Source organism: Mycobacterium paraffinicum (assembly GCF_025822865.1).
GTDB lineage: Bacteria > Actinomycetota > Actinomycetes > Mycobacteriales > Mycobacteriaceae > Mycobacterium > Mycobacterium paraffinicum.
The window spans coordinates 1-115,343 of record NZ_JACKUR010000021.1 but is presented as its reverse complement, the minus strand read 5'-3'; the positions used below and the strand labels follow the sequence as shown (position 1 = coordinate 115,343).

103 protein-coding genes and 2 pseudogenes (1 of these 105 running past the window's edge) are annotated in these 115,343 nt (G+C 67.9%); 51 read left to right on the top strand and 54 right to left on the bottom strand.

Going from position 1 to position 115,343, the window contains the following annotated elements; genetic code table 11:
- The 3 genes from H7J89_RS09130 to H7J89_RS09120 form a co-directional block, all read left to right on the top strand.
- Window positions 1–912 carry the 3' portion of a ParA family protein gene (locus H7J89_RS09130; protein ID WP_264042082.1) on the top strand. The gene continues 57 nt to the left of window position 1, outside the view, so the window shows 912 of its 969 coding nt (coding positions 58–969); its start codon lies beyond the left edge, outside the window; the stop codon is at window positions 910–912.
- 22 nt (window positions 913–934) lie between these two features.
- Window positions 935–1,918, top strand: coding sequence for a ParB/RepB/Spo0J family partition protein (locus H7J89_RS09125; RefSeq protein WP_264042074.1), 984 nt, complete (start codon window positions 935–937; stop codon window positions 1,916–1,918).
- A gap of 266 nt (window positions 1,919–2,184) precedes the next feature.
- Window positions 2,185–2,937, top strand: a complete 753-nt coding sequence (locus tag H7J89_RS09120; protein WP_264042067.1) for an acetyltransferase — start codon at window positions 2,185–2,187, stop codon at window positions 2,935–2,937.
- Here H7J89_RS09120 and H7J89_RS09115 read toward each other — a convergent pair.
- The 10 genes from H7J89_RS09115 to H7J89_RS09070 form a co-directional block, all read right to left on the bottom strand.
- Complete coding sequence (locus H7J89_RS09115; RefSeq protein WP_264042059.1) at window positions 2,934–4,154, bottom strand: N-acetylmuramoyl-L-alanine amidase; 1,221 nt, start codon at window positions 4,152–4,154, stop codon at window positions 2,934–2,936. The two genes, H7J89_RS09120 and H7J89_RS09115, sit on opposite strands and share 4 nt — an antisense overlap.
- A gap of 135 nt (window positions 4,155–4,289) precedes the next feature.
- The gene (gene trxA, locus H7J89_RS09110; RefSeq protein WP_264042051.1) at window positions 4,290–4,640 is read right to left on the bottom strand and encodes a thioredoxin; all 351 of its coding nucleotides are present in this window, start codon (window positions 4,638–4,640) and stop codon (window positions 4,290–4,292) included.
- Window positions 4,637–5,644 (bottom strand): thioredoxin-disulfide reductase, encoded by a 1,008-nt coding sequence (gene trxB / locus H7J89_RS09105; RefSeq protein ID WP_264042044.1) that lies wholly within the window; start codon window positions 5,642–5,644, stop codon window positions 4,637–4,639. Before trxB ends, trxA begins: the two co-directional genes overlap by 4 nt.
- A gap of 72 nt (window positions 5,645–5,716) precedes the next feature.
- A complete protein-coding gene (locus H7J89_RS09100; RefSeq protein WP_264042042.1) occupies window positions 5,717–6,445 on the bottom strand; it encodes an RsmA family anti-sigma factor in 729 nt (242 codons plus the stop codon).
- The gene (sigM, locus tag H7J89_RS09095) at window positions 6,438–7,049 is read right to left on the bottom strand and encodes an RNA polymerase sigma factor SigM (RefSeq protein WP_264042040.1); all 612 of its coding nucleotides are present in this window, start codon (window positions 7,047–7,049) and stop codon (window positions 6,438–6,440) included. The genes H7J89_RS09100 and sigM overlap by 8 nt, the downstream gene beginning before the upstream one ends.
- A 65-nt stretch (window positions 7,050–7,114) precedes the next feature.
- On the bottom strand, window positions 7,115–10,732 hold the full coding sequence (gene murJ, locus H7J89_RS09090) for a murein biosynthesis integral membrane protein MurJ (protein ID WP_264042038.1): 3,618 nt from the start codon (window positions 10,730–10,732) through the stop codon (window positions 7,115–7,117).
- Window positions 10,729–13,110: a hypothetical protein gene (locus tag H7J89_RS09085; RefSeq protein WP_264042036.1), complete on the bottom strand. Its 2,382-nt coding sequence runs from the start codon at window positions 13,108–13,110 to the stop codon at window positions 10,729–10,731. Before H7J89_RS09085 ends, murJ begins: the two co-directional genes overlap by 4 nt.
- A complete protein-coding gene (locus H7J89_RS09080) occupies window positions 13,107–13,841 on the bottom strand; it encodes an NUDIX hydrolase (RefSeq protein ID WP_264042033.1) in 735 nt (244 codons plus the stop codon). The genes H7J89_RS09085 and H7J89_RS09080 overlap by 4 nt, the downstream gene beginning before the upstream one ends.
- 89 nt (window positions 13,842–13,930) lie before the next feature.
- On the bottom strand, window positions 13,931–14,158 hold the full coding sequence (locus H7J89_RS09075; RefSeq protein WP_264042031.1) for a hypothetical protein: 228 nt from the start codon (window positions 14,156–14,158) through the stop codon (window positions 13,931–13,933).
- 78 nt (window positions 14,159–14,236) lie between these two features.
- Window positions 14,237–14,554 carry a hypothetical protein gene (locus tag H7J89_RS09070; RefSeq protein WP_264042029.1) on the bottom strand — a complete coding sequence of 106 codons (318 nt, stop codon included), beginning with the start codon at window positions 14,552–14,554 and terminating at the stop codon, window positions 14,237–14,239.
- A gap of 147 nt (window positions 14,555–14,701) precedes the next feature.
- Here H7J89_RS09070 and H7J89_RS09065 point away from each other — a divergent pair, with 147 nt between their 5' ends.
- Window positions 14,702–16,138: a CCA tRNA nucleotidyltransferase gene (locus tag H7J89_RS09065; RefSeq protein ID WP_264042027.1), complete on the top strand. Its 1,437-nt coding sequence runs from the start codon at window positions 14,702–14,704 to the stop codon at window positions 16,136–16,138.
- A gap of 24 nt (window positions 16,139–16,162) precedes the next feature.
- Window positions 16,163–16,672, top strand: coding sequence for a pullulanase (locus H7J89_RS09060; protein WP_264042025.1), 510 nt, complete (start codon window positions 16,163–16,165; stop codon window positions 16,670–16,672).
- 94 nt (window positions 16,673–16,766) lie between these two features.
- Here H7J89_RS09060 and H7J89_RS09055 read toward each other — a convergent pair whose 3' ends face one another.
- Window positions 16,767–18,530: a serine/threonine-protein kinase PknH/PknJ gene (locus H7J89_RS09055; protein ID WP_264042023.1), complete on the bottom strand. Its 1,764-nt coding sequence runs from the start codon at window positions 18,528–18,530 to the stop codon at window positions 16,767–16,769.
- 462 nt (window positions 18,531–18,992) lie between these two features.
- On the opposite strand from H7J89_RS09055, the gene H7J89_RS09050 reads away from it, so the two are divergent.
- From H7J89_RS09050 to eccCa, 7 genes are all read left to right on the top strand, one after another.
- A complete protein-coding gene (locus H7J89_RS09050; RefSeq protein WP_264042021.1) occupies window positions 18,993–19,316 on the top strand; it encodes a DUF2563 family protein in 324 nt (107 codons plus the stop codon).
- A gap of 957 nt (window positions 19,317–20,273) precedes the next feature.
- Window positions 20,274–20,837 (top strand): hypothetical protein, encoded by a 564-nt coding sequence (locus tag H7J89_RS09045; RefSeq protein ID WP_264042019.1) that lies wholly within the window; start codon window positions 20,274–20,276, stop codon window positions 20,835–20,837.
- Window positions 20,838–21,288: 451 nt separating this feature from the next.
- Window positions 21,289–22,980 (top strand): DUF5631 domain-containing protein, encoded by a 1,692-nt coding sequence (locus H7J89_RS25740; RefSeq protein WP_308205117.1) that lies wholly within the window; start codon window positions 21,289–21,291, stop codon window positions 22,978–22,980.
- A 138-nt stretch (window positions 22,981–23,118) separates the two neighbouring features.
- A complete protein-coding gene (locus H7J89_RS09035) occupies window positions 23,119–24,054 on the top strand; it encodes a hypothetical protein (RefSeq protein WP_372513748.1) in 936 nt (311 codons plus the stop codon).
- A 113-nt stretch (window positions 24,055–24,167) separates the two neighbouring features.
- On the top strand, window positions 24,168–25,079 hold the full coding sequence (locus tag H7J89_RS09030) for a transglycosylase SLT domain-containing protein (protein WP_372513747.1): 912 nt from the start codon (window positions 24,168–24,170) through the stop codon (window positions 25,077–25,079).
- Window positions 25,080–25,081: 2 nt separating this feature from the next.
- Complete coding sequence (gene eccB, locus H7J89_RS09025) at window positions 25,082–26,569, top strand: type VII secretion protein EccB (RefSeq protein ID WP_264042012.1); 1,488 nt, start codon at window positions 25,082–25,084, stop codon at window positions 26,567–26,569.
- A gap of 3 nt (window positions 26,570–26,572) precedes the next feature.
- A complete protein-coding gene (gene eccCa / locus H7J89_RS09020; RefSeq protein ID WP_264042010.1) occupies window positions 26,573–30,775 on the top strand; it encodes a type VII secretion protein EccCa in 4,203 nt (1,400 codons plus the stop codon).
- Here eccCa and H7J89_RS09015 read toward each other — a convergent pair.
- Both H7J89_RS09015 and H7J89_RS09010 read right to left on the bottom strand, forming a co-directional pair.
- Entirely contained in the window at window positions 30,759–33,611 is a 2,853-nt protein-coding gene (locus H7J89_RS09015) for an MMPL/RND family transporter (RefSeq protein WP_264042008.1), read from the bottom strand. The two genes, eccCa and H7J89_RS09015, sit on opposite strands and share 17 nt — an antisense overlap.
- On the bottom strand, window positions 33,604–33,981 hold the full coding sequence (locus H7J89_RS09010; protein ID WP_264042005.1) for a hypothetical protein: 378 nt from the start codon (window positions 33,979–33,981) through the stop codon (window positions 33,604–33,606). Before H7J89_RS09010 ends, H7J89_RS09015 begins: the two co-directional genes overlap by 8 nt.
- 134 nt (window positions 33,982–34,115) lie before the next feature.
- Between H7J89_RS09010 and H7J89_RS09005 the strand changes: the two genes are divergently transcribed.
- Window positions 34,116–35,333 (top strand): sensor histidine kinase, encoded by a 1,218-nt coding sequence (locus H7J89_RS09005; protein WP_264042003.1) that lies wholly within the window; start codon window positions 34,116–34,118, stop codon window positions 35,331–35,333.
- Complete coding sequence (locus H7J89_RS09000; protein WP_264043779.1) at window positions 35,333–35,995, top strand: response regulator transcription factor; 663 nt, start codon at window positions 35,333–35,335, stop codon at window positions 35,993–35,995. Before H7J89_RS09005 ends, H7J89_RS09000 begins: the two co-directional genes overlap by 1 nt.
- Window positions 35,996–36,000: 5 nt before the next feature.
- On the opposite strand, the gene H7J89_RS08995 is transcribed toward H7J89_RS09000, so the two are convergent.
- The 7 genes from H7J89_RS08995 to H7J89_RS08965 form a co-directional block, all read right to left on the bottom strand.
- Window positions 36,001–36,282 carry a hypothetical protein gene (locus tag H7J89_RS08995; protein WP_264042001.1) on the bottom strand — a complete coding sequence of 94 codons (282 nt, stop codon included), beginning with the start codon at window positions 36,280–36,282 and terminating at the stop codon, window positions 36,001–36,003.
- Between the two features lie 149 nt (window positions 36,283–36,431).
- Entirely contained in the window at window positions 36,432–37,775 is a 1,344-nt protein-coding gene (locus H7J89_RS08990) for an aromatic ring-hydroxylating oxygenase subunit alpha (RefSeq protein WP_264041999.1), read from the bottom strand.
- Window positions 37,776–37,785: 10 nt separating this feature from the next.
- Window positions 37,786–39,546 (bottom strand): N-acyl-D-amino-acid deacylase family protein, encoded by a 1,761-nt coding sequence (locus H7J89_RS08985; RefSeq protein WP_264041997.1) that lies wholly within the window; start codon window positions 39,544–39,546, stop codon window positions 37,786–37,788.
- Window positions 39,547–39,662: 116 nt separating this feature from the next.
- The gene (locus H7J89_RS08980; protein WP_264041995.1) at window positions 39,663–40,799 is read right to left on the bottom strand and encodes a phosphotransferase; all 1,137 of its coding nucleotides are present in this window, start codon (window positions 40,797–40,799) and stop codon (window positions 39,663–39,665) included.
- Window positions 40,800–40,865: 66 nt separating this feature from the next.
- Window positions 40,866–41,531, bottom strand: a complete 666-nt coding sequence (locus H7J89_RS08975; protein ID WP_264041993.1) for a TetR/AcrR family transcriptional regulator — start codon at window positions 41,529–41,531, stop codon at window positions 40,866–40,868.
- An 86-nt stretch (window positions 41,532–41,617) separates the two neighbouring features.
- Entirely contained in the window at window positions 41,618–42,058 is a 441-nt protein-coding gene (locus H7J89_RS08970; protein WP_264041990.1) for an ATP-binding protein, read from the bottom strand.
- A 59-nt stretch (window positions 42,059–42,117) separates the two neighbouring features.
- The gene (locus H7J89_RS08965) at window positions 42,118–42,495 is read right to left on the bottom strand and encodes an STAS domain-containing protein (protein ID WP_264041988.1); all 378 of its coding nucleotides are present in this window, start codon (window positions 42,493–42,495) and stop codon (window positions 42,118–42,120) included.
- A 359-nt stretch (window positions 42,496–42,854) separates the two neighbouring features.
- Here H7J89_RS08965 and H7J89_RS08960 point away from each other — a divergent pair, with 359 nt between their 5' ends.
- The 3 genes from H7J89_RS08960 (at window position 42,855) to H7J89_RS08950 (ending at window position 45,563) form a co-directional block, all read left to right on the top strand.
- Window positions 42,855–43,979, top strand: coding sequence for a catalase family peroxidase (locus H7J89_RS08960; RefSeq protein ID WP_372513746.1), 1,125 nt, complete (start codon window positions 42,855–42,857; stop codon window positions 43,977–43,979).
- Window positions 43,976–44,554 (top strand): cytochrome b, encoded by a 579-nt coding sequence (locus H7J89_RS08955; RefSeq protein WP_264041986.1) that lies wholly within the window; start codon window positions 43,976–43,978, stop codon window positions 44,552–44,554. The genes H7J89_RS08960 and H7J89_RS08955 overlap by 4 nt, the downstream gene beginning before the upstream one ends.
- A gap of 115 nt (window positions 44,555–44,669) precedes the next feature.
- On the top strand, window positions 44,670–45,563 hold the full coding sequence (locus H7J89_RS08950) for a fructose bisphosphate aldolase (RefSeq protein ID WP_264041983.1): 894 nt from the start codon (window positions 44,670–44,672) through the stop codon (window positions 45,561–45,563).
- A 1-nt stretch (window position 45,564) separates the two neighbouring features.
- Here the strand turns inward: H7J89_RS08950 and H7J89_RS08945 are convergent, their stop codons facing one another.
- The 3 genes from H7J89_RS08945 to H7J89_RS08935 form a co-directional block, all read right to left on the bottom strand.
- Window positions 45,565–46,653, bottom strand: coding sequence for a DUF190 domain-containing protein (locus H7J89_RS08945; RefSeq protein WP_264041981.1), 1,089 nt, complete (start codon window positions 46,651–46,653; stop codon window positions 45,565–45,567).
- A gap of 78 nt (window positions 46,654–46,731) precedes the next feature.
- A complete protein-coding gene (locus H7J89_RS08940; RefSeq protein WP_264041979.1) occupies window positions 46,732–47,904 on the bottom strand; it encodes a sulfotransferase family protein in 1,173 nt (390 codons plus the stop codon).
- On the bottom strand, window positions 47,901–48,998 hold the full coding sequence (locus tag H7J89_RS08935; RefSeq protein ID WP_264041978.1) for a DUF1214 domain-containing protein: 1,098 nt from the start codon (window positions 48,996–48,998) through the stop codon (window positions 47,901–47,903). The genes H7J89_RS08940 and H7J89_RS08935 overlap by 4 nt, the downstream gene beginning before the upstream one ends.
- 60 nt (window positions 48,999–49,058) lie before the next feature.
- Here H7J89_RS08935 and H7J89_RS08930 point away from each other — a divergent pair, with 60 nt between their 5' ends.
- Window positions 49,059–49,643 (top strand): TetR family transcriptional regulator, encoded by a 585-nt coding sequence (locus tag H7J89_RS08930; RefSeq protein WP_264041977.1) that lies wholly within the window; start codon window positions 49,059–49,061, stop codon window positions 49,641–49,643.
- On the opposite strand, the gene H7J89_RS08925 is transcribed toward H7J89_RS08930, so the two are convergent.
- The gene (locus H7J89_RS08925) at window positions 49,644–50,225 is read right to left on the bottom strand and encodes a TetR/AcrR family transcriptional regulator (protein ID WP_264041976.1); all 582 of its coding nucleotides are present in this window, start codon (window positions 50,223–50,225) and stop codon (window positions 49,644–49,646) included. It lies immediately after the preceding gene.
- A gap of 145 nt (window positions 50,226–50,370) precedes the next feature.
- On the opposite strand from H7J89_RS08925, the gene H7J89_RS08920 reads away from it, so the two are divergent.
- The 9 genes from H7J89_RS08920 to H7J89_RS08880 all read left to right on the top strand — a co-directional run bounded on the left by H7J89_RS08920 (window position 50,371) and on the right by H7J89_RS08880 (window position 60,681).
- The gene (locus tag H7J89_RS08920; protein WP_264041974.1) at window positions 50,371–52,596 is read left to right on the top strand and encodes an acyl-CoA dehydrogenase family protein; all 2,226 of its coding nucleotides are present in this window, start codon (window positions 50,371–50,373) and stop codon (window positions 52,594–52,596) included.
- Window positions 52,597–52,604: 8 nt separating this feature from the next.
- On the top strand, window positions 52,605–53,813 hold the full coding sequence (locus tag H7J89_RS08915) for a thiolase family protein (RefSeq protein ID WP_264041973.1): 1,209 nt from the start codon (window positions 52,605–52,607) through the stop codon (window positions 53,811–53,813).
- Window positions 53,814–53,819: 6 nt separating this feature from the next.
- Window positions 53,820–54,233 carry a Zn-ribbon domain-containing OB-fold protein gene (locus tag H7J89_RS08910; protein ID WP_264041972.1) on the top strand — a complete coding sequence of 138 codons (414 nt, stop codon included), beginning with the start codon at window positions 53,820–53,822 and terminating at the stop codon, window positions 54,231–54,233.
- A gap of 184 nt (window positions 54,234–54,417) precedes the next feature.
- The gene (locus tag H7J89_RS08905; RefSeq protein ID WP_264041970.1) at window positions 54,418–55,755 is read left to right on the top strand and encodes an amidohydrolase family protein; all 1,338 of its coding nucleotides are present in this window, start codon (window positions 54,418–54,420) and stop codon (window positions 55,753–55,755) included.
- 2 nt (window positions 55,756–55,757) lie between these two features.
- The gene (locus H7J89_RS08900; protein ID WP_264041968.1) at window positions 55,758–58,091 is read left to right on the top strand and encodes a CaiB/BaiF CoA-transferase family protein; all 2,334 of its coding nucleotides are present in this window, start codon (window positions 55,758–55,760) and stop codon (window positions 58,089–58,091) included.
- Window position 58,092: 1 nt separating this feature from the next.
- Window positions 58,093–58,422, top strand: a complete 330-nt coding sequence (locus tag H7J89_RS08895; protein WP_264041966.1) for a hypothetical protein — start codon at window positions 58,093–58,095, stop codon at window positions 58,420–58,422.
- A gap of 18 nt (window positions 58,423–58,440) precedes the next feature.
- Entirely contained in the window at window positions 58,441–59,601 is a 1,161-nt protein-coding gene (locus tag H7J89_RS08890) for a thiolase family protein (RefSeq protein WP_264041964.1), read from the top strand.
- Window positions 59,598–60,020: a Zn-ribbon domain-containing OB-fold protein gene (locus tag H7J89_RS08885; protein WP_264041961.1), complete on the top strand. Its 423-nt coding sequence runs from the start codon at window positions 59,598–59,600 to the stop codon at window positions 60,018–60,020. The genes H7J89_RS08890 and H7J89_RS08885 overlap by 4 nt, the downstream gene beginning before the upstream one ends.
- 7 nt (window positions 60,021–60,027) lie before the next feature.
- Window positions 60,028–60,681, top strand: a complete 654-nt coding sequence (locus H7J89_RS08880) for a PadR family transcriptional regulator (protein WP_264041959.1) — start codon at window positions 60,028–60,030, stop codon at window positions 60,679–60,681.
- On the opposite strand, the gene fadD1 is transcribed toward H7J89_RS08880, so the two are convergent.
- The 3 genes from fadD1 to H7J89_RS08865 all read right to left on the bottom strand — a co-directional run bounded on the left by fadD1 (window position 60,620) and on the right by H7J89_RS08865 (window position 63,981).
- Window positions 60,620–62,263 carry a fatty-acid--CoA ligase FadD1 gene (fadD1, locus tag H7J89_RS08875; protein ID WP_264041957.1) on the bottom strand — a complete coding sequence of 548 codons (1,644 nt, stop codon included), beginning with the start codon at window positions 62,261–62,263 and terminating at the stop codon, window positions 60,620–60,622. The genes H7J89_RS08880 and fadD1 overlap by 62 nt on opposite strands.
- 84 nt (window positions 62,264–62,347) lie before the next feature.
- Window positions 62,348–63,118, bottom strand: a complete 771-nt coding sequence (locus H7J89_RS08870) for an SDR family NAD(P)-dependent oxidoreductase (protein WP_264041955.1) — start codon at window positions 63,116–63,118, stop codon at window positions 62,348–62,350.
- A 32-nt stretch (window positions 63,119–63,150) separates the two neighbouring features.
- The gene (locus tag H7J89_RS08865; RefSeq protein ID WP_264041953.1) at window positions 63,151–63,981 is read right to left on the bottom strand and encodes an alpha/beta fold hydrolase; all 831 of its coding nucleotides are present in this window, start codon (window positions 63,979–63,981) and stop codon (window positions 63,151–63,153) included.
- Window positions 63,982–64,047: 66 nt separating this feature from the next.
- Here H7J89_RS08865 and H7J89_RS08860 point away from each other — a divergent pair, with 66 nt between their 5' ends.
- Window positions 64,048–64,656, top strand: a complete 609-nt coding sequence (locus tag H7J89_RS08860) for a TetR/AcrR family transcriptional regulator (RefSeq protein WP_264041951.1) — start codon at window positions 64,048–64,050, stop codon at window positions 64,654–64,656.
- Here H7J89_RS08860 and H7J89_RS08855 read toward each other — a convergent pair.
- Window positions 64,651–66,822: an MMPL family transporter gene (locus tag H7J89_RS08855; protein ID WP_372513763.1), complete on the bottom strand. Its 2,172-nt coding sequence runs from the start codon at window positions 66,820–66,822 to the stop codon at window positions 64,651–64,653. The genes H7J89_RS08860 and H7J89_RS08855 overlap by 6 nt on opposite strands.
- 218 nt (window positions 66,823–67,040) lie before the next feature.
- Between H7J89_RS08855 and H7J89_RS08850 the strand changes: the two genes are divergently transcribed.
- Entirely contained in the window at window positions 67,041–67,682 is a 642-nt protein-coding gene (locus H7J89_RS08850; protein ID WP_264041949.1) for a TetR/AcrR family transcriptional regulator, read from the top strand.
- Between the two features lie 32 nt (window positions 67,683–67,714).
- On the opposite strand, the gene H7J89_RS08845 is transcribed toward H7J89_RS08850, so the two are convergent.
- Window positions 67,715–68,659 (bottom strand): extracellular catalytic domain type 1 short-chain-length polyhydroxyalkanoate depolymerase, encoded by a 945-nt coding sequence (locus H7J89_RS08845; RefSeq protein ID WP_264041947.1) that lies wholly within the window; start codon window positions 68,657–68,659, stop codon window positions 67,715–67,717.
- A gap of 74 nt (window positions 68,660–68,733) precedes the next feature.
- On the opposite strand from H7J89_RS08845, the gene H7J89_RS08840 reads away from it, so the two are divergent.
- Both H7J89_RS08840 and H7J89_RS08835 read left to right on the top strand, forming a co-directional pair.
- Window positions 68,734–69,192 carry a MarR family winged helix-turn-helix transcriptional regulator gene (locus H7J89_RS08840; protein WP_264041945.1) on the top strand — a complete coding sequence of 153 codons (459 nt, stop codon included), beginning with the start codon at window positions 68,734–68,736 and terminating at the stop codon, window positions 69,190–69,192.
- A gap of 76 nt (window positions 69,193–69,268) precedes the next feature.
- Complete coding sequence (locus H7J89_RS08835; protein WP_264041943.1) at window positions 69,269–69,538, top strand: DUF4242 domain-containing protein; 270 nt, start codon at window positions 69,269–69,271, stop codon at window positions 69,536–69,538.
- A gap of 5 nt (window positions 69,539–69,543) precedes the next feature.
- Here H7J89_RS08835 and H7J89_RS25635 read toward each other — a convergent pair whose 3' ends face one another.
- Window positions 69,544–72,453, bottom strand: a complete 2,910-nt coding sequence (locus tag H7J89_RS25635; RefSeq protein ID WP_276041886.1) for a helix-turn-helix transcriptional regulator — start codon at window positions 72,451–72,453, stop codon at window positions 69,544–69,546.
- Between the two features lie 157 nt (window positions 72,454–72,610).
- On the opposite strand from H7J89_RS25635, the gene H7J89_RS08820 reads away from it, so the two are divergent.
- Window positions 72,611–73,987 carry an FAD-binding oxidoreductase gene (locus H7J89_RS08820; protein WP_264041941.1) on the top strand — a complete coding sequence of 459 codons (1,377 nt, stop codon included), beginning with the start codon at window positions 72,611–72,613 and terminating at the stop codon, window positions 73,985–73,987.
- A 5-nt stretch (window positions 73,988–73,992) separates the two neighbouring features.
- On the opposite strand, the gene H7J89_RS08815 is transcribed toward H7J89_RS08820, so the two are convergent.
- From H7J89_RS08815 to H7J89_RS08795, 5 genes are all read right to left on the bottom strand, one after another.
- The gene (locus tag H7J89_RS08815; protein WP_264041939.1) at window positions 73,993–74,805 is read right to left on the bottom strand and encodes a polysaccharide deacetylase family protein; all 813 of its coding nucleotides are present in this window, start codon (window positions 74,803–74,805) and stop codon (window positions 73,993–73,995) included.
- 206 nt (window positions 74,806–75,011) lie between these two features.
- Window positions 75,012–76,403, bottom strand: a complete 1,392-nt coding sequence (locus H7J89_RS08810) for an alpha/beta hydrolase (protein ID WP_264041937.1) — start codon at window positions 76,401–76,403, stop codon at window positions 75,012–75,014.
- A gap of 132 nt (window positions 76,404–76,535) precedes the next feature.
- On the bottom strand, window positions 76,536–78,764 hold the full coding sequence (locus H7J89_RS08805; RefSeq protein WP_264041936.1) for a heavy metal translocating P-type ATPase: 2,229 nt from the start codon (window positions 78,762–78,764) through the stop codon (window positions 76,536–76,538).
- Complete coding sequence (locus H7J89_RS08800; protein ID WP_264041933.1) at window positions 78,761–78,973, bottom strand: heavy-metal-associated domain-containing protein; 213 nt, start codon at window positions 78,971–78,973, stop codon at window positions 78,761–78,763. Before H7J89_RS08800 ends, H7J89_RS08805 begins: the two co-directional genes overlap by 4 nt.
- A gap of 92 nt (window positions 78,974–79,065) precedes the next feature.
- On the bottom strand, window positions 79,066–79,653 hold the full coding sequence (locus H7J89_RS08795) for a hypothetical protein (RefSeq protein WP_264041931.1): 588 nt from the start codon (window positions 79,651–79,653) through the stop codon (window positions 79,066–79,068).
- Window positions 79,654–79,919: 266 nt separating this feature from the next.
- On the opposite strand from H7J89_RS08795, the gene H7J89_RS08790 reads away from it, so the two are divergent.
- The gene (locus H7J89_RS08790; protein WP_264041930.1) at window positions 79,920–80,075 is read left to right on the top strand and encodes a hypothetical protein; all 156 of its coding nucleotides are present in this window, start codon (window positions 79,920–79,922) and stop codon (window positions 80,073–80,075) included.
- 147 nt (window positions 80,076–80,222) lie between these two features.
- On the opposite strand, the pseudogene H7J89_RS08785 reads toward H7J89_RS08790, so the two are convergent.
- Window positions 80,223–81,043 (bottom strand): annotated as a pseudogene (locus tag H7J89_RS08785) (mycofactocin-coupled SDR family oxidoreductase).
- 129 nt (window positions 81,044–81,172) lie between these two features.
- Here H7J89_RS08785 and H7J89_RS08780 point away from each other — a divergent pair.
- Window positions 81,173–81,646 (top strand): SRPBCC family protein, encoded by a 474-nt coding sequence (locus tag H7J89_RS08780; RefSeq protein WP_264041928.1) that lies wholly within the window; start codon window positions 81,173–81,175, stop codon window positions 81,644–81,646.
- A 16-nt stretch (window positions 81,647–81,662) separates the two neighbouring features.
- Here H7J89_RS08780 and H7J89_RS08775 read toward each other — a convergent pair whose 3' ends face one another.
- On the bottom strand, window positions 81,663–82,364 hold the full coding sequence (locus H7J89_RS08775; protein WP_264041926.1) for a TetR/AcrR family transcriptional regulator: 702 nt from the start codon (window positions 82,362–82,364) through the stop codon (window positions 81,663–81,665).
- A 67-nt stretch (window positions 82,365–82,431) separates the two neighbouring features.
- On the opposite strand from H7J89_RS08775, the gene H7J89_RS08770 reads away from it, so the two are divergent.
- Both H7J89_RS08770 and H7J89_RS08765 read left to right on the top strand, forming a co-directional pair.
- Window positions 82,432–83,109 (top strand): peroxiredoxin-like family protein, encoded by a 678-nt coding sequence (locus H7J89_RS08770; RefSeq protein ID WP_264041924.1) that lies wholly within the window; start codon window positions 82,432–82,434, stop codon window positions 83,107–83,109.
- A 31-nt stretch (window positions 83,110–83,140) separates the two neighbouring features.
- Window positions 83,141–83,653: a YkgB family protein gene (locus H7J89_RS08765; RefSeq protein WP_264041922.1), complete on the top strand. Its 513-nt coding sequence runs from the start codon at window positions 83,141–83,143 to the stop codon at window positions 83,651–83,653.
- Here H7J89_RS08765 and H7J89_RS08760 read toward each other — a convergent pair.
- Together H7J89_RS08760 and H7J89_RS08755 are read right to left on the bottom strand one after the other, a co-directional pair.
- Complete coding sequence (locus H7J89_RS08760) at window positions 83,621–84,598, bottom strand: LLM class flavin-dependent oxidoreductase (protein WP_264041920.1); 978 nt, start codon at window positions 84,596–84,598, stop codon at window positions 83,621–83,623. The two genes, H7J89_RS08765 and H7J89_RS08760, sit on opposite strands and share 33 nt — an antisense overlap.
- Entirely contained in the window at window positions 84,595–85,236 is a 642-nt protein-coding gene (locus tag H7J89_RS08755) for a TetR family transcriptional regulator (protein ID WP_264041918.1), read from the bottom strand. The genes H7J89_RS08760 and H7J89_RS08755 overlap by 4 nt, the downstream gene beginning before the upstream one ends.
- A gap of 143 nt (window positions 85,237–85,379) precedes the next feature.
- Here H7J89_RS08755 and H7J89_RS08750 point away from each other — a divergent pair, with 143 nt between their 5' ends.
- The 3 genes from H7J89_RS08750 to H7J89_RS08740 are packed head-to-tail and all read left to right on the top strand — an operon-like array spanning window position 85,380 to window position 89,524.
- Complete coding sequence (locus H7J89_RS08750; RefSeq protein WP_264041916.1) at window positions 85,380–86,048, top strand: TetR/AcrR family transcriptional regulator; 669 nt, start codon at window positions 85,380–85,382, stop codon at window positions 86,046–86,048.
- A gap of 51 nt (window positions 86,049–86,099) precedes the next feature.
- On the top strand, window positions 86,100–87,899 hold the full coding sequence (locus H7J89_RS08745; RefSeq protein ID WP_264041914.1) for a flavin-containing monooxygenase: 1,800 nt from the start codon (window positions 86,100–86,102) through the stop codon (window positions 87,897–87,899).
- Window positions 87,896–89,524, top strand: a complete 1,629-nt coding sequence (locus tag H7J89_RS08740; protein WP_264041912.1) for a flavin-containing monooxygenase — start codon at window positions 87,896–87,898, stop codon at window positions 89,522–89,524. Before H7J89_RS08745 ends, H7J89_RS08740 begins: the two co-directional genes overlap by 4 nt.
- Here H7J89_RS08740 and H7J89_RS08735 read toward each other — a convergent pair.
- The 7 genes from H7J89_RS08735 to H7J89_RS08705 all read right to left on the bottom strand — a co-directional run bounded on the left by H7J89_RS08735 (window position 89,405) and on the right by H7J89_RS08705 (window position 98,600).
- Entirely contained in the window at window positions 89,405–90,565 is a 1,161-nt protein-coding gene (locus H7J89_RS08735) for a Zn-dependent alcohol dehydrogenase (protein WP_264041910.1), read from the bottom strand. The two genes, H7J89_RS08740 and H7J89_RS08735, sit on opposite strands and share 120 nt — an antisense overlap.
- A 57-nt stretch (window positions 90,566–90,622) precedes the next feature.
- On the bottom strand, window positions 90,623–91,462 hold the full coding sequence (locus H7J89_RS08730) for an SDR family oxidoreductase (RefSeq protein WP_264041908.1): 840 nt from the start codon (window positions 91,460–91,462) through the stop codon (window positions 90,623–90,625).
- A gap of 42 nt (window positions 91,463–91,504) precedes the next feature.
- The gene (locus tag H7J89_RS08725; protein WP_264041906.1) at window positions 91,505–94,666 is read right to left on the bottom strand and encodes an adenylate/guanylate cyclase domain-containing protein; all 3,162 of its coding nucleotides are present in this window, start codon (window positions 94,664–94,666) and stop codon (window positions 91,505–91,507) included.
- Window positions 94,667–94,773: 107 nt separating this feature from the next.
- On the bottom strand, window positions 94,774–96,066 hold the full coding sequence (locus H7J89_RS08720; protein WP_264041904.1) for a calcium:cation antiporter family protein: 1,293 nt from the start codon (window positions 96,064–96,066) through the stop codon (window positions 94,774–94,776).
- A gap of 261 nt (window positions 96,067–96,327) precedes the next feature.
- On the bottom strand, window positions 96,328–97,146 hold the full coding sequence (locus tag H7J89_RS08715; RefSeq protein WP_264041902.1) for an SDR family NAD(P)-dependent oxidoreductase: 819 nt from the start codon (window positions 97,144–97,146) through the stop codon (window positions 96,328–96,330).
- Window positions 97,147–97,560: a nuclear transport factor 2 family protein gene (locus tag H7J89_RS08710; RefSeq protein ID WP_264041900.1), complete on the bottom strand. Its 414-nt coding sequence runs from the start codon at window positions 97,558–97,560 to the stop codon at window positions 97,147–97,149.
- On the bottom strand, window positions 97,557–98,600 hold the full coding sequence (locus tag H7J89_RS08705; RefSeq protein WP_264043777.1) for a zinc-binding dehydrogenase: 1,044 nt from the start codon (window positions 98,598–98,600) through the stop codon (window positions 97,557–97,559). Before H7J89_RS08705 ends, H7J89_RS08710 begins: the two co-directional genes overlap by 4 nt.
- A 123-nt stretch (window positions 98,601–98,723) precedes the next feature.
- Between H7J89_RS08705 and H7J89_RS08700 the strand changes: the two genes are divergently transcribed.
- The 4 genes from H7J89_RS08700 (at window position 98,724) to H7J89_RS08685 (ending at window position 102,846) form a co-directional block, all read left to right on the top strand.
- Window positions 98,724–99,587 (top strand): helix-turn-helix domain-containing protein, encoded by an 864-nt coding sequence (locus H7J89_RS08700; RefSeq protein ID WP_264043775.1) that lies wholly within the window; start codon window positions 98,724–98,726, stop codon window positions 99,585–99,587.
- A gap of 9 nt (window positions 99,588–99,596) precedes the next feature.
- On the top strand, window positions 99,597–100,526 hold the full coding sequence (locus tag H7J89_RS25630; RefSeq protein WP_276041883.1) for a LysR family transcriptional regulator: 930 nt from the start codon (window positions 99,597–99,599) through the stop codon (window positions 100,524–100,526).
- A 111-nt stretch (window positions 100,527–100,637) separates the two neighbouring features.
- Entirely contained in the window at window positions 100,638–102,026 is a 1,389-nt protein-coding gene (locus H7J89_RS08690; RefSeq protein ID WP_308205116.1) for an MmgE/PrpD family protein, read from the top strand.
- 55 nt (window positions 102,027–102,081) lie between these two features.
- Window positions 102,082–102,846, top strand: a complete 765-nt coding sequence (locus H7J89_RS08685) for a DUF2127 domain-containing protein (RefSeq protein WP_264041895.1) — start codon at window positions 102,082–102,084, stop codon at window positions 102,844–102,846.
- 2 nt (window positions 102,847–102,848) lie between these two features.
- On the opposite strand, the gene H7J89_RS08680 is transcribed toward H7J89_RS08685, so the two are convergent.
- Window positions 102,849–103,463, bottom strand: coding sequence for a PaaI family thioesterase (locus H7J89_RS08680; RefSeq protein ID WP_264041892.1), 615 nt, complete (start codon window positions 103,461–103,463; stop codon window positions 102,849–102,851).
- Window positions 103,464–103,504: 41 nt separating this feature from the next.
- Here H7J89_RS08680 and H7J89_RS08675 point away from each other — a divergent pair, with 41 nt between their 5' ends.
- From H7J89_RS08675 to H7J89_RS08665, 3 genes are all read left to right on the top strand, one after another.
- Window positions 103,505–104,356, top strand: a complete 852-nt coding sequence (locus H7J89_RS08675; protein ID WP_264041890.1) for an SDR family oxidoreductase — start codon at window positions 103,505–103,507, stop codon at window positions 104,354–104,356.
- Window positions 104,357–104,462: 106 nt separating this feature from the next.
- Window positions 104,463–104,720, top strand: coding sequence for a hypothetical protein (locus H7J89_RS08670; RefSeq protein ID WP_264041887.1), 258 nt, complete (start codon window positions 104,463–104,465; stop codon window positions 104,718–104,720).
- Entirely contained in the window at window positions 104,714–105,319 is a 606-nt protein-coding gene (locus H7J89_RS08665; RefSeq protein ID WP_264043773.1) for a class I SAM-dependent methyltransferase, read from the top strand. The genes H7J89_RS08670 and H7J89_RS08665 overlap by 7 nt, the downstream gene beginning before the upstream one ends.
- Here H7J89_RS08665 and H7J89_RS08660 read toward each other — a convergent pair.
- A complete protein-coding gene (locus H7J89_RS08660) occupies window positions 105,299–105,901 on the bottom strand; it encodes a CGNR zinc finger domain-containing protein (protein ID WP_264041885.1) in 603 nt (200 codons plus the stop codon). The two genes, H7J89_RS08665 and H7J89_RS08660, sit on opposite strands and share 21 nt — an antisense overlap.
- A gap of 85 nt (window positions 105,902–105,986) precedes the next feature.
- Here H7J89_RS08660 and H7J89_RS08655 point away from each other — a divergent pair, with 85 nt between their 5' ends.
- Both H7J89_RS08655 and H7J89_RS08650 read left to right on the top strand, forming a co-directional pair.
- Complete coding sequence (locus H7J89_RS08655; protein ID WP_264041882.1) at window positions 105,987–106,682, top strand: SDR family oxidoreductase; 696 nt, start codon at window positions 105,987–105,989, stop codon at window positions 106,680–106,682.
- 249 nt (window positions 106,683–106,931) lie between these two features.
- Window positions 106,932–107,399, top strand: coding sequence for an SRPBCC family protein (locus H7J89_RS08650; protein WP_264041879.1), 468 nt, complete (start codon window positions 106,932–106,934; stop codon window positions 107,397–107,399).
- A gap of 18 nt (window positions 107,400–107,417) precedes the next feature.
- Here the strand turns inward: H7J89_RS08650 and H7J89_RS08645 are convergent, their stop codons facing one another.
- The 3 genes from H7J89_RS08645 to H7J89_RS08635 all read right to left on the bottom strand — a co-directional run bounded on the left by H7J89_RS08645 (window position 107,418) and on the right by H7J89_RS08635 (window position 110,282).
- Window positions 107,418–108,164, bottom strand: a complete 747-nt coding sequence (locus H7J89_RS08645) for a methyltransferase domain-containing protein (RefSeq protein ID WP_264041869.1) — start codon at window positions 108,162–108,164, stop codon at window positions 107,418–107,420.
- A 107-nt stretch (window positions 108,165–108,271) separates the two neighbouring features.
- Complete coding sequence (gene lipJ, locus H7J89_RS08640; RefSeq protein ID WP_264041861.1) at window positions 108,272–109,648, bottom strand: bifunctional lipase/adenylate cyclase LipJ; 1,377 nt, start codon at window positions 109,646–109,648, stop codon at window positions 108,272–108,274.
- 40 nt (window positions 109,649–109,688) lie between these two features.
- Complete coding sequence (locus tag H7J89_RS08635) at window positions 109,689–110,282, bottom strand: TetR/AcrR family transcriptional regulator (protein WP_264041851.1); 594 nt, start codon at window positions 110,280–110,282, stop codon at window positions 109,689–109,691.
- Between the two features lie 113 nt (window positions 110,283–110,395).
- Between H7J89_RS08635 and H7J89_RS08630 the strand changes: the two genes are divergently transcribed.
- Window positions 110,396–111,325 (top strand): oxygenase MpaB family protein, encoded by a 930-nt coding sequence (locus H7J89_RS08630; protein WP_264041844.1) that lies wholly within the window; start codon window positions 110,396–110,398, stop codon window positions 111,323–111,325.
- On the opposite strand, the gene H7J89_RS08625 is transcribed toward H7J89_RS08630, so the two are convergent.
- Window positions 111,322–111,756 carry an SRPBCC family protein gene (locus tag H7J89_RS08625; RefSeq protein ID WP_264041837.1) on the bottom strand — a complete coding sequence of 145 codons (435 nt, stop codon included), beginning with the start codon at window positions 111,754–111,756 and terminating at the stop codon, window positions 111,322–111,324. The genes H7J89_RS08630 and H7J89_RS08625 overlap by 4 nt on opposite strands.
- Before the next feature lie 216 nt (window positions 111,757–111,972).
- Here H7J89_RS08625 and H7J89_RS08620 point away from each other — a divergent pair, with 216 nt between their 5' ends.
- Together H7J89_RS08620 and H7J89_RS08615 are read left to right on the top strand one after the other, a co-directional pair.
- Window positions 111,973–113,067: an AMP-binding protein gene (locus H7J89_RS08620; RefSeq protein WP_264041829.1), complete on the top strand. Its 1,095-nt coding sequence runs from the start codon at window positions 111,973–111,975 to the stop codon at window positions 113,065–113,067.
- A 35-nt stretch (window positions 113,068–113,102) separates the two neighbouring features.
- Window positions 113,103–114,473 (top strand): aldehyde dehydrogenase family protein, encoded by a 1,371-nt coding sequence (locus tag H7J89_RS08615; protein ID WP_264043770.1) that lies wholly within the window; start codon window positions 113,103–113,105, stop codon window positions 114,471–114,473.
- 49 nt (window positions 114,474–114,522) lie between these two features.
- On the opposite strand, the pseudogene H7J89_RS08610 reads toward H7J89_RS08615, so the two are convergent.
- Window positions 114,523–114,693 (bottom strand): annotated as a pseudogene (locus tag H7J89_RS08610) (cutinase family protein); the annotation flags it as partial.
- On the bottom strand, window positions 114,660–115,343 hold a 684-nt coding region (locus tag H7J89_RS08605; RefSeq protein ID WP_264041814.1), incomplete at its 5' end, for a cutinase family protein. The gene H7J89_RS08605 and the pseudogene H7J89_RS08610, both read right to left, overlap by 34 nt.

Sequence of the window (115,343 nt, the reverse complement as noted above, 5' to 3'; positions counted from 1 at the left end):
GTAGCACCAGAGGCGGTCGGAGACCCCGCGGCGAATGTTTCACGTGAAACAGCGGACGAATTCGATACGCCGATAGGCGCCGCCGCCGAGCGGGCGATGCGGGTCTTGCACACCACTTATCCGCCGCTGCGCCGGCCGCGTCACCGCCGGGTCCTGACCGTCGCCAATCAGAAAGGTGGTGTGGGTAAGACCACCACGGCGGTGAACCTGGCCGCGGCCCTCGCGCTGCAGGGGCTCAAGACGTTGGTCATCGACCTCGACCCACAGGGCAACGCAAGCACCGCGCTCGGTATCACCGATCGGCAATCGGGCACGCCCTCGTCGTACGAGGTGCTCATCGGCGAGGTCGACGTCAAGGACGCGCTGCGACGCAGCCCGCACAACGAGCGACTGTTCTGCGTCCCCGCCACCATCGACTTGGCGGGCGCCGAGATCGAATTGGTCAGCATGGTGGCGCGCGAGAACCGGCTGCGGACTGCCCTGGCGGAACTGGACGACCTTGACTTCGACTACGTCTTCATCGACTGCCCGCCGTCACTGGGCCTGCTGACCATCAACGCGCTCGTCGCCGCGCCGGAGGTGATGATCCCGATCCAGTGCGAGTACTACGCGCTCGAGGGTGTGTCGCAGCTGATGCGCAACATCGAGATGGTGAAGGCCCACCTCAATCCGCGGCTCGACGTGAGCACCGTGGTGCTAACCATGTACGACGGCCGCACCAAGCTCGCCGACCAGGTCGCCGAAGAGGTGCGCCGGTACTTCGGAACCAAGGTGCTGCGCACGGTGATCCCGCGCAGCGTCAAAGTCTCGGAGGCGCCCGGTTACAGCATGACCATCATCGACTACGACCCCGGTTCGCGCGGGGCGATGAGCTATCTCGACGCGAGCCGTGAGCTCGCCGAACGCGATTGACCACCATCCGGAAGGGACGACCATGACGCAGCCGTTACGCAAGAAGGGCGGCCTCGGCCGGGGCCTGGCTTCGCTGATCCCGACCGGTCCCGCCGAAGGCGACTCGGGCCCCGCGACCCTCGGTCCGCGGATGGGCGACGCGGCGGCGGACGTGTTGATCGGCGGACCGGGCCCGGAGCTGGCGCCGGCGGGCGCGGTGTATCGCGAAATCGCCCCCGCCGACATCGAGCCCAATCCCCGTCAGCCGCGGCAGGTGTTCGACGACGAGGCGCTCTCCGAGCTGGTGCACTCCATCCGCGAGTTCGGTCTGCTGCAGCCGATCGTGGTGCGGGCCGTCCCGGGAGCGAAGACAGGTCCGCGGTATCAGATCGTGATGGGGGAGCGGCGCTGGCGGGCCGCGCAAGAGGCGGGGCTCGCCACCATCCCCACCATCGTGCGGGAGACGGGCGATGACAACCTACTCCGCGACGCCCTCCTGGAGAACATCCACCGGGTGCAGCTCAACCCCTTGGAAGAGGCGGCGGCATATCAGCAGCTGCTCGACGAATTCGGTGTCACCCACGATGAACTCGCCTCGCGCATCGGCCGTTCGCGTCCATTGATCACCAACATGATCCGGTTGCTCAAGCTGCCGATCCCGGTGCAGCGGCGGGTGGCCGCGGGCGTGCTGTCGGCCGGCCACGCCCGCGCTCTGCTATCGCTGGAGGCCGGGCCGGAGGCGCAGGAGGAACTGGCCAGCCGGATCGTCGCGGAGGGGTTGTCGGTGCGGGCGACCGAGGAGGCGGTGACGCTGGCCAATCGGAGCGGCGCGAGCACGCCGGCTCCCCAGCGGCGCAAGCCGATCCAGATGCCGGGACTCCAGGAAGTCGCCGATCGGCTGTCGAACGCCTTCGATACCCGAGTGACGGTCAGCCTGGGCAAGCGCAAGGGGAAGATCGTCGTGGAATTCGGCTCCGTGGACGATTTGCAGCGAATCATCGACATGATGACCACCGCCAAGGCCTGACCCGCCATACCCTGTAATTACGTCACTGTGACACCGGGGCGGTTACGGATGGGCAACGCCCGGCCCGACGGCCCCGCCGAGTTACGAAAGCACATGAGTTTCAACGATTTTCGGTAACGAACCGGTCTGGGCGGTAACGCGTTGAGCGTTCCGGCGCCGTGATCGGCGCCTCGACGACAAAGCTGGCCGGATTGCGACCTCCTCTCTTATCCTGGAGGGGTTGCCGGTGCCATTGGCTGCAGTACCGCACAGGAGCCAGGAGGCTAGTGTCCGCTCGAATCACCCCGCTGCGCCTCGAGGCCTTCGAACAGCTTCCCAAGCACGCGCGCCGCTGCGTGTACTGGGAGGTCGACCCGGCGACCCTCGGTAATCAGGACCACCTCGCCGATCCGGAGTTCGAGAAGGAAGCCTGGCTGTCGATGGTCATGCTGGAGTGGGGGTCGTGCGGTCAGGTCGCGACGGCGGCCGTCGACGACCGAAGCCAAAGCGAACCGCCGTGCCTGGGCTACGTCTTCTACGCGCCGCCGCGGGCGGTGCCGCGGGCGCAGCGGTTTCCCACCGCGCCGGTCTCCGCGGACGCTGTGCTGCTGACTTCGATGGGCATCGAGCCGGGGCAGGCCGCCGACGATGTGCTGCACGGGCTGCTTGCCCGGGTGATCGACGAACTGGTTCGGCGCGGAGTGCGGGCGCTGGAAGCCTTCGGCCGCACGCCGGCGGCGTCGGAGCTGCAGGACCCGCTGGCGGCGGCCCCTGATGTGCGGCCGGTGCTGGAGGCCGTCGGTGACTGCTCGGTGGACCACTGCGTCATCGACGCGGAGTTTCTGCAGGACGCGGGTTTCGTAGTGGTGGCGCCGCACACTTACTTTCCGCGGCTGCGGCTCGAGCTGGACAAGGGCCTCGGGTGGAAGGCCGAAGTCGAGGCGGCCTTGGAGCGCCTGCTGGAAGCCGCACAACTGCAAGAGCCGGTGGGAGCCGGGTCTGCGTCAGGAAATGCGTTGCAGGGCGCCGAAATCGGCTAGGAGCCGCCGAGCCGGCTGGCGCGTTCCACGGACAGTTCGTGGGCCAGCAGTTCGGCGAAGGTGAATGTGCCAGTGGGCCGGTCATTCTTGCCCAGGAGGTAGAGCCGTTTGACCGCGGCGAGAATACCTTCGGCGATGGCGTCACGGGTCTGCGTCGAGATCAGCATGGCGCGATCCTGTGGATTGGTGATGTAGCCGACGTCCACCTGCACCGTGGGCATCCGGGTCAGGCGCAGCAGATCCCACGTCCGGCCATGGGTTCGGCAATCCCGTAACCCGGTGCGGGCCACCACTTCTCGTTGAATGAAGTCCGCTAGATTGCGCCCGATCGTGGATACCGAGCCGTGCGAGTTTCCGAAATGAAAGGAAGCCACGCCGTTGGCTGCCGGGCTGGGCTGGTTTTCGCAGCGCAAGCTGATCATCAGGTCCGCGCCGACGTTGTTGGCCGTGGCGGCGCGTTCGGCGTCGGACGGACTGCGGTTGACCGGCCGTGACAAGAAGGTTTCCATACCGATGGCGGTCATCCGCCCCTCAAGTCGGCTTGCCAAGTCCCACAACACATCCGCTTCGCTGACCGGTCCCGACGGACCCTGCATCAGCTCGCCGTGATCTGTGCCGCCGCGACCCGGATCGATGATGATCCGCTTGCCCGACAGCTTGGGTCCTGATCGCCGGACCAGCTCCTCCTCGCGAATCGCGTGCGGTGAACCGCCCGTGACGCGGGAACTCAGAAAGTACAAGGAGCGCAATGTTTCTGGACCACAGATGCCGTCGGCGGCGAGCCCGTACTCACGCTGGTAAGACATCAACGCGTTGTGCGTCTGCAACCCGAAGTGGCCATCGACCAGGCCGGTGTAGAAACCGAGGTCCTGGAGGCGCGCCTGCAGGGTGGCGACGTCGTCACCGTAGAGCGGGGCACCGAATTGGTGATACAGGGTGCGCGCGCCGAGCCGGTAGGACGCCTCTTTCAGCGCCCGATAGGTGGCCTCGCCGACGATGCCGTCCACCAGCAGGCCGCGGTGCTGCTGGAAAGCGCGTACCGCCTGGTCGAGTTCGATATCGAAGAGCTCGGGGGGCACGTGCCGGCCGGTGGTGAGATCATCTTCGGTGCCGTCCAGCAGCCCTAGCGCTGCCAACGTAGCCCGGATCTCGGTCACAGCCGCACTGCGGTCACCACAGCGCAGCGCATCGCCGTCTTCACGGCGCGGACTCGACATACCAAAGGCCCTCCGGGACACACTGACAGGCTCGCATCTGAGCAACAGCTAACAGCAATTGTCGCAGATGCTTCGCATATTCGGGAAAACCCCAGGCTGAACGCCGGGGCGTGGTGCGGCGAACTTAAATCGCGATCAGCTGAGGTTGGGAACCGCGTCCGAGAGCTCCCGCAGCAGCGCTGCCTTGCCTTTGGCGCCGACAATCCGCTTCACCGGCTGGCCGTCTTTGAACAGAATCATGGTGGGGATGGAGACGACTTGGAAGTCGCGCGCGGTCTCCGGATTGGCATCCACATCGAGCTTGGCGATGGTGAGCTGCTCGCCGCGCTCGCTCGCGATTTCCTCGAGCACCGGCGCGACCATCTTGCACGGCCCGCACCACGTCGCCCAAAAATCAACCAGCACAGGCTTATTGCTGGACAACACCTCCGTGGAGAACGATGCGTCTGAGACTTCGATTGTGGCCCCGGCTTTTTCGGCGGTCATTGAGGTGCTCCAATCATCTCGGTACTGCCAGGAAATTCGGTTGCGTCGCTTTGAGCTGCAGTGCTCGATTCGACATGGTCGGCCAGCCAGCGTTCGGCATCGATGGCCGCTGAGCAGCCGCTGCCGGCGGCGGTGATCGCCTGGCGGTAGGTGCGATCCACCAGGTCCCCGGCGGCGAACACCCCCTCGATCGAGGTGGCCGTGGTGTGGCCCTGAACCAGCACGTAGCCCTCGGGGTCGGTGTCGAGAACGTCGCGCACCAACTCCGAGCGCGGGTCGTGACCGATCGCCACGAACACACCCGTCACGGGCAGAGTGGATTCCTCTCCGGTGAGGGTGTCGCGCACCCGCAAACCCGTCACCGTCTGGTCGCCTTCGACGCCCAGGACGGCCTTGTTGGTCGCGAAGGTGATCTTGTCGTTGGCCCGGGCGCGTTCGAGCATGATGCGCGAGGCGCGGAATTCGTCGCGGCGGTGCACCAGGGTGACGCTGCGCGCGAACCGGGTCAAGAACGTGGCCTCCTCCATCGCCGAGTCCCCGCCGCCGATGACCGCGATGTCTTGGTCTCGGAAGAAGAACCCGTCACAGGTCGCGCACGAACTCACCCCGCGGCCCAGCAGCTCTTGTTCACCGGGCACCCCCAGATACCGCGCCGCCGCGCCCATGGCCAAGATGACGGCGCGGGCGCGAACGGTCTCGCCCTCGGCGGTCGTCACCGATTTGACCGGGCCGTCCAGCGAAACCGATTCGACGTCTTCCATCCGCAGATCGGCCCCGAAACGGAGGGCCTGTTCACGCATCTGGTCCATCAACTCGGGACCGGTGATGCCGTCACGGAAACCCGGGAAATTCTCCACCTCGGTGGTGGTCATCAACGCGCCACCAAACGACGTCCCTTCGAACACCACCGGCGCCAACTGCGCCCGCGCCGTGTACAACGCCGCGGTGTACCCAGCAGGACCCGAACCGATGATGATCACGTCGTGCACAGTGTCGGCGGTCATAGAACCCTTTCAAGCGATCGTCCCTGGATTCCTACAAACGCCAGCGTAGGCACGGCTGTTCCCGGTGCCGCACTAAGGGCGGGGGATTTCGGTGTTGGCCAACAAGCCGGTGTCGGCGGCGCTGCAGTTCAGCGCGACCGCGTAGACCGCCAGGCTATGGGGAGTGTCGCCCGCCACGACCAGCACGACGCCGGGGCGGGCGTTGATCTGGACCGGGCGCGCGCCCAGCACCTGCGTGGACGCCGGATAGCCGAGGCCGGTGAGGCACGAAGCGCGCCGTGCCGGGTCACCGAGGGGGCCGTAATCCGGGCTCTGGTTGAGCAGGCCGAGTATTTCGTCCTGCGACAGCGGCACAACCATCGGCGGGGTCGACACCGTGATGTGCTCGGCGGTGACCGGGGTGCTGGGGGCTGGCTCCGGTGCGGTGATCAGAGCCGCGGTACCCACGCCGACCGCCGCGAGCAGCGCGCCGACGCCCGCCACCACGGCGACCACCCGCGCGGGCCGGATCCGGGGCCGAGCCGAGTGCGCGACCGGCGGGTCTGTCTCAGCCGACGCTAGCGCTGCCGAGATCCGGGCCGTGACCTCGGGCGGGACGTCGGGCGCCGGGTCGGCTCCCAGCGTGGCGACGTCGCAGCGTGCCCGGTTGAGGGCGCGCAGAACCTGCTCGGCCTGCGGGTCATCGCGGACCCGTCGCCGCACGCGGGCCGCTGATTCGTCGTCCAGGAGGCCGGCCTGCAGGTCGGCGAGAAGCTCGACCGTCAGGGGCGACTCGTCGGCTTCGTCGTCGGCGTCATTCATCCGCCCCAGTGTCCGTCATGCGCTGCCTGACGGCCATGGGTGGGCCCAGGTCGGGCGCGGCTTTGAGGTAGCCGAGAAGTTCGGCGAGGCGCATCCGCGCCCGGGCGCACCGGCTCTTGACGGTGCCCTCGGCGACGCCCAGCAAGGCGGCGGTGTCGGCCACCGAGTACCCCTGCATGTCGACGGCGACGACCGCGGCCCGTTGCTCGACGGGAAGCCGCATCAGAGCGCGCTGCACCACCATCGCGGTCTCGACCTGGGCCGTGCGATCGGCCACCGGGTAGACGTCTTCGAGCGGGACGGTCGGGTGGGCCTTGGTGCGCCGCAGCCGGTCCAGGCAGGCGTTGACGACGATGCGGTGCAGCCAGCTGCCGACCGCGGCGTCATGCCGAAACGCGCCGGCGCCGCGGTGCGCCGAGAGCATGGCGTCTTGCAGCGCGTCCTCGGCATCCTCGGCAGTGCGCGTGGTGAGCCGGGCCAGGCGGTGCAGCTGTCGCTGGTGGCGCAGGAACAACTCGCCGAAGGCGTGCCGGTCGCCGGCGACGTGGGCTGCCAGCAGCTCGGCATCACTGCGGTCGCGCTGGATGTCGCCCCGGGAGCCCACGGCCGGACAGTAACCAATCGGCAGCGGGGCAGCACTTCACTACGGCGGGGGTGCTGTGAGCGCGATCAGGAAGCGGCCTGGACCGTGATCTCGAAGAAGCCGGCCTGGCTCTTGCCGTTCGTGGTTCCCAGCGTGGAGATCCACACCAGCAGATTCGACGTCGGCGAACCCGCCCGGACCGGGATGACGTTGTGACCCGGCTTGAGCGTGAAGGCGGGCGCCAGGACGGTGGTGTCGTTGAGCGACGCCGGGGAGGCCGTGGCCGACGAGCGAATCTCGACCTTGGTCCCGCTGCTCGGCGTGTCGATCGTGACCTGCCCGACGACGGTGGCGCTGGGCAGCTGCAGCATCAGGCCCTCACCCTGCTTGAAGCTGGGAAACGGGACCGCGTCGGTGTAGACCTCGGTCGCCCAGGCGGTCGAGGGATCACCGTCGATCGCCTGCCCGGCCGTGCCCGCGTTGTCGGCATCGCCGTCGGGGGAGTAGACCGTCGCTTTGGTCGGCTTGACGACGCTGCCGGCGGCCGCGGAACTGGGGGCCGACGACGAGCTGGAGGAGGGGCCGTTCAGCCCGAGCTCGTCCTTGTTGAGGCCACCGCCGACGTTGCCGAAGATCCTGCTCACCACCGACGCCAGGACCAACAACGCCACCACGATGACGACAACGCCCGCGCCCACGCCGATCAACACGTTGCGGCGCCGCCGCGCCAGGGTCGCGTCGTCCTGACCCGCGGAGGCACGCGCGGTGGCGGGCGCCGGCGAATCGTCGATCGGACCCAGCACCTCGGTCCGGTCGGCCACCGCAGTCGCTTGTTGCAGCAGGTTCAAAAGCGTTGACGCGCTGCGTATCCCGCCATCCTCCTGAACCGCGCGGACCGCTACGGCCGAAATCTGGAAGGGGATGCCGCGGTCGATGACCATCGGCTCCACCGGCTGGCCCGTCGAATCGCGCTCGGCGGGGGCGAGCCCGCTGCGCACGCTGGACTCCGCGAGCGGCCACCGATTGACCAGCAGGGCATAAAGCGCTGCGCCGATCCCGCGGATGTCGCCCTGCGGGTTGGCCTCGGGCATGGTCGCCGGGTACGCCAGCACGACGTCGCCCTCGATGCTCACGCGCACCCGGCTGGGGTGGTCGATCGACAACGCGACCCCGGCGCGGTGCGCCGCGTCCGCGGCCGCCGCCAACGACTGCATGGCCCGGACGGCGCCGACGGGCGACGGCGCCGTGTCGGCCACCTCCTGCAGCGAACCGCCCCGCACCCACTCCGAGACGACCAGGCCGCCATGGCCGGTGTGGACCACGTCGAGCACTCGGGCGATGCCGGGCTTGTCGATGCGGCTGAGCCGCAGGGTGCGGGACAGGATCTCCTGCAGCACCTCGTCGGGCAACGCCCCGTCGGGGTCGACGAAGGTCAGCGCCACCTGCCGGTCCAGCGCGGTGTCGAGCGCCTGCCAGAACTGCAGGGGCGGCGCGCCGCCGTGGAAGACCAGCAGGCGATACCGGCCGCCGGCGATGCGAGCGCCGGGAACCAAATGGACGTCGTCTGCTGCGGCGTCCCCACCGCGGTCGCGGGGCGCGTCAAACGGGGGCGGACCGCCGCGCGACTCGGGCGCAACGTCGCCGTTGCGCTGGTCGGACGGCCGTGACGCCGACGGCTCGGACGGGCGGTCGGCTGGGATGTCTGGTTGGAAGTCGTCGGCAACCGGTCGTGGCAGCTCGGCACCCGATGCGGCACTCTCGACAGGGCGGTCGGTCACCTCCGGTCCTTTCGCTATCCGGGCTGGGATTGCCCGCTCCGGAGGTCTGCGCCGGATCGGCTCCTGGACCGCATTTACCCCAGGCGGGGACGAATTCCTCTGCTCAGGGTACGTGACCGGGGACCGGCCAGACGATCCGTCCGGTGTCATCGGTTTGCGGGACAGCACCGCATGGCCCCCGAAGCGGCGTCTGACGGCGTCCAGCGCGGCCTGCGCCTCCGGGACACGCGCGCGGAGCATCACCGTCGCCATGATCGGCAGCATGATGACGGCCAGGATGAGCAGGCGCAGCAAGGAACCGGCACCGCCGCCGTGCGCGGTCAGTTGGTCCAGTCCCGCCAGCCGGTCGGCCACATGGGCCACCAGACCGGCCAGCATCGAGGCGGTGATCGTGACCAGGATGGTCCGCAGCTCACCCCTGCCGATCAGGTAGCCGCCCGTCGGCAGCAGGGTGCGCCGCAGCAAGAGGTAACCGATCACCGCGCCGGCCAGAAACCCGATGCCGTTTGCCAGCCCCAGATAACCGGCTACCAGCCTGGGGTCGTCGGTGAGGTGCGGCGCCAGCACGGATCCGACGATCTTGACGGCAGTGATGACGAGGATGATGACGATCGGCGTCCAGGGCTGTTCGCGCGCGTAGAAGACGCGCAGCTGGAGCAGCACCAGCCCGTAGGGGATCAGCGTGAACGCCGACAGGGCGATCGCGGCGCCCAGGTATCCGGCGTCGACTCCGCCGAAGTGGCCGTAGGCGAACAGCGCGCTGCCGATGGCCGGACCGCCGACGGTCATGAACGCGACGATCGGGATCAGCGTGATCAGTGTCAGGCGCGTGGCCAGCGACAGGTCGGCGAGCACGGCCTTAGTGTCGTCGGCGGCGGCGTTGCGGCTCAGCCGTGGCATCACCACGGTCAGCACGGTCACGCCGATCATGCCGAACGGCAGCATCAGGACCAGCCAGGTGTAATTGTAGATCGCGGGCCCGGAGGCGGCCGCAGTGCTGGCGATCTGGTTGCCGACCACCAGGCCGAGCTGGCTGATCAGCACGTAGAGCACCATCGCGGCGGCCATCGTGCCGAATCGCTTGAGGCGCTCGTCGATTCCCCATAGGGGGCGCAGGTCGACCCGCTGGCGCCGCAGCGCCACGAGCAGCACCGCGGTCTGCGCGAAGACGCCCAGCGTGGTGCCGATGCCGAGGACCAACAGCTTGGTGTTGCCCATCCGAACTGGGTCTACCGACAGCTCGCCCGGGACGACGGCGTAGACCGCCAGGGTCGCGAGGGCGACGACGTTGTTGACCACCGGGGCCCACGCCGTCGGCCCGAACACGTTGCGGGTGTTGAGGATCGCCATGAACACCGAGGTCAGGCCGTAGGCGAGCACCTGGGGGAGCAGCAGGTAGGCGAACGCGGTGGTCAGTGGCTCGTTGACCTGGGGGGCGCGGCCGAGCATCAGCCGCACCAGCAGCGGGGCGGCGAGCACCGACAGCGCGGTCGCCAAAACCAGCAGCGCGGTCGTCAACGTGACCAGACGCCGCACGAACGCGGCGCCGCCGTCGGAGTCGCTCTGTTCGGCGCGGGCCAGCACCGGTACGAAAATGGCGGTGAAGGTCGCCTCGAGCACCAGCGCCGCCACCAGGTTCGGCAGCTGGTTGGCCACCGAGAACGCGCTGGACAGCGCGGCGCCCAGGATGGCCGCCAGCAGCACGACCCGGGCGAAGCCGGTCAGCCGGCTGACCAGCGTGGCGAATGCCATCGCCCACGACCGCGACACCAGCGCGGCGTCGGACAGTTCGGGTCGCCGGCGATCGATGCCCGCTGGGACGGGCGGCAGGGGACCGGTGGGCGGCGAGCCCGGGCTTCGGGGGCGCCGCGGCGGCTGTGCCGGGCGGGGCTGTTGCGGAGCGGCCTGCCGGTGGGCGGGTTTCATACTCGATGCTCTTGCTCGACCCGATCGCCGGTCTGGTCGTCCATGCCCGCGGACCTGGCTCCGGGCGGGTCCGGCCGGTCCAGGTCGGCGCGGTCGGGCTGGCCGCGGAAGCGGTGCCACAGGCGCCGTCCGGCCAGCAACACCAGCACGGCGGCAGCGGTCATGGTGATGGCGAACAGCACCTTGCCGTAGGCGTTGGAATGCACCGACAGGCGAACCGGCTCACCCAGGCGCATGCCCTCCGGGGTCCGCAGCGTCACGTCGATGGCGACCCGCTGGGTGAAGTTCACTTCGATCGGCACCCGCAGCGGTAGGTATCCGGGCGGCAATTCGATCTGGCCGACGTCGGTGACCCTCATCCCCGGTGGTGCGTCGACCTGCAGCCGCACCCGGATGGGGACGGCCAGGCCGTTGTGCAGCGCCAGCGGTAGGGGGCTGTGCTCGGTGGCCAGGGTGTAGGAGCCGCCCGGGTTGACGATCGTGACCGCGCCGAACAGGTCGTTGATCGTCTTGCCGACGACGGCCATCCGCTGCTGGGCCATTCCGTTGCGGGTGTCGGGCGGTTCGGATTGGCTCAGCGCGCGCAGCATGTCTTCACGTAGCGGCGCGGTGTACTGGATGCCGGTCAGCCCGGTGCGCTCGTCAGTGCTCAGCGCCGACGTCAGGCCCCAGAGCCGGCCGACCTGGCCGGCCACCGCAGCGGTCACGTCGTCGCCGAATCGGCCGCGCACGGAGGTGTAGGCCCCGGCCGGCTCGGACTGCTCGGTGCGGGCCGAGGCCTCGGCGACCACCGCCGGCAGCGGTCGCGGTACCGCGAGACCGGACCGGATGGTGGTGGTGAGCGCGGTCAAGATCACGTGGGCGTCGTCGGCCTGCAGATTCCACGTCGCCGGCGGGACCAGGATCTGGGTGCGGGGCGCGTCGTCGTGGCGCAAGGCGTGCCAGAACATCGAGCCCAATGCGTCCTGGCGGCGTGCGGTCACCGAGTCATGCGCGAGCCGGACCGTCAGCGATGAGTCCAGGTACGTGGGGACGGCGGGTGAGCTTCCCGCCCCGGCCAGCGCCGCGCCCACCGCCGGGTCGAACGGCGCGACCACCACTTGCGGGGACAGCCGCCGCGGTGCGGTGTCGACGGTGGCATCGGAAGCTCCCTGCGCATCCGAGGCGGACAGGTCGGCGGCGGCAACGGCGACGGTGGTTTCGTTGGCGCCGAGCAGGTTGACCGCGCGGTTGGTCAGCGGGCCGTCGGGCACCAGGGTGGCGCCCCGCACGGACGGCACGTCCAGGATGCGGTCGACGATGCCGTTGACGTCGGTGGTCGCGGCGGCGCTCAGCCCGCGATCGTTGACGCGTTGCAAAGCGTCCAGGTCGGCCTGCGCGTAGGGGAGCGGCGCGACACAGGTGCGGCGGGCCAGGGCACGCAGCCGGTTGAGCCATTCGGCCGCCGCGGCCTGTCCCGCCCCCGGGTGGGTCAGGGTGCCCGGAAGCTGACCGGGGCCCTCGGGCGGATCGGTCACCACATAGCCGGCGGTCATCGCGTTGACGGTGACTAGCAGGTCGGGGTCGACGGCCAAACACAACGCCCGGCCGACCGCGCCGTCGGGGTCGACGTCGTGGCTGGTGGCGACCTCGGCCGCGGACAGCAGGATGTCCAGCCGTCCCCCGCTGGCCAGGGAGGTGGCCAGGTCGTCGTCGACCAGGCGCACCGGAATGGTGCCGCCGGGCACGCCCGGGGCCAGCCGGGGCCGATCGGCCAACGGCCACAACATGGTGATCCACACGGGTTTGGAGGTGTCGGGCGCGACGGCGGAGCCCAGATCACCGCCCTGGTCGGGGGGCACACCGACCACCGGTAACAGGAAGCGCGCGTTGTCGAGCCTGGCGGGGGCACCGTAATCGGGTGTGCCGTTCACGTTGACCAGGACCGGGTAGATGCCGGGCTTCTCGATCCCCAGGGACTGCTTGGTCAACGAGCGCAGCGGCGCCGACAGGGTGAAGCCGGCTTCTTGCCCGCGTTGCAGTTCGGGGGCGACCGTCAGGAAATCGGCGGCCGGCTGATACCCGTCGGTCTCGCCGTCCAGGGTGGTCCGCAATCCCGTGGACGCGGTGATCGCCCCGGCGTGTTCGAGGCGGACCATGACGTCGCGGACGGGGCGGTCGCCGATGTTGGTCACCATGCCGCTGACGGTGACGACGGGTTGGCTGGACGTGGTGACCACATCCGGGGTGACTTGGTCGATGCGGACGCGGACGAATGGTGTCACGCCGGGCTCGCCCGCGGCCGCGCGCGGCATGACGGGCGCGGTGAGCATCGCGAACCCGGCCACGATGCCGATCACTGCCGCGAGGCGTAACAAGCAGAGTCGGGGCGTCGTCACGGCCCTGGCCCGTGGCCGTTCTTTCGGCTGGTCGCCGGCTTGTCGGCATGCCGGGTGCGCGAGTGCGTCTGCGGGCGACGCCGGGGGGAGGTGGGTGGCAGCGGGGGCAGGGCGGCGGGGCCGTGGTTTTGCAGCTTGTCGATCAGCTCATGGGCCACTCGGGCCAGCCGACGTTCGTCGGCGTAGGCCAGCTTTGACGGCAGCTCGTGCATCGGCACCCAGGCCACCTCGGCCACTTCGAGGTCCTCGTCGGACAACTCGCCGCCGGAAAAGCGCATCAAATAGTGGTGCACGGTCTTGTGGACCCGGCGGCCGTCGGTGACGAACCAGTAGTCGATGCGTCCGAGCGCCGCAAGCACGCTGCCGCGGATGCCGGTCTCTTCGGCGACTTCTCTTATAGCGGTCTGCTCGGCAGTCTCACCGAGTTCGATGTGTCCCTTGGGTAGTGACCACAGCATTCGCCCCCGGCGATCGATGCGACCGATGAGCGCCGCGACCTGAGAATCGCGCGGCCCGTCGAGACCGTCGATGACCAGTCCTCCGGCGGAGGTTTCGTGCACGGTCCGCAGCCGGTCCGGCGAGCGGCGAGGCGAACGGGATCGGCGCGATTTGGTCGGCGTCGAGTCGGCGGGGGTTTGGCCGTTCGTCTGGTTCTCGCTCGAACTCGCAGCGCCACGACCGCGCCGCCGCCCCCGGCGCCTACGTGGCTTGCCTTGTTCGCCGTCCGACACCCAAGCGATAGTAGCTGGCACGGCATAGTCTCCCAGGACATACTCGCCGCTAGCGGGGCGCGCGATGGCTCAGGAGCGAGTGCGTCTGGTCAGATCGGGCCGATTGCTGCGGCGATAACAAAAGCGGGAATGAAGATCACGAGGGAGAGCGGCCCGGACAGGCTGCCAATCATCATTCCGCGGCCGATCTGACCACATCTGCCCGCTGCCCGCGCGATGAGGGCGCTGATGCCGACGTATGCCAGCGTTACCGGGAGAACGACAAATACGAAGGGCCACATCGGCAAAACAAAGAGCCAGGTAACGAAATCCACCACGAAGATGTGGACTATGGCCACTGCGAAAGTCAGCGGCCCATAACGATTGACTAGAGGTTGGTCTGGCATCGGTGACCGTCAGCGCAGCACCAGATAAGCGAAAGCCGTTCCGCCCGCGAGCACGACGGCCGAACAGCTCAAAATGCTGATGCCAACACCCCGATTACGTGGTGACGTCGACCTCAGGAACTTGGCGCCGATAAGCAGCGACACCAAAGTCGTCAGGACGGTGGAGGTCAGCATCCAAGCGCGCTCGCCGGAGTACGCACTACGCGTGTCGAACGGCCACTTACCCAGTAGCCACATCACGACAAGCAGCGTCGCCAGTATCAGTTGAACGACAAAGGGCGCCGACCACGTGGCCGTGCGCCAAGCGCGGGCGTCGAAGAAGTTCACTCGCTCAGAGCTCGACATGCTGTTGCCTTCGGATCCTTCCCGTAGCGCGTGACGCTACTAGCGGGCTTGGGCGGGTCAATTCACCTTGGGTGCGTGCGAGGCTCCTCACACGGGCTTTCGGCCCCCGGCCGACTACGCTGATCGAACGTGTCCGAAGCCGATGTCGAGCTGCTTGCCGCCGCCGCGGTTGCCCTGAATCAACACGCGCCCATGTTGCGCGAGCTGGGCTCGGCGTTCGGCGCCGCGGGCCACGAGTTGTACCTCGTCGGCGGCTCGGTGCGAGATGCCGTGCTGGGCAGGCTCAGTCCCGACTTGGACTTCACCACCGACGCCCGCCCCGAGCAGGTTCAAGAAATCCTGCGGCGATGGGCGGATAACTTGTGGGACACCGGCATCGACTTCGGCACCATCGGTGTCGGCAAGGGCGAGCACCGGTTGGAAATCACCACGTTCCGCGCCGACGCCTACGACCGGGTCTCGCGGAAACCCGCGGTGCAGTACGGCGAACGGCTCGAAGACGACTTGGTGCGCCGCGATTTCACGGCCAACGCGATGGCCGTGCGCATCACGCCGGACGGGCCGGGTGAATTCCTTGATCCCCTCGGCGGTTTGGCGGCGCTGCGCGAACGGGTGCTCGACACCCCGGCGGCTCCGTCGGTGTCGTTCGGCGACGACCCGCTGCGGATGCTGCGCGCGGCGCGATTCGTTTCGCAGCTCGGTTTCGCCGTCGCCCCGCGGGTGCGCGAGGCGATCGAGGAGATGGCCCCCGAGCTGGCCCGGATCAGCGCCGAGCGGGTGGCCGCCGAGCTGGACAAGTTGCTTCTCGGCGACGACCCGGTCTCCGGCATCGACCTGCTGGTGCAGACCGGCATGGGTGAGGTGGTGCTGCCCGAGGTCGGCGGGATGCAGATGGCCATCGACGAACACCACCAGCACAAGGACGTCTACCAGCATTCGCTGACGGTGCTGCGGCAGGCGATCGCCCTGGAGGATGGCGGACCGGATCTGGTGCTGCGTTGGGCGGCGCTGCTGCATGACATCGGCAAGCCGGCCACCAGGCGGCACGAAGACAACGGCGGCGTGAGTTTCCACCACCACGAAGTGGTCGGCGCCAAGATGGCCCGAAAGCGGTTGCGGGCGTTGAAGTATTCCAAGCAGATGGTCGACGACATCTCCCAGCTGGTGTATCTGCATCTGCGGTTCCACGGGTACGGCGAGGGGAAGTGGACCGATTCCGCGGTGCGCCGCTACGTCACGGATGCCGGGCCGCTGCTGCCGCGGCTGCACAAGCTGGTGCGCGCCGACTGCACCACCCGCAACAAGCGCCGGGCCGCCCGGCTGCGGGCCAGCTATGACCGGCTGGAAGCGCGGATCGGTGAGCTGGCCGCGCAAGAGGATCTGGCCCGGGTGCGTCCTGACCTGGATGGCAACCAGATCATGAAGCTGCTGGACATCCCGGCGGGCCCGCAAGTCGGGGAGGCGTGGCGCTTCCTGAAAGAGCTGCGGTTGGAGCGCGGGCCGTTGACGGCCGATGAGGCGACCGCGGAACTGCTGAGTTGGTGGCAATCGCGGGGGAACCCGTAGCGGCGGTCTCGCGTCCCATCTTTCGTGGACTACTGCATGGCTGGCGACGACGGCACGGCGGATATGTGGCACCGGGACCTCGACCTTGACCTGGATGGCGACGGCCGGCTCGATGCTTTCGGGCTGGATTTCGACGGTGATGGATTGCACGACGACACGCTCGCGGACTTTGACGGTGACGGCATCGCCGATCACGCGGTGCTCGACCTCGACAACGACGGCACTCCCGAGGCCTACTTCACCGACGACGGGTCCGGGACATGGGGGATACCTACGGACCAGGGGCGGCAGCTCCGTTGGTTCGGGCTTGATGGCGTCGAGCACACCGGCGGACCGCTGGTCGATTTCGACGGCCACGGCCGCGCTGACGATCAGCTCTTCGATATTGACGGCGACGGAGTGGCCGACAGGGTGTTGTGCGCCGATGAGGGCGGCGTCACCGGATACGTCGACACCGATGGCGACGGCAAGTGGAATGTCCGGCTGAGCGATTCCGACGGCGACGGCCTCGCTGACGGTGCTAGCGCGCTGTAAGGGTGCACACTCTTCTCCGAATCGAGGAGCTGCACCGCGCATCCATCGCCGTCTGCTATTGGTTGCCTCGGACACCGAGACATAGGTGCGGTGGTTAACCCGGAATTTTGCTCAGGCTGTAGTCGGTGACGTCGAGCACAGCTTGCTGGCCCCTGTCGGTGTTTATGAGTCCGACGTTGACATCAATCAGCACGTTGTTCTTGGCGGCTATCGCGCGGTCAAGGCGCGCTCGAAGCAAAGGCCCCTGCGCCGTCGCCACCAGGGTGGTAATCCCGTTCTCGACGATGTCGGGGACGCCCATAGCCGTCTTAACGGGCTTAGACCCGGGGGCATGCCCGAACACGGTCATGGTCGAGCCCCCACACCGGCGCCAGATCGACAATGAATTCGCGAGCTGTTGCTGGGCTGCTGCGGGGTCGCGAAAGGCTAGGACTACTTCGCCCACCATCTGGAGGGGGGGTCCGTCGCGGGGCTCGTTGATGACCAATGAGTAGTAGCCAGTGACGTCCCGCATGTCGTATGAATTGTGAGCCCCGCCCCCGAGAATCGGGCGGCACTCCTCGGGGTCTACGTCGCCAGAAGTTTGGCTGGGCTGGAATGTGGGCGGTTCGGGTAACAAGTTCTGGATACCGACGAAGTTTTTTACATCATCCAGGGGTGGTAACAGCCGGGGCAAGTCCGCTGGCTTAACCATGGGCGGTGGAGATGGCGTCGGTGAGGTCACAGTCGTTGGAGGAGCAAGGGTTGTATCGATGATCGATTTGCCGGGCGGCCTTTGGTGCGAGGTCATGATTGCCGCGGTGAGTGCACCGCCTACGGCCAATATTAGGGCCGCGACTGTAGCCGATATTCGTCGGCGGGACTTCGGTCCTGCCGGCGCGAAGTTTGGCTGGCCGTTGACGGGAGGTGAGGCGAGTTCGGTCGGCGGGCCGCTCGGATGCTGCTGCCACCACCGCGAGTCAGGTGGGGTGCCAGAGGAAATACCAGATGGTTCAAGGCGCGGCGGAGTGCGCCCCGCGGTGACGCGTCCCTCCAGGGCCGCAGTGGCGGCATGAGCGAGCTCGCGCGCTGAGGTGAACCGGTGCGCCGGGTCCTTGGCCATGGCTGTGGCGATCACGCCGTCCATAGCCGTCGACAGCCCGGGGAGCCTATCGGTGATCTTTGGGGGTGGCCAATGCAAATGTGCTGCGATCACCGCCACGGCACCACCTCCGGCCGCAAACGGCACTTCGCCCGTGAGAAGTCGAAACAGTGTGCAACCCAAGGAGTACAGATCGGCTCGGCCATCGAAAGACTGCCCGGCAAGAACCTCCGGCGCCGCATAGGACAAGGTGGCCAAGACCGAACCGGTTGCAGTCAGACCGGCATCATCAAGCGCACGGGCGATTCCGAAATCTCCTAGGAGCACTCGCTGATCGGCCCCAGCTTGCCCTGACAACAAAAAATTTGCCGGCTTGATATCGCGGTGCACAACGCCACGTTGGTGTGCATAATCGACTGCCTTGGCGATCTCGCCGACTACGTATACCGCCTGCGCTGCGGGCATGGGCGCGGCTCGCAGCGCGTCTTCAGCATTAACACCGTCTACGTACTGCATTGCGATCCACAGCTGGCCCTCCCACTGACCACGCTGATGAATCGAAACGATGTTGGGATGATCCAGCGCTGCGGCGACATCGGCCTCTCGGATAAACCGCGTCCGGAAATCGGGATCGCGCGACAACTCCGCCGCGAGCACCTTCAAGGCTTCGCTGCGGGGCAAGTCCGGATTACGCGCCAGATAGACGGTTCCCATCCCCCCGGCACCCAACACCCGTTCAATGCGGTACCCGGCAAAGACCGAACCCACGCTCAGCATGACGGCAACCGGCTACCCGCGACTAGCCGCAAAAATCGCGCCCCACACGTACGCCGCAATGACCAACCCCCTATGAACAGCAATGACAATTGACGATAACCAGGCTCGAGATTGGCCGCGGCAGGAATTGCTGTTATAGATCCGGACACGCCCTTCGGCGGCCTCCGGCGGACTACCAGCGTCTTTCCCGAAGCTCACTCGGAAAGGCCAAGACCGCCTGAGGGTCACCGCTTGGGATTGCTGAGATGGGGATACGGACAGCGCCGGCAAAACGGGATGCCCAGCAGGGCGGTTCGCCGGTGAAGATCCCACCGGCCGCGCCGAACGCGCTGCAAGGTCGCTGTGGGGTTACGCCGTGAATTGACCACTGTCGCCGACCTATTTAGCCTGGTCAGTAGTGGCGTGCCATGCGAATGGCTATGCATCGCTTCTTGCCGCGGGCAATCGAGAGAGGGGGTGGCGATGTTCGTCGACACAGCGCTATTGCACTCCGGAGGTAACGATTCGCATCGTGCCGGCGGACACGCGCAAGAGGGAGCTGACCAACTCGCGCAGGGACCACTGGGGTCGGGGATGTTCGGTGACTTCGCCGCGGCCGATTCGTTCCATTCGGCGATCACCGCCGCGCATACGCGGCAGGTGCAGACCCTGCAGGGGCACCAGCAGACGCTGACCGATGTCGGCGCCAAGGCTCATCACGCGGCCAACGGTTTTACCAGCTTGGACGAGAGCAATGCCGGCGAAATGCGGGCGTTGCGGCCGGGGGCGGGTACAACGACATCCTGAGTCTGAGGAGGGCGACGGTGATGAACGCTGCTCCCAACTCGGGAATGGGACCGACTGACGATCCACCCAGTGGGCCGTGGATATCGAGTCACCCTAGACAGCCAGCACCGCGTGCGCGCACCTGGCCGGCAACCGCCTTCGCAGCGATTGCAACTCTGTTGGGCGCTGCAGCCCTCGCCGTGGCACTGATGCGCTCGACAGGGAGCCCGGGCGAGGCCCCCGCGACGACGGCTAGGTACACGCCGGAAGAATCCACTGCAGCGCACAGAAAGCTGTGTGACGCATACAGCTTGGCGTCGCGCGCCGTCCAAATCGAGACAAACGGCACCAGTCCAGAGCGCGCAGGTATTGCGGAAATCAATGGGGCGATGATGCTAGACGATGCAGTGAATGGGGCTGCGGGGCTATCGCCTAGCGACCGGGCAGCGGCGGTTGCCCTAGCGCGGGCATACACGAATCTCGCGGCCGTGGCTAGTTTGAATGACAATCTGAAATGGCAGCCAGCGTTGAACGATGCCAACGCAAAAGACGCTGTGATGCAGAAGGTGTGCAATGGCGGTTGACCAGCCGACGTGTGGGCCGCGTGCCCCGATCGGGCTGCGGTGGCCAGCACCGCCCGCGGCCCTCAGGTTGCTGCGCAGGGCTGGAATCAGACGTGGCTGCGCGGTGCGATACTCCGCATAATCCACAAGCTGGCGCGGGCAGCCCGTCGTCTCTAACGGATACCGCATCGCCTAGCCGCAGAAGGTTCGGCCACTTCAGTTGGATTTGATGCGTATACAGCATCGGCAGCCGAGGCGAGGTGGTGGGATCCATCGGACGACGGAATGGCAATCTCCGCGGCGGCCAACAATCTGAATTGCTCACGACGCGTTCGCTGTCGCACTATCGATCCGCGGGCCGTCAAAGATAATTGGAGCCTGTCACTGACTGGATGTTGCACCGCGAGGAGGACGCATGACGGGGAACATGCCTTTGGGACGCGGGGAGGGGCCAGCCATCGGACCGCCCACTGGACCTTGGTCACCAAACTATCCCGGGAGCCCAGCGCCGGGCTCGCGTACGTCTCGAGGCGCTGTCTTGACAGCAGTCGCGATTGGGGCGACAGCCGCAGTCGCCGTCGCGGCATTAATCGTGGCCTTTGCGAGACCTACAGCGACGAACACGTCAACCACGAATACGACGCCGACCTACACGTCTGCCCAGACAGCGGCGGCTCAACAGCAAGTCTGTGACACGTACAAATTGGTCGCTCGGGCCGTGCAAGTCGACACTGCCGGTACCGATAAAGCGCTAGCGCGCATCGCGGACACCAACGGCGCGGTCATGCTTGACATCGCTGCAGCAAATCCTGCGCTTGATGGCACGCATCGTGATGCTGCACGCGCGTTGTCGACCGCATATGCAACGGTTACAGCGAAGGGAAACGGCATGGTCGCCACGGATGCCGAATATCAGGCTGCGATCGATGACGTTATAGCTAAGGACTCTGCAATGAAGAGAGTTTGCGGTGGGAGTTGACCTCCCACCAGGTAAGTGGACGGCGCTGCTGATCGGGCCGTGGTGGCCAGCGCCACCAACCGCCCTGCGCGCCGCCGCTCAATACTGGAATTATGCGTTCGAGCAGCAAGAACAATACTCGCAAGATTTGCGCAACCAGCGCGCCACGCTATTAGCGCACAATGCGGGCCACACCGCCGACGACCTGGCTGGCCGCTATTACCAGGGAGAACAATTTCATCTGGACCTGGCTGAAAAATACCGGGATAAAGCGGCTGCTCTGGACAGGTGCGCTAACGAAGTCGATTCTTTGCGCTCGAAGTTGGCGGCTAAAGCGGCGGCCGGCAACAAAGAAATCGACGACATACTGGCGTCCAAGAAGCCAGAATTGGAAAAATTAGCCGAAGTGCAGGCTGCCCAAGTCCGGTACAACGCCGAGGCCGAGATTGCATCCGACGCCGCCGTCACCAACATGATGGCCCAGACGCAGCAGATGCTCAGTAACGAAGGTATCTCCAGCAACGCTGAAGCATGGGCGCGTGACCAACGGCTGGGTGACGGCTCCATCGCACGACCTCGACCGATCACAGGCGAGGATTTGAACCCATCGTCACAAAGCCCCGGAGGACGTGACGCCAGCTGGGTCAAAGAGGACGGGGGCGCCCCTGCTGGTATTCAGACAGCTGGCGGGAGAGTGCCGACACCACCAGGAGCTCGCAATGGTGGAACGGGCGGTGGGGGAGGTGGGTCGCCAGGAGTAACTCAAGCCACTGGTGGGCGCGCCACGGGAGGTCCTCCACCGGCTGCGGCCCCGCCGTCACCGCAATCGGGCGTGCAAATGCCCGCTGGCGCTACGTCCGCAACGCCAGGGATGCCGGGGATACACGGTGCACCCATGTCACCCGCGGCTCCGGCGCAGGGTATGGCGCCCGGATTAGGCCAATCATTCGCGAGCGGAATGGCGACGGGGCAATCAGCGGGCGCGGGTCCGCAAGCACTCTCGACAAATGCGATGAATGCGATGGAGGGGGGATCACCCCCGACTAACCAAACGGGCGCTCCGGCTCCTCCGACAGTAGCGACCGGCGTCCCGGCTGGCGGAGCATTCGTTGCGGCGAATGCTCCGGTGGACACACCACCGGTCGCTTCGGATGCGCCGGCGTCGGTCAGTGGCGGATCGACCTCGGTGGCGCCTGCCGTAGTGCCTGGCGGCTCGTGGTCAGCGCCAGTGGCTCCTGTCACCGGCGGCCCTGCTGGTCCGTTGCCCGCTTACGGCTCTGACCTGCGTCCACCAGTGGCGGGGCCTCCGACCATGCCGACGGCCCCGGCGGGACCGGTATCTGGCACACCGGTCGCGCCTTCACCAGGTTCATCCCCATCGGCCGGCGGACCACTAGTTTCCCCGGTAGAGCGGGCGGCGCAGGGAGCCGCCGCTGGGCAGGCCGGAATTACATCCTCGACGGTGGCTGGCGCAACGGCGGCGTCTGCCACCGCTGGCGCGGCGGCCGGGGTTGCATCGAACAGGTCAGCCGAACAACAACGGCTGCAACGAATTGTCGACGCGGTGGCCCGACAGGAGCCTCGGTTATCCTGGGCGGCTGGATTGCGCGATGACGGCACCACCACCCTGCTGGTCACCGACGTCGCTAGCGGATGGATTCCCCCACACGTCCGAGTGCCCGCCCACATCACTTTGCTTGGACCCTCTGCACGACGCCGTGATGCCAACGCAGTTGATTTGTTGGGCGCCATTGTGATTGCGGCTGCCCACCATGCCAACACCTATGTTGCCGAGCCGGGCGCGGAGGAGCCGCCGTTAACGGGCGATCGGCTCGCACGGTCCACCGTGCCGGACGTCGATGAACTCGGCCCAACCCTCGTGGACGCCGTGCGACGTCGTGATGGCCTGCCGCGGATCGCTCAGGCCATCGCGACGCCCGCTGTGCGGAAAACTGGCGTGCTCGAAACCGAGGCCCAACTATTGCGTGAATGCATCGCAGACGTTCAGCACTCGGTTCTCATAGCGTACCCCCACCATGACCAGGCCGCAGTTGGCGACTGGATGCTTCTGGCGGCGATCGAGGCGCTAATCGACGACCACGAGTACCTGGCGAATTACCACCTAGCTTGGTTTGCGGCGATCTCCAGGCACGGCGGCTCTTAAAAAGCCCGGATTGATACTGGTGATTGGTGGTTTTGTTGACCATTGAGCGTCAAGGTGACTACCGCCCAGGGCGTGTTATGGAAAAATCAACTTCGGCGGTCAATGCGGGTGTCGTGAGAAGGAAAGGGGGGTGGAACTGTGACAATCCAATCGAATCCGTTGGTCTACGGAGTCTTGGCGAATGCACCGGCGGATCTGCCGCCAGTGTCGCCGCCTCAAGGCGCTCCGCCGGACGCCTCGCCCGCAGGGGGCCCGGCTACTCAAGCAGCGATAGCCGCTGCGAACGCGGGCGTACCCAAAGACGCAGCAGACGCCGCAGCCGCAGACGCGGATCGCCGGGCCCGCGCCGCCGACGCGGCCGCGAAATTCCCCGCGAACGAAGCTGAATCACAGCAACAGATGCAGAACGTCGGTCAGCAAGCCCCGCAGATGATGCAGCAGATGCTGCAGAGCATCACCGGTGCCCTGGGCGGCGCGGTCGGCGGCATCATGCAGCCGCTGACGCAGCTGCCACAGCAGGCGATGCAGGCGGGCCAAAGCGCTATCCAGCCCCTGATGAGCGCGGTTCAAGGCGCTCACGGAGCCGGACTGGCGAGCGACGCGCATCTTGTCGACAGCGTCGGCCCGGGCTCTGGAGCCGGAGCCGGCGGCGGCTTGGGCGGCGGTGGCGGGGGTCTGGGCGGCGGCGGAGGCACCACCCCGGCCAGCTCGCTGGGCCCGCCACCGGTGCCGACATCGTCCCCGCCGACGACCCCGGCCGGGGCGGCCAAGGCGGCCATGGCGCCCCCGGTCAGTGGCGCGCCGACCACGGGGGGTCAGACGGGTATGGGCGGTATGGGCATGATGCCGCCCGGCGCGATGGGCGCCCACGGTGACGGCGGCAATAAGGAGAAGTCTCCGGAGAAGCGCATTTCCGCCCCGGGCGTGCCCAACGGCCAGCCGGTCAAGGGGCGCCTGACGATGCCGCCGAGCCCGCCGGGGCCCAAGCCCGGTGAGGACAAACCCACGGTTGTCACCAACCGGCCGAACCGGCGGATCGTGATCATGCCCACCGAGGACGAGGCAAAGGACTAAGGGCACCGGAAGCCATTCCCACTCCACCGGAAGGTGAGTGGTCGGTCCACTCGGCCCGCAGTAGGGTCGCTACGTAATCGCTCGTTATTGACAGCGGAACTGCCTATTCGTGCATGCTATTGAGTACGAATTTTCGCGGCCAGGGTGTGGGAAAAAGGGGAATCAGGGTGGGGCAGTCGTTGACTGATCCGCTGACGAGGCAGGCGGTGACGGCGCTATCCCGCGGCCATGGCCTGTTCGCCGGCGAGACCATTGCCGCCCCGGTCGGCAGCGGGCAGGCACACCCCGAGGTCAGAACCGACGGTCTTCCGGCCGCCGCGGCCGAAGGCTCGACGAACGCGCTGAACGAACTGCGCCAGTCGACCGAAACTGACCGCGCGCTGGCCCGCATCATGGCGACGGCACGGGACGACCACGCGCAGGCACGGACGGCCACCAGGGCGATCTTGGAAGACGCGAAGGCCGACGCCACGCCGGCCGATACCCCGATGGCGCGGCGCGAGGCGATGGCGCGGATGGCGGCGAGGCTGCGCACCCAGCACCGGCACATCCTGAACTCGCGCCGGCGGGCGCGGCTCCTGGCGCTTCGCATAAGGCGGCTGCGCTACCGACAACGGCGGGCGGCGATGCGAGGCGACCAGGGCAACGGGCGAGCGGCGGTCCTGGCGGCGACTCGTAAAGCCCTGGATATCAAGGGCATTCACGACCCGGCCGCGCGTGCCCGCTGGGAGCGCGGCATGGATCTGGTGGCTCGCCGCGAATCCAACTACAACGCCAACGCCGTCAACGACTGGGACTCCAACGCGGCGCGGGGCACTCCGAGCAAGGGCGCCTGGCAGTTCATCGCGCCCACATTCGCGGCCTATCACCAGCCGGGTACGTCACGCGACATCCACAATCTGGTGGCGCAGGCGTGCGCGTTCATCAACTATGCGATGGGCCGCTACCACGTCGCCGCGGACGCGTCGAATTTGGCCGATCGGATTCAGCAGGCCGATCCGCGCAGATCACCTAAGGGGTATTGAGCATGCCGCTGAGTTTGTCGAACCGCGACCAGAACTCGGGTCACCTGTTCTACAACCGACGGCTGCGCGCGGCGACCACCCGGTTCTCGGTGCGGATGAAGCATGACGACCGCAAGCAGACCGCCGCGCTGGTGTTGTCGATCTTGTTGGTGGCCATCGGCGCCGGTTGGATGATGCTGCTGAACGTCCTGAAACCGACTGGCGCAGTGGGTGAATCGGCGATCATCGGCGACCGCGATTCCGGTGCGATCTACGCCCGCATCGACGGCCGGCTTTATCCCGCCCTGAACTTGACGTCCGCCCGGCTGGCCACCGGAACGGCGAACCCACCGACGTGGGTGAAGCGGAGCGAGATCGCGAAGTATCCGACCGGGCCGCTCATCGGTATCCCGGGTGCGCCGGCGGCGATGCCGGTGAATCGCGGCGCGATTTCGGCGTGGGCCGTCTGCGATACGGCCGGGCGCCCCCGCAGCGGGGAGAAGCCGGTCGTCACGTCAATCGCGGGCACGCTCGACGGCGGCGGCCGCGCGGCCCCGCTGGGCGATGATGCCGGAGTGCTCGTGACGTTCGAGGGCAACACGTATGTGATCTGGGGCGGTAAACGCTCGCAGGTCGATCCGGCCAGCAGGGCGATCACCCTCAGCCTGGGCCTGGACCCCGGAGTGACGTCGCCGGTGGAGATTTCGCGCGCGCTCTACGACGGACTGCCCGCAACCGAGCCGCTGCGCGTCCCGGACGTGCCGCAGGCGGGCGCGCCGTCGACGTGGGTCTCGGGCTCGCAGGTGGGCGCGGTGTTGCAGGCCCAAACCGCCGGTGGCGGCAAGCAGTTCTACGTGCTCCTGCCCGACGGGGTGCAGAAGATCACGAGCTTCGTCGCCGATCTGCTCCGTAGCGCGAACTCCTATGGGTCAACGGCACCTCGTGTGGTGACCCCCGACGTGTTGGTCAACATCCCCCAGGTGAATTCGCTGGCCGTGGACTACTACCCGACGAAAAGGCTGAATTTCGTTGATACGGCGGCAAATCCGACTACCTGCGTAGGCTGGGAGAAGGGCTCCACGGATCCGCAGGCCCGCGTCGTCATCTATAACGGTCGGGGCCTTCCGGTGTACTCGTATCTGGATGACCGGATCGTGCACCTGGTGCGCGACGACCGCGACCCGGCGTCGGTGGTCGCCAACCAGGTGCTGGTGCTGCCGGGGGCGGCCAACTTCGTCACCTCGACCAGCGGGGTCATCACGTCCGATTCCCGCGAGTCGTTGTTCTGGGTGTCCGACAATGGCGTGCGGTTCGGCATCGCCGCCAACGACGACACGATGCGGGCACTCGGGCTCGATCCGGCCTCGGCAGTGCAGGCGCCCTGGCCATTGCTGCGCACTTTCGCTGCGGGCCCGGCGTTGTCGCGGGAATCGGCGCTCGTGGCGCGTGACACGGTGCCGGCGCTGGGAAGGGCGGCCGTGGTGACGACATCAGCGAAGGCGGGAGGCTAGGGGATGTCCAAGAAAGCGTTTCCCATCAACCGAGTCAAGATCGAGCCGCCGAAACCCGTTCGGGTAGCACCGAATGCGCCGATCGCCTTGCCGGAGCGCGAGCCACGCAACATCTGGGTGATGATCGGGGTGCCGGCGCTGATCGTGGCGCTCATCGGCACCATTGTCATGCTCTACGTGTCCGGGGTCCGAAGTCTCTCCACCGGGTTCTTCCCTCTGATGGGCATCGGCGCGTTCAGCATGCTGGCGTTTTCCGGCCGCTTCGGGCGTGCGCGCAAGATCACCTGGGGCGAAATGGAAAAGGGCCGCCGCCGCTACCTGCGCGACCTCGACACGAACCGCGACGAGATCCAGTCCGCGGTGTGCGCGCAGCGGGAATGGCAGAACGCGTTGCACTCCGATCCGCGTGGGCTCGGGGCCATCATCGGTGGGCCGCGGATGTGGGAACGCGGCCGCGGCGACGTGGACTTCCTGGAGGTGCGGGTGGGCACCGGGGTGCAGCACGCACCCGACTCGGTGTTGTCGGTCACGTGGCCCGACATCGCCTCCGATGAGGAGCTCGAACCCGTCACCGGACAGGCACTGCGGGATTTCATCTTGGAGCAGCGCAAGATTCGCGACATCGCCAAGGTGGTCAACCTGCGGTCGGCGCCGGGCTTCAGCTTTGTCGGCGACGACCTGGACCGGCTGCGCTCGCTGATGCGCTCGGTGCTGTGCTCGCTGGCGGTGTTCCACAACCCGCGCGACCTCAAATTGATGGTGGTCACCCGCAGTCCCGAGGTGTGGTCGTGGATGGTGTGGCTACCGCACAATCTGCACGACGAGTTGTTCGACGCCTGCGGCTGGCGCCGCCTGGTGTTCACCACGCCCGAGGAGCTGGAGGAGACCCTCGGCGCCGAACTGCACATGAAGGGAAAGCGTGGCGCGTGGACGCCCCCGGCGGCGGCCAGCCCGACCGCGATGGGATCGGCGCTCGAAACCGGCGGCGACACAGTGGATCTGGGTCCGCACCTGGTGATCGTCGACGACAACACCGGCAGCCCCGACGCGTGGGAGAGCGTGGTCGGGCAGGTCGGCAAGGCGGGAATCACCTTGCTGCGCATCGCGTCCCGAATCGGCACCGGTGTGGGCTTCGCGCAGGACCAGGTCTTCGAGATGGGCGAGCGGCACAGCACACCGGTAAACGGCGAAGTCAAATTCGGCCGGAACGGCTTTGACGCGGACGGCGAGGACGGCCGCCCGGCGCCCCTGTTGCGGGTGCGCGACAAGTTCTTCGCCCACGCCGACCAGCTGTCGATCCACCGTGCCTACCGGTATGCACGGGCGATGGCGCGGTGGTCGCCGACCACGCGTAGCGAAATCGCCGATTCGACCGGCGGTGCGACCGAGTTGCTGCGGGCGCTGGGCATCGTCGATCCCCGCCAATTGGACGTCGACCGGCTGTGGGCCGAGCGGCGTGGCCGCGGTGACGAGAGATGGTGTGAAATCCCCGTCGGCGCGAAACCCACCGGCGAGCTGCAGAACGTCATCATCCGCGCGAAAGACTTCGGCGGCTTCGGATTTCACTCCGTGGTGATCGGGACGAGCGGCTCGGGAAAGTCGGAGTTCTTCCTGTCGTTGGTCTACGGCATCGCGCTGACGCACTCGCCGGAGACGTTCAACGTCATCTTTGTCGACATGAAGTTCGAATCGGCGGCCCAGGACATCCTGGGCCTGCCGCACGTGGTGGCCGCCCTGTCGAACCTCGGCAAGGACGAGCGGCACCTGGCCGAACGGATGCGCCGTGTCATCGACGGCGAGATCAAGCAACGCTACGAGCTGTTCACCTCGGTGGGCGCCCGCGATGCCAATGACTACGAAGAGATCCGGTTGGCCGGACGGGACCTGCCGCCGGTGCCGGTCCTGCTCGTCATCGTCGACGAGTATCTGGAACTCTTTGCCAATCACGAGAAGTGGATCAATCTGATCATCCACATCGGCCAAGAAGGCCGTGGCGCCAACGTCTTCTTCATGTTGGGCGGGCAGCGGCTGGACCTGTCGTCGCTGCAGAAGGTGAAGTCCAACATCGCGTTCCGGATCGCCTTGCGCGCAGAGTCCGGCGACGACAGCCGCGAGGTGATCGGATCGGACGCCGCCTACCACCTGCCGTCGAAAGAGAACGGCTTCGCCCTGCTGAAGGTGGGGCCGCGCGACCTCGAACCGTTCCGCTGTTTCTACCTGTCGGCCCCCTTCGTAGTGCCCAAGGGCAAGGAGGTCGCGACCACCGTCGACATGACGCTGACCAAGCCGCGGCTGTACAACTGGCAGTTTCAGCCGCTGGAGGAAACCGACGCCGCGGCCCTGGAAGCGGCTGCCGCCGCGGACACCGAACCGGACGAATTCCTTTACCACGATGACGGGTTCAAGCGGAAGAAGATCGTCGACGTCCTGCGCGAGTCGTTGCACGACGTCCCGCACCGGTCGCCGCGCCGGCCGTGGCTGGAGCCGCTGGAGGACCCCGAGCCCGTCGACGTCCTGGTGTCGGCCTACCGCGGTAAGCCGTGGCATGTCGACTACGGCCAGAACGCGGGCCTGATGTTCCCGGTGGGCGTCATGGACATCCCCGAGGAGTCGAAGCAGATCGTGCACGCCGTCGATGCGCTGCGCAGCAACGTCATCGTGGTAGGCGCCAAGCAACGCGGCAAGACGACCACGCTGATGACGCTGATGTGTTCCGCCGCAACGATGTACAGCCCGGCGCGGGTGACGTTCTTCTGCATCGGCGGCGCGACCCTGGCCCAGGTGGCGTCGCTGCCGCACGTCACCGACATCGTGTCGCCGAAGGACGCCGAGGGCATCGAGCGGATCTTGAGCAGCATGGACGCGTTGATCGACGCGCGCGAGGATTCGTTCCGGCGGCTGAAGATCGACCTCGACGGCTTCCGTGAGCGCCGGTTCGCGCCGGGCAGTGACGGGCTTGGCGGTACCGACCCCACCGACCCCTTCGGCGATGTGTTCGTGGTGGTGGACGACTACGACGACGTGTATTCGAAAGACACCGTCCTGGGCGATCGAATCATCTCGTTGAGCAGCCGCGGTCCCGAGTATGGGGTCCACGTGATGTGCAGCGCCGGCGGCTGGATCCACGGGCAGCGACAGAGCCTGTTGCAAAACGCCACGGCGCGAATCCAATTGCGCCTCGCCGACCCGAGCGAAAGCCAGATGGGGCACTCGTCGCTGGAGTCGCGCGACGCCGCCCGGCGGACGCTGAACCGCCCGGGCTTTGGTCTGACCGACAGCCTGCACGAGTTGCGAGTCGGTGTCCCGGCGCTCGCCGATCCATCCACCGGCGCGCTGGTGAGCATCATCGATGTCGGCGCGCAGATCGCCGACGTCGCGGGTGTGACCAAACATGCGACCTTGCAGCGGCTTCCGCAGCGCGTCGAGTTGCGCGCGATCCTGGAGTACGACGCCGCGCATCGCAGCGGTGACGACCTGTCGATCGCGTTCGCCATCGGTGAGCGCCACGAACTTGGCCCGGTCCCGCTCAAGCTCCGCGAGAGCCCGGGCTTGATGATTCTGGGCCGCCAGGGTTGCGGCAAGACGCTGTCGCTCGTGTCCATCGGTGAGGCGATCATGAACCGCTTCGGCCCCGAGGAAGCGCAGCTGACCCTCATCGACCCGAAAACGGCCGCGCAGGGCCTGCGGGATCTGAGTGGGCCCGGCTACGTGCGCGCGTACGCCTATGACCAAGACGAGATCGACGAGGTGATCACCCAACTCGCACAACAAATCCTGCTGCCCCGACTGCCTCCGAAGGGCTTGAGCCAGGAGGAGCTGCGCGCGCTCAAGCCGTGGGAAGGCGCCAGGCATTTCGTCCTGATCGACGATGTCCAGGACCTGCGCCCGGATCAGAGCTACCCGCCCAAACCTCCGGTGGGGGCGGCGTTGTGGAAGCTGATGGAACGGGCCCGGCAGATCGGCCTGCACGTGTTCACCACCCGCAACAGCGCGAACTGGGCGACGCTGCAGATGGATCCGTGGATGCGGTTCCAGAACTCGGCGAAGGTGGCGCAGCTCTACATGGACAACGACCCGCAAAACCGGATCAACCGCTTGGTCCGCGCCCAGGCGCTCCCGCCCGGACGAGGCCTGCTGTTGAGTGCCGACGGCGACGTCGAAGGCGTGCTGGTCGGGATGCCGTCGACGGTCATCCAACAGCAGTAGCGACCGGAACCGTTTGCTGCTCAGAGAGTTTGACGGCTCCGCCGGGCCGACGGGGGAGCGAGCGCGGCCACCAGAACCAGCGGCCCAACAGCGCCACGATGGACGGCACGATGAACGCCCGCACGACCAGGGTGTCCAGCAACAGCCCGACGGCGATCGTGGTGCCGATCTGGGCGATGCTGAGCACGCTGCTGCTCAGCAATGCCAGCATGGTGAGCCCGAAGACGATGCCGGCAACGGTGACCACACCGCCGGTGCCGCCGAAGGCGCGAATGATGCCGGTCTTCAGGCCCGCTGCCGCTTCCTCTTTGATGCGCAACGCCAGCAACAGGTTGTAGTCCGCGCCGACGGCGATCAGGGCGATGAACGCGATCGGGGCGACGGCCCAGTGCAGATTCTGGTGCAGTAGGTGCTGCCAAATCAGCACGCTGGCACCGATAGCCGACGCGTACGAAGTGACGACGGTCCCTACGACGACCAGGCCCGCGACCGGGCTGCGCAGCATCGCCGTGACGATCAGAAAGATGAGCACCAACGCGGCGCCCACGAGCAGCTTGGTGTCACCGGCGACGAAGCGCTGCAGATCGGACGTCACCGGGCCGACGCCGGCGAGGTCGACCTCCACCGGCGTCAAGGTGCCTTCCTTGGTGGCCTCCTTGATGGCGGCGCGCACCTGGTCCGCCCGCTTGGCTCCGTCGCTGCCCCACTCCGAGCCGTCGCCGTAGACCAGCAGGTAAGCGGCGCGGCCGTTCTCGGAGATCAAGTGGCTCAACGCGGTGGTGTACCGCGGATCGGTCAATGCCCGTTGCGGCATATAGAAGTCCGCCGCACCACTGCCCTGAAATTGCGTGGCTATCTCGTTCAGGTAGTCGGTCAGCTGACGCATCTGGGGTCCGAGCGTGTCGGTCAGGTCCAGTAGGTCGTGGGTAGCCGAACGGGCTTGCCCCAAGGCGTCTTTCATCGAGCTCACGCTCTGCGGCAGACTGGCCATCGCGGTGGCGGCCGTGCTGGAGCCGCTGGTCAGTTTCGCGGTGCCGGCATCGAGGCGCGATGACGTCTGGACCAGGCTGTCGACCGGCTCGAGCACGCGGTTCAGCGTGGAGCAGATCGGATTGGCGGCGCAGTCGGGCGTCCGCCCGACGAAGTCCCGCAGCGGGTCGAGGTAACCCGACACGGTCGTGACGTTGCGCTGCAGCCCGTCCATGCCGGCGCGCATGTCGTCGGCGGCACCGGACACCTCCGCCAATCCCGCACCGCCACCGCGCAACCCGTTACCCAGCCCGTCCACCGCGACCTGGGTCCGCGCCAGCGCGCTGTCCAGCTCGGAGACCCGCTTGAGGCGCTGGCTCAGCGCATCCATGGAGTCGCCGAACTGGCGGCCGAGCACGCCGGCCTGATAGCTCAACGTCGCCTGCTCGGGCACCTTGCCGTCTGGGCGGCTGGCGGATTGCACCGCGCGCACCCCCGGTACGGCCATGATGTGCCTGGTGATTCGCTCGATGGCGATCAGGCCGGCCGGGTTGCGCAGGTCGTGGTCGGCTTGGATCGCGACAACATCGGGCAACAGGGAGTTGGCCGCGAAATGCCGGTCCGCGCTGACGTAGCCGCGGTTGGAGTCGGTTGCAGAGGGCGTGGCGGCGGGTTCGTTGAAGCCGACGCGCATGCCGGTCAGCGGTAGCGCGACCAGCAGGGTCATCCCGCCCGCGGTGACCAGGATCGGCCCGGGCCAGCGCGCCACCGCCGTCCCCACGCGCCGCCAGCGCCGCGCCGTCTTCGACGGGCGCGGTTCGAGATATCCCCGGCGGATGGCCAGGCTCATGAGTGCGGGCGTCAAGGTCAGCGCCGCGACCATGGTGGCGAGAATGCCGATGGCGCAGGGCAACCCGGCGCTCCGGAACGAGCCCACCTGGGCGAACACCAGGCAGGCCAGTGCCACCGACACGGTCAACGCCGACCCGATCACCACGGGCGCGATGGAACGGTAGGCCTCCGTCAACGCCCGGGCCGGCGCGACGCCGCGGCGGCGGCCTTCGTGGTAGCGGCCGACCAGGAAGATCGCGTAGTCGGTGCCCGCACCCAGGGTCATGGCCGCCATCAGCGCCACCGAAAAGAGCGAAACTTCAACCACATTGGACTGGCCGAGCGCGGCGACGACGGCGCGGGCCAGCGCCAGAGCGAGCCCGACCGAGACCAGCGGAATCGCGGCCGCGATCGGCGATCGGTATACCGCAAGTAGCAACAGCAAAATGAGACCGATCGTGGCGGCGGTGATTCCGAGCATCTGGCGATCGATCGCGGAGAACTCGTCGACGATCGTGGCGCCCGGCCCGGTGACATGGACTTCCAGCCCGGCCGGCGGTGAGAGCTTGGAGACGGTGGCGCGGACAGCGTTCACCGAATCACGCGCCTGTGCGGTGCCGAGCATTCCGGCCAGCCGCACCATCACGCTGACGGCCCGCCCGTCCGAACTCTGCGCGCCGGCGGCGGGCTGCGACCACAGGTCGGTCACCGCGTACACGTGACGGTGATCGGAGCCCAGTGCCGTCGTCATCGCGTCGTAGAACTGACGGTCGCGAGGAGTCAGCTCCTGATTGCGTTCTAGGACAACGTAAACGAAGTTGTTGCTCGGTGTCTGATCGAACAGCTGGGCGGCCCTCGAGGCGGCGACCGCGCTCGGCGCGTCCGTTGGCATGAATGACCTGGCGTGCGAGTCGACGACCCGCTCCAGTTGTGGGAACGCCAGGTTGGCGGCGGCAGCCGCCAGGACCCACAGGCCGACGATCAGAACCGCGTAGCGGCCGGTGAGCCGGCTCAGCAATCCCCGTCCGTCATGCAACGGTCTGCCGATCGCCGGTCGGTCCGCCGAACAGGCCCACGGCGACGTACTCGCCGCGGGTCAGCGAGCGCACCCGCAGCGACCTGCGGGAGCCGGCGCGTATCAGCGCGTGCAGGCCGGGTTCGGCGGCCTCGAGATCGGCCCGTACCTGTTCGGCCGCCACCCCCTCATGCGCCGCCTGATCCAGCTTGGCCACCAGCATGGTGATCCAGCGCTGTCCCAGCGAAAGCAGCAGCCCCTCCTCGTCACCGAACAGCCGGGCTAGCTCGGATGAGTTGGCGACCAACGCAAGTGCCGCCTCGGGATCGGCCGCGGCCTTGATGACTTCGGCCATGAAGGCCATCCGGTCGTGCAGCAGTGTCCATGTCATGACTGAAACGCTAGGAAATCGGTCGCCGGCTGCGCGTCGTGCCGAAGTGCAGTCTTTGCCTCCTACCATGGGCGGAGCCGATCGCCGCCCACGGCATGATGTGCGCAGGTAACGCGCCCTTCTACGATTGGACGATGTTGCGTGCCGCAACGAGATATGTGCGCGAACAGCTTCGCCGGCGAGGCGAGCTGATTCCCGTCGGCCTCACCTGGGCGTCGTTCGTCGCCGTCGATGTCAGCCATGTCGGTGGCGCGGTGATCGCGATCCTGCAGCGCCCCACCGCGGACCTGCCCGTCGGGCTGGCCGCGTTCGCGGTGTCGATCGCACCGACGCTGGTGTTCTTCTTTCTGAACACGAAGCTCAGCCCGCTGTTGATGTGGGCGACGTGGATGACGGCCACCGCCATGATGCTGTTCGGCACGTCGACACCCATTCACGCCGATTTCGCCCCGGCGCTGCTGGTGCTGCTCGTGTTGTCAATCGCCACGTTGAGCTCCATCGCGGTCGGACTCCTGGCCGCCGCGTCGGCGGCAGCGCTGCTATTGGCCGCCTCCGGCCTGCACCGCCTGGACGCGGTGGGGCTGTACTTGGCGTTCGTGGGGGCGGGGTGGCTGCTCGGTTACGTGATGCGCACTCAACGGCTGCTGCTGGCGCAACAGATCGAGGCGCAGAAGATGCTGGCCGAACACGCCGCCGCCGATGAGAGGCGGCGCATCGCCCGCGAGGTGCACGACGTGATCGCCCATTCGCTCAGCATCACCCTGTTGCATGTGACCGGTGCGCGGCGCGCGCTGCAGCAGGATCGCGACGTGGACGACGCGGTCGAGGCGCTCGAACAGGCCGAACGCCTGGGCCGACAGGCCATGGCCGACATCCGGCGCACCGTCGGACTGCTGGACAGCTCGCCGACGAAATCCGCGCAGACCACGCCCGAACCCGGCATCGACGACGTCGGCGTCCTCGTCGCGGATTTTCAGCGTGCCGGCCTGGACGTCGTGCTGGAAATCGACGGCGCCACCGAACGCGTCTCGGCGGCGGTCGGCCTCGCGCTGTACCGCATCACCCAGGAATCCCTGACGAACATCGCCAAACACGCACCGGATTCGAAATCGACGGTGGCGCTGAATATCTCGGTAGCCTCGGCGAGGCTCACCGTCGACAACCGGTTGCCGGTGGCGATCGCCGCCCCGCATTCCGCCGAGGGGCGCGGGTTGCGCGGCATGCGCCAGCGTGTCGAGCTGCTGGGCGGGGCCATCGATGCCGGCCCGACCCACGACGGATGGTCGGTGCGCGCCGACATACCGCTGCACGAAGGTGATGCCGGCTGGCGCCCGTGGTGGTGCAAGGCGTGATCCCACACACTCCAGAGACTCCCGAGATCACCGTCCTGCTCGTCGACGATCAGGAGCTGGTGCGCTCGGGGCTGCGCCGGATCTTGCGGCGCAAGGACGGTTTCGTCATCGTGGCGGAATGCTCCGACGGTGACGAGGTGCCGGCGGCGGTGGCCGAACACCGACCCGACGTGGTGGTGATGGATCTGCGCATGCGCCGAGTCGACGGCATCGAGGCGACTCGCAGGCTCGGGGGCGCACCCCCGGTGCTGGCGCTGACCACGTTCAACGAGGACGAGCTGCTGTCCGAGGCGCTGCGCGCAGGGGCGGCCGGCTTTGTGCTCAAGGACTCGTCCGCCGAGGAACTGATCCGCGCCGTGCGCGCGGTCGCCCGGGGCGACAGCTACCTGGATCCCGCGGTCACCGCGCGCGTGCTGACCACCTATCGCAGAGCCGCCCCGGGTCCGCGTGGCACCGCGATCGGGGAGTTGACCACTCGCGAGCTCGACGTCCTCACATTGATAGGCCGCGGCCTTTCCAACGCCGAGATCGCCGACCAACTCTGCATCTCCGGCGTCACGGTCAAAAGCCATATCGGCCGGATCTTCGGAAAACTCGACCTGCGCGACCGCGCCGCGGCGATCGTCTACGCGTACGACAACGGCATCGTCGTCCCGCGCTGAGGGGCCTACAGGGGCGCGCCCTGATCGGCCAGGTTCAGCAGGCCGTAGGCCATGCACATCAGGAAGTTCAACACCACCAGGACCAAACCGGCGAACATCAACGAGCGGGCGCCCTGCCGCTTCAGCCGCTTGTACCGCGCGGCGCGCGTTTCACGCTCGAACCGTAGGGCGATCAGCGCGAAATTGATGTCCATCGCTTCATGAGCCGCAAGGGGCGCACCCGCCAGCATCTCCCGCACGCGGTCGGGCGCGGTTCGGACGCCGACGCGCTCGAAGTTCTGGCACATTCGCCGCGCGCGTCTTCGCGCGAGTGGTTGATATCGCATCTGTAGCTGATGCGCGAGTTGCCCTCGGTCGTCCCCCCACGGGTTTGACGGGGTCATCACGAAACGGATTCTAAATCGCATCGGGCCGATTACGGCGTGTCTACACGAATTTATGTTGGCGACGGTTGACTCGGCGGGCCGCCGCTCATTCGCTCAGACTGGGGTAGATCCAGATAACGCTCCAGGTTGCGATGCATGTTGATCACGCGCCGTTCCTCGCTGGACAGCACCAGATGGGTGAAACCTGGCTGATGCATGCCGCGCTGCAGGCCCGCGAGCACCTGAATGTCCTGGGTGAGCACCACGCCGGGCTCGGCCTCGCCGGCGGTTACCCGGACATCGGTCGGCTTGGCGCGCGCGGCGCCCGGCGGCATCCGCGTCATCAGGAACATGACCAGCTCGCCCCTGTCGGGATCGGGGCCGGGGCGTGAGCACATGACCGTCAGATGATCGGCGTTGGCCAGCAGCGTCATGTTGGGGAAGACGTTGTACTGGTGCAGGCGGGTGATCCGGTCCGTGTCGGCCCAGTCGAGGTCCACGCCGCGGGTCGCGGCATACGCCCGGGTGTGTGCGGCGATCAGATCCTGAACCGTCTCACCCGATTGGTGCTCGGGGAACGGCGTGCCCTCGGCGGCTCCCATGAGCGCGCCCTGCGTGTAAGCGTAAGCGTCCCAGACTTCTTCGTCGCTCAGCGCGCCGTCGAAGCGTGGGCTCTGCACGCCGTAGGGCTGGTCGGATTTTCCGGTGTGACCCCAGATCTGTTGTGGCGCATGAATGTCGTCGACGCAGCGCAGCAATTCCGGGTGCAGCGTCTGAATGTGGTAAGTCTCGCTGTAACCGTCGGCGATCGTCTTCCAGTTCGCGTCGACCTCGACGGTCAGCGTGGCATAGCACCGGAAGTCGCTCAACCGGCACCAGGCGATGTCGTCGGGCACCGCCTCCAGGTACTCGAGCAGCGGCATCGCGTCAAGGTCCGAATTGACGAAGACGAGTTCCTCCCAGGTGTCCACCCGCACCGGCACCAGCGGGAAGTCAGACATCTTCAGCGACCCGAAGCCCTTGCGGTTGGGCACCCGCTTGAGCGTGCCGCCCAGGTCCCAGGTCCACCCGTGATAGCCGCACTTGAGCTCCCGCAGCCCCGAGCCCGAACCCACGCACACGGAGTTGCCGCGGTGACGACAGGCGTTCTGGAAGGCGCGCAGCACCCCGTCGTCACCGCGCACAATCAACACACCGTATGGGCCGCAGCGGTATTCGAAATAGTCGCCCGGCTCGGCGACGTGGTCGACCATGCACGCCAACTGCCAGACCTTCGGCCACATCCGCTCGACCTCGAGTGCGGCGAACGCGGGGGAGTAATACCGCTGCGCCGGCACCAGGGTCGGGCTTTCCGGCGGGGTGCCGATCGCGTCCTCGTCTCGGGTGCGGGTCGGGTTGCCGGCGGGCGCGTTCATGTGGGGAGCCTTAACGCGCTCCGCGTACCAAACGTCCGGGACGGGCGCCGGTGTCGACGTCGTCGCGCCGGGTGACGGTCCCGCTGACGATGGTGGCCGCGTAGCCGCTCGCCCCCTGCAGGATCCGGTTCCCGCCGGCGGGCAGGTCGAAGGCCATCGCGGCGGGATGCAGCGTCAGGGCGTCCATGTCGATGACGTTGATGTCGGCCTTCTTCCCCGGCTCGATGGTGCCGCGATCGGTGAGGCCGAACAGGTGGGCGGTGTCGCGGGCCTGCTTGCGGATCACGTACTCCAGCGACAGCTTCTCGCCGCGGCGCCGGTCGCGCGCCCAGTGCGTGAGCAAGAACGTGGGATACGAAGCGTCGCAGATCATCCCGCAGTGGGCGCCGCCGTCGGAGAGCCCGAGCACGCCGGCCGGGTGCAGCAGCATCTCCCGGATCGCATCGCAGTTGCCGTCGGCGTAGTTGAACAAGGGGAGCATCAACATGGCGGTCGCGTCCGACTCGAGCATGAGGTCGTAGAGGGTGGACAGCGGGTCCTCGCCGCGGGCCTTGGCGATGGCCGCGACGGTGCGGTCCGGGGTGGGCTCGTAGTCCGGCGGGTTACCGAGTGAGTAGAGGCGATGCAGGGAGTGCTGCACCAAAGCGAACATCCCGTCGAACAACAGGGTCGGGTCGGCGGGCAGGTCGTCCTCGGACAGGATCGCGGCCTTCACCGCGGGATCGGCCAGGCGCCGCGCGAGTTCCTCGCGGCCGCATTCGGCCTGCAGTCGGCGGTAGGTGGGCCGGTGGCTGAAGCCGTGGTGGCCCTGGAATCCGATCATCATGCCGAACGGGCGGGCCGCGACTTGCGGGTACAACCGGCTGCCCGCGGCGTGCGCGTCGGCGGAGAGGTCGAGCATTTCGCGCCACAGGTTCGGATCGGCGTCCACCTGGATGAGGGCGAACGACACCGACCGGTCGATCTCGCCGCTCAACCGCCGCATCCAGTCCAGTTCCTTCTTGGGGGCGACGATGTCCTCGCCCGCCGATCCCTGCGGCGCCAGCTCGAACACCGCCTGGCCGCCGGCGGCCATGGCCCGCCCGAGGCCGAACAGTTCATCCTCGGCGGCGTAGGTGCCGGGGACCGGTTCGCCGTCCATGGCACGGTGCCCCATCGTGCGGGAGGTGGAAAATCCGAGCGCGCCGGCCTCGATCGCTTCCCGAACCAGCCGGCCCATGGCCTCGATGTCCTCCGGGGTGGCCGGCTCGTTGCGCGCACCCCGCTCGCCCATCGCGTAGGCGCGGATGGCGCCGTGGGCGACCTGGCTGCCAACGTCGACGGCGAACTTGTGCTTGCCGATCGCGTCCAGGTATTCGGGATAGGTTTCCCAGCCCCAAGTGATGCCCTCGGTGAGCGCGGTGCCGGGGATGTCCTCCACGCCTTCCATCAGCTCGATCAGCCACTTCTCGGTGCCGGGCCGCACCGGGGCGAAGCCGACGCCGCAGTTTCCGGTCACGAGCGTGGTGACGCCATGGCCGCTGGACGGCTCGAGCAAGCTGTCCCAACTCACCTGGCCGTCGTAGTGGGTGTGGATGTCGACGAAGCCGGGTGCCACCACCCGGCCGGTGGCATCGATGGTTTCGGCGGCCGCACCGCCCATCTCGGGGCCATCGGCCCCGCGGCGGACGACGTCGACGATCTTGCCGTCCTTGATGCCGACGTCGGCGCGATAGCGCTCCGCGCCGGTGCCGTCGACGACGGTGCCACCAACGATCTTCAGATCGAACATGAGACTCTCCTTGCCGCCATGGGCTGAAGGCGCAAAAAACCCGCAGCATTACGCTACGGGAAGTAGCGTAACTCTTGCCGCGGCCATCGCAATAGGTTCGGCGAAACTTGCTTGTCTTAAAGCGAACTCTGCAGCGCCGCGACCGTTTCCAGATCGTCGAGCGCCTCGACACCGCGCCGCAGCCCTTCCATGGCGATGTCTTCGACCTGCATGCCGCCCATGCCCGCGGTGATCAGCGGCGCCACGTATGCGTACAGCGCGGCCTGGCGGAAGCGCAGCCAGAGTTCGTCGCGATCCAGTTCGGGTCCACCGGCCGCGGCGAGCGAGCGGCGGTAGTCGTCGAGCAGTTCGCGCTGGGTCGCCCGGCGGTCTTCGGGCGTGAGGCTGGTGATCAGCGTGTAGGCGAGTTCCCGCGACGGATGCCCACGCCGCACCGCCTGCCAGTCCAGCAGTCCGGCCTTGCCGCCGTGGAAATACATGTTGCCGGGGTGCGCATCGCCGTGCATGACGGTGTGTGGGGGAGTGTCGATGAGGGCGGCGACGGCCCGATAGTTGTCGGCGATGAAGCGGCCGCTTTCGACGGGGATCTCGGTGCGCTCGGCAAGGCGCTTGATCGAGGCGTGCATCAGCGAGCCGGTCAGCACGGAAGTGACGTCGCCGGACGGCGTGTAGAGCCAGCCCAGGGGGCCGCGCCCGTCGCGGGGGAGGCGGTTCCAGAAGGTCGCGTGCAGGTCGGCGAGCAGCTCGACGATCAGGCCGGCCTGCTCGGGCGAAAGCGGGTGCAGGGTGTCGGGGAATTCGCACGACTCGGCGGGAAGATCCTCCAGCACCAGCAGGTAGCGCCCCGTCCACGGGTCGAATGCCGCGCCGAAGGCATACGGGGCGCCGACGACCTGCGGCGCAAGCTGCCGGTAGAACCGCACCTCGGTGTGCCCGAGCCGGCCCAACTCACCCATCAACCGGGTGGCCGCCGTCTCCGCCGCGAGCTTGACGAACACCGAGTCGGGGACATTCTTTCCGGTCAGCACCAGCCGAGCCCGCGACGACGTCCCCGCGTCGCTGTCCAGGACGCGGACGGTTCTGACGGCGGTGCCCATCACCTTGGAGAGCACTGCCGCATCGATGTCCCGCACCCGCCGCGGCAACCCCACCCGGCCGCCGACCACTGCGTCGGCGGCTACCCGGCCCACGCCGAGGCCCAGGTGAGCGGCCAGACCGACGGCCGAAATGGCCCGCTCCACAGGGTTATTCATATTTGTTCGTTTCTTGGTGCGGACGTATCACCCGCACGCGAGCCGTTCGGACGTCGCGGCACGGGGTCAGTCCAAAATACTCGAAGGCGGCGATATCAGACAATACGTTGTTATTGTCTGATCTCCGGGTACCAGGGCCCGCACCACGAATTGCTCGACGAACTCGCGTTTGTCGGCGGCCGGGCGGTACCGCCAAGAGGGCGCCAGGAGAAACAGCGTCGTCGCGTGCAGCCATTGCACGACCGACCGCGGGTCGAGATCGGCGTAAAGACGCCCGGCCGATTTCCACCGATCCAGCAGCGGTTGGTAGTGCCGCAACAGCGTCTCCACGATGGGCTCCGAACCCTTCTCGAGGGCCGTCGCCACGGCGGTGCTCTCGGCCGCGAACAGCGCCTCGTTGAGAGGATCGCCGTCCACCGACTCGACGCGGGCCAGCACCATCTCGGGCACCGACCGCACCGGATCGTCGGGGGCGGCCAGCGACCGGACCAATTCGCCGAGCGCGTGGTCGACCCGCTTCAGGATCAGGCCCAGCAGGACGTCGTCGCGGCCGGGGAAATACCGGTAGACCGTGGAACGTGACACCCCTGCCTCGTCGGCCACTTCACCCATCCGGAACTGGGTGTTGCCGCGATGCGCGATGCAGCGGCCCGCGGCGTCCAGGATGCGGCTGCGGGCCTCCTCGTCGTCGAGGATCGCGCGGTCGTCGCCCCACCGGCGACTCGGTTCCATGGCGCAGATGTTACGGGGTCAGTTCCCCATGACAACGAATTCCATTGCGAACCAAGCACATCGGACGCACGCAGGGTACCGCGGGTTCAAGTGCCCGGGCGTTGTGTCAGATCGGTCCAGGTCAAGGTGACGCGGGTGCCGCGCGGGGCGCGGTCGATGGTCACCTCGTCGGCGAGGGTCTCCATCAACGGAATGCCGCGTCCGCGGAGTTGCTGCTGGTACTGGGCCGGCATTCGCTGACGCCAACGGCCGCGATCGTCGACGGTGACGGACAAGGTGTCGGTCTGCCGGTCGTAGGCGGCGCTCACGTCCAGCGTCCCGCGCTGGGAGGTCTCGCAATAGGCGAATTCCGCGGCGTTGGCGATGGCTTCGTTTACCGCCAGCAGGACGTCGCTGAACCGGTCGGAACTGAGACTGAAATGCGTTTCGAGCCAGACCCCGAATTCGGCTCGGGCCCGAGCAGCGCTACGCGGGTCGGCGGCGACGCGGTTCCGCGCGAAGCGGAATCGATCATCGATGTTCGACACGTCATGCGGTTGAGGATCAGAGCGCCCCATCGTTCCCAGTTGTGCCCCCATCTCGAGGTTCACCCACCAGCAATGCCGCTCAGTGCGTCGTCAAGCGAGCTGTAGAGCGCGAGCACGCTGTCGATTCCCATCAGCTTGATCGGTCTGCTCGTCGCCGAGCCGTTGGCGACGACAGCGAATTTTGTCGGCGGCTGGGTCTCCGCCTGCGCCGTCACCAGGACGGTCATTCCGGCTGACGCCAAGAAGTCCACTTTCGACAGGTCAACGATCAGCGCGGCGGGTTTGGTCGCCATCGCGGTCTGGATGGCCTCGGACAGATGCGGCGAGCTGAGCATGTCCACTTCACCCGAGACGGTCAACACGACCGCCTCGTCTACCTGCTGTTTTCCTACTGAGAAAGCGGTCGGATCGATTGGATCGCCAGTTAGTTCGCCCATGGTCTATCACTCACATTCGGTCCCTGGTGGGACACCGTTAGCTCTTCAAACAGCCACTGCCAACACCGGGGGCTGCTTGTTCAACCCCACGGAAAGCGCTTGCCCTTCGGAGGAGAGACACTCCGTCGATCTGCGCTCCAGCTACAGATGCAGCCGCAAGTTGTTCATTCGATGGTATGACACGCGGCGAACCACACCCAAAACGAGTGAACGAATGGCCCCGGCGCGACGTCCTGTGAGTGTGTGCGCCGCCCCCTCCAGAAGTTGCGCTTGGCATTGGCCCATGCGTGAATTGCCTCTACCGAATTCGTGTCCCACCCGGGCCTCCTGGCCTGCACAAACGCGGAAGGACGGTCGGCGTGGAGCCCGGTGATGGTAGCGAGCAGGACGACCCGCGGGCCGATGTCGAGCCCACCGGCGCCGGTACCGACGCAGTGACACGACGGCGCGCATTGCTGGGCATGGGAGCGGTGGCCGGCATCGCCGCGGTCGATGTCGGTGGCTTCGCCTACGCGGGCGGCTGGCTGCGACCAGGTGCCCTGACACCGCCCCGGTTCGCCGACCGCTTCGAACACGTCTACGGACGCCACGACGGCTTTCGCCGGAATCACGCCAAGGGGCTCAGCGCCGTCGGAACATTTACGAGCACCGGGGCAGGGGCGGCGATCTGCCGCGCCGCCGTCTTCCGGGCGGGGAAGGTGACGGTGATCGGCCGGTTCTCCCTCTCGGGTGGCCTCCCGGACCAGGCGGACGCGCCCACCACGGTGCGCGGACTGGGTTTGCTTTTCCAGGGCCCCGACGGCCAGCAATGGCGCACCGCGATGGTCAACATCCCCGTCTTCCCGGACAGCACGCCGCAGGGCTTCTACGACCGGCTGATCGCTTCCAAACCGGTGCCGGGCACGGGCAAGGCCGACCCCGAGAAGATGGCCGTCTTCCTCGACCGTCACCCCGAGACGGCCGCGGCGATGAAGGTCATCAAGCAGGCCCCGCCCAGCTCGGGGTTCGCCGACAGCACGTTCTACGGCCTGAACGCGTTTCGGTTCACCAACGGCGCCGGGGCAACCGTTCCGGTGCGCTGGGCCGCCGTTCCGCAGGAAGCGGCGGTCGCACCGGCGGCACCGGACGGCAAGGACTACCTTTTCGACGACCTCATCCGCGCGCTCGCGCAGCGAGCACTCAATTGGCGGCTGGTGCTCACGGTCGGGGAGCCGGACGATCCGACCCACGACGCCACGAAACCCTGGCCGCGATCGCGCCGCACCATTGACGCCGGCACCGTCACCGTCACGGCGGTGCAGACCGAGGCGCCCGGCAACGCCCGCGACATCAACTTCGACCCGCTGGTCCTGCCGGACGGCATCACCGCCTCCGACGACCCGCTGCTCGCCGCGAGATCGGCCGTCTATGCCCGCTCGTTCACCCGCCGCGCGGAGGAACCAAAGACGCCCAGCGCAGTCGACGTTTCCCGGGTGCTCCGGTGAGCGACGCCAACGCCACGGCCCGGTTCGCGCTCCCGTCCCGCCTGCTGCACTGGCTGATGGCGCCGATGGTCATCGCCCAACTGCTCATCGGCGTCACCATGGTCGCGGCACTGAGCTGCTACCCGCTGCTGCTGGCCATCCATCGGCCGCTGGGTGTGCTGATCCTGACGTTCGCCGTGGTGCGGCTGGCGAATCGGCTCAGGCACCGGCCGCCACCGTTTCTGTCCACGATGAGCCGCGCCGAACGGCGCATCGCGACGTGGTCGGAATACCTGCTCTACGCCCTGCTGCTGGTGCAGCCCCTCACCGGGTGGGCCATGCTCTCGGCGGCGCGGTTTCCGGTCACGCTGGTGGGGCCGCTGCGCCTGCCCGGCATCGCGCCGCACCGCATCGACATGTTCGCGGTGCTGCGCGAGTGCCACGGCGCCTTCGCGTTGCTGCTTTTTCTGACGTTCACCGCCCACATGTGCGCGGTGCTCTTTCACACGCTCGTGCTGCGCGACGGGCTCCTCGATCGCATGGCGCTGTGGCGCGCCAGACCCGCCGCCGCGCGAGCAGACCAAGCCGAGCTGTAGCGACCTGCCTCCCCGGGCTCCGATCGGCCGAATATGATCGGCACGATTAGCGCAGGGGGTTGGGCACCGCAGGCGCCGTGACCACCCGCCGACCACGAAGGAGTGGAGAACTTCCATGCCGAACGAGAAGCAAGCGGAGCGGATGACGTCGGGGAAGGGGTTCATCGCGGCGCTCGACCAGAGCGGCGGCTCGACGCCCAAGGCGCTGCGCCTCTACGGCATCCAAGACGACGCGTATTCCTCGGAAGAGGAGATGTTCGACCTCATCCACCAGATGCGTTCGCGGATCATCACCTCCCCGGTGTTCACCGGCGACCGCGTCCTGGCCGCGATCCTGTTCGAGCAGACCATGGACCGCGAGATCGAGGGCACCCCGTCGACCACCTATCTGTGGGAGACCAAGGGCGTGGTGCCCATCCTCAAGATCGACAAGGGCCTGGCCGAGGCGTCCGACGACGTGCAACTGATGAAGCCGATCCCGGGACTGGACGAGCTCCTGGAGCGCGCCGTGAGCAAGGGCGTCTTCGGTACCAAGGAACGCTCGGTGATCGGCGGCGCCAACGCCAAGGGTATCGCCGCCGTGGTCGCCCAGCAGTTCGAGCTCGCCCACCAGGTGCTCTCGCACGGCCTGGTGCCCATCATCGAGCCCGAGGTCACCATCTCGATCGCGGACAAGGCCGAGGCCGAGGCCATCCTGCGCGACGAGATCACCAAGCAACTCGAGAACGTGCCCGACGGGCAGCGCGTCATGCTCAAGCTGAGCCTGCCGACCGAGGCCAACTTCTACCTCCCCCTGATCGAGCACCCGAAGGTGATGCGAGTGGTCGCCCTCTCCGGCGGCTACTCGCGCGAAGAGGCCAACGACCTGCTGGCGAAGAACCACGGCCTGATCGCCAGCTTCAGCCGCGCGCTGACCGAGGGGCTCACCGCCGACCAAACCGACGAGCAGTTCAACGCCACGCTCGATAAGGCGATCCAGTCGATCTACGACGCGTCGGTCGCCGGCTGACCTAGTAGCGGTGGTCGGCCATCCGAGGCGGGCCGTCCCCGGCGTCACGTTCGTCCGATACCACCGCGGGCACCATCTCGCTCGTCACCAGCCCGTCGTCGCGGGTCAATTCGTCGATCACGTCAAAGGATTCGGCGACGTTGGCCGGGGTGTCGACGACGATCGTCACCACGGGGACGCGCCGGCGCAGCGACAGGAACCTGTCACCGTGCGGTTCATGGTCGCCGTGGTAGCCCCAGATGCCGCGCACCACCGTCGCGCCGTCGGGCGCTTCGCGTTGACGAAGCCGCCGCAGGATCGCGCGGTGAATCGGCACCCCGTCGTATAGAGCCGACTCGGACGTGTAGATCGTCAACTTCTGGAACAGCGGCAGACCGCGTTCGTCGACCCCCGGGAGGGCGTGCGGCCGTTCCAGGAATTCGCCGTCGCGTTTGCACACGCGGACCCGCTCCAGCGTGACCATGGGTTGCCGGAGCAACCCCGTCAGCTCCGGCAGCACCGCCGCGATCCGTTCCCCGGATCCGACGGCGACGATCATCATCGGCACGTTGGCGTTACGGCCGAAGAATCGCGCACGGTGCCGCTGTCCGTGGGTGACGCCGTCGACCCCCAGCAGCACCGACGCGCCGGCTATCCGGCGCCGATGCAGCACATCGCAGATGGCGACGTAGGCGGGTGCGCCGTTGACACGTTCCTTGCGGCCGACGTAGACGGTCAGCTTGACGGCTTCGCGCAATTCGTCGGGGAGCTGCAGCGGCTCCGCGAGTGACCCGTCGTCGCGCAGCAGCCGCGCCCGCTCCAAGGTGACCAGGCCCCGCTGCTTGACGGCGAGCACCGGGTCGAGCAAAGCCTCGATCTTCGCCCTGGTGTCGACGGCGATGATCGCGACGGGCGGGTCCTCGGACAACGTCAGCGACTCGTCGGTCCTCAGGTGGCGCCCGGAACCGAAGCCGCCGATGCCGCGCAGCACCACGCCACAGGCGATGCGATGCCGGGCATAGAGATCGAGCAGCACATCGGACACGAAGCCTTGGTCGGTCCGCCGACGCTCGGCCAGGTAGGTGGTGAGCTTCAGACAGTCTTCGTCCATCGCCGCTCCCGTCACTTTGCGGCGATCCTACTCGGTTGGAGACCCCAAGCGTCGCAACGGTGTTCGACGCTGTCCGGCTCACCGTAGGTTTTCGGTCGGCACCGCGTAGCGGTCCTGGTAGGCCCGCGCCCGCTCGCGCACCTCGCCGGCCTCGAGACCGGTGTCCGACCAGGTGTAGCGGCCACGCCCGCCGTCACCGGGGTGGGCGGCAAGGAAGTCACGCATCTTTTGCTCGGCATCGGGGCGCAGCTCGCGATCGAGCCGCTGATAGATGTCCTTGATCGTGGTCCACGGGTCGTTGATGAAGTCGGCGTACTGCACATCGATCACGCGGTCTGCCGGCACCGCCCCGCTGTCGCGCAGGGCCATCTCGCGCTCCAGCCCGACGACGATCTCCTCGTAGGACTGCGCCGCGCACTCGGCGATGCTGGACCCGTCGCTGCACATCCGGCGCAGGTGGTGGGTCAGCGCGGCGATCGACGAGATGACGTTGAGCGGGTCGCGATGGGTCTGCACGATCAACGCGTCGGGGTACTCGGCCAGCAGCGTGTCGAGCTGCCACAAATGCGCCGGGGACTTCAGCAACCACTGCCCGGGAACACCGGATTGCAAGTGCTGCAGAAAGATTCGGTGAAAGCGGTACGCGCCTGCGTGGTCCGCCTCGTAGAGCAGCCAACGGTAGTAACTCGGTAGGCGGTACTGCACCGAAAAGATCATGCTGACGAACTCTGCGGCCGTGATGCGCACGCACTCCTGACCGACGAGGGCGCCCATCGGATGAAACGCCAGAAAGCCCGGCATGATCTGCTCGGACATGTCGATGGCGGCCTGCGCCTGAGCTATGCGCGGATCGTCGTGATAGGTCTCCGGCTGCGGAACCGGGCAGGGCTCGTCGACCTCCCAGGTCAATGGGGCGCGCAGCGCAGGGTCCTGGGCGAGCAGGTCGTAAAGGATGGTGGTTCCGGTACGGGGCTGACCGACGATGAATATCGGCGCCGCAACCGGTTTCGTCGCGATCTCCGGATTCTGCTTGCGCCAGGCGGTCACGCCCAGGCGATTCTTGAGGGCCCGCATGATGTCAAGGTGGGCGATCTCCACGCCGATGTCCGACAGCCGCGCCTCGTTGATCAGCCCGTCGGTGAGGCGGTGCAGGCCCGGCCGCCACCCCTCGGCGCCGAAGTCATCGCTTCCGGCTTCCTCGCAGGCGGTGGCTATCAGCCGCTCGGGGGCGAATCGGTCCTTCAGTGTCATACCGGCTCCTCACATCGGCGCACCGCCACTGCTACGTCGGGAGGGCTGGGGTTGTCCAGCCAGCGCAGGACGACGAAACCGCGATGCCGGCCACCGGTGGCGAGCCAGTGGCCGACTCCGAAGTCCTTCGCGGAGATCGCGATTCGCACCCGGCCGTCCGCATCGGGTGAGGCGCCGCGGTTGGTCACCGAGCTGTGCCGGGCGCGCGGTTCCAGGCACTCGTGCCAGATGCTTTCCAGCGTGACGTTCCAATAGCGGGTGTCGGGGGGAGCGATGTCGAGGACCAGGGCCTCGTTCGGTTCGAGCCGGTAGGTCCCGATCATGTACAGGTTGTCCGGGGTGGTGTCGGCGGCGCCGAGGTTGGCGGCCTCGGCGGTCAGCAGCGTGTTCGGCATGTCGAGCAGTTCCGGCTTGATGGTGCGGTGCAACGTCGCGAGCTTCATCAGTGACCACGCCATCGCGGTGAACTGGTCGGCGAGCTCGCCGTCTGTCAGCGGCGCCGGCGGGACGGGGTCCAACGCCTCGATCCGCACCGTGGCCAGCTCTTCGCGCGCCCGGTCACCGATGTACTCCCGGACCACCACCGACGAGGCGTCCTCGGGAATCTTCACCCATTGCGCGCCGGCGAGGTCGGACGGTTCGTCCGCCGACAGCACGAGCGCGAATTCTCCTGAGTCCAAGGCTAAGTCGACGTCGCTGACGTACGCCGCCATGCGGCGCGGCGTGAGTCCCGTCCCGGCCAGGATCTGCAGCCCGAGGTAGGCGCTGGTGCCCCGCGATCCGGTGATCCGGTAGCTCCGGTCCCCACGAATCATCGCCAGGTAGTAGTTGCCGTCGGGATTCGGACCGCCGACCATGCGGTTGTCCGAACACATATCGAAGAAGGAGGGCCGCTCGGCGTCCGCCTCGACGGACATCTGCGCGCACAGGGACGAGACGCGGGCGATCAGCCGCAGGCCTTCGAGCAGTTCCCGCTCGGATTCGGCGTCTTCGCTCACGACCTTGGTGATGTCCGCAAGCATCTGCTGGACGAACTGCCACGCGGCGCGCGCCTTCGGGGCCGCCTGATCGGACGAATCGGGATCGTGAGACATCGTCTCATGCTAAGACTATGTCTTACGCCTTAGGCGTCGATTCGCGGAAAAGGTGGGGGAATGGCTGCCACGACATCGTTGGCCGAACGCAAGCGAACGGCCATGCGGCAGCGCATCGCCGCCGCCGCCGCGCAGCTGGTCGCCGACCGCGGCCTGGCGGGCACAACGGTGGAACGCATCGCCGACGAGGCCGACATCGGGCGGGCGACCTTCTTCCGCTACTTCAACTCCAAGGAGGACGCCGTCGCGGAGGGCATGACGGTCCATTGGCTCAACCGGATCACCGCCGCCCTGGCCGCCCAGCCCGAAGGCTCGAGCGCCACCGACGCCGTCATCGGCGCCTTCTCCGAGCTCGCCGGCGGATTCGCCGAAATCGAGGACCAGATTCGCGAATTAGCGGTCCTGACACGGTCTTCCGAGACGTTGGACGCGTGGACACTGCACATCTATGTGCGTTACGAGCTGGCGATCGCCGAGCTGATTGCGCCTCGGCTGTCGCGATCGGCGGCCCAGGATCCCCGGCCCCGCCTGATCGGCGCCCTGGCGATGGCGACTGTGCGGATCGCCCTCGACGACTGGCTCAGCCACGGGGGCTCCCTGCCGGACCGCGTCAGCCAGGGCCTGGCGGCGATCACGATCAGCTGATCAGCCTTTGAGCGCCTCGACGATGAGCCGCGTGGTGCGTTCGGCTCGTCGCCGCGAGTAGGGCTGCGCGCCGGAGAGGATCGGGTACACCACACCGCCGACGATCGCGTCCGCAGCCGATTCGGCCTTGGCGGCGCCGATGCCATCGGCGAGCAGCCGGGCCCGCACGCTCTCGTGCAGCGGCGCGCTGAAGCCGGCGCGCAGTCTTACGGCGGTGTCCTCGTGTTCCATGCAGGCGACGGTCAGGGTCCGCAACATCGCGGCGCCGCGGGCGGTCGTCAGGCTGGTCACCAGCTTGCCCACCCAGCGAACCAGGTCGGCGGTCAGGTCGCCGGTATGGGATACCGACGCCAGCAGTTGATCGGCGTCCTCGAGCATGACGTCGGCGACCAGCGCCGGCCGGCTGGGCCACCACCGGTAGATCGTCTGCTTGCCCACGCCGGCACGGGCGGCGACCGCTTCGATGGTCAGACCGTCGAAGCCCCGCTCGAGAAGCAGCTCGCGCGTGGCGGTGACGATCGCCGTGCGCGACTTCTCGCTGCGCCGCCTCGGCGCGCTCACCTGGGTGAGATCGCTTGGCATATGGTGATCCTCACTGCCGCGGTGGCCCGCTTTACATAGCCTGACTACCCCCGGTAGTCTGCCACAAGACGAGACGGTCCGTCTTGTAAGTCCCGGAAGGATATCAGTCCGTGCGGCCAACCATAGTCACCTCTCGGCCGTCATCGTGACCCTGGGACTGAGCCCGGAGCAGCAGGAGCTCAGCGACGCCGTCGGGCGGTTCGCCGGCCGGCACGCCCCCATCGCCGCCACCCGTGACAGCTTCGACGACCTCGCGGCCGGGTGCCGCCCCGAATGGTGGGATGCCCTCGTCGGCAACGGCTTTCACGCCGTGCACTTACCCGAAAGCCTGGGCGGCCAGGGCGGCCGGCTGAGCGACGCGGCCTGCGTTCTGGAGGCGGCGGGCAAGGCGCTGTTGCCCGGGCCGCTGCTGCCGACGGTCGCCGCGGGGGCCGTCGCCTTGCTCGCCGATCCGACACCGGCCGCCGAAGCGCTGCTGCGCGACCTCGCCGCGGGCGTCGCCGCGGCCATCGTGCTTCCCGACGACGGCGACTTCAGGGCACGCGCCGACGATGGGGGATGGCGGATCACCGGGGCGTCCGAGGTCACCGCGGGCGTGTGCGCGGCGGGAACGGTCCTCGTCGCCGCCCGCACGGAAGGCGACGACGTGGTCTGGGTGGCTGTCGACACCGAAAACCCCACGGCGACAGCGGAGCCCGTCAACGGCACCGACCTGGTCGCCGACGCCGGCATCTTGCGGCTCGACGACTACCGCGCGGCCGGCGCTCAGGTACTCACCGGGATCGATCCCGAGCGTGCGCGGTGCGTCACGCTGGGCCTGCTGGCCAGCGCGATGGCCGGCATCGTGCAGTGGTGCGTCGAAGCGGTGACCGCGCACCTGCGCATCCGCGAACAGTTCGGCAAGGTGATCGGTACCTTCCAGGCGTTGCAGCACAACGCCGCGATGCTGCTAGTCAGCAGCGAGCTGGCCACCGCGGCGGCCTGGGACGCCGTGCGAGCGGCCGACGAACCCATCGACCAGCACCGCATGGCCGCCGCCGGTGCGGCGGTGATCGCGATCTCACCGGTGCCCGACCTCGTCCTCGACGCGTTGACCATGTTCGGCGCCGTAGGGTTCACCTGGGAGCACGATGTGCACCTTTACTGGCGGCGGGCGATCAGCCTCGCGGCCTCGATCGGCCCGGCCAATCGCTGGGCCCGCCGTTTGGGCCAGCTGACCTGCACCCAGCAACGCGACATGTCGGTCGACCTCGGCGATGCGGAATCCGAGTTTCGTTCCTGGGTCGCCGAGACGCTGGATGCGGCAATGCAATTGCGCAACGACCAGCCGGCACCGCACGGCGACTACCCGGACCAGGCCTCCGGGCCCCAGCGCACGTTGATGGGCGATGCCGGCCTGATGGCGCCACACTGGCCGGCGCCGTGGGGCGTCGATGCGGGTCCCCTCAAACAGCTCATCATCGACGAAGAGTTCGCCAAGCGACCCGGGTTGGTCCGGCCGTCGCTGAACATCGCCGAGTGGATCCTGCCCTCGGTGCTGGCCGCCGCGCCAAAAGACCTGCAAGAAAAGCTGATTCCGCCTACCCAACGCGGCGAGATCCATTGGTGTCAGCTGTTCAGCGAGCCGGGTGCCGGCTCCGACCTTGCGTCGCTGGCCACCCGGGCGACCAAGGTCGACGGCGGTTGGCGGATCAACGGCCACAAGATCTGGACGTCGTTGGCGCAGTATGCCGACCTTGGCGCCCTGCTGGCGCGCACCGATCCCGAAGCCGGCAAGCACCGCGGCATCGGTTACTTCATCCTCGATATGCGGTCGCCCGGCATCGAAATCCAGCCGATCAAAACGGCCACCGGACAGGCGCACTTCAACGAGGTGTTTCTCAACGACGTCTTCGTCCCCGACGAGATGTTGCTGGGCGCCCCCACCGACGGATGGAACCTCGCGATCGCCACCATGGCCGAAGAGCGTTCGGCTATCAGCGGTTACGTGAAGTTCGACAGGGCGGCAGCGCTGCGCCGGCTCGCGGCCGAGCCGGGACCCGACCGCGACGACGCGCTGCGCGCGCTCGGGGAACTCGACGCGTACGCCAACGCGATCAAGGCACTGGGGGTGCGGGAGACCATCCGGCTGCTCGACGGCCAGGCGTCGGGCCCGGCGTCCAGCATCGCGAAGGTGGCGATGAACGTGCTGCTGCGCAGGACATTCGAGGCCACGCTGGGGTTGACCGGACGCACGGCGATGGTTGCCGACGCCGACCCCGACATCGTGGAGCGCTACCTGCACCTGCCCGCCGAGCTGATCGGCGGCGGAACCAGGGAGATCCAGCTGAACATCATCGCGCAGATGATCCTCGGGCTCCCCCGAAAGTAGGATGGCCCATGGGATTACGCGGAGAAGCGGCGATCGTCGGCTACGTCGAGTTGCCGCCCGAGCGGCTCAATAAGGCCTCGCTGGCGCCGTTCGCGATCGAACAATGGGCGGAACTCTCCGCGGCCGCCCTCGAGGACGCCGGACTGTCCGGCGATGTCGTCGACGGGATCGTGGCGTCGCACCTGGCGGAGTCGGAGATCTTCGTGCCCTCCACCATCGCCGAATACCTCGGCGTTGGAGCGCGATTCGCCGAGCACGTCGACCTCGGCGGAGCCAGCGCGGCGGCGATGGTCTGGCGGGCGGCCGCGGCGATCGAGCTGGGCATCTGCGACGCGGTCTTGTGTGCGCTGCCGGCCCGGTACATCACCCCCTCGTCGAAGAAGAAGCCCAGGCCGCTGGTGGACGCGATGTTCTTCGGCTCGTCGAGCAACCAATACGGCTCTCCCCAGGCCGAATTCGAGATCCCGTACGGCAATCTCGGCCAGAACGGGCCGTACGGGCAGGTGGCCCAGCGCTATGCGGCCGTTTACGGGTACGACGAGCGGGCGATGGCGAAGATCGTCGTCGATCAGCGGTTCAACGCCAATCACACCGAAGGGGCGATCTGGAAGGACAAGCCGCTCACGGTCGACGACGTCCTGGCCAGCCCGGTGATCGCCGACCCCCTGCACATGCTGGAGATCGTCATGCCCTGCGTCGGGGGCGCCGCGGTGGTCGTCGCCAACGCGGATCTCGCCAGACGCGCGCGCCATCGGCCGGTGTGGATCAAGGGATTCGGCGAACACGTGCCGTTCAAGACTCCGACCTATGCAAAGGACCTGCTGCACACCCCGATCGCGGAGGCCGCTGACACCGCGTTCGCCATGACCAGCCTTCGCCGCGAGCAGATGGACATGGTGTCGATCTACGACTGCTACACCATCACCGTGCTGCTGTCGCTGGAGGACGCGGGCTTCTGCGAGAAGGGCAAGGGCATGGAATTCGTCGCCAACCATGATCTCACCTTCCGCGGTGACTTCCCGCTCAACACCGCGGGCGGTCAGCTGGGCTTCGGTCAGGCCGGGCTGGCCGGCGGCATGCACCACGTCTGCGACGCCACGCGCCAGATCATGGGCCGCGCGGGCGCGGCGCAGGTGGCCGACTGTCACCGCGCCTTCGTGTCCGGGAACGGCGGAATCCTGTCGGAACAAACCACGCTGATTCTCGAGGGGGATTGATCGCAGATGGCCACCTTCGAGCGCCCGATGCCCGTCAAAACCCCTACCAGCGCCCCGTTTTGGGACGCGCTGGCGCAGCACCGGATCGTCATCCAGTACTCGCCCTCGCTGGGAAGCTACGTGTTCTACCCACGGGTGCGGGTGCCGCGCACGCTCGCCGACGATCTGGAATGGCGAGAGATCTCCGGCATGGGAACGTTGTATTCCTTCACCGTGGCGCGCCGGCCGGTGAGCCCGCACTTCGCCGACGCCGTGCCCCAGCTGCTGGCCATCGTCGAATGGGACGAGGGGCCAAGGTTTTCCACCGAGATGGTCAACGTCGACCCTACCGACCTGCGGGTGGGGATGCGGGTGAAGCCGGTGTTCTTCGACTACCCCGAACACGACGTCACAATGCTGCGATACACGCCCGCCGACTGACGTCCCGCGACAGCGACTATTAGTCGCTACTTCACCGGCGGCCGGCCGGCAAAGCGACAGCCGCCCCGATGACGACCCGGTGTTGCGATATAACTCTTTAGCCGCGGCTGCGAACGAGCGTACGCGGTTGACACTGTGATCGGCGCCATTATCTACTAGTCACTACGGCGGCGAGGAGTGCGGCATGAACAAGGACGATCTGATCCTGATCAGCGTGGACGATCACATCGCCGAGCCCGCGGACATGTTCGACGCGCACGTCCCCGTGAAATACAAGGACCGCGCCCCCCGGGTGGTTATCGAACCCGACGGCATCCAACAGTGGTATTACGGCGAGGTCCGCGGGCGCAACATGGGCCTCAACGCCGTGGCGGGAAAGCCGCGGGAGATGTACAACATCGATGCCTCCCGCTACGACGAGATGCGGCCCGGTTGCTTCAACGTCGACGAGCGGATCCGCGACATGAACGCCGGCGGTCAACTGGCCGGCCTGAACTTCCCCAACTTCACCGGGTTCTCCGGGCAGGTCCTCAACCAGGGTCCCGACCGTGACGTCAACCTGGTCATGATCAAGGCCTACAACGACTGGCACATCGACGAGTGGTGCGCGGCCTACCCGGGCCGCTTCATTCCCTGCGGCATCCTGCCGCTGTTCGACGTGGCCGAGGCGGCCAAGGAAGTCGAGCGCCTCGCTAAGAAGGGCTGCCACGCGGTGACGTTCTCGGAGAACCCAGAGGCGTTGCAAATGCCCAGTATTCACACCAAGTACTGGTATCCGCTGTTCGAGGCGGTCTGTGAGAACAAGACGGTGCTGTGCACGCACGTCGGCTCCGCATCGCGCTCTCCGCAGGTGTCGACGGATGCCCCGCCCAGTGTGCAGATGACGGCGTCGTCGATGATGAGCATGTTCACCTTCGCCGAGCTGATCTGGGCCGAGTTCTGGGCCGACTTCCCGCAGCTGAAGTTCTCGCTCACCGAGGGCGACGTCGGCTGGATACCGTACTTTCTGTGGCGGGCCGAGCACGTCTACAACCGCCACTCGGGATGGACGCTGGCCAAGTTCCCGCCCGGTTACAGCGGACCGGCCGACGTCTTCAAGCGGCACTTCTACACGTGCTTCATCAGCGACAAGGTCGGCGTGCGCAACATGGACTGGTTCAACGAGGACATGCTGTGCTGGGAGTCCGACTTTCCCCATTCCGACAGCAACTGGCCGTTCGCACCCGAGGACGTCATCGCGACCATGGGGCATCTCGACGACTCGGTGATCGACAAGATCACCCACGAAAACGCCATGGCAGCCTACTCATTCGATCCGTTCCGGCACATCCCCTCAGAACACGCCCGTGCCGGGTACCTGCGCGCCCAGGCCACCGACGTCGACGTCGTGACGCACGTGGGGCGCCAGGCGAGCCAGCGTGACCGCGACGCGTGGACCCGGATGACCCAGTTCGCGCTGCAGGCGCAGGTGACGGCGGAAGCCGCCGGAATTGCGGGCCGGGCCACCACCCTGGGCAACTGAACGTGTCACCCCGAGCGCCGTTCGCGGGCTGGCGCGTGCTGGAGTTGTCCAACGGCATCGCGGTGTCCTACTGCGGCAAGATGTTCGCCGACGCCGGTGCCGAGGTGGTGAAAATCGAATCGCCGGAAGGCGATTCCCTACGCGGGCGGTCGGCCGGCGGGCCACCGGGCGCGCTGTTCGGCTATCTGGCCGCGGGCAAGAAGTCGGTGACCAACAGCGGCCAGGCGGAGATTTCCGCGCTGCTGGCCGGCGCCGACATCGTGCTCACCGACCTGACCGATGGGTGGGCCCTCGACGAGATCGGTTCCCATACCGGCCCTTCGGCCGTGGTGGTCGCCGTGACGCCGTTCGGCACGACGGGCCCCTACGTTGACGATCGCGTGCTCGCCAACGAGTTCATCCTGCAGGCCCTGTGCGGCTCGACCGCCGGCCGCGGCTGGCCGGAAGACGAGCCGGTGCAGGCCGGCGGCCAACTCGGTGAGTGGTTGGCGGGCACCTTCGCGGCCGCGGTCGCCGCGGCGACCGCCCGGCATGCCTCGCGTAGCGGCCGCGGGGAGGTGATCGACGTGTCGACGTACGAGGCGATGGTGATCGCGATGGGTGGCCTGTCCGCCATGTCGGCCAGCGTGCTGGGTGCGGATTCCCTACTGGGACGGCGCAGTTTGGAACTGCCGTCGATCGTTCCCACGGCCGACGGCATGGTCGGGTTCTGCACCATCACCGCGCAGCAGTTCCAGGACTTCCTGGTGCTGATCGATCGCGCCGACCTGCTCGACGACGCCGAGCTGGCGTCGTTCGACGGCCGCGTCGCCCGCCGCGACGAGTTCGTCGGCATGGTCACGCAGTGGACCCAGTCCCGCACCACGCAGGAGATCGTCGACCTCGCGGTCGCTTTCCGAATCCCGGTCGCACCTATCGCCACACCCGAGATGTTGCCCACCATCGACCATTTCGGGCAGCGCGGCGTGTTCGCCGAGTCCGATGCGGGCGTGCTGCGGCCCAGGGTGCCGTATCGCAGCGACGCGATGCAAACCCGGCCACCCGGGCGGGCGCCGCTGCTCGGTGCGGACAACGGCGGCGTTCACTGGCCGCCGCGGCCGGTCCCTCCCCCGGGTGCCGACAACGAGGCGCTCCCGCTGGCCGACACGCGGATCACCGATTTCACCGCCTTCTGGGCGGGGCCCGTCGCCACCCAGCTGCTTGGCGCGCTGGGCGCCGACGTGATCAAAGTCGAGGGCGTCCGCCGGCCCGACGGTATGCGGTTTTCCGCCGGGCGCCCACCCAGCTGGGACCAATGGTGGGAGTGGGGTCCGGTCTTCCTGTGCAGCAACAGCAACAAGCGCGGCGTCAGCGTCGAGCTCAGCACCGACGCGGGACGGGACATCGCGCTGGAGCTCATCGCCGCAAGTGATCTCGTCATCGAGAACTTCTCGCCCCGCGTGATGACGAACTTCGGTCTGGGCTGGGATGCAGTGCACGCGGCCAACCCTCGCGCCGTCATGGTGCGGATGCCCGCCTTCGGTCTCGACGGGCCGTGGCGCGACCGGGTGGGTTTCGCCCAGACGATGGAGCAGGCCACCGGCATGGCGTGGATGACCGGACACGCCGACGGCCCTCCGGTGATTCCCCGCGGTGTGTGCGACCCGATCGCGGGCCTGCACGCGGCCTTCGCCGCCGTGGCGGCACTGGTGGTGCGCGACCGCGACGGAACCGGGATGCACGTCGAATCGACGATGGTCGAGGCGGCGCTGAACGTGGCCGCCGAAATGCTGGTGGAGTACTCGTGTAACGGAATTGAGATGCGCCGCAACGGGAATCGAGGCCCCGGCGCCGGCCCCCAGGGGGTTTACCGCTGCCGGGGGGAGGACGACTGGGTGGCGCTGGCCGCGATGGACGACGCCGCCCGCGCGTCGCTGGCCAGGCTGCTGGTCCAACCGGATCTTCGCGCCGGTGACCGGCTGGAGCACCCGGACGAAATCGACAAGCTGATCTCCGACTGGACGGCGGGCCGGTCGGTGGCCGAAGCGGTCGGGGCACTGCGCGGCGCCGGGGTGGCAGCGGCGCGCGTCACGCCGGCCCCGGACCTCCTGCGCGACCCGCACCTGCATGCGCGCGGTTTTTGGGAAACCGTCGACCACCCGGTCGCCGGCTCTTTCCTGTGCACCGGAATGCCGTTCGCGTTCCTCGGCAGGCCGCGGCGCTGGATCCGCCGGGTGCCGCCCCTGTACGGCCAGCACACCGGCGAGGTCCTGACGGACCTGCTGGGGCACAACCAACAAGAGTTGTCCGCGTTGCGGCAGGCGGGGGCCATCAGCGCCCGGCCGGCGGGCCTCTGACATGCCGGTCACCCTCTGCGTGCCGCCCCGACCCGGCGAACTGTGTGCACCGGTGCGGTTTTTGGTGCGCGAGGATTCGGTGGTGATGGAACTGACCGCCCGGCACCGCATCACCGGCGTCGAATGGGACGAGCACGAGCGCGCGGTGGCGATGGTCGTCGAGATCACCGACCCGCAGACGGCCCGACCCGTGGACGTGCGGATCGACGTGGTCGATGCCGGCGCGGAGCCCGCCGATGCCCGAACCACGACGATCGGGACCATCATCCGCGACGGGCGACCGTACGACGTCGTCGGCACCTACCTCGGTGTCGTGGCGGACGAAAACTAGACGCGAAGGATTACGGAAGTGGCAGGCACAAAACGCACCGCGGCGATCGTCGGCGTGCACAACACCCGGCAGGGCCGCCGCCTGGAGGGCGAGACCTCACGCAGCCTGGCACTGGCGGCCATCCGCGGCGCACTCGACGACGCGGGCCTGCGCCTCGAAGACGTCGACGGGATCAGCGCGGGGCCCCTGTCCACGGCGCTCATCTACGACCTGCGCCTCGGCCCGGCCTGGCAGGGCCTCGCCTTCGGCGTCGGCATGATCACCGAGGCGGTCACCGCCATCGAACACGGCATGGCGGACGTGGTGGTGCTGGTGGCCGCCCAGGCCGGCGAGTACCGCGACCACGAGGCCACGGCGCCGTGGACGCGGCCGGAGAACGAATTCGTCGCGCCGTGGGGCATGTTCACCACCGCCGAGTTCGCGCTCATCGCGCGCCGGCACATGCACACCTACGGCACGACGCGCGAACAACTTTCGATCGTGGCCGCGACCATCCGCAACAACGGATCGCGCAACCCCGAAGCCGTCTACTACCAACGCGGACCCTTCGCGCCCGACGACATCACCGCATCCCGGCCCATCGCCGACCCGTTTCACCTCCTCGACTGCGCCACCACCTCCGAAGGCGGATGCGCACTGGTCGTGGCAAGCGTCGAAAAGACCGACCGCGCAAGCCAGCCCATCTACGTGCTGGGCAGCGGCGCCGACTTCCACGGCCCGTCCTACCAGCACCCACCGGCGTGGGACCTCACCGGGCGGCGCGACCGGCATGTCAACGGTGTGGTCGGCAGGCGCGCGGCCGAGCGCGCGTTCGACCACGCCGGGCTGCGGCCCGCCGATGTCGACGTGCTGGAGCTCTACGATCCGTTCTCCTTCGAAATCATCCGCCAGCTCGAGGCTTTCGGGTTCTGCGGCGAAGGTGAGGGCGGACCGTTCGTCGCCGACGGCCACATCGCCATCGACGGCAGCCACCCCATCACGACCGACGGAGGAACCATGTCGTTCAGCCACGCGGGCTCCAATCCGCAGATGATGCAGCGGGCCGTCCGCGCCGTCCAGCAGCTACGCGGCCAGGCGGGCGAGCTTCAGGTTCCCGACGCGCACATCGCGTTGTGCAGCAACGGGGGAGCGGGGGCCTTGTTCACCACACTGCTGATTCTGGGAGACGAACCGCTGTGACTTCCGAAGCCCTGCGCCCGCAAACCGGCCCCGTGCCCCACGCGAGTAGCCACCTGAGCGTTCCGTTCTGGGAGGGCTGCCGGTCCGGCGAGTTGCGGTATCAGCGCTGCGAGGCCTGCGGCCTGGCGAACTTCCCGCCGACCGAGCATTGCCGCCAATGCCTTTCGGCGCAGGTGCCTTGGGAGCGCAGCGCCGGACAGGGCGACATCTACAGCTGGACGGTGGTTCACCGTCCGGTGACTGCGGAATTCGAACCGCCCTACGCGCCCGCGATCGTCACGCTGGACGAGGGCTACCAGATGTTGACCAACGTCGTCGGGGTGGCGCCGGAGGACTTGCGGATCGGCATGCGCGTGCGGGTGCAGTTCCACGCCGTCGGGCCCGACGTCACGCTGCCGTACTTCACCGGCCAGAAGTAGACCAGTCGTGAGCCCCCGGCGCACCAGCAACGGCCTCCCGGTAACCGCCTACCTCGTGCTGGGTGTGCTGGCCGCCAACGACGAGCAGCTCACCGCCGGCGAGATCAAAATGCGCGCCGAGTTGTCGGTGGGCCATTTCTACTGGTCTCCGTCGGTCAGTCACGTACGGCGCGAGCTGAACCGCTTGTTGGCTCGCGGCATGGTGAGCGAAACCGGCGCCCAATCCGGCAAGCGGGCGATCACGCTCTACGAGACCACCGATGCCGGGCTCGACGCACTACGCCGGTGGGTGCAGCACTTCCCGGGCGAGGACCAGGTCGTCATCAAGCACCCCGTCATCCTCAGAACCTGGCTCGCCCGTGGCGAGGACCCCGAACACATCGTCGACACGCTGGACCGGCACCTCGAGGCGACCCGGGCGCGGCTGGACGAGGCGCTGTGGTCGCGGCAACGGTCGCGTGAACTCGGCATCAGCGATGACCCGGACCAGCGCTTCTCGTTGGCGGTGCTGGACTACGCGATCCGCGGCTTGTATGCGGAGATCTCCAACATCGCGCAGTTGCGTGACGAGATCGCCGCCGGCACAACGCGGGATCCGGTCAGGCGGGTGCGACGGTCGAAGGGCCAGATCCGCCGGCGGGTGTCCGGGACTCAGAGGTAGGCGTCGCGACGGCGTAGGCGGTCCCGCGTGGTTGGCGTTCCAACAGCACTTCCCCCGCCGCGATATTCGTCCCTTCTGCGATCAGTTGACGCTTGAGCACTTTGTGGGTGGCGGTGCTGGGCAGGTCGGTGGCGATGCGGACGTAGCGCGGGCGGGCCTTGGGGGACAGGTCCGGCTGCGCGTCGAGGAACGCTTCGAAGGAATCGGCGTCGAGGGCATGCCCTTCGTTGAGTACGACCGCGGCCATCACCTGGTCGCCAACGCGATCGTCGGGAACGGCGTACACCGCGACGCGGTTGATTGAACTGTGCCGCAACAGGATCCGTTCGATCGGGGCGGCGGCGAGGTTCTCCCCGTCCACCCGCATCCAGTCGGCCGTGCGGCCGGCCAGGTATATCCAGCCGTCGGAGTCGCGGTAGGCGAGGTCGCCGGACCAGTACATGCCGTGGCGCATGCGTTCGGCGTTGGCATCCGGGTCGTTGTAGTAGCCGGTGAAGAAACCCGAGCCGGCCGTGTTGACCAACTCGCCCACGGCGTCGTCGGCGTTGACCAGGGCGCCGTCGGCGTCGAAGCGGGCGACCGCACACTCGGTGACGGTGTCGCTGTTGTAGATCGCCACCCCGTCGATCCCCTTGCCGATCGAGCCCTTCGGCGTGCCGGGTTCGCGGATCACGATGACCGCGTTCTCGGTGGAGCCGAAGCCGTCCTCGACCTGCACGCCGAACCGCCGCGCAAACTCCTCGATGTCCTTGTCGTTGGCCTCGTTGCCGAACGCGACCCGCAGCGGGTTGTCGGCGTCGTCGTCGCGTTCGGGCGTGGCCAAGATGTAGGCGAGCGGCTTGCCCACGTAGTTCATGTACGTCGCGCCGTAGTGGCGAACGTCGTCGAGGAAGCTGCTCGCCGAGAAGTTCGCCGGCACGATCGCGGCGCCGGAGACCACCGCGGGCGCCCACCCCGCGACGACCGCGTTGGAGTGGAACAGCGGCATCGATACGTAGCAGGTGTCCTGCTCAGAGAGCGCGAAGCGCTGGACCAGGTTGACGCCGGCGAACGTCGCCATCAGGTGTGACACCTGCACCGCCTTGGGGTTTCCGCTCGTTCCCGACGTGAAGATCATCATGAATGGGTCCATCGCGGTCACCTGTCGGTGGGGCACGAGTTCGCCTGCGTCCTTGATGAATTCGGTCCACTGCGGCGTCGAGGTGTCGAGGATCTGCGTTCCCTCGAGGTCCAGGCCGTCGAGCAGCGGGCGGTGTTCGGCGTCGGTGATGAGGAACTGGCAATGGGCGCGCCGCACGTCGGCCGCGAGCGCCTCGCCGCGCCGGGTGGTGTTCAGGCCGCAGAGGACGTAGCCGCCGAGGCCGGCCGCCGCCATCTGGCTCAGCATCTCCGGGTTGTTTCCCAGCAGGGCGCCCACGTGCATCGGCCGGTCTCGGTCGGCGGCCGATATCAGGGCCGCCGCCCGCGCCGCCGAACCCGCCAGGTACTGACTCCAACTCCACTGCAGGGCGCGATGTTTGACCGCGACACGCGGATCGGACAAGCGCCTCTGCAGCAGCGCCTGAATCGTGTCCTCAGTCATCGGTCCAAGTCACCTTCACTATGCCTAGCCTTTTGCGAGACGAGACGGTCCGTCTTATGGTAGCGACGGCCGGACGTCGCCCCGTTATCCGCCCACCATCATCAAGCCGCCGTCGACCGCCAGCAGCTGCCCGGTGATGAATCCCGAACCGGACCCGGCCAGAAAGACCAGCATCGGGCCGAGGTCCCGCGCGGGATCCCCCAGCGTCCCGCCCAGGGGAATCATCATCTGCATCTGCTGGTCGATGAACGCACTCGCGTCGGGGCCGAGGAACTCGCGCAGCCGATCGGCGCCGGCCGTCTGCACCGCGGGCGCCAGCGCGTTGACGGTGACCTTGTCCGCCGCCCACGCTTTGGCGGCCGACCGCGTCCATGCCTGGACCGCACCCTTGGTGGCGGCGTAGACGGCCGAGATAGGGCTGCCCATCACGGCTTCGGACGAGCCGAAGTTGATGATCCTGCCGCCCTTGGGGTCCTGGTCCTTCATGACGGCGTAGGCGGCCTGATTGGTGAGGATGGTCGCCTTGACGTTGGTGTCCAACAGGAACGAGATGTCGTCACCGCCGATGTATCCGGGAATCCCGGCCTGCCACAGCCCCGCGGCGTTCACCAACACGTCGAGTCCGCCCATACCGTCGGCGGCTTGTCGCACCATCGCCGAGACGGCGTCGCCGTCGCGCACGTCGCACTGCAGCCAGCCGGCCGCGAGGCCGTCAGGCGGCGGGGTCTGGTGATAGGTGGCGGCGACCTCCGCCCCGGCCTCGCTGAGGGCTCCCACGGCGGCCGCGCCGATGCCGGTCGCGCCGCCGGTGACCAGGATCCGCCGGCCCCGCAGCGGTGGCGTCGTGTCTGACATGCGCAAGACGCTACCGCCGGCGGGGCGGGCGGTTACGCGCGCACCGCGATCGTCGACAACAGGTCGGCGAGCCGGTCCGGCTGGTCGATCATCGAGAAGGTCCTGGCGCCGCCGATGACCTCGAGGCGGGCATTGGGGATGGTGGCGGCCAGGCGGACCCCGTCCTCCTGCTCGAAGAACACGTCGTCGGCAGACCAGGCGATGAGGGTGGGCTTGTCGAACTCAGGCAGGCGGGCGGCCACCCCCGTCGTCACCTCGGTGCGCATCGACAGCGTGAACTGGCGCAAGTCTTCGGCGATGCGGGGGTCGGATAGCCCCGGTCGCACCCACGCCTCGGTGAGGGCGTCGATGTTGTGGTGCGCCAATCCGTCGAACGCGCGCTTGCGCGCCGCCGGCACTCGCATGGCCTGGGAAACCGCCCGGAACGTCGTCTTCGACTTGGCCGCCAGGATCACCGGCTTGAGGATCGGCGGCGGAAAGTGTTCGAACGCATCGCAACTCGTGAGCACCAGGGCGCCGAGCCGCGCGGGGTGGTGCACGGCCACCAGTTGGGTGACGACCCCGCCCGTGTCGTTGCCCACCAGCACCACGTCCTGGAGGTCGAGCGCGGTCAGCACCTCGGCGACCATCCCCGCGACACCGGTGATGGTCCGGTCGGCGCCGCGGCGCAACGGCTCCGGATGCGCGCCCAGCGGCCACGTCGGGGCGATGCACCGCAGCCCGCGGTCGGCCAGGCGTTCGCTGACCTGGCGCCACAGCTGGCCGCTCATCATGTACCCGTGCACGAAAACGACCGGCCGGCCGCTTTCGGGTCCGGTTGCTTCGTAATGGATGGTTCCGGCACTAATGTCGATCGTCGACATAGAGAACTCCTACCTCGGGATACATTTACAAACAGGCTGTCTGTTCGTAAGTTACCAACAGGTTGTATGGAAAGCAAGAGACGGACTCAGGAAGAGCGCTCCGCGGCGACCCGCGACGCGCTGATCGCGGCCGCCCGCAAGCTGTGGGGGTTACGCGGTTACGCGGAGGTCGGCACGCCGGAGATCGCGGCCGTCGCGGGGGTTACGCGCGGTGCGATGTACCACCAATTCACCGACAAGGCAACGCTTTTCCGCGAGGTCGTCGAGGCGGTTGAGCAGGACGTGATGGCGCGGATGGGCACCCTGGTGGCCGATTCGGGTGCGACGACACCGGCGGACGCGATCCGTGCGGCGGTCGACGCGTGGCTGGAGGTTTCCGGGGATCCGGAGGTGCGTCAGCTGATGTTGTTGGACGCCCCGAGTGTGCTGGGCTGGGCCGGTTTTCGCGACGTCGCGCAGCGGTACAGCCTGGGCATGACCGAACAGTTGATCACCGAGGCGATCCGGGCCGGACAGTTGGCCAGGCAACCGGTGCGGCCGTTGGCGCACGTGCTGATCGGTGCGCTCGACGAGGCGGCCATGCTCATCGCGACCGCCGAGGACCCGAAACGCACGCGCAGAGAGACGCGGCAGGTGCTGCACCGGCTGATCGACGGCATGCTTACGGGGTCATGAGGCGCTGAACCGATGGGGCCACCAGCTCCGCTCCCGTAAGAGCGTCGCGATAGCTGGAACGGTGAGCGTGCGAACGACGAACGTGTCCAGCAGCAGCCCACAGCCGATCACGAATCCGGCCTGGACCATCATGTCGAGCGATCCGATCATGAGGCCGAACATGCTGGCGGCGAAGATCAGGCCCGCTGAGGTGATCACGGAGCCAGCGCCGACCGTCCGCTGCATGGTGGTGGCCGCGTTTTGGATATCGGTGAGAGTGCCGGCAAGGGTTGCGGTTTGGTTGAACTGATCGCTGAGTCCGGCCACCTGGTCGAAGAATCCACCGTTGCGCAAGGTAACGAGTACGCGGGTTTCATCGCGCAGTTGTGCGCACTGCGGCGTGGTGGCGCACCAGGGTGAGGCATCGAGGCCTTCGACGAGTGGTTCGATCGCCGCAATGGCGGCGGCGGCTTGTTGGGCCAGGGGCCGCAACCCCGCGCCGGTGTGAACGGCTTGGTCCACGGCCGGTGCCGTGGCGTTGAGTTGCTGCAGCAGGGGCCGCGCGCCCTGCAACTGTTGACCCCTGCTTCCGGCTTGGTCCAAGAGATCGGTCAGTGGTGTGAGCGCACGCCGGAGCGTGGTGTCGAGTTGGCCCAAGCCGGCCGCGAGTTGGTCGGCACCGTTGGTGAGCTTGGCGAGGTCGTCCCTATGGGCTTCGCCATCGGCGACGGCGCCGGCCATCTTGTCGCCGATTTGTCCGTTCTGCCAAGACAATTGCGCTTGATCGAGCCGGTTCCCGGTCGGGCGGGTCACACCAGAGACGCGAGTGACCCCGGGCAGCTGCGCCACCCGCGAGGCCAGCGCGTCGAGATCGGCGAGGCCTTTGGCGGTCCGCATGTCGGTGCGGGATTGCACAAGCAGGAATTCGTTGATGACGGTGTCTTTGGGGAAGTGCCGATCCAACAGCTGATAGCCCTGATTGCTGGCGGTGCTCGCGGGTTGTCCTTTGCGGTCGTCGTAGCTGATCGTCATGGTGGCCACGACGCCGGCCAGGGCCAGCAAGACCACCAGGCTCGCGGCCAGCACCGGCGTTGGTCGTCGTACCACCACGACGGCGATCCGGTTCCAGTACTGACGCGATAAGTCGGCGCGCGGCTCGGCGATGCCGCGTTTGGCCGCCAGCGCCAATAGCGGCGGGAGCAGCGTGACGGTGGCCAGGAATCCGATCAGCACGGCAATGGCACATGCGGGGCCAACACCCTGGAAGACGCTCAGGCGAGCGAACACCATGGAGGCCAGCGCCAGGGCGACCGTCGCCGCTGAAGCCAGAATGACGCGCCCGATGCTGCCGCAGGCATGAGTGATGGCCTGTTCGGGGGCGTTTCCATGCCGTCGTTGTTCGTGATAGCGGCTGATCAGGAACACGCTGTAGTCGGTGCCGGCGCCCAACAGAACCGCGGTCATGAACGCGATGGTGAATTGCGAAACCGGAACGCCGAATTCGCCCAGCGCCGACAGAACACCTCGGCCGACGGCCACGCTCGCGCCGATCACCAATAGCGGCAACAGGGCGGTGGCCACCGATCGGTAAACCAGCAGCAGGATGAGCCCGATGAGGGCGGCGGTCGCGATCGAGATGAGAAGCAGCTCGTGTTCGCCGGAGCCGATCTGATCACGGAACGTCGCGGCCGGGCCGGTGACGTAGGCGGTGGTCGATGATCCGCTGACGACGGAGGAGACGTGCGCGCGCACGGCGTCGACCGACTCGGCCGCCTTCGGGTCGCCCAGTGTGCCGGTGATCCCGATGGGCAGGAACCACGCTTTTCCGTCTTTGCTTACCGCGCGGCTTCTGGTGGTGGGCTCGGCAAGTAGATCCTGCACCAGCAGAACGTGAGTTTTGTCGGCGCGCAGCGCGACCACGAGGGCGTCGTAGCGTTGCCGCGCGGGTGGGGTCAGTCCGGCGGGGTCTTCCATCGCGATGACGATCGAGGTCTTCGCGCCCCGCTCGTCGAACGCCGCTGCCATGCGATCAAGCGCTTGAAACGACGCCACGTCACCGGGCAAGAGCTGGACCGACTGCTGGCGCACGACCGTCTCCAGTTGTGGGAAGGCGATAGCGAGGATCACCGCCACGCCGATCCAAGTGCCGATCACCCATGCGTTGCGCCGGACGGCAAGTCCGCCCAGCGCGGCAAGGCGCGCACTGTATTCACCGGTGCGCTCACGCTGGGGCTCGGCCCGTTGCCCGCGCCAACGAAACCCGTTCCCGAAAAGATCCCCCGTTGCACCGCTCCCCCTATGATTGGTTGGTGAAGCAGTTCACCAAACCGTATTGGTGAAGATCCTTCACCAAAGTGAGGTGCGGGCGCAAGTCCGCCAGTCAAACGACAATGGAGCGAGGCCTGATGGCAGTGCACCGTGGCCTAACCGCTGATCAGCGGCGTGAACAGCGCCGCGGACAGTTGATCGAGGCTGCTTTCGACACGATTGCCGAGCATGGGGTGAACAATCTTCGGGTGCGCGCCGTCAGCGCAAGCGCGGGGCTTAACGACCGCTACTTCTACGAGAGCTTCCGCGACTGCCACGAGTTGCTGATCGCGACTTTCGAAGACCAATTCAGCCGCGCGTTGACGGGGATCATGGCAACGGTCGCGGAGTCACCGCACCAACTCGAGGCCCGCGCCCGCGCCGTCATCGAGTTCGCGTTCGGCTTCATCGACGAGGATCCGCGGCGCCCGCGGCTGCTGATCGAGCTGCAAACGGCCGAAGCGCTCGCCGGGCGTCGGGACGAGGTGATCGACGTCCTCACCCAAGTCATGGTCGGGCAGGTACGGGCACTGCTCGGTGCGGCCGCCGGTACCGACGACAACGTCATGCTGACCGCGTTGACGGTGGTCGGCGGCCTTCTTGAGCTGATCACCCAGTGGTACCGACGCCAAATCAAGGTGAGTCGACCTCAGCTCATCGAGTTCATGACGGCGCTGGTCGTGACAACGACGGACATCGCCGGCGCCCTCGAACGCCGACTCACCGCGGAGGATCTTTAGTCACCGCGAACGGCGCCGACGCCCGCGATCGCCTAACGGTGGTTCTGGGCGAAGAACTGCCAGATGGTGTCGGTGGCGTCCAGCGCCGTCGAGGGTGGCGGGATGCCCGCGAGCTTCTCGGCGAGGGGGCTGGGTTCGCCGCCCGGCCATTGATGGCCCGCGCCGGCCACCGAGATCAACTCGACGGTGCGTCCGTCCGCGCAGCCGGCGATTTGTGTCGTCACGTCGCCGGTGGTGCTCGAGTTCGGCGCTCCGCACGCGTCAATGGCGCGCCAGGTGGCATTGACGGACTGCGCCGACGGCCCGTCGACGCGGGCGGTCCCGTTGAGCGCGAACGCCTTTCCGGGCCCGCCGTCATAGGGCACCCTGTCGTCGGCCGTGCCGTGGATTTGCAGCACCGACGCGCGCCGTGCTTGGGAGCAGTCGGTCAGCACCGTGCCCGCCACCGGGGCGATCGCGGCGAACACGTCCGACTGGCAGCCGAGCCGGAGCGCCATCATGGCGCCGTTGGACATACCGGTGACATAGACGCGCGCCCGGTCGATGGGCATTCCTTGCTCGATGGCGCCGACCATCGTCGTGATGAAACCGACGTCGTCGGTGCCGACGCGCTGCGGTTCGCCGCAGCACGTCCCGGCGTTCCAGGCGCGGTTGATGCCGTCGGGGTAGGCGACCACGAAATGCCCGGCGTCGGCCTCGGTGTCCCAGTGGTAGGCGCGCTCCGCCTGCTGGCCCGTGCCGAAGCCGCCGTGCAGCATCACCACCAGAGGGGCCGCATCGGTGAGTCCCTGCGGCCGGTAGAGGTGATAGCTGCGGCTTGCGCCGCCCGACTCGACGCTCTGGGTGGACTGTCCGACCGGAATCGATTGCGAACCGGGCGTTCCCAGCGCGTGGCCGCCGCCCAGGCAGCCGCCGAGCACGACCGCCAGGACGGCGACGAGGCAGACGCTGACGGCCCGGGCGCGGCGCGATCGCATGACGACATCGTGGCAGCCGATAGGCATTTTGACAAGTTGCTTGTCAATTGCGGTGGGGGTGGCACACTCTTTCCATGCGGCGCCCTCTGCATCCGGACTGGCAACCCACCGTTCCCGCGCTGGTGAACCTGGTGGCCGCGTCCGGGGCGCCACGCTTGCGGTCGGCGTTTGCCGCGGCGGGGCTTGACGGGATCCGCCCGGGGCAAGCGGTCGCGCTCGTACCGTTGGCGGCGGGTGGCCTGCACGCGTCGGATCTGGCCGACCGGCTCCAAGTGAGCCGGCAGGCGGTCGCCCAGGCGATCGCCGGACTGGAGCGACATGGCTACGTCACCCGAGTCCCCAACCCGCTGGATGCGCGGGCCCGAATCATCGAGCTGACACCTCGCGGCCGCCAGGCCCTACGCGTAATGCGTTCGAACGCAGTCGAATTGGAGCGGCAGTGGGAGCAGGCCCTGGGGCGTCAGCGATTGACCGCGCTACGTGAGACCTTGCAGATGTTGCTCGCGGCTCAGACCGAGGCGGCGGGGGAATAGCCGCTGGCGGAAATTCCCATGTCTTGATCGTCGCCGACGGCCTAGGCTCGACCCAAGACAGTGAACAGGAGTCGCCGTGCCCATCTTCATGGTCGAGCGCAACTTTGCCGAGGAACTCGAGCCCGGCCTCGAGGTTGCCGACGGTATCAATCGAATCAACGACCTCGAGGGCGTTCGCTGGATGTACTCGTTCCTGTCGGCGGACAAGCGGAAGACGTACTGCCTATATGAGGCGCCTTCGCCGGAGGCCATCAGGTCCGCGGCGGCGCGGGCCGGCCTGCCCGCCGACTCCGTCGTCGAAGTGAAAGAGCGCTTGATGCCGGACGGGGTGCTGTCCGACATCTGAGCGCGCTAGCCGAGCAGCTCGTGGTCGGCCGCGTACATCGCCGCCTGCGTGCGGTTGGCGGCGCCGGTTTTGATCAGGATGTTGCGCACGTGGTTCGCGGCGGTGTTGGTGCTGATGAAGAGGCGCTCGCCGATCGCGCGATTGCTCAACCCCTCGGCGAGCAGCCGCAGCACCTCCACCTCCCGTTCGGTCAGGCCGTCCGGACCCACCGGACCCGCGGCCAGCACTGAATCCGCCAGGTCGACGACGCGGGCCTGCCCGATCGCGGCGGCGATGGCGCGCGCCTCGTCGGCCAGCCGCCGGGCGTCGTCGGTGCGACCACTTGACGCGGCGAACAACGCGTGCCGGGCCAGCGTCTCACTGACATGCACCACCGAGCCCATCCGGCGGTCCATCTCGATTGCGGCGACGAAGTGCCGCTCGGCGGCGGCACCGTCTCCGCAGAGCGCCGCCATCCGGGCCAGGTATCGGTCGGCGCTGCCGAACAGCGCGACGAACTGGCCGGCCACCAAATTCTTTCCGGCATAACGCGAGACGAACGGACGCAGCGCGTGGACCGCTTCGCGATGCGAAAGCCCCAACGCCGCCTCGACCATGAACACCAGCTCCATCGGCCACTGCGCATCCTCGAGGCGGTCGCCGAGGTTGCGGTTGAGCAGTTGATTGAGCGCACGGTTCATCCCGCGTTCGCACTGCAACTCGGTGTACAGGGCAAGCAGCCCGGGCACCCAGCGGCCGGCGAACGTTTCACTGCCGTCGATGAAACCGCCGAACCTTTTCAGGTCGCCGGTTTCGCGGCGGATCATGAACATCTGGACCCCGTTCGAGCCCTCGGTGTCGTCGGTGCCGAACAAATCGCCTGTGCGCAAGGCGATGTCGGCCCATCGTTCGGCGCCGGTGAAGTCGCCGCGCAGGTAGGCCAACGCTTGTTCGATGCACGCGCCGACAAAGCCGAAGGCGGGCTGACCGCAGCTTTGGGCCGCGCGCCGCATGTCGGCGGTCGCGGCGGCCAGGCCGTCGGGCCGGCCGGCCAGGTAGCTGACCATGGCGTGGAAGTGTGACGCCGCACCCAGCGACTCGTAGTCGCGGCGCGATAGCGCCATGTGCGATACCTCGTCGGCACGCTCGGCCTGGATCTCGCTCATCTCCGGGGTGAGGCCCTGCCACAGGCTCGTCTTCAACGTGTGCAGCAGCACCGCCTCGTCGCCGACGGCCCGCGCGCGCTCGATCGCGTCGGCGCCGACCTCGCGGGCCCGCTCCGCCTCGCCGGCGAAGGCCAGCGCGCGCCCGAAACTGCCGAGCGCCTGCACATAGCGGGGGTCATCGGCTTGCAGCCCGCACGATTCCAGGGCCGACGCCAGCAGGTCGGCCGCCTTCGAAGTCGACTGGCCGGGGCGCCAATTCGCCTCCTCGTAGCCGACGGCAGCCTCCAGCCGCATCAGCGGGTCGTCCATCGCGCCGATGCGTTCGTAGATGGTCCGCGCCCGCACGAAGGAGCCGGCGCGCACGTGGTTGGCGGCCGCGTCGAGGTGCAGCCTGGCCCGCTCCGCGAGGCTGAGCTCGGGAAGCGAGGCGGCCCGCTCGAACCACTTGGCCGCGTCCTCGTAGGCCAGGCTGTGCTCGGCCATCCGGGCCGCCCGGCGCGCATACCGCAACGCCTGCTCGTGGTAGCCCAGCACGTGCGCCATCAGGAAGTGGTTGGCCAGACGGGGAACGAGCGACGGGTCGCCCCGTCCCTCGAGCGCCTCGGCCGCGCGCGCGTGCATGATCCGCAACCGCGATGCCGCCATCCCGCCGAGCACCGATTCCCGGGTCAGCGCGTGCACGAACGCGAACTCGTCGTCCGAGTCGTGCACCGCACGGACCAGCCCGACCGCCTCGGCCGAATCGATCGCCGCCAACGTCGCGGCGACCTCCGCCTCGCAGGTCGAGATGAGCGCCGGCAGGTCGAACGTCTGGCCCAGCACCGCCGCCTGCTCGATGACCGCCCGTACGCCGGCCCCCAGCCCGGCGAGGCGGCGGGCGATGGCGTCTCCGATGGACCCGGGGACCGTCTGCTGCGTGCCCAAAGTGGCTAGCCCGCCCCGGATTTCGAGATCATTGACCAATTCGGTGAGGAAGAACGGATTCCCGCCGGTCCGCTCGCGCAGCAGTGCGGCGGCCGTGCGCACCGACGCCGGGGCCAGCTGCTGGGTTCGTGCGACGAACTCGGCGATCGCCTCGGTGTCCAGGCCCGCCAGGTCCAGGCGTCGCACCCCGTCGAACCGGTGCAGCTCGGCCAGCCGGGTGGCCAGGTCGTCGGACCGGTCGGGTTCGGTCGTGCGGAACGTGACCACCACCAGCACGCGCACATCGGCGCAGCCGATCAGCACGTGCTCGAGCAGCGCGAGCGTGGGGAGCTGCGCCCAGTGCAGGTCGTCGAGGATCAGCGCGATCGGGCGATCGACGGCCAGACGCCGCAGGAAGCCGGTCAACGCGTCGAACAGGGCCTGCCGCGCCGACCCGACGTCCGGGGCCGGACCGTCGTCGGGCAAATGCCGAACGACTTCCGACGAAAGTCGTCGAAGCTGCGGCCCCGCGTCGCTCAACGGTTCCGCCATCGAACCCGGCGGACCGGCGATCAGCAGCCGGTCGAGCGCTTCGGCGAAGGGCGCGTAGGGCAGGTCCTCGTCGGCGGTCGAGCTTCCCACCAGCACCGCGACGCCGTGGTCGAATAGCGTTCCGGCCACCTCCGCGGCCAGTCGCGTCTTACCGGCACCGGGCTCGCCGCCGATGAAAACCGCCTGGCGATTGCCCCGCTCCACGCGCTCCCAGGCCTGCTCGAACACCGCGAGCTCCGCGTCGCGACCCACGAGCGGGCCCCGGCGGCGAGCGATCAGTTCGGCCGGGAGCGGGGGCGGCACCCACTGCGCCATGCAAACAAGGTAGCCGCGACGGTGTTGGTCGGTCGATAGTCAGATGTGACTATCGTGGAATGCCTCGGAAATGCTCGGTTGTGGTCATGACGCGCGGTTGACCGGCCTCGTAACGTCGGCGCATCAAGACCCGCGAGCAAACAATGAGGTGTGGGCCATGAGCCTCACAACCGCAACCGATGAACTACGCGCCAGGCTCGGCTCGCAGGTGATCCTGCCCGAAGACCCGCGGTACGAGGAGGCGCGGGCGGTTCACAACGGCATGATCGACAAGCGGCCGGCGGTGATCGCCCGCTGCGGCTCACCCGCCGACATCGCGACCGCCCTGGAATTCGCGCGGGACCGCAACTTCGTTGTCGCCGTCCGCGGGGGCGGTCACAACGGCCCCGGCTTCGGCACCGTGGACGGTGGACTGGTCATCGACCTGTCGCCGATGAACCGGATCGACGTGGACGCCGACAGCCGCACCGCCCGGGTCGAAGGCGGGGCGACGTGGGCGCAGGTGGACGGCGCGACGCACGCATACGGGTTGGCGGCGCCGTCGGGCATCATCTCGTCCACCGGAGTCGGGGGTTTGACCGTGGGCGGCGGCCACGGCTACCTGTCCCGCAAGTACGGCCTGACCATCGACAATCTGGTCGAGGCCGAGCTGGTGCTGGCCGACGGCCGCGTGGTGCGGGCGTCCGAATCCGAGCATCCAGACCTGTTCTGGGCGCTGCGCGGCGGCGGCGGAAACTTCGGCGTGGTCACGTCATTCACGTTCCGGCTGCATCCCGTGCACACCGTGATCTGCGGCCCCACGGCGTGGCCGGCATCGGCCACCGCCGACATCCTCTCGTGGTACCGGGATTTCATGCCTGCGCAGGACGAGGATCTCTACGGATTCTTCGCGGCCATGACCGTTCCGCCGGCGCCGCCGTTCCCTGAGGCGTTCCACCTGCAGAAGGCGTGCGCCGTGGTCTGGTGCTACACGGGCGATCCCGCCGGCGCCGAGGAGGCGTTCGCGCCGGTCCGGCAGATGGAACCGGCCTTCGACGGGCTGGGCGCCGCGCCGTTTCCGGCGCTACAGTCCACCTTCGACGGCCTGTATCCCAAAGGGCTGCAATGGTATTGGCGCGGAGACTTCTTCCGCACGGTGCCCGACGGCGCGGTTGCGGCCCACGCCCGCTTCGCCCAGGAGCTGCCGACCATGCATTCCACGATGCACCTGTACCCGATCGACGGCGCGGTCCATCAGGTCGGCCAATCCGAGACGGCGTGGGCGTACCGGGACGTCAACTTCTCCCAAGTGATCGCGGGGGTGGACCCGGACCCGGCGAACGCGGAGTTGTTGAAACGCTGGGCTGTTGACTACTGGGACGCCGTCCATCCGTACTCGGCCGGTGGTGCCTACGTGAACTTCATGATGGACGAGGGGCAGGAGCGGGTCCGGGCGACCTACGGCCCGAACTACCCGCGGCTTACCGAGGTCAAGGCGCAGTACGATCCCGGCAACGTGTTCCGGATCAACCAGAACATCCGGCCCGCGGGCTAAGTAGGCTACGGCGTTTTGAGGAAGACGTCGTTGAGTGTGACGGTGCGCAGGTTGCGCTCGCGGATGGTGTCGACGAGCTGCGGGTAGACGTGCGTCACGGGCAGGTGATTGAGGTGCCCGATGACGATGGCCTGCGGCGTGAAGTACTGATCGGCCATCTGCACGATGTACTCCTCGGTGATCAGCGTCGAATCCGACAGCGAACCCGACCATAGCGTCGGCACGGTATAGCCGAGGTCGGCGGCCACGGCGTCGACGACGGCGTTGCGCTTCGCGTACGGCGGCCGCCAGTACGGCTTCGCGCCGATGCCGAACGTCTTCTTCAGGAATTCGTCGTTGCGGCTGAGCTGTTGGGCGACTTGCTCTTTGGACAGCGTCGTGAGGTCCGGGTGTGACCAGGTGTGGTTGCCGAGTTGGATCTGGCCGCTGTCGACCAGGGGCCGCAGCATCTCCTTGTTCTCGGTCCAGGAGCCGTAGGTGCCGTTGACGAAGTAGGTCAGCCGCACGCCGGTGTCTTTGGCGAACTGGGTGTACGCGCGCACCACCTCGCTGTTGACGCCGTCGTCGACGGTCAGCGCGAGCAGATCACCCTCGCCGGGGATCTTCATCAGCGCGCCCCCACCGGGCAGCGGGATGCGGGCGCTCAGCGGCGGCGGCGGCAACAGGGCCGACGGGGCGGTCGGGCCAGAGGTCGCCACGCCGGAAGGCCCAGGCGCCTGGGCGAACGTTCGCGGCTGCGGGTCGACGACGAGCCGGGCCGCGCCCACTCCGGCGACGACGGACGCGGCGAGCGAACCGAGGAACTGACGGCGATTCATCGCGGGCAGGCGAAGGCCGGGCGCAATCGTAGGACGAGGTGATCCGGACCGGGCCCGGTGTTGGCTGCGCCGCTGCGCGCCTCGAGCCGACTCCCGGAGGGGTCGCCCGTCGTACACAAAATCGCCAGCCATCAGCAGCGAACCGTACCACTACCAGGAACAATATGTCGGTTGCGTTACGGGAGGGTCAGCTGTGAATTTCGCGATCAGTGTGATTCCGCGCCGCCGCGGTGGGGCAGCTGCACCGGCTCGGCGGCGGGTGTGCCCAGCGTCGAGGCCAGCCAGGGCAGCGCCGCCTCAAACGCCCCGGCGGCAAACGGCCAGTCATGCTTGCCCGGCTGACTGACCACGGCGCAGCTGATGCCGTTGGCGCTGGCCGCCGCGCACAACGCGTTGGCGGCGGCGTCCTGGCCCTCCGGATTGGCGGCCGGGTCCGTGCTGGGGGCGCTCGCGGTGGAGTTGGCCTCTTCTGCGACGTCGCGCGGCTCCGAGGATCCCGGGACGTCGAACCAGCCCGACAAACCGGTGTAACGACCATGCCGCGCGATCACGGTGAGGGGGTCGAATGCGGCCCAGGCGGTGCGGTCGCCGCCGAACAGCTTGGCGATCGTCTGATCCCTGGGGCCGACGTTCGGGCTGCGGTCGCCGGCGATGTCCAGGAATGCGCTGAACAGCTCCGGATGCATGACGGCCAGGTCAACCGCGCAGGTGCCGCCCATCGACCATCCGGCGACGCCCCAATTCGCCCGGTCGGCGCTGACGCCGAAGTTCGAGACCATGAACGGCACGATGTCCTTGGAGAGGTGATCGGCGGCGTTGCCCCGGCTGCCGTTGACGCACTCGGTGTCGTTGTCGAACGAACCGGTGGGATCGACGAACACCAGCACCGGGGAGAAGCCGTGATGCGCGGCGGCGAAGTTGTCGATGGCGGTGAAAGCGCCGCCCGGACCGAGCCAGTCGGCCGGGGTATTGAACGCCGAGCTGATCATCATGACCGCCGGCAGTCGGGGTGGCGGATTGCTGTTGAACCATGCGGGCGGCAAATAGACCAATTCTCGGCGGTGGCGAAAGTGGGAGGCGTTGTCGTCGATATCGACCGGCACCACCACGCCCTTGGTAGGCCTGGTCCCGGCGACCTGCATCTCGGTAACCCGCAGCCGGTCGATCTGGTCGGGCAACGGCACGGAGGTCAGTTGATTCCATGCGGCAAGCGCCGTCGGGAAGTAGCCCACCCAGCCGTTCAACGCCAGTCCAGCGCACAAGGCGCACAGCGGTACGGACAGCACGGCCACCCCGCGACGCCACCAGCGGACGCCCCGCCAGCCCACCAGGAAGATTGCGGCGGCCAGGCCGCTCATCGCGATCCACAGCCACAGCGTCGCCGGCGCCGGGTCCCCGGCCACGCCGAGCGACGTGATGTACCAGTACGCGAGCGCGGTTACCGCGACGGCCGCGATCAGGGCGACGGGCAGCACCCGCTTGAGCCAGCGCGGCGCGCGCCACTGGATCGCGATGACCAACACCAGCAGCGTCAGTCCCTGCACGGTCGGCGGAAACCAGCCGTGCAGCAGGGACAGTCGTCCGAAGAATTGGTCCAACGGTCGTTTGCCTTTGCTGAGTCGATCGCTGCGCGGGGCGGACCCGTGGTCTTTTCGAACGCGGGGGTCGAACAACTATCCCACACCAGCCCCATCCGTCCGCCTGCCAGCGTGGCGTGTGGGCGCGGTGATCTAGGTGGCCGTGACGCTGCTGAACGAGCGCAGCCGCAGGCTGTTTGCGACTACGAAAACGCTGGAAAATGCCATCGCGGCGCCCGCCAGCATCGGGTTGAGCATGCCGAGCGCGGCGAGCGGGATCGCGGCGATGTTGTAGCCGAACGCCCAGAACATGTTGGTTTCGATTGTCCTCAGCGTGCGCCGGGACAGCCGAATCGCATCGACGGCGGCGCGTAGGTCACCGCGCGTGACGGTGAGGTCGGCGGCTTCGATCGCGACGTCGGTGCCGGTGCCCATCGCCACCCCGAGATCGGCGGTCGCCAGAGCCGCGGCGTCGTTGACGCCGTCACCGACCATCGCGACGACCTTCCCCTCGGACTGCAGCCGCCGGATGGCGGCGACCTTGTCGGCCGGCGTCGTCTCGGCGATCACTTGCGTGATGCCGACCTGGTCGGCGATCCGATCCGCGACGGTCCGGTTGTCGCCGGTCAGCAGGATCGGCGTCAGGCCCAGCCGCTTGAACTGCCGGACCGCTTCGGCGCTGGTCGGTTTGACGGTGTCGGCGAGCACCAGGATCCCGCGGGCGCGGCCGTCCCAGCCGACGGCGACCGCGGTCTTGCCCTCGCCCTCGGCACGGGCCTTGCCCGCCGACAGCGCCGCATCCAGCGGCTGACCCCCGTCGGCCAGCAGGCTCGCCCGCCCGATGACGACGGTGTGGCCGTCAACGTCTCCTCGCACGCCGATGCCTTCGAGGCCGACGAAGCGCGCGGCGGCGGGCAGGGCACCGAGCTCGGCTCTGGCGGCCCACGCGATGGCCCGCCCGATGGGATGTTCGGACGCATCCTCGAGCGCACCGGCGTAGCGCAGCAGCGTTTGGCGGTCGGTCCCCGGCCCGATGATCACGTCGACGAGAGTCATCTTCCCGGTGGTGACGGTGCCGGTTTTGTCGAGCACGATCGTGTCGACGTTGCGCGTGGACTCCAGAACTTGGGGGCCCTTGATCAGCACGCCGAGCTGAGCCGCGCGCCCGGTGCCGACCAGCAGGGCCGTCGGGGTCGCCAGCCCCAGCGCGCACGGGCAGGCGATGATCAGCACCGCGACGGCCGCGGTCAGGGCCGTGGTGAGCGGGAAGCCCAGCGCGACCCACCCGCCGAGCGTCGCCAGGGCGATGCCGATCACCACGGGGACGAAGACGCCGGAGACGCGGTCGGCGAGCCGCTGCACCTCGGCCTTGCCCGATTGGGCCTCCTCGACCAGCTTGGCCATGTGCGCGAGCTGGGTGTCGCCGCCGACCCGGACGGCGCGCACGACGAGGCGCCCGCCGACGTTGACGGTCGCGCCGGTGACGGTGTCGCCCTCGCCGACCTCGACGGGGACGGATTCGCCGGTGAGCATCGAGGCGTCCACGGCCGAGGAACCCGAGACCACGATGCCGTCGGTGGCCACCTTCTCCCCGGGCCGCACCACGAACTGGTCGCCGACCGCGAGGCAGTCCACCGGGATGCGCGTCTCGGCGCCGTCCCGCAACACCGCGACATCCTTGGCCCCGAGCTCCAGCAGGGCGCGCAGGGCGGCGCCCGCGGTCCGCTTGGAGCGCTTCTCGAAGTACCGCCCGGCCAGTACGAACAGGGTGACGCCCGTGGCGACTTCGAGGTAGATGTTGCCCGCGCCGTCGGAGGGCCGGACGGTCAGCTGGAAGCCGTCGTGCATCCCCGGTTGTCCGGCCGTCCCCAAGAACAGCGCGTACAGCGACCAGAGGAACGCCGCCAGCGTGCCGATCGAGACGAGCGTGTCCATGGTCGCGGCGCCGCGTTTGAGGTTGGCCCAGGCCGCGGCGTGGAAGGGCCGGCCGCCCCATACGACGACCGGCGCGGCCAGGACAAGCGATGCCCACTGCCAATAGCGGAACTGCAACGCGGGAATCATCGCCATGGCGATCACCGGGCCGGCGAGCGCGGCCGTGGTGATCAGCCGGGTGCGCAGCGCGCTCAGCTCGGGATCGTCGGCCGGAACGGAACTTTCCCGCGGCAGCGCGGCGGTGTAACCGGCCTGTTCGACGGCCGCGATCAGCAAGCGCGGGTCGTATCCCGAGGGGACCGTGAGGGCGGCCTTTTCCGTGGCGTAGTTGACGGTGGCGACCACGCCGTCGAGCCGGTTGAGCTTCTTCTCGATCCGGGCGGCGCAGGACGCGCACGTCATTCCCGCGATCGTCAGCTCGATCTGGCTCACCGGCGCCGCGCTCATGCCACCAGGACGGCCTCGTAGCCGGCCTCGTCCACCGCGCCGAGGACCGCGGCCGCGTCGACGGGAACAGAACTCGTGACCACCAGCCTGCCCGTGTCCGCGCTGACCTCCACGCGCTCCACACCCGGGAGGCGGCCGACCTCATCCTTGACGGCCGCCTCGCAGTGGCCACAGCTCATCCCGTCGACCCGGTATTCGCTCGTGGTCATGACCTTCCTTCCGATGCACGTCGGGCGTTGCCTCGTCATGTGCGTGGGCCGCACCCGGGCAACACGATTCTGCCGGATCCCGTGACCCGCGGTCAGGGCTGGGACAACAACAGCACGACCCGGCCCGTAGAAGGTGACGCGGGGAACGCGGCCTCATCGAAGCCGTAGTACTTCCGCTGATCGGACGTGACGGCATCGATCACCTTGCCGGTGGCCGTGAGCTGGCCGTCGTGAACGCGCGACATCATCCCCTTGAAGTCCGGGACAGCCATCGAGTCGGCCAGCACCAGCGCCTCGCCGCCGCCTGGCAGCGCCACCAGCACACCGGCTCCCGCGTAGTTGTTCGCGCCGCGACCCGAGCCCCGCGGAGCCCAGTAGACGGGCTTCGAGGCCACGGTGCCTTTCACGCGGCGATATTCGCCGGGATGTTCCGAGTCGGCGGCGGTGACGACCGGGAGGGCCGCGATCGTCCGCTGTTCCTTCAGCCACAGCACGCCCAACGGGATGCACACGACGGCGTACATCAAGGTCACCAAAACCAGCACCGGCTTCCAGGCGATTTCCCACCCGAGTCGACGCTGCGACATCTCCAAGCCATGCAGTTGCGTGTCGAGCTGGCGACGGCCGAATCGAAAGACATACCAAGCCAATACGCGCGCCAGCGCCACCCGCGATGACAACCAGGCCGACGATGCCGCACGCTCGCCAGTAGAACGTGCTGTCGCCCTGGTTGACGGTGGCCGCCCACATCACGGCGGGGATCGGAGCGGTGATCAGTAAGAGAAGCGCGTACGACGGGTGACTGGTCAGGTACGGGTAGGTCACGCGCCAGGCGGGGTTGCCGCCGTAGACGGTCACCGGCCCGATATCCGCGTGCACCGTCGGCGTCCAACTGCCCTGCACGATCCGGGGCTTGACGAGGGAGCGGACGAAGAAGTACCCGAAAATGAGCGAGACCACGAGCGCTCCCCAGAACGTCGCGTCGAGCCGTTCGCCGGTGCCGGGCACGCCCAGTGCGCCGTGGATGTCGATGACCTTGCCGAAGAAGAACGTCAACGGCATCACGAAGAAAAACTCAGTCAGCCATGTCTGGATTAGCTGAGGTATACGCGAGCCTAGCCGTTCGAAGGCAAGCACACGTTGCCAGAGGAAGCGCAATACGCCCATGACCGGCGACCATATCGATCACAGCCGATAGCGGCAATGGTTTCGCGTCGCGAGGAGACGCGGTTTGCTTGTCCCGACCGGCTCAGACGTAGCCCACGCCGATATCGACCGAAAGCTGGGTCGCCGTGACCAACCGGGACTGGTCGGAAACAAGCCAGGCCACGGCGTCGGCGATGTCCTCCGGTTGGGCGATCCCCTCGGGCAGCAGCGGCTTGTGCAGGCCCCGCAAGTGCGGGTAGGTATCGGCGGCGGCTTGCAGCGCCTCGCGCATGCGGCCGGTACCCATCGGTGTCGACACCGCTCCGGGGTTCAGGCTGTTGACGCGGATGTTGTGCCGGCCGAGCTCGGCGGCGAATGCGCGGGCCATCCCGACGACCGCGTGCTTGCTCGCCGTGTAGTGGATCATGAACGACTGCATGTTGATGCCGGCGGCCGAGCCGATGAGGATGATCGACCCTCCCCGCCCGCCGTCGATGATGTGCTGAGCGCCGGCCATCACCGTGTTCCAGGTGCCGGTCACGTTCGTGTCGATGGTGTCGCGGAACGCTTCCGCGGTGATCTGATCCCACGGGGCGGGACTGCAGATCCCGGCGTTGGCGACGATGATGTCGAGGCGGCCCAGTTCGGCCACCGCCGCGTCGACCGCACGCTTGAGTGCCTCGAGGTCACGGATGTCGACGGCCGCGGTGACGACCCGTTGGTCGTTGGCGCTCACCAGTCGTGCAGTCTCGGCCAGATCCTCGGTGTCGGCGAGTCATACGGAACGCTCGGCGGCAGCGGCCCGGCGATGTCAACCGCGATGATGTCGGCGCCCTCGGCGGCCAGGCGCACGGCGTGCGCCCGGCCCTGCCCCCGCGCCGCACCGGTGATCAGGGCCACCTTTCCCGAAATGGATTGCCTCATTGCTACTTTCGGCTCCTCCCGACGCGGGCTCCCGCCGCGGCCACCCGCGGCGGGAAGTCTGCTGTTCTGAGTTCGACTCGGCGAGCGTAGCGTCGACCTGACGCTGCCGGACAGCCGAAAGGAAAGATCATGACCGTCACCGTTGTCGACGCGGGCCCGCGGCAGGTAAGCCGGTCGGTCGAAGTGGCCGCGCCGGCCGCCGAACTGTACGCGATGGCCGCCGATCCCCGACGACACAGCGAACTGGATGGGTCGGGCACCGTGCGGGACAACATCAGCGTTCCCGCGGAACTGACTGTGGGGTCGAAGTTTTCGACCAAGATGAAGATGTATGGCCTGCCGTACCGCATCACCAGCACGGTGACGGCCCTGAAACCGAACGAACTGGTCGAATGGCGTCACCCGGTGGGGCACCGCTGGCGGTGGCAATTCGAGGCGCTCTCGCCGACCCGGACCCGGGTCACGGAGACGTTCGATTATCGCGACGCCGGTGAGGTCAAGAACGCGTTGAAGTACTACGAGCGGATCGGGGCGTGCAAAGGCAACGCCGCCGGAATCGAAGCGACGCTGGCCCAGTTGCGCGATCGTTACGCCGCGCGCTAACCGGGTTTCCGACGCGTCACCCCATGCCGAGGCGTCGCAGGTGTTCGATCATGGTGTCGACCGCGGCCTCCAGAGGCGCGGTGTCGCGACGGACCTGGCTGAGCAGTAACCCGCCCTGGATGCCGGCGAGCATCGCCAGCGCGACGCGCTCGATGTCCGTTCCGTCGGCCAACTCGCCGCGCGCGGCAATCGCTAGCAGGCTGTCGTGGATCATGTTCTCCCACTGAGCAAATGATCGCGCAAGCTGCGCTCGCGCGATCGGATCCGACTCCGACAGCTCGTTGGCCATCGAGCCGATCGGGCAGCCGCCCGCGCAGCCCATGTCGCGCACCAGGTTCACCATGATGCCGCGCCAGCGGTACAAGTCCTCGAGGCTGTCGATACGGTCGAGACCCAGGTGCTGCACGCCGAGCACACGGTCGGTCTGAAAGTCGATGACGGCGGCGACGAGATCGCTCTTGTCGGCGAAGTAGTGATACATCTGCGAGGTGCTGATGGCCGCGGCCTCCTGAATGTCTTCGATGGTTGTCCGCGCGACGCCGCGCTGCAGCATCAATTCGGAAGCGGCGGCCACGATGCGCTCGCGGGTTGCGCGGCCCTTCGCGGTCAGCTTCTCGTAGGGGACCGGAGCCATAAGCTTCCTTCCGTGGAGGAACCCCCACAAACTACTCTTTTTGGAGTTGACACTCCATTTTCGGTTGAGCAGGCTGAACGTCATCGTCTACTAATCGATGCCGGAAGCCGTTGTGCGCCAAGCCGGCACGCATGTGAAGGGCAATGAACTCATGACCAGCACCGCCGACACCAACGAGACCACGATCGCGTACCGGGTCGCGCAATTCCAGCAGGGCATGGCAAGCCAGTTGCCTGAGGACGTCGTCAGCACCTTCAGCGCCGAGCAGGAGCAGCTACGGGCCGGCGGTATACCGGTCGGCGTCGCCGCCCCCGGCGACGCAATGCCCGATGCCCAGCTGCTGGATGCGCGCGGAGTGCCCACCACCCTTGCCCAGAGTGTCGGGGGACGCAGTGCGGTGGTCGTGCTGTACCGCGGTGCGTGGTGCCCGTACTGCAACCTGACGCTGCGCGCGTATCAGGAGCAACTGGTCCCGCAGCTGGCGCGGCGCGACGTCGAGCTGGTGGCGATCAGCCCGCAAAAGCCCGACGGTTCACTGTCGACGCAGGAGATCAACGAGTTGAGTTTCACCGTGTTGTCCGATCCCGGCAATCAGGTCGCGGCCGGGTTGGGCGTACTCACCGCACCCAGCGAAGGGGCCAGGGCCGCCCAACGCAACCTGGGCCTCGAGCTGGCCGAAGTCAACGCCGATGGAACGCTCGGACTGCCAATGCCGACCGTGGCCATCGTCGACCACGCCGGGACCATTCGCTGGATCGACATCCACCCCGACTACACCACCCGCACCGAGGTCGCGGACATCGTCGCTGCCCTGAGCAGCCTCGAGTGAACCCAGGGCTTCGCGAATTCGTCCTCATCTTGTGGACGAAAACCCCGTCGTAACGCGCGCCAGCTCAAACCCGTTGGCGCAGCCGCTGACCCGGTCGGGACAGCTCATCGGCCGCTACGGCCTCGTCATCGTTCTGGCCTGGATCGGGTTCGGGAAGTACGTGAAGATGGAATCCCGCGTGCTCATCGAGCACAGCCCGCTGATGAGCTGGATCTACCAGGTTTTCAGTGTTGCCACCGTCGCGCGCGGGCTGGGGACGATGGAAATCGTTGCCGCCCTTCTCATCGCGGTTCGGCCGGTGTGGCCGCGGGCATCGGCGGCCGGCAGCGCGCTGGCGGTGGTGCTGTTCCTGGGAACGCTGAGCTTCCTCTTCACCACACCGGGGGTGGTCGCGACGCATGCCGGTGGTCTTCCGGTGTTGTCGGCCCTGCCCGGCCAGTTCCTGCTGAAGGATCTGGTGCTGATCGGCGTCGCGGTGTGGAGCCTGGGCGACGCGCTGTCGGCGGGCAGGTCACACGTTGGGCAGAACTTCGTCGGCCATTAGGTGCAGGCTGGACCAGCCCGCGTCGATCGGAAGGCCGCCGATGAGCGGGTTGATCACGACTTCCCTTCGGCCACCGTGGATCTGATCGATCAACTGTTCCGGAGTCAGGATCTCGACATGGTTGAGGCGGCGCAGGTCCCGGATCGAGGCCGGTGCGGTTTCGTTGGGCCGCGGTACGCCGGCGCGCTTCCAAGCGCTGTACTCGACCGCCTCCGCCAGGATGAAGTCGCCGTAGCGCGACCACGCTTCGTCGGGATCGGCGTGCAGCAGGGTGACGGTGCTTCCGTTCTCGGGGTGGTAGACGAAACCCTCGTTCCCGCGGTCGCGCAACTCCTGCGTATACACCGCTTCGACCTCTGGCATGGCCATCGGCGGTGAGAACGGAAGCCCGAGGCGGGCCGCGCGCCGGGCCGCGGCGGCGGTCATACCGCCGACGAAAAGGATCGGATGCGGACGGGTAAACGGTTTCGGGGTGACGTTGATGACCGCGCCGTCGTATTCGAACGGCCGATCGCTCCATGCCTTGAGCAGCACCGCCAGGCAGTGGTCCATCAGGGTCGCCCGCCTGGACCAGTCCTTGCCGGCGGCCCGGTACTCCTCGGGCCGGTAACCCATGCCGGCGACGAAACTGAAGCGGCCCTGGGTGAGGTTGTCCAGCACGGCGACGTCCTCGGCCAGCCGAATCGGATCGTAGAGCGGGACGATCAACGCGTTGATGCTGATCCGTACGCTGCGTGTGCGCCCCGCCACCGCGGCGGCCAGGATCAACGGCGACGGAAGCCAACTCGTGGCCGCCAGGTGATGTTCTTCTGCGCTGACGGCGGTGAAGCCGCGGTGATCGGCGAACTCCGCCATGTCCAGCGCAGCCCGGTAGCGATCCGCCTGGCGCGCTGTGGGATCGGCGACATTGGTCATGTTGAGCCGCAGGGCGGTGAGTAACGTCATCGCTGTGCGCCGGCCGGGCGCGCGAAGAGCGTTCCGCTGATCAGGTCTTTGGCCGAATCCAGTGCGGCCGCGTACGCGTCCGGAGTCAGAGTGGCGGCCCGCTCCGTGAGACCCCGCGCCAGTGCGTGAATCGCATCGGCCGCCGCGTCCGGGCGGATGTCTGGAGGCAGCGCACCCTGCGCCCGGGCCTCGGTGAGGATCTCAGTGACGGTGTCGCGCAACGCTTTCAGCCCCGCGTACCTTGGCCGGCCGCTGGCCGGATGCTCGTTGCTTTCACTGCGAATCGCCCGATCGAAGGCGGCCAAATAGGGGTACTCGCGCATCAACCTGCTCGACTCGTCCAACACCGCCTTCAGGCGATCGACCGCCCCGTCGGCCCGGGCGGCGGCGGCCCGCAGCCGGGGTGACGCGATGTCCTCCATTTCGGTAACGGACGCTTCCAGCAACTCGGTCTTGTTCGGAAAGTAGTGGTACAGGCTGCCGCTGGTCATGTCGGCGGCCCGGGCGATCTCGCGAATCGTGGTGCGGGAGTAGCCCATCTCGGCCACACACCGCATCGCCGCGGTGATGATCCGCGCGCGGGTCTGCTCCCCGTCTGCGCCTACCGGGCGGCCCAATTGCGACGGCGCGACGCTCATGCCGCGCGGAACCCGTCGCAGGTCCGTCCATCACACACTGCGCACCTCCGCGCGGAAGCCAAAACTAATCGATCACTCGATTATATTCGACCATGCCGGGCACTCGGAGCCGGCGGACAGGACGCGCGAGTGGGGAGAGCACGGTGACGCGGGCGCAGCGTGGACGCCCGGTCGGCGCCAGCGGCGAGGAGACCCGCCGGCGGATCGTCGCCGCCACCATGCGCTGTGTGGCCACCGCGGGGTACTCACGGGCCACCATCCGTGAGATCGCCCGCACCGCGAACGTCACCAGCGCCAGCCTGTACAACTACTTTCCGAACAAGGCCGAGTTGATCAAGGCCGCGATCGCGGCACGCACCGATGTCGCATTGCCTCGACTGCGGGCGGCCGCCGCGGGCGCCGGGACCGCCATCGATCGCATCGAGGCGGTGCTCGACGAATCGGGCCGGCTCATGCGCGAGTATCCGGATCTCGCCGCCTTCGAGTGGGTGATCCGCGCCGAGGGCGTGGCCGACGGCGATGCGCGGCTCGCGGGTGGCGCGCGGTTTCAGGCATTCCGGGAGATCATCGAAGGCGTCGTCGACGACGCCTACCGGCAAGGCGAACTCGCGCACCGGCCGGATCGGGACAGCATCGTCGAAGCCGTCTACGCGCTCATCTACGGGTTGACCGAGCTGGGGGCCACGTCGCCGGCGCGGGGCTACCACGCCGCGCTGGACTCCGCCAAGAAAATGGTCAGGGGGACGCTGTTCGTCGCGGGTGAGCCGGGATCGCCCCAGGCAGGGGACACGACCGACCGACGCCGCCCTTGATACGATCAAGCGATTGATTATATAGTCGGGGCCACGAGAGGATGCCTGGCCGTGACTGAAACCGTTGCCGTGACGTTCGACGTCGACGCGCTGCGACGCAGGTACGCCGAAGAGCGTGCGCGGCGATTGCGCCCGGATGGCATCGCGCAGTACGTGGAGATGGCGGGCGCGTTCGCCCGCTTCGCCGAAGACCCTTGGGCCGACGGGAAATTCGATCGCGAACCGCTGACCGACGAGGTGGACGTCGCGGTCATCGGCGCCGGCTTCGGCGGTTTGTTGACGGGGGTGCGGCTGCGCCAGCTCGGTGTGGAAAGCGTGCGGCTGATCGACCGGGCGGCCGACGTGGGCGGCACCTGGTACTGGAACCGGTATCCCGGAATCGCCTGCGACGTCGAGTCGTACGTGTACATGCCGCTGCTGGAGGAGCTCGGCTACGTTCCCACCGAGAAATACGCCAAGGGACCGGAGATCTTCGCGCACTGCCAGCGCATCGCGCGGCACTACGACCTGTACCGCGACGCTTGCCTGCAGACCGACGTGCGTGAGATCCGCTGGGACGGCGATGAATCACGGTGGATCATCCGCACCGACCGGGGCGATGAGATGCGGGCCCGGTTCGTGTCCATGGCCAACGGCTATCAGGCCAAACCCAAGCTGCCCGGCATCGAAGGCCTCGGGGCTTTTCGCGGCCACGCGTTTCATACCAGCCGGTGGGACTACGCCTACACCGGAGACAACCTCGAGCGGCTCGCCGGCAAGCGCGTGGGCATCATCGGCACCGGCGCCACGGCGATCCAGTGCGTCCCGCATCTCGCCCGGGCTGCGCAGCGGCTCTACGTCTTCCAGCGCACGCCGTCATCGGTGGACGTGCGGGCCAACCGCGCCACGGATTCCCAGTGGGCCAGCACATTACGGCCGGGATGGCAGCGCGAACGCATCGAGAACTTCCAGATCCTGACGGCCGGCGGCCAGGCCGATGCGGACCTGGTCGCCGACGCCTGGACGAGCATTACGCGCAAGCTGCCGGTGATGCGCCATGACGGGGACGGGGCCGTCGACCCGGCGCAGCGCGGCCGCGACATCGAGATCGCGGACTTCGCCAAGATGGAGGAGATCCGGGCGCGGGTCGACGACATCGTCAGCGATCCGGCCACCGCGGAGGCGCTAAAACCGTGGTACGGGTATTTCTGCAAACGGCCCTGCTTCCACGACGAGTATCTGCAGACCTTCAACCGCGACAACGTCACGCTGGTCGACACCCGCGGCCGCGGCGTGCAGCGCATCACCGAGTCCGGTGTGGTCGTCGACGGTGTGCCCTACGAGCTCGACTGCATGATCTTCGCAACGGGTTTCGAGGTGGGCACCGACTACTGCCGGCGCACCGGTTTCGAGCTGATTGGCCGAGACGGAGTGTCGCTCACCGAGCACTGGCGCGACGGGGTGCGCACCTTTCAAGGCCTGTGTACGACGAACTTCCCGAATTGCTTCATCGAAAGCATCGCGCAGGCGGGCCTGACGGTGAACTTTCCCTACCTGCTGGACGTGCAGGCGACCCACGCGGCGTGGATCATCGCCTGGGCGCTCGAGCGCGGCGTCGCCGAAGTCGAGGCGGCGCCCGCCGCCGAATCCGCCTGGATCGACACCGTTGTCACCCGGTCGGCCGCGAGCGCCGAGCGCGCCCAGACCTGCACCCCGGGCTACTACAACCGGGAGGGCAAGGCGGACAACAAGACTCGGCAGGGCAGCTTCTTCTTCGGCGCACCCACGGAGTACGCCGATATGCTGCGCGCGTGGCGGGCCGGCGGTGGCCTGGACGGCTACCTGATACGCGGCGGCGAGGCCGGGCCGTGACCAGTCGGCAGGCCCGCTGGCGCTACGGCGTCGGCAGGCTGCGGGCGGCGACCCGGCGCCGGCGCCCACCGAAGGTGGCCATCATCGGTGCGGGCTTCGGCGGCCTCGGCGCGGCGGTGGCGCTCCGCCGGGCCGGCATCGACGATTTGGTCGTCATCGAGGGCGACGACGGCGTCGGGGGCACCTGGCGGCGCAACACCTATCCCGGCGCCGCATGCGACGTGCAAAGCCACCTGTATTCGTTCTCGTTCGCCCCGAACAGATCCTGGAGCCGGACCTACGCACGGCAACCCGAGATCCTTGGCTACCTCGAATCCGTGGCCGACGACTTCGACCTGCGGCGCCACCTGATCTTGCGCACTTACGTGCGGCAGGCGAGATGGGACGAGCGCGCCCGGCAGTGGGAATTGCAGCTGCACCGACCGAATAGCGACACCGTCACCACGTTGCGTGCCGATGTGGTGGTCAGCGCTGTCGGCCTGTTCGGCGCTCCCAGACTGCCCAACATCGAGGGCCTGACCGGCTACCGCGGCCACTTGATGCACACATCGGCGTGGGATCCGGGCGTGGATCTGTCCGGCCGGAAAGTCGCGGTGATCGGTACCGGCGCCAGCGCAGTGCAGGCGGTGCCCGAACTCGCTCGAATCGCCTCGGGTGTCACCGTTTTTCAGCGAACGCCGCCCTGGATGGTGCCCAAGGACGACCGTCCGTTCAGTGATCGGGAGCTGGCGAGGTTTCGCCGACAGCCGTGGGCGGCTCGCAGGGAACGGTGGCGAATCTGGAAGCAGTTCCACGACTTCGCCGGAAACGCCGTCGAAGACCCACAGGTGGCAAATCGATCACGGGTCGCGACATCGTTCTTGGAGCGCACCGTTTCCGACGAGCGGCTGCGCCGCCTGCTGACACCCGACTATCCCTTCCGCTGCAAGCGGGTGCTACTCGGCGACGACTACTATCTGGCGCTACAGAAGGAGCACGTCGACCTGGTGACCGAACCGATCGCGCGAGTTACCGAGACGTCGATCGAGACCGTCAGCGGCAACTTGGTGGACGCCGACGCGATCGTGTGCGCCACCGGATTCCAGACCAGCCGCTACCTCGCCGGCATCGAGGTGATCGGACAAGGCGGCCAAAGCCTGCACGAGCGCTGGGGTGACGACCCGAGCGCCTACCTGGGCGTCGCGGTCAGCGGGTTCCCGAATTTCTTCATGCTCTACGGCCCCAACACCAACCAGGGCGGCAACTCGATCGTCTACATCCTGGAGGCCGCCGCGCGCCTGGTCGCCAGCGCGGTCAGCCGGGTGGCGCGCAAGGGCGGCTATATCGACGTCCGCCCGGACGCCGAAAAGCGCTACAACGACCAGCTTTCCGCGGACCTGGAGCGCACCATCTGGACGCGGTGCGACAGCTACTTCCGTTCGCCCACCGGCCGCATCGTCACCCAGTGGCCCTACACCGAGCTGGAGTACGCCCGCCGGACCTGGCGGCTCCGGCCGCGGGACTGGCTACTGGCCCAAGCCGAAGTCGATGACCCCGCGGATCAGGCGGCCGGCGGCCAGGTCGGCATAGGCGTCGTTGATGTCGTCGAGCCGGTAGCGTTTGGTGATCATCTCGTCGAGGAGTAGCCGCCCCGACTCGTACAGCGTGGCCAGCAGCGCGACGTCACTCTTGGGATTGCACGAGCCGAACACCGTGCCGCACAACGTCTTGTTCATCAGGATGAAATCTTGCAGGGCGACGGCGATCGAGGCCGTCGCGGGCGCAGGGAGCCCGGTCAGCACGCACGTGCCGCCCTTGCGGGTGAGCGCCAGCGCCGCCCCGACGTCGGCCTCGCCGATCATGGTGGGGGAGACCACGACCGCATCCGCCATCACGCCGCGGGTCAGGTCGCGCACCAGCTCGAGCGCGTCGGTCGCCGTCGCGGCGACGTGGGTCGCGCCGAAAGTCGTTGCGGAGGTGCGCTTGAAGGCATTCACGTCGACCGCGACGATCCGCGCGGCGCCGCTGATGCGGGCACCCTGAACGGCCGCGGTGCCGATCCCGCCGGTGCCGATCACCACCACCGTGTCCCCGCCCCGCACCGCTGCGCGCCGGGCCGCCGACCCGTACCCGGTGGGTACCGCGCACGCCAGCAGGGCGGCGGGCACCAGCGGAAAGTCCGGGTCGATCTTGACCAGCGAATTCGCCGCCACGACAGTGTGTTCGGCGAACGCACCGATTTTGGACACGTGGCCGAGGTCGCGCCCGTCGACGGTGTGATGGCGAAAGGTGCCGTCCGTCGGCATGCCCGGCGCCAGGGTGCCCGACCCCGTGTCGCAGAGGTACTCCATCCCCGAGGCGCACCAGCGGCACTGGCCGCAGACCGCGACGAAGGACGTCACGACGTGATCGCCCGGCGCGAACCCGGCGACGCCCGCCCCGACATCGATGACCACACCGGAGCCCTCATGCCCGCCGATCGTCGGCGACATGGCGGGTAACCCCAAGGCGCGCAACGTTTCTGGTGGCGCGGCCAGCCTCCCCTGCCGGATGTGTTCGTCGGAGTGGCAGAGCCCGCAGGCGGCCAGCCGCACCAGCACCTCGCCCGCCTTCGGCGGGTCCAGCTCGAACTCCTCGACGGTCCACGAAGTGCCGTACTCGTAGAGGATGGCCGCACGGCTTCGCATCGTCGTGGCGCCTTTCTGCCGGGGCCATTCGATGGCACGGATGTCCGAGCGGCGGGCTCAACCGGCGGCGGCGGCCACCCTCGCGCGCTCGGTCATCGAGGCGATCACTCCGCCGTCGTTGAGGATGTCGGTGCCGGTCAGGTAGCCGGCCTTGTCACTGGCGCAGAAGGCGAGCAGCTCGGCCATCTCCTCGGGCTTGCCCCATCGCGGGACCGCGGCGTTGGTGACCATCGCGCCGGCGCCCGCCTGCTCCTCGAGCCGGCCCATCTCGGTGTCGACCGACCCCGGCGAGACCGAGAGGATGCGCAATCCGCGCGCGTTGAATCTCTCCGCCTGCGACTGGCTGTACCACTTCACGAAGCTCTTGCTGACGGCGTAGGCGATGCCGGACCTCGCCTCCTCGGGCACGATGTTGCAGGTCGTCAGCATGGCCTCCATGAAGGCGTCGGCGTCCTGCAGCGCCAGCGGAAATTGGTCCACCGGAACCATTTCCGCCGGCAACAGGTGGGCCGCCATCGACGCCACGTTGACGATCACGGAGCCGTCGCCGGCCGCCGCGTAGAACGCCTCGTTGACGTTGAGCGTGCCGAGGGCATTCGTCCGCATCACGTAGTCGGCAGGGCCCATGCTCGGGCTCACTCCCGCGGTGTGGATGACCGAGGCGAGCGTCCCGAGGTTGCCCGCGGTGCCGAACAGGTCGGCGACCGCCCGCCGGTCGGTGACGTCGCAGTTGACGGCCGTGACCGTCACCCCGAGCCCTTCCAGGGTTGCGGCCGCCCCCGTGAGCCGGTCCTGTCGGACATCGCAAAGGACCAGGGTGTGGTCGCGGCCGACGATCTTGGCGGTGGCCTGCCCCATGCCGCCCGCGCCACCCGTGATCACCGACACTCGATTCATACCTGGGACCGTATACGCACCGGTATCGGGACCTGAGCCGGGCTACTCCATCGCCTCGGCCCAGGCGATGTGCCCTTCGAAGCCCAGTGAATTCGCCATCGCGCGGTAGCGGTCACGATAGTCCCGATAAGCGACATCGTCGCCGAGCGCTCGTGCCTCCGCCGCGCGCATCGGCAGCAGCCACAGGTCGTGCAGGACGAATCCGGTGTCGATCGGCACGGCCGCCAGCCGGCCGATGGCCGCTTGCGCTTCGCAAAGATCCGAGGGTCCGCCCCTGTGTAGTAGGGCTTGTACTAGTGCAGCGGTGGTCGCCCCGAGAATGGCCATGTCGGATCTGTCGTATTGCTCCTCGATCGTCGTGCGCAGCAGTTCGATCGCACCGTCGGGATCACCGGCGCGCAACCTCTCGTTCCCGACGAAGAGGTTGACGAACGTGGCCGCTCCAAGCGTGAAGCGCTCTTGCAGGGCGGCTTCGCGCGCGGCGGCAAGCAGGGTGAAGGCGTCTTCGCGCGGGGTGCCGTCGTAGCTCAACAGGGCGACGCCGTGCACGTACTGGGCGCAGGCCAGCGTGAGGTCGTCGCCGGAGCGCTGCGCGATCTCAAGTATTTCGGAGGTCTCATGTACGGCCGCCGCGTCCGGCAACCAGATCCCGTTAGGCACGAGGTTGTATTTGAACAGCAGCATGATCGCGCGCAAGGATGGTTCGAACGCACGGACCATCCTCGTTCCCTCGTCGACATCGGTCTTCCAGCCTGGATCCCCAAGGAAGCATCGCGCACATCCCCGGAGCACGATCGCGCCCGTCAAGGGGGAGCCGATGATCAGGTTGCCCTTGGTGGCGTCACCGTCGGCCATGTCGATGGTCCGTTGCGCGATGCGCAAGGCCTCGGTCATCTCGCCCCGCGAAATTTTTGTGGGCAGCGCGGCGTAGAGGAGCCCGAGGATCAACGTCGGGTCGCCGATTGAGTCGAGGAGGCTCTCCAGTTCCGAGGCCACCTCTGAGGCCTCGTCGAACCGGGCGTGCACGATCAGCGCCGGGAGCCAACCGGCCATCGCCATCGCCAGCGACACCTTGTCGCCGGCGGCGGTGGCAAGGTCACGTAGTTCGTCGAAGCCGGTATCGGCCATGGTCCCGCCGGCCAGCCAGGAGCTGGCGCACAGCAGCGTGCGCGGGCTGATTCGCATAGCGGCGCGGTCGGGGTCGCTGTCAGGCATTCGGTCCGCGACGTCTCGTGCGTGCCGCCAACTCGCCCGTGCGGCAGCGATATTGCGGTGAGTCAGCCACGTCCCCGCCCGCATGTACCAGTCGAAGGCGGCATGCAGATCACCCGCCGCCTTCAGATGTTCGGCGATCAGCGCGGCGTTTTCGTCGGCCGATGCCGGCTCGCGCTGCTCGATCAGGGCGGCCAGCCGCCGGTGCAGCTCGTCGCGGTCCGCCTTCAATTGCGATTCGTAGGCCACGAAGCGGATCAGTGGATGTCGAAACGCGAATTCGACCTTCGGGGTGAAGGCGACTTGATCGATCAGCTCGCCCTTGACCAGTTCATCGAGGACCGGTTCGACGCCCAGCGCGCTGACGAGGTCCGGACTGAACCGCGTTCCGATGACCGCGGCCGCGCAGAGCGTGCGTTTGGCCGGGAGGCTCAGGCGGTCGATGCGGGCGGCGATGACGGCGTGCAATGTCGGCGGGGCCGTAATGTCGGCGATCTCGCCATGGAGCAGGTAGGAACCCCGCTCGCCTTGAATCGAGCCCCGCTCGGCGAGGTCGCGCACGATCTCCTCGGCGAAGAACGGGTTGCCGCCCGCACGTTCGGAGATGACTTCTGCGAGCCCGTGCACCGAGGCGTCGGTGCCGATCAGTTCGCCGATCAGCGCCACTGTTTGGGTGTTGTTCAGCGGACGCAACGCGATCGTCTGTGCGCCCGGAATGGCGGCCAGCGCGCCTTGGTACTCGGGCCGATAGGTGATCAGCATCATCGAGCGGGTTTGCCGGATCACCGTCAGAAAGTCGGCGAGCATCGACTCGCTGACCTCGTCGATCCAATGGGCGTCCTCGATCACATACAGCGCCGAGCCGCGGCGATTCACCCATGCGGCAGTCACGAGCGCGGTCAGACGCCGCCGCCGGGCATCGCCCTCGATGTTGGGCGCCTCGACGGTGGGATCCGCAATGCCGAGCAGGTCGTCGACCAGCCAGAGATCCTCACTGTCGGCGTTCGGGAACCGGGCTTCCAGCTGTGCCCGTGCGGCCGCGTCGTCCAGCCCGTCGACCCCGAGGGCGGCGCGCAATAAACCCGTCACCGCGTGGAACGGGATATCGCTGGTATGGGATTCGCAGTAAGCGGTGATGACGTCCATGCCGCGGTTTCTCGCCAATGCCGCCGATTCGCGAACGGTACGGCTCTTGCCGATGCCCGGCGGTCCAACCACATCGATGACGCATCCGGCGCCGCCGACTGCCTCATCGAGGATGCCGGCGATGGTGTTGAGTTCCCATGTGCGCCCGACCAAATGCGGGTCTTTGCGCTGGCTGTGATGGCTTGTGGCAGCGATCAAGCGGCGAGCCGTGACCGGGTCCTTCGCGCCTTTGACGTGCACCATCTCCGGATCTGAGAGGTCGGCAGCATCGTCGACCAGCCGCGCGGTCGACTCGCTGAGCATCACCCCGCCCGGTGGCGCTACCGACTCCATGCGCTGGGCCATGCCCACCTGCTCACCGATGGCGGTGTAACCCAAAGCGCCGGAGCCGATTTCGCCGGCGATCACCTGGCCCGAATTCAGGCCCACTCGCAGCCGCAGGTCGATCTTGTCTCGGCGCGCGACCTCACCCGCCACGCGTCCAGCCTCGTCCTGGATCCCGAGGGCCGCCAGGCAGGCGCGAAAAGCGTGATCTTCCAACGCGATCGGCGCACCAAACACGGCCATGATCCCGTCGCCGGTGAATTTGTCCACCCTGCCGCCGAATCGTTGCACCACCGCCGCCGCCCGCTCGACGAGCTCGCCCATGATCTCGCGGAGCCGTTCTGCGCCGACCGCAGCGGCGATATCCATCGACCGCACGACGTCCGCGAACAGCACGGTCACCTGTTTGTACTCCGCCGACGTCGCAACCGGCGCCATCGGCGACCCGCACTCGTCACAGAACTTTGCGGTGGCACGCAATTCCTCGCCGCATGACGGGCACGCCACGGTCGACGTCGTCACGTGAGCACCACCCATCCAGGTCGTACCACCCCAGTTGCTAACAATAGGTGGCTTGCCGGGAGGAAGCGCGGGTATTGATGCTTTGCTGGGCGCGCGTCCGTCGGGGGTTAGGGGTCTGGCACCGGATGGTGGGGGTGACCGCTGTGCCGGATGGCCTTCCCGTAGAACGGCGCCCGGAGGGTGGCCGGCAGGTCGCGGCGGTACCGGATCAGCGCGACGATGGCGACCGCGGTGTAGACGGCGCAGAGCAGCAGCCGGCCATGCGTCGTGGCTATCGGGAATTGCACCACGAACAGGCCGAGCAGGGTGACCGCGGCGGCGCGGTGGAATCGCAGCGCCAACAGCAGCGCCACCCCCATCATGGTTTGGGTGGCCGTGAGCAACACCTCTTCCACCTGACGCGGGTCAAGCTGCAACGAGAATCCGCCGCCGCCCAGCAGGTGGGCGATCGGCAGCGACCCGATCAGCAGCGTCCACTGGTTGACCTTGGAGGAAATCAGGGTGGCGATGGCCGCCGTGCCCTTGCCCCGCGCGGCGAAGATGATCGCGACGATGAACTCCGGGGCCTCCGAGGCGAGCGGGGCGAGCCACTGGACTAGCAGGAACTTGTCGATGCCCAGTTCGGTGCCCGCGGCGACCAAGTTGTCGGCGAACGGTTTGGCGCACAGCAGAATCACCGCACCGGACGCTAGAAAGAGGCTGACAACGACGATGCGCCGGCTGCGATCGGGTAGCTCGCCCAGGGCGGCGGCGGTCCCGATCAGGTCGGGCTCCTCCACGTCCCCGTGGCTGACCTTGTAGAGGTAGAAGCCGAACCATGCCAGCAGCGCCAACCCCAGCCCGAAGTGAATTTCGCCGCTCGCCGGTATCGCGAACGCGATGATGCCGGCGATCAACAGGAATCCGAGTTCGACGCGGTTGGTCGGTTGCAGCGCCAGGCCGGTGGCATTGCCGGAGCCGGCCTTGCGCGCCACCAGGATGCTGACCAACACCACGACGGGCCAGCCGAGACCCATCAGCAGCCGGTTGGAACCCGTCATGTTGGCGGCGGCGTATTGCGTGTAGTCCGGGTTGTGGCCGGACACGTACGCGTAATACAGGTCGACGGCGTACTCGGGCAGCACCGCGATGAGCGCCAGCACCGCCGTTGCCAGCCCACCGGAGACATCGATCTGCGCGGCTTCGGCCGCCCAGGCCAGCAGGAAGCTGGCCGACACCACCGCAGCACCGAAGATCAGCAGGGCGACGACCGGGTCGGTGTGCAGGCCGAGGACGCGTATCACCATCGCAGGGGCGACGAAGGCGGCGGTGATCAGTGCAGAACGCGCCAGGGTGCGACGCCGCGAGCGTTCTGCCGTCGAAACCGCGGCCGCGGGCCTGTCTGTGGCGAGCATCGTCATCCTTCGATGGGGAGGGGTGGCGAGTGTGGCGGCTAGGCCGGCCGGGTTAGCCGTGCCTAACGAGTACCCAAGTTACGCGTGAAGCTCGTCGCCAGCAACGTACTCTGCAGGCGGAGCGGCCTTCCGCGAAACGCTATCTTTGCTGGCCAGCAGGCCGCTGCAGAAAAGTTAGGCTGACCTGATTTCGAAGTTTGGCAAACCTTCCGGTCCGCAAAACCGCCCCTGTGCAGTACGACGCGCCGCTAGGGCAGGAGGTTCCTGCTAGTTGTCCGGGCCCATGGCCGCGGCCGCGGCTTGGGCGAACAGTTCGACGGCTTGGTTGCGGGTTAGCGACGCCAGCATTCGTTCGGCGGCGCGCATCATGTCGCCGACCATCAGGGTCGGCCCGTTTCCGAGATTGTTGAATGCCTCCGCGATGACGTCGGCCACGGCGGCCGCGCCTGGCGGCGCCTCGTCGAGCGAACCGATCTGGCCGCGGCTGTGCTCGAGTTGCCGCAACGCGGGCGTGTCGGTCTTGCCCAGGATGAGGCCGAGGACGTCGACGCCCTTGTCGTGCAGCTCTGCCCAGAGGGCCTCGGCGAACACCATGTCGAACGCCTTCGAGGCACCGTAGGCGACCATGTTGGCCCCGCCGGCCAGGCCGGCGCCGGACCCGAAGAGCACGATCCCGCCGCGGCCCCGCTCGACCATGGGGCCCGCGAAGTGGTGGCACAGCTGCATCGGCACCATGCAGTTGCGCTGCACCATCGCCTCGGCGGCTTCGACCGGATTGGCGAGGAACGGCTCGAAGTTCGGGTCGGCACCCGCGCAGTACACCAGGAGGCCGACTTCCAGGTCATCGGTCGCCGCGGCGATCGCCGCCGCCGCGCCCGGTTCGACGAGATCGATGGCGAGGGTCCGCGTGGACGCTGCCGTTTCCCGCTCGATCTGGGCCGCGACTTCGTCGAGGACGGCCTGTCGGCGGGCGATCAGCACCACGCTGATGCCACGGTCGGCGAGCCCGCGGGCGAACGCCGCGCCCACCCCGTCTGAGGCGCCGGCCACCAGCGCCCACGGCCCGTACTTGGTTGCGAACGTCATCTAGGGGCTCCCGAATGTCGTGATCCGCACTTGGGTGAACCGGCGCCGCGCAAGGCGCCAGCCATCGCGGGCCCGGACGATCTCGTCGTCGTAGAAGCCCCATGCGTTGACGCCGGACTGGTTGTCGCCGAACATGATTACCGCGTCGACATAGGTGCGTGCCGTGGCGTTATCACCATCGACCGTGATGACCTGATTGGTCAGGCGGTGCAGGGTCTGGCCCGCTAGCGCGTGTGTCTTGTCCATGAATTCAGTTACGGCGTCGATGCCGGTCCACGACCCGATCTCGCCGTAGTCGAGCTCGCAATCCGCGGTGAACACACTGCGAAACAGCGGCCAGTCGCGCCGGTCTATCCCGGTGGCGTAGCGCACCAGGAGCTCGGAGATGTCCTGACGGTCATCACGTTCGGTCATGGCAGGTCTCCGTTCGGATGGACGACGATCCGCGGCGGACCGGCCGACCGGCGGGCGAGCTCGAGCGCGTCGGGCACTTCGTCGAGGCCGATGACCTTGCCCACGCTGGGGAGCGGGTCCAGCCTTCGCGCCGCGATGGCGTCGAGCGTGCCATACCAGTCCTGCGGGTGTGGACCGCCGCCGAATTGGATGGTGACGCCTTGGCGAGTGGCGGTGGTGATGTCGAGCGTGTCACCGGTGTACCAACCGCCCGCGCAGTAGAGGCGGGTTCCCATCTCGGCGGACTCGACGATCTTCTGAATCAGCCCGCTCGCGCCGACGCACTCGAAAACGACTGCCGGACCGGGCAATCCGTGCTGGGCGCGCACCTCGCTGAACGCGTCGAACGGCGACTTCTCGCCCGCGTCCACCGCGACGTGGGCGCCGAAACGCTCACGGGCCAGCTCACGGCGGTCAACCTTGTAGTCCGCCACGAGAATCGGCTCGATCCCGCGGCTGGACAGTGCGGCTACGGCCGACAGGCCGATCGCACCCGCGCCGATCACGATGGCGACCTCACCCGGTTGCATCCGCGCCGACCGAACGTAGAACTCGCCGACGGCGAACGCGTCGGTCAGTGCGACGGCGTCACTGGAGACGTCACCGGGGACAGGCTTGGTCGCCACCTCCGAAACCACCAGCAGCTCAGCGAAACTGCCCTGCGCTTCCGGATGCTGGCCGATGATCCGCATGCCGCCGGCGCCACCGTCGACGAGCCGCACCGGCATGGCCGTCACGCGCGTAGCCACCGCGAACTGATCCGTGCAGCCGGGTCCGTGGCCGACGACCTCGCCGACGAACTCGTGTCCGAGCACGATGTCGCGGTCGGTGTCGTACAGCGAGCGACCGGTCGGATCGTCGACGGCGAGCTCCGGATGGTCCATGAAATGCACGTCGGACGCGCAGATGGCAGTGCTCAGCGTGCGCAGCAACAGCTCACCGGGTCCGGGTTCGGGGTCCGTCGTCTCGCGGACCTGGAGCCGGCCGCCCCTCAGCACCACAGCGCGCAATGCGTTACTTTCTCGAATAACCGATATATGATCTCGAAAATATCCGTCTCACTCTAAATCGTGTGGCAGAGGAGTCAAGCCATTCGCGGATCGACATCTGCGCCGACCGCCCGGGTGCTCGACGTTGTCGAGCTCCTGGCCCGGTCCGGGAATGCGCGGCTGCGATTCTCCGACATCGTGCGCGAACTAGGGCTCACCCAGGCGACCGCCCACGCGATTCTCAAGACGCTGTGCGACCGGGGATGGGCCAGCCGCGATCCGGTCGCCAAGACGTTCACCCTGGGCCCGGCGTTGGCCGTGGTGGCGGCGCGGACGGACACCGCCCGGCCGCTCGCGCACGCGGCCCGTGCCGCGGCAGTGCGGTTGTCCCGCGATGTCGGCTACGCCTGCTCCGTGGTCGAGCGTTTCGGAGATTCGTTGGTGGTCACCGCTTTTGAGGGCGAGCCCGCCACCCAGCCGTCCGGAATACCGGGCGATCGGATCCCGTATGCCCCGCCCTTCGGAGTCGCGCTCGCCGCGTGGGACGACGGGGAGCAACAACGCGTGTGGATCCGCCGCGGTGCGGGCAACAATCCCGATCGCATCCGGCGGCTCGAACAGGTGCTTGCGCACACGCGCGAGCGCGGCTTCGACGTCGACTGGACGACGCCCGCACTGGCCCAGGCGGTGCAGGTCGTCGGCACGCTCGACAGCGACGAGATGCCCACGCCGGTGCGGCACATCCTGGATCAGTTACTCGTCGAGTTCACCACCATCGGCTTCCTCTCCGACGACAACCCGGGGCGGCGCAAGCAACCCGTGGTGACCATCGCCGCACCGGTTTTCGAGGAAGGACACGTCGCGCTGATGGTGGCCGTCCATCCGCTGTGCCCGCTCTCGGCGCGGCAGATCCGGGTCATCGGCAAACGCCTGACCGACGAAACGACGGCGATCAGCCTGCCCCCGTCGCGACCGACCGCGGTCGACCGCGCCGTCTAGGCTCGGCGTATGGAACTGCGGCAGTTGCGCTACTTCGTGGCCGTCGCAGAGGAGTTGCACTTCGGTCGCGCCGCGCAACGCGTGCACATCTCCGGACCGGCCCTGTCGCAACAGATCATCTCGCTTGAGCGGGAACTGGGCGCCGACCTGTTCGTGCGGGACCGGCGGAGTGTTCGGCTGACCGAGGCCGGGCGGACCTTCCTTCCGGATGCGCGCCGAATCCTGTCTCTGGCCGACGATGCCAAGCACCGGCTGCGGCAGGCGGCCGCGCGCAGCACGCCGGTGCGCCTGGGTTACGTCAGCTGGCTGCCCGAGGGCATCACCACGATGGTCGGGACCGCGGCGGACGTGCGCCTCGACGAATGGGTGCTGCCCTCGCACACGCAGGCCGACCGCGTGGCCGAGGGCACCCTCGACATCGCGCTGGCATGGGTCACCGCCGGCCAGGCCGAGGAGCGCGGCCTGACGGCGTATCTGCTGCGGACCGAGCCGCTGCATGCGGTCATTCCCGGTATCAGCTCGACGGAACCCGTTGCCGCGCAACGAGTCAGCGTACTCATCGACGCCGACGAGTCGGCGTGGTCGTCGTGGAATCGGTACGCCGAGGAGTTCGCCGGCCACGCCGGCGCCCGTGTCGTCCACATCGATGACGGCGGCATCACCGGCGACGCGTTCTACGCGCACGTGCGCAGGGTCGGCGCGCCGGTGCTCGCTTCACCCAAACGCCACACCGCGGCGCTCCCGCCCAGCCTGGGTCAGCGTCCCGTCGCCGAACCGATACCGCTGTGGACGTGGTCGCTGCTGCACCGCCGCGACGACGACCGCACCAGCGTGCGCGGCGTCGTGGACGCGCTGCTGGCGGTCGCGCGTGCCCGCGATTGGCCGGCCCCTCCCGCCGGCCCGTGGTGGGCGCCGGTCGACGACCCCCACCTGCGGTGAGAAGTCCCACCGAGCACTGGTAGGACAACGGACCTGGACGCCGGGCCGACGCTGCGCTTCAGTGAATGTAAGCAGCCCGGAAGGCGAAAAAGCATGGCAGAGAACTACGTTGTGGATGACCTGGCCGGTTTCGTCGTCGGCGCGGAGCGGGCAGATCTGACCGGACGTCCGCGCGCGCTGATGAAACGCAATGTGCTCGACAGCATCGCCTGCGCCGTCGGTTCCCTGGACGGGGAGCTCGTCGCGACGATTCGCGAACACACCGACCAGTTCAGGGGTGTGCCCACCGCGACGCTGGTGGGCGGCGGACGGGCGTCGGTGGATCAGGCCGCTTTCTTCAACTCGGTGCTGGTGCGCTACCCCGACCTGCTGGACACCTATCTGACGGTCGGAGGGCTGTGTCATCCCGCCGACAACTTCGGCGCCGTCCTGGCCGTCGCCGAGCACACGGGCGCCAGCGGGGCGGACTTCCTGCTGGCGCTGGCGGTCGCCTACGAGGTGCAGTGCCGGTTCAGCGCTCAGGTGCCGGTCATGGCTCGCGGGCTCAATCACGCGTTGCAGCTGTCGATGTCGGTGGCGGCAGGCACGGCGAAGCTGCTCGGCCTCAGCGTCGAGGAGACCGCCAACGCAATCGCGGCCGCCGCGACCGACAACGTGTCGCTGGCGACGGTGCACGCCGAGCCGGTCTCGAACTGGAAGGGCATCTCGCCGGCCATCACCGGCATGCGCGCGGTATATGCGACCATGCTGGCCGCCCGCGGTGTCACCGGACCGAGGTCGCTGTTCGAGGGCCCACACGGCCTGGTTCAACTCTTCGACCAGCCCATCGATCTCACGACCACCGACCGGCGGCTCGCCTGCGTCGACCAGACCTACCTCAAGCAGTACTGCTCCCTCATCCACGGGCAGGTGGTCATCGACGCCGTCTTGGCCCTGCGCGACGAGAACGACCTGCGCGGCGAGGATGTCGCCAGGGTGACGCTCGAGGTGTTTCAGGGCGCGTACGAGTTCGCGGGCGGGGGAGCGTACGGCGCCAAGGACGATCCACGCACCAAGGAGCAGGCAGACTACAACCTCAAATACCTCAGCGCGGTGGCACTCCTCGATGGCGGGGTGGGTCCCGAACAGCTGGAAACCGAGCGGGTTTCGCGCGCCGACGTGCGGGACCTGTTGACGCGTGTCGACGTCAAACCGGCCGCCGACCTGACCGCCGACTATCCTCGACGCACGGCGGCCCGGGTGCACCTGGTGACCCGCGACGGGCGGGAATTCGACCGCGAGCAAGCCGATTACGAGGGATCCCCGACCCGGCCCATGTCCTGGGAACGCGTGGCGAACAAGTTCGGATGGCTGGCCGAGCCGTTCTGTGACGAAGCGCTGCGCGCCGACATCGTCGCGGCCGTCGACCGCCTCGATGAGATCCCCGTCGCCGAACTCACGGGCCTCCTGGGCGCGGCGAGCCCCACCCCCCAACGGCCGCGCACCAAGCCCCGGTTCTAAAGGCGCGCCTGCGCGCCCCCTTGCGTCGCCCGCGGCCCGCGGTCGATGATCGGCCATGCGCAAAGATCACGGCGGCAATCGGTGGGAGTTGGTCACCTGTGCGGTCGCGGGCCACGCCACCTACGCGCCCGACGAGCAGGACCTCGCCGCGCGGCTGAGCGGCACCACCGGACTGGGCGAGGTCTGGCGCTGCCTGCGCTGCGGTGAATTCACCGTGGGGAATCCGCACGGGCGGGGGCGAGCCGAGGACGCTCCGATGATTATGCGCGGCAAGGCTTTACGCCAGGCCATCATCATCCGGACGCTCGCGGTGGAACGCCTGTTCCGGGCGGTGGTGATCGCGCTCGCCGCGTACGCGGTGTGGAAGTTTCGGGGTGCGCGGGGCGCCATCCAGGCCACCCTCGACCGCGACCTGCCGATCTTTCGCGCCGCCGGATTCAAGGTCGATCAAATGACCATCGTGCACGAGCTGGAAAAGGCGCTGGCCGCCAAGCCTTCCACCCTGGTTTTGCTGACCTTGCTGCTCGCCGCCTATGCGCTGCTGGAGGTCGTCGAAGGCGTCGGCCTGTGGCTGCTCAAACGCTGGGGCGAGTACTTCGCGGTGATAGCCACCTCGGTGTTCTTGCCGTTGGAGATACACGACCTCGCCAAGGGCATCACGATGACCCGGCTGGTCACCTTCACCATCAACGTGGCCGCCGTGATCTACCTGCTGTTCTCCAAACGCCTGTTCGGCTTGCGCGGTGGTCGCGCGGCCTACGACGAGGAACGCCGCGGCGAGCAGCTGCTGGATGTCGAGAAGGCCGCCGCCAAAGCCTGACGTCAGGCCGGCGACTGCCTGGGGTGGATGAAAATGCCTTCCGCCTCGACCGTGACGCCATCCTCATCGGCCAGGTGACCGACGGCGAACGTCTTGACACCCTCGGTGCGCTCGACGTGCGCCTGCACGCGCAGCGGCCGCCCCAGCTCGGTTCGGCGCCGGTAGCGCAGGGTGAGGGTGCCGGTGTAGGCGGGCCGGCCGGGACGGTGCGCGGTCGCCCCGAGCACATGGTCGAGCACCAGCGCGCAGATGCCGCCGTGAACGTGGCCGGGCGGTCCCTCGTAGGCCGCGCCCAGGGTGAACTCAGACCAGACCACGCCGTCCGGCTCGTGGTGGACCACCAACGGCGGTGCCACCGGGTTGCGCACCCCGACCACCGCGTTGCCCCACGCGACGGTCTGGCCGTCGGGCAGGTAGTGCACGCCGACGGGCCCCGGCTGCGCCGCCTCGCCCAATTCGGCTGCGGCCGCGTCGATCTTGGCCTGGACCGCCGCCACCGCCGCCGGTTCCGCCTCGGTGCGGATGCTGATGTCGATCAGCCGGCGGATCGACTCGGCCAGCGGCGCGTAGACGGACTCGAGCCGGCCGAGGTCGATGCAGGGCGTTTGGTCATGCATCCCGGCAACCTAACAGGACGGCTACTGGTAAGAACGGAGCGATGGGCACTTATGCGGTCACCGGATCGGCTTCCGGGATGGGCCAGGAGACGGCGCAGCGGCTCAAGGCTGACGGGCACACCGTGATCGGCGTCGACATCAAGAACGCAGATATCGTCGCCGACCTGTCGACGCCGCTGGGTCGTACGCAGGCCGCCGACGGCGTGCTGGCGGCCTCGGGCGGCAAGCTCGACGGTGCGGTGCTGGCCGCGGGCCTCGGGCCCAGCCCCGGTCGAGAGCGCCTGCGGCAGATCGGCCAGGTCAACTATTTCGGCGTCGTCGAGCCGCTCGTCGCCTGGCGGCCGGCGCTGGCCGCGGCCGAAAGCGCGAAAGTGGTCGTCGTGGGGAGCAACTCGTCAACGACCGTGCCGCTCGTGCCGCGCCGGACGGTGAAGGCGCTGCTCGCCCATGACGCCGACAAGGCGCTGCGGTCGGTGCGCCCGTTCGGTCCGGCCGCGCCGACGATGATGTATGCGGCGTCGAAGATCGCCGTCAGCCGCTGGGTGCGGCGACACGCCGTGCTGCCGGAATGGGCGGGCGCGGGTGTGCGCGTGAATGCCCTGGCGCCGGGAGCCATCATGACGCCGTTGCTGCAGGAACAGCTTGCGACGCCCCGGCAGGCCAAGGCCGTGCGGTCCTTCCCGGTGCCGCTGGGTGGGTTCGGCCAGGCGGGCCACATGGCCGACTGGATGTGCTTCATGCTGTCTGAGTCCGCCGAATTCCTCTGCGGCAGCGTGATTTTCGTCGACGGCGGCACTGACGCGTATTTTCGGGCCGACGATTGGCCGAAAGCGCCACCGGCGCACGGATTGCCGGGCTACCTGCGACGGTTCAGACATTCGGGGAGTGTGTGACAAACGGCCGGCGCGCCGCCGACGGGGCGCCTAGGTAGCGAACCGCCTTGTGTGACGGATGGCAGACCCTGCGGCGGGTGTGCGTCGCACCACAATACGGCTTTTCGTGGCGTTCACCCCGGCGCGGCGCATCCGTAAAGCGGCCGCGGTGGAATTCAATGATTCGGCGCACAGGCCGAACAGACGAAGGATCGAAACCGTGGCATCACTGCCGTCCTGGATCAGCCAGAGTCCTGCCAACTTCGACATGGTGACGCCCATCAAGGCGCGCGCCTGCGACGCGTGGCAGGCGGTGCGCAGAAGCGCGCCGCGCCGGGCCCGCACCAACGTGACGCTCATGCAGAGGGGCATCGAGCGCTGCTGACGGCCGCCCACGACTACTGGAACCACAACGCCGCGTATCACGGCTGGCTGGTCGAACTCGCCGCGCGCCACGGCGGCGATGTCCTGGATGTGGGGTGCGGTGAGGGGCTGCTGGCCCAGCGGCTAGCCGCGGTGTCGCGCCGGGTCGTCGGCATCGATGCCGACCCGTCCGCGGTCCGGCGAGCCGGGGATCGACTGAAGACGGCAAGCAACGCGTCGGTGCGGCTGGCCCCCTTCGAAGAGTTTCAGGCGCAACCACATTCGTTCGATCTCATCACATTCGTGGCGAGCCTGCACCACCTGCCACTGCGTGAGACACTGCACAAAGTACGCGGAATGCTCAGGCCGGCAGGAGAACTCGCCGTCGTCGGTCTGTCGGCCAACAAGACCGTCGGCGATTGGGCATGGTCCGCTCTGTGCACACCGGCGGCGCGCGCCGGGTCGTTACTGCATCGGGAGACCCGCGACATCGGTGTGGCCGTCGCCGATCCCCGGGAAAGTTTGCCCGAGATCCGCGGGGTGACCGCGGATGTGCTGCCGGGGGCGGTCATTCGGCGAGGCCTGTACTACCGATACCGCCTACTGTGGCGAAACCGCTGAGCCGTTCGCGCGCTCACGTTCGCGGCGGCGGGCCCGGGACGCGCGCAGGTTGGCGGCGTTGCCGCACGTCTTGACGTCGTGCCACACCCCGCTGTTGTTCTTGGAGCGGTCGTAGAACGTCGACCCGCAGCGGTGGTTGTGGCACTGCTTGATCCGCCGCCAGGTATCGGCCTGCTGGCTGAGCAGAATCTCGGCCCACAGCGCCGAGGCGAGCCAGCGCCAGCCGGTGCCGCTGGGCTCCAGCCGCACCTCACCGGCGTCGGTGACCACGAGAGCCGCGGGGACGGCGCTTCGTCCACCGGGTGTCTCGCCGGCCACCAGTGAATCGATCCTGGCCCTCAAGGCGCGCAGCTTGGCCAGGTCCCCGTCGTCGAAGGTGGGCACCGGCACGTCGGTGCCGCGGGCGGCCGACCAAGCATGGACCGCGTCCGCTACCCATTCGCCCGCGAGCGCGGCGTCAGCGAGCAGGTCCGGGCCGTAGGCCCCGATTCCCCTCGTGTTGAGGAAGTCCTGAACCAGGCCCAGGCCTCCCGGTGCCGCGGTGATGCCGTACCGCTGTGACGCAGACCATGCAGAGGACATAACCAAAAACTACTTGACTATGTCCCGCGCGTCAACTACGGTGACAGAAGCAAAGAGCTAATGACTACGTCAAGGAGTGCGGATCATGGTCAACATCAAGGGGTCGACGGTCGTGGTCACCGGCGGACAGCGCGGGCTCGGCAAGACCCTCGTGGACGAGTTGTTGCGGCGGGGGGCGGCGAAGGTGTACGCCACGGCGCGCGCGCCCAAGCCGAGCGCGGATCCGCGGGTGGTCAGTGTCGAGTTGGACGTCACCAAGCCGGAGTCGGTTGCGGCCCTGGCCGTCTCGGCTCCGGATGCAGAAATCGTGATCAACAACGCGGGAGTCCTGGGCGCGCGGAAGCTGCTCGAGAGCGACATCGAGGAAGTGCGCGCGGTGTTCGAGACGAACTACTTCGGCGCGCTGCGCGTCGCGAAGGCGTTCGCGCCGATCCTGGCCGGCAACGGAGGCGGGGCCCTGGTCGACGTCGCCTCGATCTTGTCCTGGATGCCCGGCTCCGGCGGGTACGGGGACTCCAAGGCGGCGCTGTGGTCGGCGACGAATTCGCTGCGGATCGAACTGGAGAAGCAGGGCACCCTGGTCGTCGCCGCGCACCTCAGCTTCACCGACACCGAGATGACCTCCGGCTTCGACGCCCCCAAGAACGACCCGCGGGAGGTGGCGCGCGCGATCGTCGACGGCATCGAGCACGACGACACCGAGGTGTTGGCCGACGACGACACCCGCTACGTCAAGGCGGCGCTGTCCGGACCGGTCGAGGCGCTGCCGCGGATGGAGTGATCCGGCTGGGCGCATGAAGGTCTGCCCGAAGGCAGATCCCCGTCTTAAGACGGTGGGTCAATCAGGCCCTTGCGGATGGCCTCGCCCAAAAATGGGCTTGCTGCACTTCGGGCAGACCACCGGGTTGACCGGCATCACCACGGTCGCACGCGCCGCCCGGCGTTTCGATGGGCGAAGGTCCCGAATGCATCGGCCGAAGGTCACATCCACACCGTGTCGCGCTGACGGTCCGCGTGTTTGGATAGCGACATGCCCGACATGGAAATCGAAGGGGTCGTGAGCGCCACGCGCGTCATCGCGGCCAACGCCGCGCGGATCTTCGAACTGATCGCCGATCCCGCCCGCCAGCCGAGCTGGGATGGGAACAACAATCTCGCCTCGGCCGCCCCGGGTCAGCGGGTCCGCGCGGTCGGTGACGTGTTCAAGACGACGCTGACGAACGGCGCCGTGCGGGAGAACCACGTCGTGGAATTCGTCGAGGGCAGCAAAATCGCTTGGCGCCCAGCCGAACCCAGGAAGCAGCCGCCCGGCCACCTGTGGCGCTGGGAGCTCAGCCCGGTGAACGCCGAGCTCACCACCGTGACGCACACCTACGACTGGACGGAACTGGCCGACCCAACCCGCCTCGAGCGCGCTCGTGCGACGACGCCGGACATGTTGCGCGAGTCCATGGACCGGCTTGCCGTGGTCGCGCAGGCCCCCGACTCCGGAGGGTAAGGCGAAAGCGCGCCGGACTCAGCCGTTCTTGCCGCGCACCCACTGAACCGTGCCGAGGTTTTTCACCCGCACGCTGACGAAACCGCGGTCTTCCAGAATGTCGGCGATCTCGTCGTCGTCGAAGACGTGCGCCCCCATGTTCGGCAGCCGCTGGAAGAGCCGCGCGGCCGGACCGACGGTGGGGACCATGACGGCGAGCCTCCCGCCCGGTCGCAGCACCCGCGCCATCTCGCCGAGGGCCGCCGCCGGATCCGGAACCAGTTGCAAGACGGCCGTCGAGATGACGGCGTCAACCGTGTCGTCGCGCAGCGGAAGTCGTTGCGCGTCAGCCTTGATGAAGCCGACCTGCGGCCCCGCTTCGTTGCGGACCGCGCGGGCGAGCATGGCCTCGGAGATGTCGATCCCCAGGGCCAGCCCGTCCGGACCGGCCGCGCGCGCCAGGGCGGCGGTGACGTTGCCAGGGCCCGAGCCGACGTCCAGCGCGATGCCGCCCGGCGGGATGTTCAACCACTCGAGGGGGGTCTGCCACGCGGCGATCAGCCGCCGCGACAGGGCCTGGGCGTTGTCGTAGAGCATCGACCCGATCGGTGATGCCCACGCGGCCTGGATCGGTCCGGTGTTTTTCGCGACGCGTTGGTCCTCGCCGGATCCGCTCCCGAGCAGATCGAGATAGCCCTTGCTCACGTCGGGATCCGCCGGCGGATCGGCGAGCAGATCCAGCGCTCGACGCAGCGCGGGAGGCAGCGACACGTGGACGTCAGTCATGCGTACTCCTTAGGCCAAAAACCAAGCTGTGCGCCGGAACTCGCCCGGAAAGCCGGGAGCCTGAGTCCGTTGGGCCCCGATGGCAGCTTACGCCGAGCCGCGCCTGCTCACCGCCGGACGATCGCGTGCTCACGCACCAGGGAGTACAGCCGCCAGTGGCCCGGCACGCCCTTGAGTGCGGTCTCGCCGCGGTCGCCGAAGCGGTGTCGCGACCCGGTGACGATGTCGCGCAGCGTCGAGGACACCAGCACTTCGCTGGGGCCGGCGAGTGCCGCCACCCGCGCGCCGATGTGGACGGCCATGCCGGCGACGTCCGTACCGCGCACCTCCACTTCGCCCGCGTGAATGCCAACCCGCACCTCGATGCCCAGCACGCGGACCGCGTCGACGATGGCGTCGGCGCAGGCGATCGCGGCGCTCGGGCTGCTGAATGTGGCGACGAATCCGTCGCCGGCCGTGTTGACTTCGCGCCCGGCGAATCGCTGCAACTCGTGGCGCACCAGGGTGTCGTGATTGTCGAGCAGGTCGCGCCAGCGGTGGTCGCCGAGCAGTGCGGCGCGCTCGGTGGAGCCGACGATGTCGGTGAAGACGATCGTAATGAGCAGGCGCTCGGCGTCGGAGCTGCCGCGCACACCGGTGATGAACTCCTCGATCTCGTCCAGGAGGGGCGCGGTGTCGCCCACCCAGTACAGGGTGTCCTCGCCCGGGCACTCGACGAGCCGTGCCCCGGGAATGTGCTCGGCGAGATATCGCGCGTGCCCGACCGGGCTGAAGCCGGGGTTGTCGCGATGCAGGATCAGGGTCGGCACGGCGACGCGGGGCAGGCGGTCGCGGACGTCGCCCTCCCTGACCTTGTTGATGAACGCGCGGGCCATGCTGGGTGACGCGGCGCGATTGCCGGCCATGTCCCACCACGCACGAAACGCGTCGTCGTCCGCCGCGGAGGGCGCGATGATGCCGAGCATGTCGAAACCCTGCTCGACGGCGTCCGGCTCCATCCCCACCGTCGTGAAGCGGTCGGCATCGTCGAGGTCACTGCCGATGGGGTAATCGGGACCACGCAGCGTGCGGGCCGCGCCGTTGGAGATGACGAGGCTGTTCACCCGGTCGGAATGGTCTGCCGCCAGAACCACGCCGGCCAACGACGTGAAACCCGGGGCGAAGACGGTCGCACGCTCGCATCCCACCGCATTCATGACCGCGATGGCGTCCTGCGCCCAGGACTCCGGGCCGAGCATGTCCAGCGACGGCACCCGCGAGGACAGGCCGATGCCGCGCTGGTCGAACCGGATCACCCGGCAGAACGATGCGAGCCGGCGATGAAAGCGGTACATCGACGGCTCGAGGTCGACACAGTCGATCGGGATTAACGGGCCCGGCAGCACCAGCAGGTCGATCGGGCCATCGCCAAAGACCTGATAGGCGATGTCGATCTCGCCGCAACTGGCGTACCGGGTCCGCGGAGCCGCAGAACTCCCAGCCACGCTTTCAGGCTAGTGCAGGTCACCGACAAGCCGGAACGGGTCAACCGCGGATGATCGGCACCAGATAGCGGGCGGCGTAGTCGCGGACGGCCGTGGGATCCGACGTGTCGAGGCGGTCGGTGGGAAACACGATGATGCCCAGGGCGACGCGAAGCAGGATGTCGGCGATGTTGGTCAGGTCGCGGTCGGGGATGTCGGCCCCGCATCGGCGCAGGGTGTGCGCGATCCCGTCGGCGAACTGACCGATGGGGAAGGCCTGCGAGCGGGAGAACATCCCCAACAGCTCAGGTTCGCTGTCCGCGATCCGGGAGTACAGCGGGGAATCGTGGACCAGGCGCACCCCGAGCGCGAACGCCTCGATCACGGCCTGCTGCGGGTCGCAACCCGTCGCGGCCCGGTCCAGTGTGGTGAAGAACGATTCGGCCTCACGCCGCACCACGTGCCCGAACAGGTCGTCCTTGGTGGGAAAGCGCCGGTAGATGGTGCTCCGGCTGACCCCGGCGCGCGCGGCGATGTCTTCGATGTTGGCCCGGCGCACGCCGTAGGTCTCGAAGACGGCGCGCGCAGTGTCCAGGATGGTCCGGTCGAGGTCGGTCTTGTCGCCGAGATCGCCGGCAAGGCTGTGGTTCTGCACGGATTACGCCCCTCCCGGCAGTCTCGGCGCAACAACGCTCGTTTGACACAAAGATACGCATTTGTTTCACTGCTTCACAACGGGGTATGCGCGCGTGGGGGCGAGGAGATCGGATGACAGCGCAATGGGCCGGCCAGGATTTCGACACCGGTGTGCGGGAGGCGCTGCCCATGCCGGTCGACGGGCCGGACGACTTCACGCGGCTGGGTCCCGAGTCGTTGATCTGGAAGTTCTACGGGGACAACCGCACCCAGTTCTTCGGGTTCCAGCGCACCGCCGGGGTCGAGAACTGCATCGAGCAGCTCGCCCAGGGCGTGCTCGACCACTCGGTCGTCTTCAGCGACACGTTGGGGCGGGCCAAGCGGACCGCGCCGCCGCTGATGAAGACCGTCTACTCCGACCAACCGCGCGAGTGGGGCCGCAAGGTCCGGGACTTCCACAAGACGATCAAGGGCGCCATCAGTGACGGCTCGAGGTATCACGCGCTGAATCCGGAGCTCTTCTACTGGGCGCACGCCAGCTTCGTCGATCAGGTCATCTACAACGCCGACACGTTCATCCGCCGGCTGTCCCGTGCGGAGAAAGAGCAGATATTCGACGAGGGCAAGGTGTGGTACGGCCTCTACGGGGTCAGCGACCGCGGCCAGCCGCAGACCTACGACGAGTTCCTCGCCTACTGGGACGAGATGCTCGAGCGGTTCGTCCCGCATAAGACCGTCCTGTACGGCACCGGCTACATCAGGAAGGGGATTCCGGGCCCGCGCTGGATCCCCAGGCCGATCTGGCGGGTGTTGTCCGCGCCGCTCAACGCCTACACCCGCCTGGTCCTGGTCGGGACCATGCCGCCGCAGATGCGCGAAGTCTGCCAGCTGGAGTGGAACACGAAGAAGGAGAAGCGTTTTCAGCGCTTCGCTGCCGCCATGCGCGCGCTCAACCCACTGATCAACCGGCTGCCCGTCGGGGCGATCTACACTCCGTGGGCGGCCAGGGCGTGGCGGCGCTCGGGCGTCGACCCGCGCCGGCTACACAACCGCGCGGCTTAGCGGCGGCGTTCGGCGGCGGTGATGCCGCCTTTGAGGAGCTCGTCGATGACCCTCTTGAACACGGGCAGCATCAGCCGGTCAAGACCGGGAATCTTCAGCGTCGACCGTAGCTGCCAGCTGACCTCGGTCCCCATGCCTGTCTCGCGCAGCTGGATCGTGCCGATGTGATTGCGGGTCGGTGCGCCTGAGATCATCCTGTACGCGTAGCGGGTGGGTCGCTCATACTCGATGATCTCCTCGACGAACGGCGGACCGATCGCCACTAGACGTCTGATCGCGCCGACACCGTTCGGTGCGGGGATTCCCTCGCGATCGAGCGTGCTGCGCCGGATTGCCCACACGGCGTCCGCGATCCCGCGGTGGTCGGTCATGGCGTCGAACACGGTCTCGATCGGCGCCGTGGAGGTCCGGGTGAGGGTGAAGTCGATCATTCGCACTCCATGCTGCCGATACGCCCTGGTGGTATCCGGTTGTTCACCGCCATGATCCGTCCCTTCTCGCTGCAGAGAACATAGCCTGTGGCCGACAGCGCATGTCCGGCCGCGAAAGTGAACAGCGGGTACACGGCACCGAAATTCCGTGCGAAGTAAGGCAATACGGCGCCGGGCGCTTGGCGAGCGGTTGAGGATGGGCGAGGATCTTTTGATATGGCCGATATCGACTTCTCGCTGTTGGACGTTCCGAGATCGGATCCGGTCGACGATCCCGAGGCCTATCTGCGCGCGGCGATCGCCTGGCATTTCGGTGAAGACACCGGTTCGGCGTTCTGGTTGCGGACCGCTGCGACGCTGGACTTCGATCCGATCGCCGACGTCAACACGTTCGCCGATCTGAAACTGTTTCCCAACCTCGTCAACGAATTGCGCGGCGTGCCGGTGGAGGATCTCATCCCGCGCGGCTACGGAACGCCGCCGCCGGTGCCCCAGATATTCGAGTCGGGCGGCACCACCGGCGCCCCGAAACGGTCTGTGCAGCTGCCGGATTGGGTCGCGCAGGTGGTGCGATGGCAGACCGAGGACTTCGCCACCGGCGGGTTTCGCCGCGGTGAAGGCTTCCTGTGTCTGATGCCCAGCGGACCGCACGGGGTGGGCTATTTCTCGCGGCTGGTCTCCGAGCGGCTCGGCGCGACGTTCCACGCGATCGACATCGATCCCCGCTGGGTGAAGAAGATCGCCGCGCGCGGTGCCGCCTCCGAAGTCGCCGCCTACGTCGATCACGTCGTCGAGCAGGCCGTGTTCGTGCTGGAGACGCAGAAGGTCGCGAACCTGCACGCCACCCCGCCGCTGCTCGAGGCCCTGGCCCGGGACGACCGGCTGGTCGACCTGCTCAACGACAAGATCCGCTACCTGTTGCTCAGCGGCGCGCACGTGGACGCCGACACCCTGGAGCTGCTCCGCGGCATCTTCCCGGAAACGACGATCACCATGGCCTTCGGCAGCACGATGGTGCTATCCCAAGCGGTCACGCGAACGGCCGACGGCGACGTCTTCGTGTTCGACCCTCGCACACCGTACGTCGTGTTCTGGGTGGTCGACCCCGACACCGGCGAACGGGTGCCCTACGGGCAGACCGGTCAGGTGGTGATGAACCACATCAGCAAGGGCATGTTCATCCCCAACAACCTGGAGCGCGATCTGGCGGTCCGGGTGCCCGGTCCGGCCGGCGAGCTCAGCGACTCGGTCAGCGAGGTGCGGCCGGTGGCCACCTTCGAGGGCGAGGCCGTCATCGAAGGCGTGTACTGAGCATGGCCGACGAACGTGCGCGCACCGCAACCGATTTGGCGGTAATCGATGCGCTCGGCCCCGACGGGGAGTACCGGACCCGCCGTCGGGAGGCCATCTTCAGCACCGCCGGCGCCGCGGTCGCCGAGTTGAGTCTCGTTCCGCCGCTGTATGTTTCGCGCACCTTGGCCGCGCAACGCAGGGTGGTGCCGCTGCCGGTCGAGCAGCGCGCGGCGGCGCTGTCGCGCGCCGCCGGCATCTTCGCGGACGGGGTCGACGCCGGCTTGGACTTCGAGGCGTACGTCCGGCTGGCCAGCCGGATTTCGGGAGTGCCCATCGCAGTGACCCGCGCCGGGGCGCGCGGCGTCGCCGACGCCGTCAGCGGCGCATTCGACGCGGTCGGCCCGGCCCGGCCGGTGGGCGCGGCGCTCGATTGGCGCGAGGAACGCGCCCGGCGCGGTGGCGCGGTGTGGGTGCGGCGGGGGGAGGTCTTCGCCGTGCACGCGGCCGGAAACGGCCCGGGCGTGCACGGCCTGTGGCCGCAGGCACTGGCGCTCGGCTACCGGGTCGCGGTGCGCCCGTCCCGCCGCGAGCCGCTGACGGCGCACCGGCTGGTAAACGCCCTGCGGCGGGCGGGTTTTCGCCCGGAGGACGCCGTCTACCTGCCCACCGACCATGCCGGTGCCGACGAGATCATCCGCTCGGCCGACCTCGCCATGGTGTACGGCGGCCGGCAGGTCGTCGACAAGTACGCCGACGACCCGGGGGTCATCGTGAACGGCCCCGGGCGCAGCAAGATCGTCATCACCGCCGACCACGACTGGCGCGACCACGTCGACGTGATCGTCGACTCGATCGCCGACCTCGGGGGCATGGCCTGCGTCAACACCACCGCCGTGCTCTACGAGGGTGACCCCGGCCCGCTGGCGCGTGCGATCGCGCGGCGGCTGGCGGCCATCGAGCCGCTGCCCACCGACGACGAGCGTGCGCTGCTGCCCACCCAGCCCCTCGATCAGGCCCGGGCGCTGGCGGATTACCTGGCGGCGAAAGCCACCGGGTCGACGCCGCTGCTGGGCGCCGATCAGGTGGTTGCCGACCTCGGCGACGGCTACGCGGCGCTGCGCCCGGCCGTACACCTGCTGCCCGCGCCCGCCGCGGACACGCTCAACGTCGAGCTGCCCTTTCCCTGCGTGTGGGTATCGCCATGGTCGCCCAGCGCGGGCGTGGAACCGTTGCGGCATTCGTTGGTTGTCACCGCGATGACCAATGACGAGCGCCTGATCGACGAACTGCTCGCCGAACCGTCGATCGCCAGCGTGTATGCCGGGCCCCACCCGACGTGGCACGCGGCGCCGGGCATCCCGCACGACGGGTTCCTGGCGGACGCCCTGATGCGCAACAAGGGCTTCATCCAGGACAGCGGCTGACGCGCCGGCCGGCGTGTCCGTCGAGCGACGAACTCAACGAAGTGATCGCTCAGCTTCCGAAGCCGCCCCGGCCGCTCGCGACCGTCGAGGCTCCAGCGGTTCCCGCGTCGAGGTGGCTGGAGGCGAAGGCGACGCCTTTGTCGATCATGGCGCCGTCGTCGGCGTAGGTGTTGTGGGCGGAGAAGTTCATGCCGTCGGAGCAGACCGGGTCTTCGGTGGCNCGGTTCCCGCGTCGAGGTGGCTGGAGGCGAAGGCGACGCCTTTGTCGATCATGGCGCCGTCGTCGGCGTAGGTGTTGTGGGCGGAGAAGTTCATGCCGTCGGAGCAGACCGGGTCTTCGGTGGCGCAGACCTTGATGGTCTTGTCCTGATAGGCCGGGCCGATGACGACGGGGGGTTCGCCGAGGAAGTTCATGGCGCGCACGTTGGGCATGCCGAAGAGCACGACCGAGGAGACGTGGCTGGCCACCGAGGGGTCCAGGGGCTTGGGCACGGTGTTGGGGTCGACGCCGTCGGGGACCGAGGGTGAGGTGACGAAGCCCATCACGGCCGCGCCCTGGGAGTAGCCGCCGAGCACCATTTTGGTGTTGGGGCAGTCGTGGGCCATCGAGTTGATGTGGCCCGCGGCGTCTCTGATGCCGTCGACGCCGGTGTCCCATTGGTCGCTGGCGGGGTAGTTGACCGGGTAGACGTCGAAGGACTTGGCGCCGACGCGCGAGTGCAGGGCGTCGACGAAGGCCTGTCCGGTGGGTCCGACGCCGGGGGCTTCACCGGTGCCGCGGGCGAACACCACTTGGACGTCCGGACATTGGGCGGCGGCGGTGGGCAGGACGGAACCGGCCAGGGCCGAGGCACCGAGGCCGGACGCCGC

Coding starts and splice junctions, on each gene's coding strand:
- H7J89_RS08730 (WP_264041908.1), bottom strand. CDS start 91,462: ATGAATCGAGTGTCGGTGATCACGGGTGGCGCGGGCGGCATGGGGCAG.
- eccB (WP_264042012.1), top strand. CDS start 25,082: ATGCCGCTGAGTTTGTCGAACCGCGACCAGAACTCGGGTCACCTGTTC.
- H7J89_RS08775 (WP_264041926.1), bottom strand. CDS start 82,364: ATGACGTTCAGCCTGCTCAACCGAAAATGGAGTGTCAACTCCAAAAAG.
- H7J89_RS08755 (WP_264041918.1), bottom strand. CDS start 85,236: ATGAGCGTCGCGCCGTCGCAATTGGGCCGCCCGGTAGGCGCAGACGGG.
- H7J89_RS08625 (WP_264041837.1), bottom strand. CDS start 111,756: ATGATCGACTTCACCCTCACCCGGACCTCCACGGCGCCGATCGAGACC.
- trxA (WP_264042051.1), bottom strand. CDS start 4,640: ATGACCGCCGAAAAAGCCGGGGCCACAATCGAAGTCTCAGACGCATCG.
- H7J89_RS08715 (WP_264041902.1), bottom strand. CDS start 97,146: ATGACGTTCGCAACCAAGTACGGGCCGTGGGCGCTGGTGGCCGGCGCC.
- H7J89_RS08845 (WP_264041947.1), bottom strand. CDS start 68,659: ATGCGATCGCGCCGCGCCCGGGCCGTCAGCGTCTGCCTCGTCGCCGTC.
- H7J89_RS09010 (WP_264042005.1), bottom strand. CDS start 33,981: ATGACATGGACACTGCTGCACGACCGGATGGCCTTCATGGCCGAAGTC.
- H7J89_RS08860 (WP_264041951.1), top strand. CDS start 64,048: ATGGAAAGCAAGAGACGGACTCAGGAAGAGCGCTCCGCGGCGACCCGC.
- murJ (WP_264042038.1), bottom strand. CDS start 10,732: ATGAAACCCGCCCACCGGCAGGCCGCTCCGCAACAGCCCCGCCCGGCA.
- eccCa (WP_264042010.1), top strand. CDS start 26,573: ATGTCCAAGAAAGCGTTTCCCATCAACCGAGTCAAGATCGAGCCGCCG.
- H7J89_RS08645 (WP_264041869.1), bottom strand. CDS start 108,164: ATGACTGACGTCCACGTGTCGCTGCCTCCCGCGCTGCGTCGAGCGCTG.
- H7J89_RS08950 (WP_264041983.1), top strand. CDS start 44,670: ATGCCGAACGAGAAGCAAGCGGAGCGGATGACGTCGGGGAAGGGGTTC.
- H7J89_RS08985 (WP_264041997.1), bottom strand. CDS start 39,546: ATGTTCGATCTGAAGATCGTTGGTGGCACCGTCGTCGACGGCACCGGC.
- H7J89_RS08925 (WP_264041976.1), bottom strand. CDS start 50,225: ATGCCAAGCGATCTCACCCAGGTGAGCGCGCCGAGGCGGCGCAGCGAG.
- H7J89_RS08655 (WP_264041882.1), top strand. CDS start 105,987: ATGGTCAACATCAAGGGGTCGACGGTCGTGGTCACCGGCGGACAGCGC.
- H7J89_RS08650 (WP_264041879.1), top strand. CDS start 106,932: ATGCCCGACATGGAAATCGAAGGGGTCGTGAGCGCCACGCGCGTCATC.
- H7J89_RS08720 (WP_264041904.1), bottom strand. CDS start 96,066: ATGACGATGCTCGCCACAGACAGGCCCGCGGCCGCGGTTTCGACGGCA.
- H7J89_RS08685 (WP_264041895.1), top strand. CDS start 102,082: ATGCGCAAAGATCACGGCGGCAATCGGTGGGAGTTGGTCACCTGTGCG.
- H7J89_RS08815 (WP_264041939.1), bottom strand. CDS start 74,805: ATGAATCGCCGTCAGTTCCTCGGTTCGCTCGCCGCGTCCGTCGTCGCC.
- H7J89_RS09050 (WP_264042021.1), top strand. CDS start 18,993: ATGTTCGTCGACACAGCGCTATTGCACTCCGGAGGTAACGATTCGCAT.
- H7J89_RS08620 (WP_264041829.1), top strand. CDS start 111,973: ATGGCCGATATCGACTTCTCGCTGTTGGACGTTCCGAGATCGGATCCG.
- H7J89_RS09115 (WP_264042059.1), bottom strand. CDS start 4,154: ATGTCGAGTCCGCGCCGTGAAGACGGCGATGCGCTGCGCTGTGGTGAC.
- H7J89_RS08770 (WP_264041924.1), top strand. CDS start 82,432: ATGACCAGCACCGCCGACACCAACGAGACCACGATCGCGTACCGGGTC.
- H7J89_RS08820 (WP_264041941.1), top strand. CDS start 72,611: ATGAGCCTCACAACCGCAACCGATGAACTACGCGCCAGGCTCGGCTCG.
- H7J89_RS08945 (WP_264041981.1), bottom strand. CDS start 46,653: ATGGACGAAGACTGTCTGAAGCTCACCACCTACCTGGCCGAGCGTCGG.
- H7J89_RS08790 (WP_264041930.1), top strand. CDS start 79,920: ATGAGCGAGACCACGAGCGCTCCCCAGAACGTCGCGTCGAGCCGTTCG.
- H7J89_RS08990 (WP_264041999.1), bottom strand. CDS start 37,775: ATGAACGCGCCCGCCGGCAACCCGACCCGCACCCGAGACGAGGACGCG.
- H7J89_RS08630 (WP_264041844.1), top strand. CDS start 110,396: ATGACAGCGCAATGGGCCGGCCAGGATTTCGACACCGGTGTGCGGGAG.
- H7J89_RS08895 (WP_264041966.1), top strand. CDS start 58,093: ATGCCGGTCACCCTCTGCGTGCCGCCCCGACCCGGCGAACTGTGTGCA.
- H7J89_RS08865 (WP_264041953.1), bottom strand. CDS start 63,981: ATGTCGACGATCGACATTAGTGCCGGAACCATCCATTACGAAGCAACC.
- H7J89_RS08800 (WP_264041933.1), bottom strand. CDS start 78,973: ATGACCACGAGCGAATACCGGGTCGACGGGATGAGCTGTGGCCACTGC.
- H7J89_RS08935 (WP_264041978.1), bottom strand. CDS start 48,998: ATGTCTCACGATCCCGATTCGTCCGATCAGGCGGCCCCGAAGGCGCGC.
- H7J89_RS09125 (WP_264042074.1), top strand. CDS start 935: ATGACGCAGCCGTTACGCAAGAAGGGCGGCCTCGGCCGGGGCCTGGCT.
- H7J89_RS09045 (WP_264042019.1), top strand. CDS start 20,274: ATGACGGGGAACATGCCTTTGGGACGCGGGGAGGGGCCAGCCATCGGA.
- H7J89_RS08870 (WP_264041955.1), bottom strand. CDS start 63,118: ATGTCAGACACGACGCCACCGCTGCGGGGCCGGCGGATCCTGGTCACC.
- H7J89_RS08850 (WP_264041949.1), top strand. CDS start 67,041: ATGGCAGTGCACCGTGGCCTAACCGCTGATCAGCGGCGTGAACAGCGC.
- H7J89_RS08915 (WP_264041973.1), top strand. CDS start 52,605: ATGGGATTACGCGGAGAAGCGGCGATCGTCGGCTACGTCGAGTTGCCG.
- H7J89_RS09005 (WP_264042003.1), top strand. CDS start 34,116: ATGTTGCGTGCCGCAACGAGATATGTGCGCGAACAGCTTCGCCGGCGA.
- H7J89_RS09055 (WP_264042023.1), bottom strand. CDS start 18,530: ATGCTGAGCGTGGGTTCGGTCTTTGCCGGGTACCGCATTGAACGGGTG.
- H7J89_RS08975 (WP_264041993.1), bottom strand. CDS start 41,531: ATGGAACCGAGTCGCCGGTGGGGCGACGACCGCGCGATCCTCGACGAC.
- H7J89_RS08965 (WP_264041988.1), bottom strand. CDS start 42,495: ATGGGCGAACTAACTGGCGATCCAATCGATCCGACCGCTTTCTCAGTA.
- H7J89_RS08905 (WP_264041970.1), top strand. CDS start 54,418: ATGAACAAGGACGATCTGATCCTGATCAGCGTGGACGATCACATCGCC.
- H7J89_RS08910 (WP_264041972.1), top strand. CDS start 53,820: ATGGCCACCTTCGAGCGCCCGATGCCCGTCAAAACCCCTACCAGCGCC.
- trxB (WP_264042044.1), bottom strand. CDS start 5,644: ATGACCGCCGACACTGTGCACGACGTGATCATCATCGGTTCGGGTCCT.
- H7J89_RS25740 (WP_308205117.1), top strand. CDS start 21,289: ATGATGGCCCAGACGCAGCAGATGCTCAGTAACGAAGGTATCTCCAGC.
- H7J89_RS08680 (WP_264041892.1), bottom strand. CDS start 103,463: ATGCATGACCAAACGCCCTGCATCGACCTCGGCCGGCTCGAGTCCGTC.
- H7J89_RS08840 (WP_264041945.1), top strand. CDS start 68,734: ATGCGGCGCCCTCTGCATCCGGACTGGCAACCCACCGTTCCCGCGCTG.
- H7J89_RS08660 (WP_264041885.1), bottom strand. CDS start 105,901: ATGTCCTCTGCATGGTCTGCGTCACAGCGGTACGGCATCACCGCGGCA.
- H7J89_RS08930 (WP_264041977.1), top strand. CDS start 49,059: ATGGCTGCCACGACATCGTTGGCCGAACGCAAGCGAACGGCCATGCGG.
- H7J89_RS08675 (WP_264041890.1), top strand. CDS start 103,505: ATGGGCACTTATGCGGTCACCGGATCGGCTTCCGGGATGGGCCAGGAG.
- H7J89_RS25635 (WP_276041886.1), bottom strand. CDS start 72,453: ATGGCGCAGTGGGTGCCGCCCCCGCTCCCGGCCGAACTGATCGCTCGC.
- H7J89_RS09100 (WP_264042042.1), bottom strand. CDS start 6,445: ATGAATGACGCCGACGACGAAGCCGACGAGTCGCCCCTGACGGTCGAG.
- H7J89_RS08805 (WP_264041936.1), bottom strand. CDS start 78,764: ATGAGCGCGGCGCCGGTGAGCCAGATCGAGCTGACGATCGCGGGAATG.
- H7J89_RS25630 (WP_276041883.1), top strand. CDS start 99,597: ATGGAACTGCGGCAGTTGCGCTACTTCGTGGCCGTCGCAGAGGAGTTG.
- fadD1 (WP_264041957.1), bottom strand. CDS start 62,263: ATGACTGAGGACACGATTCAGGCGCTGCTGCAGAGGCGCTTGTCCGAT.
- H7J89_RS09030 (WP_372513747.1), top strand. CDS start 24,168: ATGCTATTGAGTACGAATTTTCGCGGCCAGGGTGTGGGAAAAAGGGGA.
- H7J89_RS08735 (WP_264041910.1), bottom strand. CDS start 90,565: ATGCGAAGCCGTGCGGCCATCCTCTACGAGTACGGCACTTCGTGGACC.
- H7J89_RS08760 (WP_264041920.1), bottom strand. CDS start 84,598: ATGACGTTACTCACCGCCCTGCGGCTCAACATGACCAATGTCGCCGAT.
- H7J89_RS08980 (WP_264041995.1), bottom strand. CDS start 40,799: ATGAATAACCCTGTGGAGCGGGCCATTTCGGCCGTCGGTCTGGCCGCT.
- H7J89_RS08940 (WP_264041979.1), bottom strand. CDS start 47,904: ATGACACTGAAGGACCGATTCGCCCCCGAGCGGCTGATAGCCACCGCC.
- H7J89_RS08710 (WP_264041900.1), bottom strand. CDS start 97,560: ATGACCGAACGTGATGACCGTCAGGACATCTCCGAGCTCCTGGTGCGC.
- H7J89_RS08780 (WP_264041928.1), top strand. CDS start 81,173: ATGACCGTCACCGTTGTCGACGCGGGCCCGCGGCAGGTAAGCCGGTCG.
- H7J89_RS08995 (WP_264042001.1), bottom strand. CDS start 36,282: ATGTGCCAGAACTTCGAGCGCGTCGGCGTCCGAACCGCGCCCGACCGC.